92 protein-coding genes, 2 pseudogenes and 1 other annotated feature (1 of these 95 cut by a window edge) are annotated in these 115343 nt (G+C 54.0%); of the genes and pseudogenes, 24 read left to right on the top strand and 70 right to left on the bottom strand.

The features are described 5' to 3' along the window. Positions 1-181: 181 nt before the first annotated feature. The 3 genes from comA to AC0LWT_RS12565 are packed head-to-tail and all read left to right on the top strand — an operon-like array spanning position 182 to position 2241. Positions 182-988, top strand: coding sequence for a phosphosulfolactate synthase (comA, locus tag AC0LWT_RS12555; protein WP_474681584.1), 807 nt, complete (start codon positions 182-184; stop codon positions 986-988). Between the two features lie 3 nt (positions 989-991). Next, complete coding sequence (locus AC0LWT_RS12560) at positions 992-1720, top strand: 2-phosphosulfolactate phosphatase (protein ID WP_474681585.1); 729 nt, start codon at positions 992-994, stop codon at positions 1718-1720. A 56-nt stretch (positions 1721-1776) separates the two neighbouring features. Then, positions 1777-2241, top strand: coding sequence for a DUF441 domain-containing protein (locus AC0LWT_RS12565; protein ID WP_474681586.1), 465 nt, complete (start codon positions 1777-1779; stop codon positions 2239-2241). Here AC0LWT_RS12565 and AC0LWT_RS12570 read toward each other — a convergent pair whose 3' ends face one another. From AC0LWT_RS12570 to AC0LWT_RS12595, 6 genes are all read right to left on the bottom strand, one after another. Then, entirely contained in the window at positions 2242-3498 is a 1257-nt protein-coding gene (locus AC0LWT_RS12570; RefSeq protein ID WP_474681587.1) for an aspartate kinase, read from the bottom strand. Positions 3499-3695: 197 nt separating this feature from the next. After that, positions 3696-3899: a hypothetical protein gene (locus AC0LWT_RS12575; protein WP_474681588.1), complete on the bottom strand. Its 204-nt coding sequence runs from the start codon at positions 3897-3899 to the stop codon at positions 3696-3698. Positions 3900-4272: 373 nt separating this feature from the next. Beyond that, complete coding sequence (gene efp / locus AC0LWT_RS12580) at positions 4273-4830, bottom strand: elongation factor P (protein WP_474681589.1); 558 nt, start codon at positions 4828-4830, stop codon at positions 4273-4275. 15 nt (positions 4831-4845) lie between these two features. Continuing rightward, entirely contained in the window at positions 4846-5919 is a 1074-nt protein-coding gene (locus tag AC0LWT_RS12585; protein WP_474681590.1) for a M24 family metallopeptidase, read from the bottom strand. Positions 5920-5937: 18 nt separating this feature from the next. Further along, a complete protein-coding gene (aroQ, locus tag AC0LWT_RS12590; RefSeq protein ID WP_474681591.1) occupies positions 5938-6369 on the bottom strand; it encodes a type II 3-dehydroquinate dehydratase in 432 nt (143 codons plus the stop codon). 109 nt (positions 6370-6478) lie between these two features. Continuing rightward, positions 6479-6967: a YqhR family membrane protein gene (locus tag AC0LWT_RS12595; RefSeq protein WP_474681592.1), complete on the bottom strand. Its 489-nt coding sequence runs from the start codon at positions 6965-6967 to the stop codon at positions 6479-6481. A 117-nt stretch (positions 6968-7084) separates the two neighbouring features. Between AC0LWT_RS12595 and AC0LWT_RS12600 the strand changes: the two genes are divergently transcribed. Both AC0LWT_RS12600 and AC0LWT_RS12605 read left to right on the top strand, forming a co-directional pair. Next, positions 7085-8071, top strand: coding sequence for a DUF1385 domain-containing protein (locus AC0LWT_RS12600; RefSeq protein ID WP_474681593.1), 987 nt, complete (start codon positions 7085-7087; stop codon positions 8069-8071). Further along, on the top strand, positions 8068-8325 hold the full coding sequence (locus AC0LWT_RS12605; protein ID WP_474681594.1) for a hypothetical protein: 258 nt from the start codon (positions 8068-8070) through the stop codon (positions 8323-8325). The genes AC0LWT_RS12600 and AC0LWT_RS12605 overlap by 4 nt, the downstream gene beginning before the upstream one ends. Here the strand turns inward: AC0LWT_RS12605 and AC0LWT_RS12610 are convergent. From AC0LWT_RS12610 to AC0LWT_RS12665, 12 genes are all read right to left on the bottom strand, one after another. Continuing rightward, positions 8319-9293, bottom strand: a complete 975-nt coding sequence (locus tag AC0LWT_RS12610; protein WP_474681595.1) for a patatin-like phospholipase family protein — start codon at positions 9291-9293, stop codon at positions 8319-8321. The two genes, AC0LWT_RS12605 and AC0LWT_RS12610, sit on opposite strands and share 7 nt — an antisense overlap. A 146-nt stretch (positions 9294-9439) precedes the next feature. Beyond that, positions 9440-9865, bottom strand: a complete 426-nt coding sequence (gene mntR / locus AC0LWT_RS12615) for a transcriptional regulator MntR (protein WP_474681596.1) — start codon at positions 9863-9865, stop codon at positions 9440-9442. Between the two features lie 101 nt (positions 9866-9966). Then, the gene (locus AC0LWT_RS12620) at positions 9967-10680 is read right to left on the bottom strand and encodes a cytochrome c biogenesis CcdA family protein (protein WP_474681597.1); all 714 of its coding nucleotides are present in this window, start codon (positions 10678-10680) and stop codon (positions 9967-9969) included. Position 10681: 1 nt separating this feature from the next. Beyond that, entirely contained in the window at positions 10682-11482 is an 801-nt protein-coding gene (locus AC0LWT_RS12625) for a metal ABC transporter permease (protein ID WP_474681598.1), read from the bottom strand. Between the two features lie 12 nt (positions 11483-11494). Beyond that, positions 11495-12274 carry a metal ABC transporter ATP-binding protein gene (locus AC0LWT_RS12630; protein ID WP_474681599.1) on the bottom strand — a complete coding sequence of 260 codons (780 nt, stop codon included), beginning with the start codon at positions 12272-12274 and terminating at the stop codon, positions 11495-11497. A gap of 44 nt (positions 12275-12318) precedes the next feature. Next, a complete protein-coding gene (locus AC0LWT_RS12635; RefSeq protein ID WP_474681600.1) occupies positions 12319-13233 on the bottom strand; it encodes a metal ABC transporter substrate-binding protein in 915 nt (304 codons plus the stop codon). A gap of 214 nt (positions 13234-13447) precedes the next feature. Further along, positions 13448-13840, bottom strand: coding sequence for a hypothetical protein (locus tag AC0LWT_RS12640; protein ID WP_474681601.1), 393 nt, complete (start codon positions 13838-13840; stop codon positions 13448-13450). A 94-nt stretch (positions 13841-13934) separates the two neighbouring features. Continuing rightward, positions 13935-15932, bottom strand: coding sequence for a methionine--tRNA ligase (gene metG, locus AC0LWT_RS12645; RefSeq protein WP_474681602.1), 1998 nt, complete (start codon positions 15930-15932; stop codon positions 13935-13937). Positions 15933-16287: 355 nt separating this feature from the next. After that, a complete protein-coding gene (yidD, locus tag AC0LWT_RS12650; RefSeq protein ID WP_474681603.1) occupies positions 16288-16524 on the bottom strand; it encodes a membrane protein insertion efficiency factor YidD in 237 nt (78 codons plus the stop codon). A gap of 110 nt (positions 16525-16634) precedes the next feature. Continuing rightward, a complete protein-coding gene (locus AC0LWT_RS12655; protein WP_474681604.1) occupies positions 16635-17375 on the bottom strand; it encodes a transposase in 741 nt (246 codons plus the stop codon). A gap of 1822 nt (positions 17376-19197) precedes the next feature. Beyond that, positions 19198-20010 carry a pyruvate, water dikinase regulatory protein gene (locus AC0LWT_RS12660; RefSeq protein WP_474681605.1) on the bottom strand — a complete coding sequence of 271 codons (813 nt, stop codon included), beginning with the start codon at positions 20008-20010 and terminating at the stop codon, positions 19198-19200. A gap of 123 nt (positions 20011-20133) precedes the next feature. Further along, positions 20134-22158, bottom strand: a complete 2025-nt coding sequence (locus AC0LWT_RS12665) for a beta-galactosidase (RefSeq protein ID WP_474681606.1) — start codon at positions 22156-22158, stop codon at positions 20134-20136. A 129-nt stretch (positions 22159-22287) separates the two neighbouring features. Here AC0LWT_RS12665 and AC0LWT_RS12670 point away from each other — a divergent pair, with 129 nt between their 5' ends. Continuing rightward, positions 22288-23109 (top strand): AraC family transcriptional regulator, encoded by an 822-nt coding sequence (locus tag AC0LWT_RS12670; RefSeq protein WP_474681607.1) that lies wholly within the window; start codon positions 22288-22290, stop codon positions 23107-23109. A 10-nt stretch (positions 23110-23119) separates the two neighbouring features. Here AC0LWT_RS12670 and thrC read toward each other — a convergent pair whose 3' ends face one another. From thrC to AC0LWT_RS12690, 4 genes are all read right to left on the bottom strand, one after another. Beyond that, positions 23120-24403 carry a threonine synthase gene (gene thrC / locus AC0LWT_RS12675; protein ID WP_474681608.1) on the bottom strand — a complete coding sequence of 428 codons (1284 nt, stop codon included), beginning with the start codon at positions 24401-24403 and terminating at the stop codon, positions 23120-23122. 52 nt (positions 24404-24455) lie between these two features. Further along, the gene (locus AC0LWT_RS12680; protein ID WP_474681609.1) at positions 24456-25241 is read right to left on the bottom strand and encodes a DeoR/GlpR family DNA-binding transcription regulator; all 786 of its coding nucleotides are present in this window, start codon (positions 25239-25241) and stop codon (positions 24456-24458) included. A gap of 94 nt (positions 25242-25335) precedes the next feature. Continuing rightward, positions 25336-26022, bottom strand: a complete 687-nt coding sequence (locus AC0LWT_RS12685) for a queuosine precursor transporter (RefSeq protein WP_474681610.1) — start codon at positions 26020-26022, stop codon at positions 25336-25338. A gap of 98 nt (positions 26023-26120) precedes the next feature. Continuing rightward, complete coding sequence (locus AC0LWT_RS12690) at positions 26121-27506, bottom strand: MFS transporter (RefSeq protein ID WP_474681611.1); 1386 nt, start codon at positions 27504-27506, stop codon at positions 26121-26123. Positions 27507-27754: 248 nt separating this feature from the next. Here AC0LWT_RS12690 and AC0LWT_RS12695 point away from each other — a divergent pair, with 248 nt between their 5' ends. Beyond that, positions 27755-29845: an LTA synthase family protein gene (locus AC0LWT_RS12695; protein WP_474681612.1), complete on the top strand. Its 2091-nt coding sequence runs from the start codon at positions 27755-27757 to the stop codon at positions 29843-29845. A 57-nt stretch (positions 29846-29902) separates the two neighbouring features. Beyond that, positions 29903-30316: a YmaF family protein gene (locus AC0LWT_RS12700; protein WP_474681613.1), complete on the top strand. Its 414-nt coding sequence runs from the start codon at positions 29903-29905 to the stop codon at positions 30314-30316. A gap of 851 nt (positions 30317-31167) precedes the next feature. Here the strand turns inward: AC0LWT_RS12700 and AC0LWT_RS12705 are convergent. Together AC0LWT_RS12705 and AC0LWT_RS12710 are read right to left on the bottom strand one after the other, a co-directional pair. Next, positions 31168-32148 carry an aldose 1-epimerase gene (locus AC0LWT_RS12705; RefSeq protein WP_474681614.1) on the bottom strand — a complete coding sequence of 327 codons (981 nt, stop codon included), beginning with the start codon at positions 32146-32148 and terminating at the stop codon, positions 31168-31170. Positions 32149-32175: 27 nt separating this feature from the next. Continuing rightward, entirely contained in the window at positions 32176-33192 is a 1017-nt protein-coding gene (locus tag AC0LWT_RS12710; RefSeq protein WP_474681615.1) for a CPBP family intramembrane glutamic endopeptidase, read from the bottom strand. A gap of 53 nt (positions 33193-33245) precedes the next feature. Here AC0LWT_RS12710 and AC0LWT_RS12715 point away from each other — a divergent pair, with 53 nt between their 5' ends. Next, a complete protein-coding gene (locus tag AC0LWT_RS12715; protein WP_474681616.1) occupies positions 33246-34631 on the top strand; it encodes a sensor histidine kinase in 1386 nt (461 codons plus the stop codon). A gap of 32 nt (positions 34632-34663) precedes the next feature. Further along, the gene (locus tag AC0LWT_RS12720) at positions 34664-35338 is read left to right on the top strand and encodes a response regulator (protein WP_474681617.1); all 675 of its coding nucleotides are present in this window, start codon (positions 34664-34666) and stop codon (positions 35336-35338) included. An 8-nt stretch (positions 35339-35346) separates the two neighbouring features. Here the strand turns inward: AC0LWT_RS12720 and AC0LWT_RS12725 are convergent, their stop codons facing one another. Beyond that, a complete protein-coding gene (locus AC0LWT_RS12725; RefSeq protein ID WP_474681618.1) occupies positions 35347-36192 on the bottom strand; it encodes a YitT family protein in 846 nt (281 codons plus the stop codon). A gap of 258 nt (positions 36193-36450) precedes the next feature. On the opposite strand from AC0LWT_RS12725, the gene AC0LWT_RS12730 reads away from it, so the two are divergent. After that, entirely contained in the window at positions 36451-38562 is a 2112-nt protein-coding gene (locus tag AC0LWT_RS12730) for an LTA synthase family protein (RefSeq protein ID WP_474681619.1), read from the top strand. Between the two features lie 68 nt (positions 38563-38630). On the opposite strand, the gene AC0LWT_RS12735 is transcribed toward AC0LWT_RS12730, so the two are convergent. Both AC0LWT_RS12735 and AC0LWT_RS12740 read right to left on the bottom strand, forming a co-directional pair. Further along, complete coding sequence (locus tag AC0LWT_RS12735) at positions 38631-39653, bottom strand: Gfo/Idh/MocA family protein (protein ID WP_474681620.1); 1023 nt, start codon at positions 39651-39653, stop codon at positions 38631-38633. Between the two features lie 43 nt (positions 39654-39696). Then, complete coding sequence (locus AC0LWT_RS12740; protein ID WP_474681621.1) at positions 39697-40473, bottom strand: sugar phosphate isomerase/epimerase family protein; 777 nt, start codon at positions 40471-40473, stop codon at positions 39697-39699. A 142-nt stretch (positions 40474-40615) separates the two neighbouring features. Between AC0LWT_RS12740 and AC0LWT_RS12745 the strand changes: the two genes are divergently transcribed. Beyond that, on the top strand, positions 40616-41413 hold the full coding sequence (locus tag AC0LWT_RS12745; RefSeq protein WP_474681622.1) for an AraC family transcriptional regulator: 798 nt from the start codon (positions 40616-40618) through the stop codon (positions 41411-41413). A gap of 18 nt (positions 41414-41431) precedes the next feature. Here the strand turns inward: AC0LWT_RS12745 and AC0LWT_RS12750 are convergent, their stop codons facing one another. Further along, positions 41432-42058 (bottom strand): LysE family translocator, encoded by a 627-nt coding sequence (locus AC0LWT_RS12750; protein ID WP_474681623.1) that lies wholly within the window; start codon positions 42056-42058, stop codon positions 41432-41434. A 241-nt stretch (positions 42059-42299) separates the two neighbouring features. Between AC0LWT_RS12750 and AC0LWT_RS12755 the strand changes: the two genes are divergently transcribed. Next, the gene (locus AC0LWT_RS12755) at positions 42300-42527 is read left to right on the top strand and encodes a 3-dehydroquinate dehydratase (RefSeq protein WP_474681624.1); all 228 of its coding nucleotides are present in this window, start codon (positions 42300-42302) and stop codon (positions 42525-42527) included. 95 nt (positions 42528-42622) lie between these two features. Here the strand turns inward: AC0LWT_RS12755 and AC0LWT_RS12760 are convergent, their stop codons facing one another. Then, on the bottom strand, positions 42623-43141 hold the full coding sequence (locus AC0LWT_RS12760) for a DinB family protein (protein WP_474681625.1): 519 nt from the start codon (positions 43139-43141) through the stop codon (positions 42623-42625). Positions 43142-43225: 84 nt separating this feature from the next. Continuing rightward, positions 43226-45412 carry an alpha-galactosidase gene (locus AC0LWT_RS12765; protein WP_474681626.1) on the bottom strand — a complete coding sequence of 729 codons (2187 nt, stop codon included), beginning with the start codon at positions 45410-45412 and terminating at the stop codon, positions 43226-43228. Between the two features lie 839 nt (positions 45413-46251). Here AC0LWT_RS12765 and AC0LWT_RS12770 point away from each other — a divergent pair. Beyond that, positions 46252-48087, top strand: a complete 1836-nt coding sequence (locus tag AC0LWT_RS12770) for a UbiD family decarboxylase (protein WP_474681627.1) — start codon at positions 46252-46254, stop codon at positions 48085-48087. An 87-nt stretch (positions 48088-48174) separates the two neighbouring features. Here AC0LWT_RS12770 and AC0LWT_RS12775 read toward each other — a convergent pair whose 3' ends face one another. Together AC0LWT_RS12775 and fosB are read right to left on the bottom strand one after the other, a co-directional pair. Beyond that, positions 48175-48507 carry a hypothetical protein gene (locus AC0LWT_RS12775; protein WP_474681628.1) on the bottom strand — a complete coding sequence of 111 codons (333 nt, stop codon included), beginning with the start codon at positions 48505-48507 and terminating at the stop codon, positions 48175-48177. 91 nt (positions 48508-48598) lie between these two features. Beyond that, on the bottom strand, positions 48599-49024 hold the full coding sequence (gene fosB / locus AC0LWT_RS12780) for a metallothiol transferase FosB (RefSeq protein ID WP_474681629.1): 426 nt from the start codon (positions 49022-49024) through the stop codon (positions 48599-48601). Positions 49025-49282: 258 nt separating this feature from the next. Between fosB and AC0LWT_RS12785 the strand changes: the two genes are divergently transcribed. Beyond that, positions 49283-49477: a hypothetical protein gene (locus AC0LWT_RS12785; RefSeq protein WP_474681630.1), complete on the top strand. Its 195-nt coding sequence runs from the start codon at positions 49283-49285 to the stop codon at positions 49475-49477. A gap of 691 nt (positions 49478-50168) precedes the next feature. Here the strand turns inward: AC0LWT_RS12785 and AC0LWT_RS12790 are convergent. The 7 genes from AC0LWT_RS12790 to AC0LWT_RS12820 all read right to left on the bottom strand — a co-directional run bounded on the left by AC0LWT_RS12790 (position 50169) and on the right by AC0LWT_RS12820 (position 56736). After that, positions 50169-50456: a ferredoxin family protein gene (locus tag AC0LWT_RS12790; protein WP_474681631.1), complete on the bottom strand. Its 288-nt coding sequence runs from the start codon at positions 50454-50456 to the stop codon at positions 50169-50171. Next, positions 50453-51763 carry an FAD-dependent oxidoreductase gene (locus AC0LWT_RS12795; protein ID WP_474681632.1) on the bottom strand — a complete coding sequence of 437 codons (1311 nt, stop codon included), beginning with the start codon at positions 51761-51763 and terminating at the stop codon, positions 50453-50455. The genes AC0LWT_RS12790 and AC0LWT_RS12795 overlap by 4 nt, the downstream gene beginning before the upstream one ends. After that, on the bottom strand, positions 51760-52917 hold the full coding sequence (locus tag AC0LWT_RS12800; protein WP_474681633.1) for an electron transfer flavoprotein subunit alpha/FixB family protein: 1158 nt from the start codon (positions 52915-52917) through the stop codon (positions 51760-51762). The genes AC0LWT_RS12795 and AC0LWT_RS12800 overlap by 4 nt, the downstream gene beginning before the upstream one ends. A gap of 36 nt (positions 52918-52953) precedes the next feature. Further along, positions 52954-53790, bottom strand: coding sequence for an electron transfer flavoprotein subunit beta/FixA family protein (locus tag AC0LWT_RS12805; RefSeq protein WP_474681634.1), 837 nt, complete (start codon positions 53788-53790; stop codon positions 52954-52956). 845 nt (positions 53791-54635) lie between these two features. Then, a complete protein-coding gene (locus AC0LWT_RS12810) occupies positions 54636-55067 on the bottom strand; it encodes a GNAT family N-acetyltransferase (protein WP_474681635.1) in 432 nt (143 codons plus the stop codon). Positions 55068-55082: 15 nt separating this feature from the next. Then, positions 55083-55733, bottom strand: a complete 651-nt coding sequence (locus AC0LWT_RS12815) for an HAD family hydrolase (protein ID WP_474681636.1) — start codon at positions 55731-55733, stop codon at positions 55083-55085. 43 nt (positions 55734-55776) lie between these two features. Continuing rightward, positions 55777-56736, bottom strand: coding sequence for a sugar-binding transcriptional regulator (locus AC0LWT_RS12820; RefSeq protein WP_474681637.1), 960 nt, complete (start codon positions 56734-56736; stop codon positions 55777-55779). 165 nt (positions 56737-56901) lie between these two features. On the opposite strand from AC0LWT_RS12820, the gene trpB reads away from it, so the two are divergent. From trpB to AC0LWT_RS12835, 3 genes are all read left to right on the top strand, one after another. Beyond that, positions 56902-58104 carry a tryptophan synthase subunit beta gene (trpB, locus tag AC0LWT_RS12825; protein ID WP_474681638.1) on the top strand — a complete coding sequence of 401 codons (1203 nt, stop codon included), beginning with the start codon at positions 56902-56904 and terminating at the stop codon, positions 58102-58104. Continuing rightward, complete coding sequence (trpA, locus tag AC0LWT_RS12830; RefSeq protein WP_474681639.1) at positions 58101-58916, top strand: tryptophan synthase subunit alpha; 816 nt, start codon at positions 58101-58103, stop codon at positions 58914-58916. The genes trpB and trpA overlap by 4 nt, the downstream gene beginning before the upstream one ends. Before the next feature lie 511 nt (positions 58917-59427). Continuing rightward, on the top strand, positions 59428-59598 hold the full coding sequence (locus AC0LWT_RS12835) for a hypothetical protein (protein ID WP_474681640.1): 171 nt from the start codon (positions 59428-59430) through the stop codon (positions 59596-59598). A gap of 485 nt (positions 59599-60083) precedes the next feature. On the opposite strand, the gene AC0LWT_RS12840 is transcribed toward AC0LWT_RS12835, so the two are convergent. After that, the gene (locus AC0LWT_RS12840) at positions 60084-61406 is read right to left on the bottom strand and encodes an MFS transporter (protein WP_474681641.1); all 1323 of its coding nucleotides are present in this window, start codon (positions 61404-61406) and stop codon (positions 60084-60086) included. A 179-nt stretch (positions 61407-61585) separates the two neighbouring features. Between AC0LWT_RS12840 and AC0LWT_RS12845 the strand changes: the two genes are divergently transcribed. Further along, positions 61586-62350, top strand: coding sequence for a sulfite exporter TauE/SafE family protein (locus tag AC0LWT_RS12845; protein ID WP_474681642.1), 765 nt, complete (start codon positions 61586-61588; stop codon positions 62348-62350). A gap of 96 nt (positions 62351-62446) precedes the next feature. Here the strand turns inward: AC0LWT_RS12845 and AC0LWT_RS12850 are convergent, their stop codons facing one another. The 3 genes from AC0LWT_RS12850 to AC0LWT_RS12860 form a co-directional block, all read right to left on the bottom strand. Continuing rightward, a complete protein-coding gene (locus AC0LWT_RS12850) occupies positions 62447-62956 on the bottom strand; it encodes a GNAT family N-acetyltransferase (RefSeq protein ID WP_474681643.1) in 510 nt (169 codons plus the stop codon). A gap of 82 nt (positions 62957-63038) precedes the next feature. Then, the gene (locus tag AC0LWT_RS12855; protein WP_474681644.1) at positions 63039-63794 is read right to left on the bottom strand and encodes an ABC transporter permease; all 756 of its coding nucleotides are present in this window, start codon (positions 63792-63794) and stop codon (positions 63039-63041) included. After that, entirely contained in the window at positions 63782-64507 is a 726-nt protein-coding gene (locus tag AC0LWT_RS12860; protein WP_474681688.1) for an ABC transporter ATP-binding protein, read from the bottom strand. Before AC0LWT_RS12860 ends, AC0LWT_RS12855 begins: the two co-directional genes overlap by 13 nt. A 459-nt stretch (positions 64508-64966) precedes the next feature. Between AC0LWT_RS12860 and AC0LWT_RS12865 the strand changes: the two genes are divergently transcribed. Then, positions 64967-65284, top strand: a complete 318-nt coding sequence (locus tag AC0LWT_RS12865; RefSeq protein WP_474681645.1) for a hypothetical protein — start codon at positions 64967-64969, stop codon at positions 65282-65284. Between the two features lie 495 nt (positions 65285-65779). Here the strand turns inward: AC0LWT_RS12865 and AC0LWT_RS12870 are convergent, their stop codons facing one another. The 16 genes from AC0LWT_RS12870 to AC0LWT_RS12945 all read right to left on the bottom strand — a co-directional run bounded on the left by AC0LWT_RS12870 (position 65780) and on the right by AC0LWT_RS12945 (position 90947). Further along, the gene (locus tag AC0LWT_RS12870) at positions 65780-68644 is read right to left on the bottom strand and encodes an RCC1 domain-containing protein (protein WP_474681646.1); all 2865 of its coding nucleotides are present in this window, start codon (positions 68642-68644) and stop codon (positions 65780-65782) included. A gap of 26 nt (positions 68645-68670) precedes the next feature. Next, a complete protein-coding gene (locus AC0LWT_RS12875) occupies positions 68671-71823 on the bottom strand; it encodes an efflux RND transporter permease subunit (protein WP_474681647.1) in 3153 nt (1050 codons plus the stop codon). Beyond that, the gene (locus AC0LWT_RS12880; protein ID WP_474681648.1) at positions 71820-73799 is read right to left on the bottom strand and encodes an efflux RND transporter periplasmic adaptor subunit; all 1980 of its coding nucleotides are present in this window, start codon (positions 73797-73799) and stop codon (positions 71820-71822) included. Before AC0LWT_RS12880 ends, AC0LWT_RS12875 begins: the two co-directional genes overlap by 4 nt. A 1252-nt stretch (positions 73800-75051) precedes the next feature. Then, entirely contained in the window at positions 75052-75684 is a 633-nt protein-coding gene (locus AC0LWT_RS12885) for a hypothetical protein (protein ID WP_474681649.1), read from the bottom strand. Between the two features lie 106 nt (positions 75685-75790). Then, a complete protein-coding gene (locus AC0LWT_RS12890; RefSeq protein WP_474681650.1) occupies positions 75791-77044 on the bottom strand; it encodes an amidohydrolase family protein in 1254 nt (417 codons plus the stop codon). Between the two features lie 30 nt (positions 77045-77074). Continuing rightward, on the bottom strand, positions 77075-77878 hold the full coding sequence (locus tag AC0LWT_RS12895) for an ABC transporter permease (RefSeq protein WP_474681689.1): 804 nt from the start codon (positions 77876-77878) through the stop codon (positions 77075-77077). A 110-nt stretch (positions 77879-77988) separates the two neighbouring features. Beyond that, positions 77989-79326, bottom strand: a complete 1338-nt coding sequence (locus AC0LWT_RS12900; RefSeq protein WP_474681651.1) for an FAD-binding oxidoreductase — start codon at positions 79324-79326, stop codon at positions 77989-77991. Between the two features lie 22 nt (positions 79327-79348). Further along, positions 79349-80155, bottom strand: a complete 807-nt coding sequence (locus AC0LWT_RS12905; RefSeq protein WP_474681652.1) for an ABC transporter ATP-binding protein — start codon at positions 80153-80155, stop codon at positions 79349-79351. Positions 80156-80161: 6 nt separating this feature from the next. Further along, the gene (locus tag AC0LWT_RS12910) at positions 80162-80983 is read right to left on the bottom strand and encodes a creatininase family protein (RefSeq protein ID WP_474681653.1); all 822 of its coding nucleotides are present in this window, start codon (positions 80981-80983) and stop codon (positions 80162-80164) included. Between the two features lie 821 nt (positions 80984-81804). Continuing rightward, positions 81805-82515, bottom strand: a complete 711-nt coding sequence (gene wrbA / locus AC0LWT_RS12915) for an NAD(P)H:quinone oxidoreductase type IV (protein ID WP_474681654.1) — start codon at positions 82513-82515, stop codon at positions 81805-81807. 24 nt (positions 82516-82539) lie between these two features. Beyond that, positions 82540-83910 carry an amidohydrolase family protein gene (locus AC0LWT_RS12920; RefSeq protein WP_474681655.1) on the bottom strand — a complete coding sequence of 457 codons (1371 nt, stop codon included), beginning with the start codon at positions 83908-83910 and terminating at the stop codon, positions 82540-82542. Between the two features lie 27 nt (positions 83911-83937). After that, a complete protein-coding gene (locus AC0LWT_RS12925; protein ID WP_474681656.1) occupies positions 83938-85020 on the bottom strand; it encodes an ABC transporter substrate-binding protein in 1083 nt (360 codons plus the stop codon). Between the two features lie 439 nt (positions 85021-85459). Further along, positions 85460-86554, bottom strand: a complete 1095-nt coding sequence (locus AC0LWT_RS12930; protein ID WP_474681657.1) for an ABC transporter permease — start codon at positions 86552-86554, stop codon at positions 85460-85462. After that, positions 86551-87540, bottom strand: a complete 990-nt coding sequence (locus AC0LWT_RS12935; RefSeq protein WP_474681658.1) for an ABC transporter ATP-binding protein — start codon at positions 87538-87540, stop codon at positions 86551-86553. The genes AC0LWT_RS12930 and AC0LWT_RS12935 overlap by 4 nt, the downstream gene beginning before the upstream one ends. A gap of 191 nt (positions 87541-87731) precedes the next feature. Beyond that, positions 87732-89687 carry an arginine--tRNA ligase gene (locus tag AC0LWT_RS12940; protein WP_474681659.1) on the bottom strand — a complete coding sequence of 652 codons (1956 nt, stop codon included), beginning with the start codon at positions 89685-89687 and terminating at the stop codon, positions 87732-87734. 50 nt (positions 89688-89737) lie between these two features. Further along, positions 89738-89974: a binding site (T-box leader), on the bottom strand. 106 nt (positions 89975-90080) lie between these two features. Next, positions 90081-90947, bottom strand: a complete 867-nt coding sequence (locus tag AC0LWT_RS12945) for an EamA family transporter (RefSeq protein WP_474681660.1) — start codon at positions 90945-90947, stop codon at positions 90081-90083. A gap of 210 nt (positions 90948-91157) precedes the next feature. On the opposite strand from AC0LWT_RS12945, the gene AC0LWT_RS12950 reads away from it, so the two are divergent. Further along, positions 91158-91574 (top strand): exosporium protein C, encoded by a 417-nt coding sequence (locus tag AC0LWT_RS12950; RefSeq protein WP_474681661.1) that lies wholly within the window; start codon positions 91158-91160, stop codon positions 91572-91574. Between the two features lie 297 nt (positions 91575-91871). On the opposite strand, the gene AC0LWT_RS12955 is transcribed toward AC0LWT_RS12950, so the two are convergent. The 6 genes from AC0LWT_RS12955 to AC0LWT_RS12980 all read right to left on the bottom strand — a co-directional run bounded on the left by AC0LWT_RS12955 (position 91872) and on the right by AC0LWT_RS12980 (position 105432). Then, complete coding sequence (locus AC0LWT_RS12955; protein WP_474681662.1) at positions 91872-92168, bottom strand: hypothetical protein; 297 nt, start codon at positions 92166-92168, stop codon at positions 91872-91874. Positions 92169-92546: 378 nt separating this feature from the next. After that, a complete protein-coding gene (locus tag AC0LWT_RS12960) occupies positions 92547-98984 on the bottom strand; it encodes a rhamnogalacturonan lyase family protein (protein WP_474681690.1) in 6438 nt (2145 codons plus the stop codon). A gap of 408 nt (positions 98985-99392) precedes the next feature. After that, entirely contained in the window at positions 99393-100973 is a 1581-nt protein-coding gene (locus AC0LWT_RS12965) for a SagB family peptide dehydrogenase (protein ID WP_474681663.1), read from the bottom strand. Positions 100974-101044: 71 nt separating this feature from the next. Further along, the gene (locus AC0LWT_RS12970; protein WP_474681691.1) at positions 101045-102973 is read right to left on the bottom strand and encodes a TOMM precursor leader peptide-binding protein; all 1929 of its coding nucleotides are present in this window, start codon (positions 102971-102973) and stop codon (positions 101045-101047) included. An 11-nt stretch (positions 102974-102984) separates the two neighbouring features. Beyond that, positions 102985-104946, bottom strand: coding sequence for a putative thiazole-containing bacteriocin maturation protein (locus tag AC0LWT_RS12975; protein ID WP_474681664.1), 1962 nt, complete (start codon positions 104944-104946; stop codon positions 102985-102987). 207 nt (positions 104947-105153) lie between these two features. Next, complete coding sequence (locus tag AC0LWT_RS12980) at positions 105154-105432, bottom strand: heterocycloanthracin/sonorensin family bacteriocin (RefSeq protein WP_474681665.1); 279 nt, start codon at positions 105430-105432, stop codon at positions 105154-105156. A 311-nt stretch (positions 105433-105743) separates the two neighbouring features. On the opposite strand from AC0LWT_RS12980, the pseudogene AC0LWT_RS12985 reads away from it, so the two are divergent. Together AC0LWT_RS12985 and AC0LWT_RS12990 are read left to right on the top strand one after the other, a co-directional pair. Continuing rightward, a pseudogene (locus AC0LWT_RS12985) lies at positions 105744-107198 on the top strand (DNA/RNA non-specific endonuclease). A 549-nt stretch (positions 107199-107747) separates the two neighbouring features. Beyond that, the gene (locus AC0LWT_RS12990; RefSeq protein WP_474681692.1) at positions 107748-108131 is read left to right on the top strand and encodes a VOC family protein; all 384 of its coding nucleotides are present in this window, start codon (positions 107748-107750) and stop codon (positions 108129-108131) included. An 868-nt stretch (positions 108132-108999) separates the two neighbouring features. Here the strand turns inward: AC0LWT_RS12990 and AC0LWT_RS12995 are convergent. After that, positions 109000-110784, bottom strand: coding sequence for an ABC transporter ATP-binding protein (locus AC0LWT_RS12995; protein ID WP_474681666.1), 1785 nt, complete (start codon positions 110782-110784; stop codon positions 109000-109002). After that, positions 110762-112629, bottom strand: a pseudogene (locus AC0LWT_RS13000) (ABC transporter ATP-binding protein). The gene AC0LWT_RS12995 and the pseudogene AC0LWT_RS13000 overlap by 23 nt, the downstream one beginning before the upstream one ends. Positions 112630-112844: 215 nt before the next feature. Between AC0LWT_RS13000 and AC0LWT_RS13005 the strand changes: the two are divergent. Beyond that, positions 112845-113288, top strand: coding sequence for a MarR family winged helix-turn-helix transcriptional regulator (locus AC0LWT_RS13005; protein ID WP_474681667.1), 444 nt, complete (start codon positions 112845-112847; stop codon positions 113286-113288). Between the two features lie 111 nt (positions 113289-113399). On the opposite strand, the gene AC0LWT_RS13010 is transcribed toward AC0LWT_RS13005, so the two are convergent. The 3 genes from AC0LWT_RS13010 to coaD all read right to left on the bottom strand — a co-directional run. Beyond that, a complete protein-coding gene (locus AC0LWT_RS13010) occupies positions 113400-114281 on the bottom strand; it encodes a radical SAM/SPASM domain-containing protein (RefSeq protein ID WP_474681668.1) in 882 nt (293 codons plus the stop codon). Positions 114282-114368: 87 nt separating this feature from the next. Continuing rightward, complete coding sequence (locus AC0LWT_RS13015) at positions 114369-115121, bottom strand: MBL fold metallo-hydrolase (RefSeq protein ID WP_474681669.1); 753 nt, start codon at positions 115119-115121, stop codon at positions 114369-114371. A 2-nt stretch (positions 115122-115123) separates the two neighbouring features. Then, positions 115124-115343, bottom strand: the final stretch of a protein-coding gene (gene coaD, locus AC0LWT_RS13020; RefSeq protein WP_474681670.1) for a pantetheine-phosphate adenylyltransferase. Its footprint extends 269 nt past the window's final position; 220 of the gene's 489 nt are visible here — the last part of the coding sequence; its start codon lies off the right edge, out of view — the gene reads right to left on this strand; the stop codon is at positions 115124-115126.

Here is a 115343-nt window from a genome sequence, read left to right on the forward strand (position 1 = left end):
TTTTTCAAATCGCGGAGCGCCCCGATGCAGCTTTCAAAAGAGGTTCAACGGCTGCTAACCCTTTTTACCCTACCTTATGCGGGCTCGTCTGATTTTAGGCATAGTGGGCACCACCCCAATCAAAAATGCATATGATGAACTCAGAAATGAACCTTAACAGGATAGCGAGGAGATAGATCCCATGGAAGTGACCTCTCAACTGAAATGGAACCCGGTTCTGGTCGACCCCTCAGGGCGGAGACAGGCCAAACCGAGGACGCTCGGAAAAACGATGGTAATCGACAAAGGGCTGGGCATGAACGCCTTTGAGGATTTGCTGAGCGCTTCCGGCGATCATGTGGATATGATCAAGTTCGGATTCGGAACCTCGCCTCTATACCCTCAGCAAATATTGAAAAAGAAAATCGAAATGGCCAAAGCTGCCGGCATTTGCGTCTATCCGGGAGGCACGTTCCTGGAGGTAGCTGTCGCCCAGGATGCGGTCGATTCTTTTTTTGATATGGTTATCGCGCTCGGATTTACCGGACTTGAAGTGTCCGACGGAACGATCAGCATGGATCGGAGGCTTAGAAACGAATTGATCCTGCGGGGGCTGGAGGCCGGTCTTGAGGTCTTTACCGAATATGGCAAAAAAGGCTGGGGGTCATCGATCGAGCTTGAGGAGCTTATCGAGACGGTAACGCTGGATGCGCAGTTCGGCGCGGAGCTTGTGACGATCGAAGCCCGGGAATCCGGGATGGGCGTGGGCATTTTTGACGAACAGGGGAACTGCAAGGACGAGGAGCTGCATAAAGTGCTTTCCGCGATACCGGGGCGGCACCTGCTTTTGTGGGAAGCGCCGCTGAAACACCAGCAGGTCCATTTGCTGCAGCTTTTGGGCCCTGACATTCATTTGGGCAATATCGCGACTCCGGACATTATTTCTTTGGAAGCATTGCGGAGAGGGCTTCGCTCCGATACGTTGTCCTTCGGTGCCGGGAAGGATTGAACCATGCAAATCGATGTGGTCGCGAGCGTAGGCGAAGCCAGGTCCGATGAATTCATCCATAAAACGGTCGTCGTGATCGATGTCCTTCGCGCTACCAGCACGATGATTGCAGCTTTAGCCAACGGCTGCATCGCCGTCGTCCCTGTGGAAACCGTGCTGCAGGCCAAAGAACTGCAAGGGCAGGGAGACCTGCTCGGGGGCGAGCGCTTCTGCAAAAAAATACCCGGCTTCGATTTCGGGAATTCGCCGGGTGAATATACGCCGTCCGCCGTCGGCGGCAAAAAAGTGATTCTGACGACGACCAACGGCACGCGCGGCATTCAAAAGGCGATGAAAGCGGACCATGTGCTGGCGGGTGCGCTGATTAACGGAAGAGCCTGTGCGGCTGCCGCGGCGGAGTTCAAACGGGACGTCGTGCTCGTGTGCGCAGGCACGCAGGACGTGTTTGCTCTGGAAGACGGGCTTTGCGCCGGCCAGCTCGTCACCGAGCTCATCGGCTTGATCGGGGATAAGCATACGCAAATCAACGATTTCGGGCTCGCTATGATGAACTGCTACCTGCACCTGCAATCGAACATAACGGAAACGCTGCTGAAAACCTCAAACGGCAAAAGATTGTGCAAGCTCGGGTTCCGCGACGATATCGCGTTCTGCGGGGAGTCGAATACGTTTGCCACGGTGCCCGTTTTGCAAAATGACCGGATGGTTCCCCATAGCCCCATCGTGTTCTAAAACAAAGCCCGACTCATAGACTAGGATTGACTACTCATGAGACAAGGGGTTTTGGCATGAACGGCGACTTGTTACTGGTCATTCTTATTATTATCGGGCTGATCGGCCGATCGCATATTATTACGACGGCCGCCTGCATCCTGCTTGTCGTGAAGCTGATCGGGCTCGACCGCTACCTGCCGACCCTGGAGCGGCGGGGGCTGGAATTAGGCCTGCTTTTTTTGACCATGGGGGTACTCGTCCCTTTTGCAAGCGAGCGCATCTCCTTCAAGGACATCGTGTCCGTATTTACGACCTGGCCCGGCCTCATTGCATTGGCGGGAGGGGCTATCGCGACTTACATGAACGGCAAAGGACTGGAACTATTAAAAATAGACCCACAATTAATTGTGGGCCTTGTCATTGGATCGATATTCGGCATTGTATTTATGCGCGGTATTCCGGTAGGACCTCTCATGGCCGCCGGAATCACGGCGTTTTTGCTCAAGGTGGCTTACTTTCTTGCCGATAAAATCAAGTAGCTATCTCCGATCCTGCGGTCCGCCGACGAACGCCTGCTCCGTAGTGTCCAAGCCGTACGCCGTATGCAGCGCGCGGATAACGTCGGCCAGATGCGTGCCGTCGATGACGCAGGACATTTTGATCTCGGACGTGCTGACCAGGCTGATGCTGACGCCAAGGTCGGAAATGACTTTGAACATCGTTGCCGCAACTCCCGGCGTGCTGACCATGCCGGCGCCGACGATGGACACTTTGACGAGATTCACTTCGGAAGTCACTTCGCGGAAGCCTATTTCGCCTTGAATTTTCCCGATCACTTCAAGCGCTTTTTCCCGGTCGGACAAGGACGTCGTGAAAGAGAAATCGGCCGAACCGTCGATGACGCCGCTTTGCACGATAATGTCCACGTCGATTTGCACGTCGGCAAGCGCCGTGAACACTTTGGCCAGTTGCCCCGGCTTCTCCGGTACACCGAGAATACTGATTCTTGCTACATTTTTATCGTAAGCGATGCCTCGAACAACGATTCCTTGCTCCATCACTGCTTCCTCCTTCACGTTGGTACCTTCATTGTAAGTAAAGCTGGAACGCACCACGAGGGTTACGTTGTAATTTTTGGCATACTCAACAGCACGCGGATGAAGCACGGCTGCACCGAGGTTAGCCAGCTCCAGCATTTCGTCGTACGAAATCTCGTTAAGCTTTCTGGCTACTTTCACAATTCGCGGATCTGTGGAATATACGCCGTCAACGTCCGTGTAAATTTCGCAAAGATCAGCCTTGATCGCGGCAGCCAGCGCCACTGCGGTCGTATCCGATCCGCCGCGGCCGAGCGTCGTAATTTCCCCTGCTTCCGTCATGCCCTGGAAGCCGGCTACGATGACGACATTTCCTTGCGCAAGGGCGTCGCTCACCCGTTTCGGCTGAATATCCGTAATTCTCGCTTTCCCGTGAACCTCTTCGGTATAAATACCGCTTTGCCAACCGGTATACGAAACGGCCTTTTCCCCAAGGCTATGTATCGCCATCGACAATAAGGCTACCGATACTTGTTCGCCTGTTGTCAGCAGCATATCCATTTCCCGGGCAGGTGGAGCGCCGTCATAAATTTGCCTGGACAGGTCGATCAAATCATCGGTTGTATCTCCCATCGCCGAAACGACAACGACGCAGCTGTGACCCGCCTGTTTTCGTTCTACGATTCTTTTTGCAACACGTTTCATTCGCTCCGCATCTCCGACAGAGCTGCCGCCAAATTTCATCACAATAAGAGACAAAGCTGACCCACTCCTAACGCATCAAATAACATAACAATTCAATATTATAGCATAAACCTGATGAAATGTGGGAGATAACGTAGATAAAACACGAATAAATATGAAAATCCTCCTGGCCGCAGGTTGAGCGCTCAGGAGGATTTTATCGTTACCCGAAAGATTCCACGACTACTTTACGGTGAGGGGGTTAGGTCGCGTTAAGCCGATAATGATGGTGGAAGGATGTATAATTCCTGCAAATGTGCAGTTATTTTTCTTTTGATGCCCTTGCTGCGGAATATTCCTGCATATGTGCAGTTTTTTTCACCCAAATCCACTCCAAGACGCATCAAAAGCGAAAATTCCTGTACTTTTGCAGGCTTTTCGCCGAAATGAACCGCTTTTGCGAAAAAAGCCTGCACTTTCGCAGGTTTTCTCCCTACCGAGCTGCCTTGTATACCCAAACCCGCACGGGAGAGGTGTCAGTTGGGGAAGAACGGCTGTGCACCTCTCCAACATACGTTCTGCTTTTCTCAACAATTTTGATATTTGCAGGTTTTGCCAGTTTGCGTTTACCACGCTCCCTTTACTGCGCTGCCCCTGCTGTCGCACCGCGCGCAACTCCTGGTGCGCGGTGTTGCGCTGCATGACGGCGGTCGGTCGACCACATGAGCCGTGCGCGCTCAGCCAAACTCCGCCCCGCCCCCCCGGGCGGCGCGAACGCAAAAGGGACCGGCCCGCCCAATAGCTAAAGCTATTGGCAGGTCAGTCCCTTCATCATTGCCCGGCCCTTGCTTAGGCGCGGGAAATGTATTTGCCTTCGTCGGTATCGATGAGCAGCACGTCGCCTTCGTTGATGAAGAGCGGAACTTGCACGTTCAGTCCGGTTTCCAGCTTGGCGTTTTTGGTAGCGCCGGTAGCTGTGTTGCCTTTGATGCCCGGCTCGGTTTCAACGACTTTCAGCTCTACGCTTTTCGGCAGGTTGATACCGAGAATTTCGCCCTGATAGCTCATGATTTTAATGTTCATGTTCTCTTTCAGGAAGTTCAGCTCCCACTTGAGCTGCTCAGACGTCAAGCTGGTCTGATCGTAAGTTTCATTATCCATGAAAGTGTGTTCGCTGCCGCTGGCGTACAAATACTGCATATCTTTGTTGTCGATGTGAGCGCGGCCCACGTTCTCGCCTGCGCGGAACGTGCGCTCGACGGTGTTGCCGTTGCGCAGGTTTTTGAGCTTGGTGCGCACGAATGCAGCGCCTTTGCCCGGTTTGACGTGTTGAAAATCTTGAACGGTAAACAAGTCGCCGTCCACTACAATCGTTAAACCTGTTTTAAAATCATTTACTGAAATCACTGGTGTGTCCCTCCGCTAATCAATGATAAGAAAATCTTTGCTAGAATGTGTAAGTATTTTAATTCCGGCGTCGGTAATGACGACGTCGTCCTCTATCCGCACTCCGCCGAATCCGGGGAGATAGATGCCAGGCTCGACCGTTACTACCATGCCGGGTGTTAAAATCGTATCTTCCGCTTTGGACAATCGCGGAGATTCGTGAACTTCCATGCCCAGGCCGTGTCCGGTGCCGTGGCCGAAATATTCGCCGTAGCCGTGGCGCGCGATCACGTCGCGGGCAAAGGCGTCGCCCTGCCGGCCGGTAATGCCGGGTTTCAGGTTGTCCAGGCAGTGCAGCTGAGCTTCCAGCACGATGCCGTAAATTTCTTTGTGCTTATCCGTCGGCTTGCCCAGCATAACCGTGCGGGTAATGTCGGAGCAATACCCTTTATAATACGCTCCGAAATCCAATTTGACAAATTCGTTGCTCTGCAAAACGCGGTCGCTCGCTTTGCCGTGCGGCAGTGCGGACCGCTCGCCGGATGCAACGATCGTCTCGAACGATGTGGAAGTCCCGCCGTTTTTGCGGATGAACATTTCGATTTCCAAAGCAATGTCTTTTTCCACCGCACCGGGCTTCAGAAAAGACAAAATATGCGAGAACGTCGCATCGGCCAAATCGGCGGCTTCCTGCATGATTTGCAGTTCGGTCTCATCCTTGATATTGCGGATCCGCTCGACCAGCCGGTCAGTCGGGACAAGCTGAATGCCCGGCAATGCGGCCTGGTAGCTCAAGTAATCGCCATAGGACACGTCCGCCTGCTCAAAACCAAGCTGACCGATTCCCTGCTGCCGCAAAATATCGCCGACCGATTCGACGGCTTTGGGTTTATGCTCGATCACTTCAAAAAGCTTCGCCTGCTGCGGCGCTTGCGTCATATAGCGAAAATCGGTCAACAGAACCGCCCGATCCTGTGTAACGACGACATAACCCGAAGATCCCGTAAAACCCGTCAAGTATACGCGGTTGTACGCATTGGTAACAAGCACTGCCGGCAAATCCAGCTGCCGCATCTCTTTGCGCAGCCGCTCAAGGCGTTTTTCCTGCATTCGTATCACCATTCTTTCCTACAAATGTTCGTACAACGCTCTTAGACCGAGCTGATAGCTCTGTGCGCCAAAACCGCAAATTTGCCCGATGACAACCGGGGCTGTTACGGAAAGATGGCGAAATTCTTCTCTTTTATGAATGTTCGACATATGTACTTCGACGCAGGGCAGCTGCACGGTCGACAGCGCGTCGCGGATCGCGTAGCTGTAATGCGTGAACGCGCCCGGATTGATCAGCAGGCCGTCCTTCGTGCCGAAAGCTTCATGAATTTTGTCGATGATGGCGCCCTCGTGGTTGGATTGGAAGCTTTCCAGCTCGATGCCAAGCTCCCCGGCCAACTCGCTTAAGCTCTGGATAATGGCGGCCAGCGACGAACTGCCGTAAATCCCGGGTTCGCGGACGCCAAGCATATTCAAATTCGGACCGTTAATAACGAGCACTTTTTTCAAAATAAGGGAACCCCCCGGAACCTTCCCGTCAGGAAAGCTTATCATTAAGTATGCGCCAGACCTCCGTCGGGAAACTGCGCGGTTGAACTTAAATATTTTACCATAACTTTCATGCGTTGTGTATAGGTTCTCTCGTTCTTTCGTCCGTATATTCGATGGCGATCGAGTAGCCGATAAACAACCCCCACAACAGGAAGAGGCAAAAGTCGCTAATGATCGTATTTGCATCAAGATCGTGAATCCAGTACATCAATCCCACATAAGGGCCGACGAGCAAGTAGAGCACTCCCCACCACGCAACCCCGTACGCTACGCCCCACCAAGGCCCGCTTAATTTTCCGAGAAAAATCGTATACAAAAAAGCCGCGGCAATGGAAAATAGCGTGAAAAAAAACCAGCCGACCAATCCTCCTTTCCATGTAAACAAAAAATCGTGCTTGAAAAACGGCTCGACCAAAAAGCCGATCGCGACTTTTGTAAATTTTAAATATTGCTCGACGATTTTCAGAGCGCCCCAGATCAAACCCGCGAAAAACCCGATATATAGCGCAAAAAGCCACCTGCTCGTCCGCAGCATTCGTTTCTTTAGTCCGTTCATCCTTGCCCCCTCTTCCTTTCCCTGCACGCTTTGCTCGCGCTTTCCTGATCAGGAATAGTATGTTCTGCGGCGATCGGTAGCATTCAATCCGCGAATCCGTTACAATGAGAAGATAGCATGAACCATTTTAAAACGAGTACAGATAAGAAGGTGGATCTATTGTCGGAGCAAAACAGCATATACGGAGGACAAGCCGTCATCGAGGGCGTGATGTTCGCAGGAAGAAACGTGCACGTGACAGCGGTGCGCAAAAAGGACGGCTCTCTTGAATATCTGGAGGTGCCCAAAAAAGTAATTCCGTGGGTGCAAACGCTTAAGAAAATTCCGTTCATCCGGGGAATCGTCGGCATTATCGAATCGAGCGCCAAGGGCGCGCAGCATTTGAACTTCTCCGCGGAAACGTTCGCCGAAGAAGAAGATGGCCAGGAGGCCGGCGCCAAGAAAGAAGCGAAGCCCGGCATATTTTCCAACATTTCCATGATGCTCGGCGTTGCCGTCGTCGGCGTCATTTCGTTCCTGTTCGGAAAATTCGTGTTCACCCTTGTTCCTGCGGTCATTGAGCAGTTTTTGTTTCAGCATGTATTCAGCAATCAATTTCTTCATAATCTAATAGAAGGATTAATTAAAATTGTGCTGCTGATCGGCTACATTTATTTCATTTCCTTAACGCCCATGATCAAAAGGCTGTTTCAGTACCACGGCGCCGAGCACAAAGTGATCAGCGCGTACGAGGCAGGCGTCGAACTGACGGTCAGCAACGTGCAAAAATTCAACACGCTCCATTACCGGTGCGGAAGCAGCTTTATCGTCTTCACCGTTATTGTCGGAGTAGTCATCTACTCTTTCCTGCATTATGACGGTTACGTGGAACGCATCGTGCAGCGTCTGCTGCTGCTGCCGGTCGTCATCGGTGTATCGTATGAAGTGCTTCGCTTTACGAACTCGCTTCGCGAGGTGCCTGTGCTGCGCTTCCTTGGCTATCCCGGCCTATGGCTGCAGCTTCTGACTACGAAAGAACCGGAGGACAGACAGGTAGAGGTTTCGATCGCCTCTTTCAACCGTATGCGCGAAGCGGAGAAAAAAATTATGGAGGGACGCATATGAGGCAGCGATTTTCCCTGAGCACCATCATCATTGCGGTTTTGATTGCTATCGGCATGCTCGTCAGCTTGCGGACTTTGTTCATACCCATATTAGTGCTGGGGATCATCTTCCTGCTCTATAAGTTTCCTCCTTCCAGCTGGAAGATGAATCAGGGCGCCCGCAAAAACACAAGAGGAAAAACAAAGACGGCAAAATTCCGCGTCATTCCCGGAAACAAGGACGCCGATTCGGACGACTATCCGAAGTATCACTGATTTTTGCGGAGCACATACTTTTCGTAGTCCTGCTCGTAAGTTTGCATCGTCCATTTCGTAAAATAATGATCCGCAGCTGTATACCCGGCCTCGTATAATTCGAGGCTTTTTTCTTTGGAAATGTCGAACTGGGTGTTATGAACGCCAAGGGTCGGAATTTTCACCGTCCGAAAGCGGTTGTACTGCTCAATGTAACGCTCGTCATGCGCGCTGAGCATCGTTTCGAACAGTGCCTCGAACATCGTGATCGGCCCTTTGATTTTGTGCATTTGGTTGGTGCTTTTCCCTACAAGCTGAAAACCGATGACAGGTACACGCTCGGCATAAGTTTCACGGTCAAACACCCAAAGCGGATAGTTGCTGAGCAAGCCCCCGTCCACCACATAAATAAATTGCTTTATAAAAGCATCCGCCGCGGCGGAGCTTTTTGCTTTGCTTCTTGTTTTCAGGCGAATCATCACCGGGTCGAAAAAATACGGGATGCTCGTGCTCATCCGCACCGCTTTGGCGACCGGGAACTTGCGCGGGTCGATTCCGTATTGCGCGATGTCGTCGGGCAGCACGAGCAGCTTGCCCTGCGTAATATCCGAAGCGATGATCCGCAGCTGATTCGGCTTCAAGTCACCGAAGGTGCGGATGCCTTTGGCCAGCAAAATTTGGTACACCCAGTTTTCCAACGCCTCTCCGGAATACAACCCTTTTTTAATAAACAGCCGCGCCGCCGGGCCGATAATGTTCGCATTGAACAGCGCCGACCTTTGCAAAAACGATTTAAACGGCGATTGCAAAATCAATTTCTTCATCTCTTCGCCCGTATATCCGGCAGCCAGAAAAGCCGCGACGATCGAGCCCGAGCTTGTGCCGGCCACCTCATGAAACACATATCCCCGATCATTCGCGGCGCTCACCGCGCCCGCCAGAGCAATGCCTTTTACGCCCCCGCCCTCAAACACGCCGTTGATCTTCATCCCACACTCTCCCCGAAGCGCAGTTAACGGACGCCAAGCGCTCCATTGTTATGTATGCGGGGACGGTTTGTCACTATGCCGCTTGCATCGCTCTGCAGGCAGAAAAAAAGACAGTACCCTCGCTATTTCGAGAGTATCTGTCCTTCTTAAGTATCGGCTTCCAATTCCTTGCGAACTTGCTGCAGTTCATCCATCCGGCCGGGGTCGCGGCGGAAATATTCGAGAAGCGTCTCGATGCAGGTGATCGAATCCCAGCTTAAATGATGCTCGATCCCTTCGACATCTTTATATATGTTGTCTTCCTGTACGCCGATCGTGGTCAAAAAGTCTTCCAACAGCTGATGCCGGTCCACCAGACGTTTGCCCATTTTTTTGCCTTTGGAGGTAAGCATGAGACCGCGGTATTTTTCATATACCAGATAGTTGTCTTTGTCGAGCTTCTGAATCATTTTGGTAACGGATGAGGGATGCACCTCAAGCCCTTCAGCAATGTCGGAGACGCGAGCGTAGCCCTTCTCGTCGATGAGCTTGTATATTCTCTCCAAATAGTCCTCCATGCTTGGTGTAGCCATTAGCTTAGTTCCCCCTGCTTACTCAATTTCCTTTTTATAGCTTTACCTATCATAATGCATGAACCCGGATGCGGTCAAATCTGCCATGTTGAAAAATTCACTTAAAATTTCAGCCAGTCCGGGGTAATTTGGTTGAGCCACAGCGTGATCTGCGTCATTTTGCCCGTGTAGAGCAGAACGGCGATCACAATCATGATCCCCCCGCCGATTTTCATAATCGTATTGGAGTACCGCAAAATCCATCGCGTAGAGCCGATGAAAAACGACAGCACGAAGAACGGGATGGCGAAGCCGAGCGAATAAGCCGTCGTCATTTGGAACCAGGCCCCCGGTTCCGTCGTCGCCAAGGCAAGAATGGCCGAAAGAATCGGCCCTACACACGGGGACCACCCGGCTGCAAAGCCCATTCCAATAAGGACGGAGCCCGCATAGCCGGCGGGACGAAAGCGGATTTGCAGCTTGCGCTCTTTAAGCAGCCACTGCGGCTGAAAAATACCGAGCAGGAACAGGCCCATGACAAAAATGAGAATGGCGGCAATTTGCCGCAGCAAATCGCGGTAATCGAGAAAAAAATTGCCCAAAAATCCGGCCGTCAAACCGAGCGCATAAAAAATAATCGAAAAACCGACGATAAAGCTTAACGTATGAAGCATCGTCTGGCGCCTTGCGGCGGCCGAGGATTGGCCCGATTTCAGCTCGCTGACCGAGATGCCTGTTATGTATGAAAGATAGGACGGATACAGCGGCAAGCAGCAGGGCGAAATAAAAGAGGCGACGCCGGCCCACAGGGCGATCCACAGATTGACGGAATCCATGTCAGCTCCTTAACCCCCTTCGCAAAATAGTTCCGATAAGCAAAACGATCAAAGTCATTACAACCGTGCCCCCTGGAGCAAGATCCCACACCCCGGCGACGACAAGGCCGATAATGACGGCAATTTCCGAAAAAATGACCGCGAGTACGACCGAATGTTTGAAGCTGCGGGCGATCAGTAAGCTGCAGGCGACCGGAATCGTCAGCAGCGACGACACGAGCAGCGCGCCGACGATTTTAATCGCAACGGAAATAACAAGCGCTGTCAGCATAGTGATCATCATATTGTAAAAGCGCAGCGGCAGCCCGCTGACACTGGCCGCATCCTCGTCAAAAAACATCAAAAACAGCTCCTTGAAGTGGAACGCAATGACCCCGACGACGATCAGGCATACGATAAAAACAACCCACATGTCCGTTGAATCGAGCGTATAAATGCTTCCGAACAAATAGCTCATCACATTCATATTAAACCCTTTGCCGAGCGTAAACAACAGCGTCGCCAGCGCGACTCCGCCCGACATGATGATCGCGATCGACAGCTCGGCGTACGTTTTGTACGCTTTGCGGAGCCGCTCAATGGCAAAGGAGGCGATAAGCGCAAAAACCAACCCGACCCCAAGCGGATATATGTTGATTAAAAAGCCGAGCGCGACCCCGGCGATGGACACGTGCGCGAGCGTGTCGCCGATCATGGAAAGCCTGCGTAGCACAAGAAAAACGCCCATCAAAGGCGCAGTAAGCCCGATCAAAATGCCTCCGATCAAAGCTCTTTGAAAAAAATATTCCGAAAAAATATCCAAACCGTTCGCTCCTTACTGGGCTCCGATCATCTCGCGGATTTGGCCGATGGAGTGAGTCAGGTTCGTCTCGCGGCAATCCTCGGGATCATGGGTATGCTTTACGTAAAATTTGATGCCACCGCTCACCTGCTGCGGCTCGGAGCCCAGGTAAGACTGCATCATCTCCATATCGTGCGACACCATTATGAATGTCATATGGTGATGCTGGTGCATGTGGCGGATCATGCGGAAAAAGCCGGCCTGCGTTTCCGCATCGATCCCGACCGTCGGCTCATCCAGGATGAGCAGCTCGGGATTGTTCACGATCGCGCGCGCGAGGAAAGCGCGCTGCTGCTGTCCGCCGGACAGCTGGCCGATGCGGCGGTCCGCCAAATCCTCGATGCGCAGGGCGAGCATGGCATCTTCGGCTTTTTGCGCGTCCGCTTTCGTCAGACGGCGGTAGATCCGCTTTTTGTTGTACAACCCGGACAAAACAATTTCCCGGACTGTTGCCGGGAATAACGGGTTGAACGCGTTTTTTTGCGGGACGTAGCCGATCCGGTCCCAGTCGGTAAACCGGCCGAGCGGCTCGCCGAACAGCCGGATCTCCCCCTGCGTCGGCTTCAGCAGGCCGACCAGCATCTTGAGGAGCGTCGTTTTGCCGGCGCCGTTGGAGCCGATAACCCCAACGAAATCCCGCTCCAGAACGTCAAACCGGAGCTCTTGGATAACCTTTTTATGCTCATAAGAAAAAGCGATCTGATCCATTGCTACGATACTGCGGTGGCAAGGCTGAATTCCGCTGTTCTCCATCCTTTTTACCCCTATCTTCACTTGAATGAAAGCATGCTATATACCTATTGTAAAGCTTTCACAAGATTTTTCAAATTTTCGTCCATCACCGAAATATAGTCCTTGCCTGCTTTAGCCTGCTCCTCGGTCAATCCTTCCAGCGGGTTCAGCACCATCGTGCCGATGCCAGCATCTTTGGCCAACGTTTTCGCCAATTTATCGGAAACAAGCTCTTCAAAAAATATATATTTCAGGTTGTGCGCTTTTAAATACTCGTTCATTTTTTTCAAATCCTGGGCGGTCGGCTCGGAATCCGGCGATAGCCCCATAATCGCCATTTGCGTCAGCCCGTAGTCGCGGCATAAATAAGCAAAAGCCTGGTGCGACACCGCGATCTCCTTTTTCGGAACCTGGGAAAGCTCTTTTTTGTATCTGGCATCCAGGTCCGCAAGCTTGGCGGCATATTTGGCGTAATTTTGCTCGTACTCCGTCTTGTGTGCCGGATCGGCCGCGATAAGCGCTTCTTTTATATGCTCGGCCATTTTGCCTGCATTCAACGGGCTCAGCCAGACGTGCGGGTCGAATTGTTCCTTGCTATCGGACGTTTGAATCAAATCGGCTCCTTGGCTGGCTTCGACAACCTTCAAAGATGAATTTGCAGGAAGGCTCTCCAAGAAATCCTTCACCCAGCCCTCAAAGCCTGCGCCTTGATAAACAAAAACTTGCGCTTTCGTCATATTTTGCAAATCGCGGCTCTTGGGAGACCAATCGTGCGGCTCTACCCCTGCCGGAACGAGATTTATCACATTGACGTAGTCCCCGCCGATATTGCGCGTAAAATCGTACAACGGATAAAAGCTGGTGACAACGTTAATCTTGCCTTCCACCAGCCCGGCTTTGTCCGTCGCTTTGCCGCAGCCTGCCAATAAAATAGTAAACAAAGCGAAAATCGCCATGTAAAAAATAGTGCGCTTGCGCATGATGAAACTCCCTTCAAGACCGCTCGTCTAAATCGTAATTTTTTTTATTAACGAACTTGATTATACGAGCAGGCTTTTCGGTTGTCAATATCAAACAGAGCAAAAAAACCACCCTGCAGTCGCAGCGTGGTACAGATCATGACGCGGTGCTGCGCTGCATGACGGCGATCGGTCGACCGCATACGCACCGCGCTGGGAACAATAAAACGCTTCGCTAGCCGCTGCCGGATTGGCCTCCGCCGCTTTGGGAATCGCCGTCCCCGCTCTTCGACTGGCCTCCTCCGCCTTTTTTCTTCGATGCGCCCTTGCCTTCCCCTTCTTTTTTGGATGGTTTTTCGCTTTGTTCCTTCAGCTTCTTGTACCGTTCTTCGGCTTGCTGCTGGACCTTTTTGTCCTGCTCCGTCTGATACTGCTTCATCTCTTTGTACATGTCGTACTGCCTCTTTAATTCCTGATCAATGACGCTTCCCTTACCTGAGCTTTGCTCCTTTTGCTGGCCTTGGTCCTGCTGCTTGTTGCCGCCTTGCGAGTTGCCCATGCCGCAGGCCGTGAACAAAAGCAAGCACGCGGCAGTCCATGCGATTTTTGCCACAGTTCGAGCTTTCATAGGAGTCACTCCGTCAGTCTTTTTCCTTTAACATGCCCAAAGTTAAAGCAAAAAACCCCATGCCGCTTGAAATCCGGCATGGGGGTGCGCTTTGCTATTTGACGATGGCGCCGTTCGGCATGCTGTCCGGAACGGTTGCCAGCGTCAGCTGATCGCCTTGCGAAGCGGCGAGAATCATCCCTTGCGACAGCTCGCCGCGCAGCTTGGCGGGCTTCAAATTCGTGACGCAAATCACTTTGCGTCCAACCAGATCCTCGGGCGAGTAAAACTTCGCAATGCCCGAGACGACTTGCCGCTGCTCGTACCCGAGATCGAGCTGCAGCTTCAAGAGCTTATCCGCGCCCTTCACAGGCTCGGCCGCAATCACCTGCGCGACGCGCAGCTCGACCTTGGCGAAATCGTCGATGCCGATTTCCTCCTTCGGCTCCGGCGCGGGCTGGACCGCGGCAGCGGCCGCAGGCGCTGCCTCTTCAGGCTGGGCGGCGCTTGCTGCGGCGCCGCCTCCCATGGCCTGGACGATATAGCCGATTTCCGGCTCCACGTCCAGCCGAGGGAACATCGGCTCTCCCTTCTGCACCTGCGTGCCGGAAGGGAGAAGCCCAAAGCTCTGCACGCTCTCCCACGAAGTGAGACGCGGCAGGTCTTCCGCAGCGATGCCCAGCTGCTGCCAGATCAGCTGCGGCGCCTTCGTCAGGAAGGGGCGCAGCAGCACGGACGAAATGCGCTGGGACTCAGCCAGCACATACATAACCGAGCCGAGCTTCTCACGGCTCTCCTCGCTTTTGGCCATCGACCACGGCTGCGTCTCGTCGATGTACTTGTTCGTGCGGCCGATCAGCTGCCACACGACCGACAGCGCAATGGAGAACTCCATTTTCTCCATTGCGTCCTCGTACTTCGCTACCGTTGCCTTGACAGTCTCAAGGAGACTTTCATCAAACTCGGTAGCGCCAGGCACATACGCGGGAATCTTGCCCTCAAAATACTTATCGATCATCGCGATCGTACGGTTCAGCAGATTCCCTAGATCATTCGCGAGGTCATGATTGACCCGCTCGACAAAGCTCTCCGGCGTAAACGTGCCGTCCGCCCCAAAAGGAACCTCGCGCATCAAATAATAGCGCAGCGCATCAAGACCGTAGCGGTCGATCAGCGTAACCGGATCGACCACATTGCCCTTGGATTTGGACATTTTGCCGTCCTTCATTAACAGCCACCCGTGCGCAAAAACCTTTTTCGGCAGCGGCAAATCAAGCGCCATCAACATAATCGGCCAATAAATCGTATGGAAACGCACAATCTCCTTGCTCATTAGATGAACATCCGCAGGCCAATAGCGTTCAAACTTGCTTTCGTCATCCGAATCGTATCCAAGCGCAGTAATGTAATTGGACAACGCATCGATCCAAACATAAATAACATGCTTAGGGTCGCCGGGCACCTTAATGCCCCAGTCAAAAGTCGTCCGGGAAACAGCCAGATCCTCTAGCCCCGGCTTAATAAAATTGTTCAGCATTTCATTTTTGCGCGACTCAGGCTGAATGAAATCAGGATTCTCTTCATAATATTGAACCAAGCGGTCCGCGTACTTGCTCATCCGGAAAAAATACGTTTCTTCCTTCATTTTCTCCACAGGACGGCCGCAATCCGGGCACTTCCCATCCACCAGCTTGCTCTCCGGGAAAAAAGTTTCACAAGGCACACAATACCAGCCTTCATATTCGCCTAAATAAATGTCGCCCTGTTCCAGCAGCCTTGAAAAAATTTTGCCAACCGCCTTCGTATGCCGCTCCTCCGTTGTCCGGATAAAATCATCATACGAAATGTCCAGCTTGGCCCAAAGTTCCTTAATGCCCTTAACGATCTGATCGACGAAAAGCTGCGGAGTAATGCCCTTTTCCTGCGCCTTGCGCTCAATCTTTTGACCGTGCTCGTCCGTACCCGTTAAATACATGACGTCAAAACCCCGCAGTCTTTTGTAACGGGCCATGACATCCCCAGCCACCGTTGAATACGCATGTCCGATATGCAGCTTGTCGCTCGGATAATAGATCGGCGTCGTGATGTAAAAAGTCGGTCGTGAATTCGACATAACAAAAAACCTCCTGGAAAATATTCAAAACATGACAAAAAACCCTCATCCTTCTTGGGACGAGAGCTGCACTCACGCGGTACCACCCAGTTTCCCCCGTCTTTCACAAGAGCGGGGCTCAGTAAGTCAATGCGACTTGCCCATTAACGCTGGGACACGAAGCCAGCTCACTCCTCTACACATTGCGTAAAGGCAGCTCGAAGGCTTATTCTCCGGGACCATCTTCCAAACATCGTCCTATACCGGCTTTCACCTGACCCGGCTCTCTGTTCATAGGCATCCGCCTGTACTTATCCGTTCATCGAATTCCATATGTTATCCTTAAGGAAAATATATCGAAAAGTAAAGCCCCATGTCAAGCCGATTGCTGAGAATTAGGTGCAGGAGGTACATGGTCGATTCCGCCAGGATGAAAAGGATGGCATTTGCAGAGCCGCTTAACCGTCAACCAGGATCCTTTTAACGCGCCGTGAACTTCAAGAGCCTCCAGAGCATACTCCGAACAGGTCGGATAAAACCGGCAGGAAGGCGGCGTCAAAGGCGAAATAAATTTGCGATAAAACCGAACCGGAAGCTGCAGCGCCTTTCTCATTGGGCGACCCTCCCTTGTCAAAACAATCATGATTGACCTCTCGCTCTATCATGACTGAAAAAGAACAGTTCGTCAACGTACCGCCTAATTCGCCGATCGCAGCATACGTTCTATGAAGGACATTGATAGCACTTTAAGAAAACGGGATAAAGAGCCGCAGTTATAAAAGCCTTCAGCCAATCCCTGAATGCAAAAAACGCAGAGTAAGTCCCTTCAGCAGCATTGCCGCTTTCCAAAAATTGTTTATACTTTGTCGGTAACTGGGCATGTACCTTGTTATTGCGAACAGCCGCGCTATACTTCCTGTTGATCCTCTGCAATATGTGTGCCGTTCGAGCATCCGGCTGTACGCCGGCTTTATGTGGAACCTGATCAGCGGGGACGATCACCTCCAGGTCGCTTTCTTCAAGATTATCTATCTCCGACTCGATGCTCTCCTTATGACTTCTTTCCATCCGGTTTCTCTCTTGAAGCCGGCTTTCCCAAACAGACTGCTTGTTGAGCGCAAAATAAATCTTTTGCAACAGCAGCCGGGCGCTTCGATAATTGATTCCCAATATTTCAGCAAGCGAACTTGCGGAATATTCCTTTTGATCGTGAATGAGCAATTGTATAGCGCGAAACCAAGTTAGTAGAGGGAGCTTAGACTTGTGCATGATCGTCCCCGCTGTCAGCGAAACTTGCATCCTGCAGTCGGAACATTCAAGCAAACTGCGGGTCCGAACCGTATAAGCGTTATCGAAATCGCACCGCGGGCAGCAAAAACCAGACGACCAACGAATCTTCATCAAAAAATTTTCGCATTCCTCTTCCGTATCAAAATGACAGGATTGAATATCATAAAGATTCATCTGCTTCACCGCCCCGAATACAAACATTTGTTCTCATTTATTATAGCACACATACGTTCGTATTTAAAGCTTTTTTTGAATTTTTTTGCGGCACGACGTTGTTAGCCTCCGCTCCCTCATCATTTGAAGACGTCCTATCTTGATGATAGCTCTTCTGTCGTAACTACAAAAGATTATTGTACTTTGAAAACTCAAACCATCCTCCTATTTTCAATGTCGTATGAACATAGTGCGTTATTAAGCGAAAAAACTAAAACCCAAATGCCTTAAAGGGCTACTCCTGTTGATATCTTTGGATTGCCCTCTTGTAAATGTCACATTTGCTTGTTGCCTGCCTAGTTAATCCGTTGCTATACCGCACTCCCGGTGCTTCTTCTAGATGCCGCACGTGTTACTGTAATCACTATGTTGCCTTTCTGATTGCTCCTCTGCAATAACTACATACCATTACTCCTTATGATTGCCTCTTGCAATATTGCACTTACAATGTTGTCTTTCTGGTTGCTCCTCTGCGATATTGCATTCCCATTGCTTCGTATGCTTGCCTCTTGCGACATTGCCACTTACAATGTTGCCTTCTGAATACTCCATTGTAATTACTGCATTCTCAATGATCAATTGCCTCATGTGTTATTACACTCGCAATATTGCCTTCCCGATTACTCTTCTGTGATACTTGATTCCCATTTACTTCCTCTGATTTCCCCATGCGATATTGTACTTACAATGTTACCTTCCTCTTGCTTCATTGTGTTACTGCATTCTCAATGCTTAATTGCCTCATGTGTTATTGTACTCACAATGTTGGCTTCCTGATTACTCCATTGCGATAATGCATTCTCAATGATCAATTGCCTCATGTGTTGTTGCTTTTCTGATGCTCCATTGTGATACTGTTTTCTTAACGCTCAATTGCCTCATGTGTTATTGCACTGGCATTGTTGCTTTCCTGTTACTCCATTGCGATACTGTATTCTTAATGCTCAATTGCCTCATGTGTTGTTGCAATTGCCTTGGTTTACCTGCCTAATTGTTCCACTACGTTACTGCACTACTGATACTCTTTCTGATTGCCCTCTCGAGATGTTCTACTCGCAATGTTTACCTCTTATTGAACCTCTCTGATGATGCAATTGTGATGTTGACCTCAACAATTGCGCTTTGGGATGTTGCATTTCTGACCACCCTTGTCGTGATTCCCTGCAAAGAGGGGTAGTATTTTGCACTTATCTCAGAATGGATAAAATCACATTATACGACCCTTTCGGAAGGAGGTCCTCTTGAGGTTGTACTCATGGTAAGGCCCAGCTTGGGGATTAGAGCTTACTTTGTACTTATTTCAGAATGTATGAAATTTAAATTTGTACATATCTCAGAATGCACTAGATTTGAAATACACGGACCCTCGGAGAGGGCCGATCATGCTGCGATTTCCGTCTGTGGTAGTACTCCGCTGCGTCATGCAGAATTTTTGCACATATCTCAGAATGCATGAAAATCAAATGTGTGACCCTCTAATTGGGAGGCCATGGCCATCTTTTGGACTTGCCAGTTGCGATGGCGGTCTGCTAAGGAAAGTGGTATTTGGGCCTGCGCTCGTGGTGATATCCCGCTGTACATAGTTTTTCGTAGAATGCGTGAAATTAAAGGACGGTTTCGGACGCATGCGTGTGGGGTTGGTTTTAGGCTGCCTAGGAGGCTGCGGTTCTAAGTGGGGGGTTTATTTGATGATGTCGGGCGGGTGGATTTAGGATTATGATGAGTCCAAGGCTGAATGATCGGTTGATATGGCCTTGGACTTATTTTTTGGGATGATAGGGGGTTAGTACGTTCTGCCGTTAATAAGTTGGCTGATGAGTCCGGCTGTTTCTTCGATGGCTTTGTTGGTTACGTCGATGATTTCGCAGTTTAGTTGTTTCATCAAACTGGCGGCAAAACCGAGTTCTTCGTTGATTCTTTGTAAGGTGGCGTATTGCGAGCTGCCGGGCAGGCCGACGGTTTTGAGGCGTTCCTGGCGGATTTGCAGTATGTATTCGGCATCCATGGTGAGGCCGATGATGCGGTGGCTTGGAATTTTGAACAGTTCCGCGGGCGGTTTGACTTCGGGTACTAGCGGCAGGTTTGCGGATTTGATGCCTTTGTGGGCCAAGTATATGCTGAGCGGTGTTTTGGACGTTCGCGATACTCCGATGAGCACGACTTCGGCTTCCAGCATGCCCCTCGTATCTTTGCCGTCGTCATATTTGACGGCGAATTCAACGGCCTCCACTCTGCGGAAATAGTCGGCATCCATTTCGTGCAGCAGCCCCGGTTTTCGTTTGGGCGAATCGCCGTAAGTGTCTATGAACGCCTGCAGCATCGGTCCCATGATGTCGACAGCGCGAACGCCCAGGCGGTATGCTTCGGCTTTCATTAATTCCCTCAGTTCCGGCTGCACGAGCGTGTAGGCGACAAAACCTCCTGCCGCGGCAGCTTCGTTGAGCATTTGGCGGATCTCGGTTTCCTGACTGACGTGGCTGAACCTTTTTATTTTGACCTGTTCTGCGTTAAATTGGCGTATGGTTGCTTTGGCTACGGCATCTGCTGTTTCACCGATGGAGTCGGAGCAAACAAATAAATGCTGCTGTTCGTACATAATGACCTCCTCTGCTTTTCCAATTGTGCTTTTATCTATCTCTATGAACTTACTATAGTAAATATTTACCTGGAAAGCAAAAAACCTTCGTCTTGTAATAACCAGACAAAGGTTTGAGGCAGCTTAATATTGCAGGATAAGCACGGCTTTTGCCGCAAGTGACACGGTGTTTGAAACTTCATTGCCGGACAATAGATCAACGGCCTGCAGGGCGCCCAGTTCCACCTTGACTTCACCGCTGTTATGGTTCATGACAAACAGGTATGATTTTCCGTCTTTGTCTCTTTGGGAAATCTCGACTCCAGGGACAGGGGCGATCGGTGCTTTGATGTTTTTGGCGCTGCACAGGTTCGCCATCAGCCCTTGCAGGAATGCCGCATCCGGACTGGTCGCCACGTACCATGCTTGCCCTTGGCCGAATTTGTTGACTGTCAGGACAGGCATTCCCTTATAGAAGTCGCTTCCGTAGACTGCTTTCACTTCCGCTCCTTCGGGATGGATCAGGTCGCACAAGGTGGTGCAGGTGTAATTTCCGTTCAACGCGCCCCATTCCTGCTTCATGACGATTTGATTGCTTTGATCCGGGAATAGCGCATCAATTTCTTCAGCCCATATGCCCAGCACGCTGCGCAGTTCCCCGGGGTATCCGCCGGTTGTGACGATATCATTCTCGTTGACGATGCCGCTGAAGAATGTCGTGACGAAGGTACCGCCGGCTTTTACAAACTCCTCGATCCGTTTTGCATATCCGGGCTTCACCATGTACAGTACAGGGGCGATGACGATATCGTATTCGGTTAGGTCGGCGTCGACGCCAATGAGGTCGGTCTGGATGTTTTGCCGAAACAAAGCGTCGTAGTATTTGTGCACTTCATCCACATATTTCAAGGCGACGGTCGGCCCGCTGGAAAGCTCTACGGCCCACCGGTTTTCCCAATCGTATACGATCGCGACGCGCGCATTCACTCTTGAATCAAGCAGATTGCCGGACAAATTTTGCAGTTCTTTGCCCAGTTCGGCGCATTCACGGAAAACGCGGGTGTTTTCGTTGCCTACATGTTCGATTACGGCGCCATGATATTTCTCGCAGGCTCCGATTGATCTGCGAAGCTGGAAAAACAATACGGTATCCGCTCCCCGCGCCACGGCTTGATAACTCCAGAGCTTCATAACGCCCGGCCGTTTCAGCGAGTTGTAGGGCTGCCAATTTTGCTGGCTTGGCGTTTGCTCCATTAACATAAACGGTTGGCCGTTTTTGAGCCCTCTCATTAAATCGTGAACCATGGCGGTCAAGCTGAACGGCGTATCCAGTGACGGGTAATTGTCCCAGGAAACAATGTCTATGTGCTTCGCCCATTTAAAGTAATCCAATTCTTTGTACGTGCCCATCAAATTGGTTGTGACGGGAATGTTCGGGGTATGTTTTTTAATGGCGTCGTACTCCAATTTGTAGCAATCCAGCAGGCTGTCCGACATAAAGCGGCGGTAATCCAGTGAAATGCCCTGGAAGTAAGTGCGGTCTCCGGCCCACTCTTCTGAAAGCGCATTCGGAGAAACGATCTCATCCCACTCATAAAAGGTATGGCCCCAAAAACGCGTGTTCCAGACTTTGTTCAGCTTTGCCAAGTTTCCGTAACGCGCCTGCAGCCAATTCCTGAATTCCCGGGCGCAGTTATCACAGTAGCAGTAGCCGCCATATTCGTTCGATACGTGCCAGATCAACAAGGCCGGGTGATCTTTGTAGCGTTCGGCCAACTTTGAAGCAATGGCTGCAGCGTGCTTGCGGTACGTCGGACTGCTGGGGCAAGAATTATGGCGTCCGCCGAATTTCCGTTTGCGGCCTTCAAAATCTACCCGCAGCACATCGGGATATTTTTTGGCCATCCATGCGGGATGGGCCCCTGTGCTTGTAGCAAGGCAAACGTACGTGCCGTTTTGGTGCAGCCGATCCATGATTTCATCCAGCCAAGCAAAATCGTACGTATCCTCATTAGGCTGCGAAAGCGCCCACGAAAATACGTTAATAGTGGCTACATCTATTCCCGCCAGCTTAAACATACGCAAATCTTCGTCCATCACGGACGGTTCCCACTGCTCCGGATTGTAGTCTCCGCCATACCAAATTTTCGGCAGCTTTTCGTTAATCATCCTGCACGCTCCTTAACCGCTTGAATGCATGAAATATAAGAATATAACCATTGTATTGGATTATTCACGCGCTTAAAATATAATATTTTTACGTGTGTATATAAAAAAATGGAACAGGATGCTGGATGTATGCATAAAAGGTTCGTTTTGACGCCTTCGGCGGATCAGGCTTATCCGCTTTTTATTGAAAGCATCGGGCATCACGAGGATCAGGAAAAGATGGTCAGGGACGATGGCTACTCTTGCTTCCACTGGCTGCAAACGTTCTCGGGAGAGGGCGAGCTCTGGACGGGAGGAAAATCGTTTCGCCTGAGCAAAGGATGCGGGTTTCTGCTCCTGCCGGGCGTCGGTCATGCCTACTGGGCGGTTTCGGATACGTGGTGTACGGAGTATGTGACTTTCGGAGGGCATTTGGCCGAGAGCATGTTGAATATGCTGGAGCTGCATCAAGCCGCTTTTTTTCGTTGGGAAGCGGCATCGCCGCTGGAAACTGCGGTGGGAACGATTTTGTCCTACGCGGAGGCCGGTACGGAGTATACCGGGTATGACGCTTCCGCTGATTTGTACCGTTTTCTCATCCTGCTCAAAAAGCACGGTCAAGTCAATAACCGCGCTTCTTTGAGCAGCCAGCTCCTCAGTCTTCAGCCGCTGCTCGACTGGCTGGAGCTGAACTATGCCAATCCCGACACCGGGCTTGAAGAAATGGCCGGGGTGCTGGGCGTCACTCCCCGGCGCATGAGCACGCTGTTTCAACATGCCTTCGGCTCATCGCCATATTCGTATTTGATTTTGCTGCGGCTCCGCAAGTCCAAGGAGCTGCTGCTGAACAGGCAGAGCTTGACGGTAAAAGCCGTTGCGGAGCTGGCCGGGTTTCGGGATGCGAGCCATTTTGTCGCGAGCTTCCGCAAGCATGTCGGGCTGACGCCGGAAAAGTTCCGTCAGCTGAACTGAACCGCGCGCGTCAGGTGGCCGTGCGGGAGAGGCTGCGCCGCACGTCATCGACCGCCAGCGTCGACGTGCGGATCGTATTCCGATGCGGAGCGGAGGGCCACTTGGCGTCCAAGTGGTACTCCTGCAGCGCATCGGTGTCTTTGAGCAGATGGCCCGTCAGCACGCAGACGGCCGTTTCGTCACGGTCCGCGACGCCTTCGCGGACCAGCTTGCGCAGCCCGGCGAGCGCAGCCGCCGAGGCCGGCTCACAGCCGATGCCGCTGCGGTCGATGACCGCTTTGGCATCGAGGATTTCGGCGTCGCTGACGCTGGCCGTGACGCCGCCGGTCTCTTCCAGCACCCGCCGCGCTTTGCGCCAGCTTGGCGGGCTGCCGATGTTCAGCGCAGAGGCGCGGGTATGCGGCTCGCGCTCGGGCGCGAGCTCCTCCATGGCCTCTGCCATCAGGCGGTGGAAGGGCGACGCCCCTTCCGCCTGTACGACCGCGACGCGCGGCAGCCGCGGGATGAAGCCGAGCTCCTTGAGATCGCGGAGCCCTTTGCCGAGCGCCGACGCGTTGCTCAGCGCTCCACCCGGCAGCACGATCCAGTCCGGCAGCTGCCAGTCAAGGGATTGGGCAATCTCGTAGACGATGCTTTTTTGCCCCTCGATCCGCAGCGGGTTCACGGAGTTGCACACATACAGCCCTAACGCCTCGGCATGCTTTTCCAAAAAGCGTATGCCATCGTCGTACGTGCCCGTGAAACTGACTACGTCGGCTCCATACGCTATCGTTTGCAGCACTTTATTGTGCGAGATGTCCTTGTCCGGCACAAACACGACGGAACTGCCTCCGCCGAAAGCGGCGTACATCGCCAACGAAGAGGACGTGTTTCCGGTCGATGTGCACGTAAACCGGGAATAGCCCAGTGAACGACCGTGAGACACCGCGACGGTCATGCCGTTATCTTTGAACGAGCCGCTCGGATTCTCGCTCTGGGCTTTGAACATCAGCCCTCTGACCCCCGCATAGGCGCGCAGCCCTTCGGAGGCCGGGTACAAACCCGTGTTGCCTTCAAACTTCGTGCAGATCATCGGCTCCGGCAAATCGGGCGCTATGAGCTCCTTGTAGCGCCAAACGCCCGATGCGTAAGGCGACATCCGCTCGGCGAGCCGCTCCGCAAACAGCCGTTTCAAGCGCTCCGCATCGATCCCGGCGAAATTATGCCGGACCTCAAGTAACCCGCCGCAAGCGCACAAATACGCAAATCTTCCATCAGCCAAAACAGCACCGCATTCCGCGCACACAAATTCCATATGGATGTCCTCCTTCTTGTAAGCATTCAATTTCACGTTCGTCGTAACTGATTTAGTTCTGCTGCGCCTCGCACTTTACGATGCGAATCCCTTTCTTGGCCCACCTAGCTTCCAGCGATTCGGCCAGCCCGTTCGTCACGATCGTATGAATCGAATCGATGCCGCAAACGTTGTAGACGTCGCGCCGTCCCCAGTCGCGCTCGTCCATCAGCACAATGGCGCGGTTCGACTGCCGAATGGCGGTCTGCTTGACCGCCAGGCTCTCCTGCAGCGCCGTCGTCAGCTTGCCGTCCTCCGTAATTCCCGCCGGCTTAAGAAAGCACTTGTCAAAGTTGATTTGCTCCAAAGCCTGCAGCGTAAACGGCCCGTAGCACGCTTCATCCTGCTTGTGCACAGCCCCGCCCAGCGTAATCAGGTTCACCCGCTGAACCAATGCGGAAAGGGCGTTCACACTGTTCGTAACGATGGTGACGTCCGGCATTTCCGCCAGCTCGTAAAACATGAAATGGGTGTAGCTGGACGATTCGATAAAAACGGTGTCGCCAGGCTCGATAAGCGCCGACGCCGCTTTGGCGATCGGCTTTTTCCGCTCCGGCTCTCCCCTGTCCTGATAAGGGACAAACCCGGAAACGCGGGCTACCGGCACAGCTCCTCCATGCGCTTTTTGCAGCAGACCTCTCTTTTCCAAAGCCCGCAGGTCTTTACGGATCGAGTCTTCCGTCACATGAAAGTGCGCTGCCAGCCGCTTGACCTCGACTCTCCCTTCCTGCTCCAGCAGCGCTATGATTTGGTTGCGGCGCTCCTCGCTGAACAGGGAATGCTGAACTTGTTCGGTCATGCAGCTATCATCCTTTATCACATTTTATCTTTTGTTATTTAATTTTATTATATTTTATTGTTTCGTATTATTCAATAAAAAAAAACCGACCTTCCTACGAGGGAAGCTGTCGGGTTTTGAAATTTCTGGCGATATATAAAACCGGGGTCGAAGCCGCCGAGATGATAAATTTGATGACATACGTAGTTGCCAAAATTTGCAGCCAGACGCCCCAATCGTACAAACCGCTGAAAGCGATGCTGCAAAATACGAGCGAATCGACAAGCTGGCTGATTCCCGTGCTGCCGTTGTTGCGGATCCAAAGCTGATTCCGGCCGGGAAACACTTTTTTCAGAAACGTATAAATTCTGACATCAAGAAACTGGCTTACAAAATAAGCCGTCAAACTCCCGAGCGCGATTCGCGGAAGCAGGCCGAATATCGTTTCCAGCGAAGACTGGCCGACGTCCCCTGCCTGCGGGGTGAACACCATCGCCATCTGCATGATGATCATCGACATGATCAAAGTGAAGAAGCCGAACCAGACCGCTTTTTTGGCATCCTTATCGCCGTACTTTTCATTCAGCAGGTCTGTTGTCAAATAGATGGTTCCATACATCGTGTTGCCTAATGTCATGACGAAGCCGAACATTTCGATCGTTTTGACCACCTGGATGTTGGCCAGAACGGTCGCAACGCCGACCCAGGCGTACAAGCCCTGTTTGCCGAACAATCGGTAGCACACCAAAAACAGCCCGAAGTTGACCAGGACAAAAAGCACGCCCCAAGCAAAATTAAACATCTTTCATTCCTCCTAGTTTTGATAACGCGGGAGTTTTCGAACCGCGGCTCCGCTTTGCGGCAGCGTTGTTGATTATAACACAGATCGTGGAGGCGATGTTAGGCTTTTTTCCGGCCAAAAGCCCCGTAGTATAATAGAAAAACAATGATAATGACGGCGAGGAAAATAAACAGCAGGTTGCTGTAAGGAACGGCTATGTCCAGACCTTGAAACGGATTGATCCGGAAACGGTGCAGGAACCCGTCCAGCAGCTTCGCTACAAGCGCGGTGCCGACTGCGCCAGAAATAAAGCTGACCAGATTGAACAGACCCATCCCTACTCCTGTTTCCTCAACTTTGAGCGTTAAGGAAACCCGGTTGGCCAACGCCGTTTGAATGAAGGAAAAACCGATATAGTTCGGCAGCATAGCGGCCGAGACGAGCCACGGTGAAAGCCCGGCGACAAAGGCGATCGCAAGCAAGCTGACAAAAAGCAGCGTCAGTCCGATGTAGATCACATAATTGTTGCCTTTGCGGTCCGCCAAATTTCCGCCTATCGTGCCAAAAATGACGGCGCTGATCGCCCCCGGAAACAGCACGAGACCGATTGTGCCGGTGCTCAGCCCGTTTAGCTCAGTGAGCATAAGCGGCATGACGAACATAACGCCCATGACGACGTTGAAAATAATAAAACCGATAACGAGGCCGTTGCGAAGCAGTTTGTTGGCAAACAGCGCAGGCTCGATGAACGGATTTGCCGAACGTCTGATGTGAAATATGAACCAGACCAGCACAAGCACGCTGAGCGCTAGATAGTACCACCCCGAGTAGGTTAGAAACAGCATCAAGCTCGCGACGATCACGGCAACCATTACGGCTCCGAGGATGTCAACCTTACCTTTTTTCGACTCCTCGTCAGGCAAAATGCGGCGGAAGAAAGGGATCGATACGAGGGTGAACAGCGGAATCAGGAATAAAAACGTCCAATGATACGTACCGGCGATGAATCCGCCGAGTACCGGGCCGACGCCGACGGCGAAAGATACGGTCGATGTCAGCAAACCGAACACTTTTCCCCGGTCCGAAGGCGCGAAATAGCGGGCCACAAGCACCATAACGAGCGCCGGAATAGCCGAAGCTCCCGCCCCTTGAATCGCTCTCCCCAGAATGACTGTGGGATACCAGAAGTTTAGCGCGAAGCCGATAATCGATCCGGCGTTATAGATGATGACTCCTGTCACGATCAGCTTTTTCAAGCTGTAAATATCCGACAATTTGCCGTAGATGACCGAGCCTAGAGCGAAGAAAATAATGAAGCTCGTCAGCACCCAACTGACACCTGTCGGCGAAACGGCGTACTGCTTGGCGATCTCCGGCGTCGATACGTTGAACACCGTCTCATTCAATACTGCGAAAAAAATCAAGTAAATAATCCAGGGCACCGTTTTCTTTGTATCTACCGATATGGCTTGGTGCTCCATGGAAACAGCTGCAGCTTGCTGCATGGTTCCACCTCCGACTTTTAGTCCTCCGCCATCTTATCATAAAAAGACAAGCAAAAACGAAGGAAAAAATAATTTTAATAAACTGCCAGGACAGCAATTGTATGCAGCCTAATATGTAAAGTTTACCAGCAACCTATCTGTAATAATAAATGTTATAGTTTTACGTGTCAATAGCCGTCTTCCTAAGACGGGCAATATATCGGATAATGGACAAATGACATCAGATCGAAATGAACAGGAGATTTTTCATGCAAAAACTGTTGAAGTTTCTCAAGTTGGCCTTTTCCCGGGTGACGATTATCGTTCTTCCGTTTGTCCTGATGGCGATGGTCGAGTACCTTGAACGCGGGACTTTTGAAGACCTTTATAAATGGGCGGTGCATTACCCGCTGGCCATGATTCTCGCCTACTTGATTACAGCGGCGCTTTATTTGTTTTTGATAGCCGTTACGGGCAGGAGCCGGCTTTCCTTTTGGCTGCTGTGCGCCGTCCTGCTTCCTCTTGCAGCCGTAAGCGGAAGCAAGCTGCATGCGATCGGGGCGCCCTACTATCCGTGGGATCTCGTATTTCACAATGAGATTGTGGAATACCGCGCTTTTTTAAGCAGCTATTTGACTTATTCCATTGTCGGATCTGCGCTTTGTTTTCTGGCTCTGGTCGCGCTGCTTTTTCATGTGATTTTGCGCAAACGGGCGATCCGGTTCCGTTGGCCGGAGCAAATGGTATACGCTTTGACCGCTGCCGCGCTAATGACCAGCATTTATGCGGACGGACCTATTCCTTTTTCGAAGCTGTACGGCATCTATACGGTTCCGTGGGATCAGACGATCACGTATGACGAGAACGGATTTCTGCTTTCCACCGTGCAGATGCTCCCTTTTCTGAAAGTGGACAAGCCTTCCGGCTACAATAAAGATGCGATCGAAACGATACTGCGGCAAATTCCGGAAAATAAAGCAAACGGAGGCAAGCAGCCTAATATTATCGTCATGCTGAGCGAGTCGTTCTGGGATCCTACCGTGATGAAAAACGTCAGCTTCAGCCGGGACCCGATCCCTTTCCTGCACAGTCTGCAAAAAACGTATACGAGCGGCTGGATGCTGTCTCCGCAATTCGGCGGCAGCACCGCCAACGTGGAGTTTGAAGTGCTTTCCGGCAACTCCATGCGCTTTTTCGGCCAATCGCCGGATAAAATTTTGCCGTATATTGAGTACATGAACCACGGCGTCGATTCTTTGGCCAGCATCGCGACCAGGCAAGGCTATCACGCTACCGCGATCAATCCTTTTTTCAGCTGGTTTTTCGACAGCAGGAAGGTGTATAAGCATTTCGGGTTTTCCCGTTTTATCAGCAGCGAGTTTTTTCCGAACGATTTCGAGGGACCGAACTACGCCGACCGGGCTGTCGCCCAAAAAATAATCGAAGAGACCGAGAAGAGCCCTGGGCCCGATTTCATTTTTGCCAACACGATGGAAAACCATCATCCTTACAACCCTGGAAAGTTCAGCAAAAATACGATCGAAGTCAGCGGCGACATTACACCGGAGTCCAAAGGCTTGCTGGAGACGTATGCGCAGGGCATCACGGATGCGGACAAATGCCTGCAAACGCTGGTCGACTATTATTCCAAAAAGCCGGAGCCGACCATCCTGCTGTTCTTCGGCGACCATATGCCGTTTCTGGAGGACAACTATAAAGTATACCGCGACGCCAAATATGTGCTGCCGGACGATCCTGAGCTGTATACAAAAACGCATTACACGCCATTCGTGATCTGGAACAACTTTCTCCCGGCCGATCAGGAGAAGCCGGGTCTCAGGCTTAGCCCTTCTTTTCTCGGTCCGCTCGTGCTGCATATGGCCGGCGTGCAGGGCAGCTTTTATACCGACTATTTGTACGGCCTATCGCAAAAAATTCCCGTCATTCCGCCGAAGGAACAGTGGGACGCCTACAAAATCAAAGCCGGCGATCTGAGCGACTACGCGAAGCTGCAGTATGACAATTTGTTCGGAGGGCGCTACGCCTACCAGGCTGCTGGCATCAAGGATACCATCGTCCAGCCGGGTTACACGCTCGGATATGGCGATCCGTCGATCACGAACGTTACGGTGAAGGGCAAAGAGCTGCAAATCGAGGGCACGAATTTCTTCCCTTCATGCAGCGTCTATGTGGACGGAATCGAGCTGAAATCAAGCTTCAACGGCACGAATACGCTGTTTGCGGACATGCCCGACAGCCTGCATCCGGAAAGCGGCGGCACGCATCAGGTCGAAGTCCGCATCATCGACGACAAAAAGATGAAAATTGGCCAATCCAATCTTTATCGGATCGGGCAGTAATGCCGTAAGCCCCCTTGGAATAGGATGTAAACATCCTGATACAAGGGGGCTTTTGCCGTGAAGTGCTTTCTCCCGCTTCCGCAAACGATATTCGCTCCGGCTCACGCGCATTTTTTTATCGCCATTACGTCGACGGACCTGAGTCATCACCATCTGCTGCGCCTCTACACATTCAGCGTCAACGGTACCGACGACGACGGTCATGTGCACCAATACAAAGGCATTTCCGGGATTAAATACGGACATTATCACCAATATTCCGGCATAACCGGTCCCGCCATCCCGCTGCCGGGAGGAAACCACGTTCACAGGATGGAAGGCATCGTCGAACCCAACCTGTATAACACACCCAGACGTGGAGATCTCCAAATATCCGCCCAAAAAGAAGGGCTCATCAATACGCCCCACCGCCATTCGTATTCCGGGGTTTCCGCAAAAGGATTCGGCTATGAGGGCTCGATTTTGCCGTAGCCTGAAAAGTGCTGCGCATGGACGTCCGGTGCTCCCGCGAATAGGAGCGGCCAGCCCGGGCGCAAGGGCGCATGGGTGCGCGCCGCAGGTCACGGGCCGAGCCCGAGCGCCGGGAACGGCAGGCTAGCCGGGCACAAGGGGCGAGCGGTACTGGGCACTAACCGCGCCTGAGTGCCGGGAAACCGGCGGGCTTGCCGTCAATTGTGCTTGGGAGTCCCTCGCAGGTCGAGGGGAAGCTCAAATGCGCAAAAAAACCTGCAATCGCACATCCCTTCGCTGCTCGATGACCTTGGTTCGAATAATTCCTGCAACTGTGCAGGCTTTCCGCCACGAAAATGGGCTCGGACTCGTTTTTATCGAACATTCCTGCACAATTGCAGGCTTTTCGCCAAAATGAACCATTTTTATGGAAAAAACCTGCACTTTCGCAGGTTTTTCGGGTCATGCCACAGATCAGCATGGACGGAAGGATATATCATCCACCTGCTGTTATGCCGATTCAAGGCGCGTTAGCGGGCTGTAGTGACTATGCGATCATGCTTCCACTGCTGAAAAACGGGGATGCGGGTTACCAAAGGGGCTGCCCATACAGATGAGGTTTGCACACGTTTACGGTTCCCATCGCGCGGATGCACCGTCAGCGTGCGGTGGGGCGGTGGTGGGACCTTAGCTCAGCATACACGGTACGGACTCTCCACACATGGTGCAGCTTTCTGCACGCATGGGCGGTCCCCAGCGCGCGGGTGCGCGGTCAGCGTGCGGTGGACGGTGGAAGTCGGGCTATGTTCTCAAATAAAAAAACCGAGGCTTTGGTCATACCACTCTGCCCTCGGTTTTTTTATTTCTTCTGCTTACGACAATGCTTCTACGCGAATTGACCATGCAAACGCAAAGCTGCCGCCTGCTGCTAGGCCTTGAGCCCCGGACGTTTGCGCCGGATACGGCTCATTGAATACGTTCATGATGCTGGTGTACGGCTCCAGCGACACTGCGTCCGTCCATGGCGCCGAATACAGCACATGGATCGGGAACTTGTCGCCCATGTCGAACACAAGCTTCGTGCCCCGCGCTTCATAGTGAAGCTCGCACGTCTGCGGGCCCGGCGCTATCGCAAGCATCTGTGAGCCGCCGGGGTACTCCGGCAGCTCCGCGACCGCAATGCCGCGCCGGAGCGCTTCGCACAGCGGCGACGGCTCCGGCAGCCCCGTCGCGTAGCCGTCCTCGCTCAGCGGCCACTCCGCCGCGGCGGGGATCAAGACGCGCACTCGCGCGGCCTCCCCCTTCGCGAACGCGAAGTAGGGGTGGAAGCCGAGCGAGAGCGGCATCGCCAGGTCGCTGCGGTTCACGACTTCACCGCTGAGCGACAGCGTACCGTCCAGCAGCCGGTACGTGAACCGAAAGCTGGCGGCGTGCGGAAAGTACGCCAGCATGTCCGGATGCTCCGCGAAGTCCATCTCCGCGGAGACGTACGCCCCGCCGGCCGCGTCCGCGCCGCCGGCGACGACTTTCCACGGCCGCTCGCGCAGCTCGCCGTGGGCATGGTGCGGCTCCCGGTTCCGCGGGAGCCGGTATTCGCGGCCTTCGAATGTGAAGGCCGCATGCTTGACGCGCCCCGGCGGGAACAGGATGGGCACGCCGTAGCGCGAAGACTGGGTGCGAAGCTCGGCCAAAGTGGCCGTCTTCGCGATGTAAGCCTCGTTTCGCACATCGAAGCGAAACAGGTGAAAGCCGACGGCCGGGACGATTTCGGCCTCCGCCCCGGCAGTTCGGTCGACGAGCCGGATCGTCGGCTCGCCGTCCCAGCTGGACGTATGGTATTCATAGCGATTCATCGTTAAAATGCCTCCTTGTATTTATGTTTATATGCCGCTTTTGCCAACCACAGCGGCAAATCGCGACTTCTTTTGATAATACGCATAGACGAGATACGTTCCCGCAATCAGCACGAAAGTCGTCACAAGGCTGCCTTCCGCGCCAAACGATCCGCCGGAAATCAGGGGGCTGCCGGTTCGTTCGAGCCGGATGGCCGATCCCGTCGGCGTACCCGAAACGAGGAAACCGTAAATGTTTCCCTGAAAAAAATTCCATGACACATGCATGCCGACCGGCATCCACAATCCTCCGGACGCTTCCCGGCTGACGCCGAACAGCAAGCCGGCCAGCAGCAGGTTCAGTATCGGCAGCGGCGTGCTCCACATTCCCGGGTTAAAGGAGTGCAGCAAAGCGAATACGAGTGCGGATACCGCTACGCCCGGCGCGGAGCCGAAACGGTTCTTAACGAGCCCCTGCAAGTACCCTCTTGCAAACAGCTCCTCGTTCAATGCCACGCCGATGAATAGCAGAAATCCCCACAGCCATTCTTTTCCCAGGAAATAACTCCATTCGAACGAGGCGAGCCTCACTCCCCGGAACAGCCAGATGAGCGCACAGCTCGCGGTGATGAAAATAAAGCCTGCGGCAAAGCCCTCTCCGATCCTCGTCCAGAACCGGATCGTGGCGAATCCCAGCGGCCAGCCTTTGCGCCTTTCGAATAAGGCGTACGCAGCAAAGACGCCGCCTGCAAAACCGACGAATTGCGCCCACATCGATCCTTGCGCAAACAAAGGATCCTGCATAATCAACTGGGCGATTTGCCAAGACGATTCGGAGCCGCCCATCAAATCGGGCCGCCTGCCAAGGACAACTGCGCCAAGCGCGAAAGCTAGCAGCACTGTGATGATCGTAGCAAAAAGCAGCGTGAGCAGCAATTTCCCCAAAATGGCGAAACAGGAAGCCAGCGGGCTTTTGCGTTCGTCTATTATGTCTCCTCCTCTCCGAATCCTACCAAAAGGAGATTCGAGAATTGGAGGCGATTTCCTGCTTGATGCCTTTTTCAAACTTCACTCTTGTGCAAAAGTAAGCTCCATGACACAATATAAGGAAACATCTGATGACGGAGGATTCCCGCTTCATGCTTTTCGTTTTGTTCGCTTTATGGATTATCGCCCTGCTATTGCTGTTCGTGGACCCGCGGTCAGGCACGATGCGCTGGATGAGCGCGGTTTCGTTCACCGGCGGTATCGGCGCGCTTGCGGCCGTCATGTCCAGCGACTTTGTTCCTTATATAAAGCAAGTCGTTCCCAACGAATCGATCGCCCTGCTCTTGTTTCGCATTCAAGCGGCAAGCTCGCTGCTTTCCTACTACGGGCTTCCTTATTCCTTCGCCATGCTGGCGCTGCAGTACAACCCGATCTGGCCGAAGGGGGCCATCCGCCGTTATTTACCGTACCTGCTGCTTCTGCCGCCGCTTGCGTGCGTGCTGTTTACGCCCGGCTATAACGAAGAAATTCCGATCTCGTTTCCGATCGTTGCAAGCTGGGCCATACCTTATATTATTGCGGGCTCCGTGCTTATTATCGTCAAAAAAGAGCGCCTTCCGGCCATGCGGCAGACACATTTGTTCACTTGTCTCGCTCTGCTGCCGCCGATTCTTTGCTTCGCCGTGCTCAATTACTTGATGCCCAGCCTCGGCTATTACAGGATGTGGATTTATCATCAGTGGATTTTGGCGTTCGTCGTGCCGTTCTTTGTGTATACGTTTTTCAAATACGGCTTCCTCGGCATCAGACTGCTGATCGAGCGGCGAAAGCTGGACTCGACGCTGCGCGCCATCACTTCGGGAACGGCGATTCTCAACCACGCCATCAAGAACGATGTGGGCAAAATGCGGCTGTTTCTCGATAAAATGAAGCAGCACGCCGAAGAGACGAATCAAACCGAGCTGCTGCAGGATATCGAAGTCGTCATGAACGCTTCGCTGCACATCCGCGACATGATCAGCCGGGTGCACGAGCAGACGCAGGAGCTCCCGCTCTCCGTCTCTCCCGTCAACCTGCAGCAGCTGGTGCAGGACACGCTGCTCTCGCTGCAGCCGCACCTCAGCGGCGTTCAGGTGCAGCACAGCGTTCCCGCGGCGCTGACGCTGCGGCTCGACCGCATTCAGATCGCGGAGACGCTGACCAATGTGCTGATGAACGCGGTCGAAGCGATGCCCGGCGGCGGAGAGCTTACCGTCAAGCTGTTTCCGGCCAAGAAACATTGGGTGCTCGAAGTGAGAGATACCGGCATCGGCATTGACAAATCGGCCATCAAACAAGTTTTGGAACCATTTTATACGACCAAAAGCGGGAGCCGCAACAATTTCGGACTCGGGCTCGCCTATTGCTACAGCGTGATGAAGAAGCACGGTGGTTCATTGCAGCTTGCGAGCGAACCCGGCAAAGGCACCAGCGTATTTCTCTCTTTTCCGGAAACGTGCCTGGTCGAATCAACATAGCTGCCAACGTATAACGCTCAGGAGGACTTGCCATGGAAACGATTAAAATTTGGATTGTCGAGGACGACCGGGACTGGCTGCGGGGATTGACCGCTTACCTGAACCGCCAGCCGGATTTGGACGTGGTGGCGACCGCTTCCACGGTCGAAGAAGCGCAGGTGCTTTTGAACGATTCAGAGCCGCTTGCCGACATCGCGCTGATGGACATTATGCTGGACGACAAGCCGGATGGGGTCCGCCTCGCGGAGCAAGCGCTGAACGCATGGGGAATCAAAGTGATTATGCTGACTTCCATGGAGGAAAAAGATTTGATCTTCCGTTCTTTTCAGGCGGGAGCCATCGATTATCAGATCAAATCCGGCTTCGAGGAGCTGCCTGAAGCGATTCGCGCCGCGCACAGGCGGCAAGCGCCGATCAATGCGGCCGTAGCCGAGCAGATGCGGGAAGAATTCCGCAGGCTGAAACGAATCGAGCATCAGTTCAAAATAAAGGAAGTAAGCGACCTGATTACGCCGACAGAGCTTCAGGTGCTGGAAATGATCGATCAGGGCCACACCCAGACGGAAATCGCAAACCGGTTCGTCATTTCCCTAAGAACGGTAAAAATTCACGTCGGCCATATTTTAAAAAAGCTCGGCAGTTCCAGCAGCAAAGAAGCCGCGCAAAAAGTGCGCGACCTCGGGTTGTTCGAACGGGATAATAAGTAAACGGACTCTTAATGGATGTCCTTCTTCTTGAACCGTCCGCCTTTGACATCGTGGATATTGCCGACGGCCAGAAACGCGCTCGCATCGAGCTCTTCCACGATGGATTTCAGCTTGGCTTCCTCCAGACGGGTGATTACGCAGAAAATGACTTTTTTGTTCTCACCGGAAAACCCGCCTTCGCCTTCCAAATAAGTAACCCCGCGTCCGAGCCGGTCAACCAGCGCTTCGCCGATTTCCCGGAACCGGTCGCTAATAATCCACACCGATTTGGACTCGTCAAAGCCTTCGATCGTAATATCGATCATTTTGTAAGCAATATAATACGCGATCAAGGAATACATGGCCCGGTCCCAACCGAATACGAACCCTGCGCTGCCGAGAATAAAGACGTTGATGAACATGACGATTTCGCCTACGGAGAAAGGCAGTTTTTTGGTTACGAGAATCGCGACGATTTCGGAGCCGTCAAGGGAACCGCCGAACCTGATGACCATGCCGACGCCGACACCGAGAATAATTCCCCCGAAGACAGTGGCAAGCAGCGGATCGATTGTTAGAGGTTGAACGGGATGAAGCAATGCCGTACCGATGGACATAACGAGGATGGCGAACAAGGTGGAGAGGGCAAACGTTTTGCCGATCATCTTGTATCCCAAGTAAATAAACGGAAGGTTAAGAATGGTAAGAAAGATACCTACGGGTAAGTCGAACAAATACGAGAAAATAATGGAAATGCCCGTGATTCCCCCGTCGATGATTTTGTTGGGAACCAGAAAAATTTCCAGACCGACCGCCATTAATGCTGCACCGAATATTAGAAAGACCGTGCGCCTAATAAAATTAAGCTTGGTCATCTTCTTGTGCTGCAGAGGGATTGCCGCCTTATTTTGAAATTTCACCTGCTGATTAGCCAGAATGATCTCCTCCTTCTCTGTATATGGTGTCTGCTTTCACTACTTTCTCCCCGCAGCCGCTATTTTCCTGCCAAAGAATGAAATTCCTTTCATATTCCTTTACATTTTAGTAAATGTCCCATCGAATATTCCAAACTCCCATGTTATAATTTCATATATTGTTTACAATTTCTTAATCAAATCTCATGGGAGAATGGCATGAACACACATCTTAACCGAATCTGGAGCGTGCTCAAGGCAAGGCTGCCGCTGCTTCTGACTGCTTTCGTTCCGGTAGCGATTATGGAAGTATTAAGCCGGGGGCATTATTTCGAGACCGTCTCCTGGGGCGCCCGGCATATGCTGCAGCTCATCTTTAATGTCTGGATCGTCCTCGCCTTCCTGCTTCTGTTTATGGCCGCCATCGGCCGTACGAAAGTCGCCTATTGGGCGATCAGCGCCGTCCTGCTAATTTTGGCGCTGGTCAGCGGCGTCAAGCTGAAAATACTTGGAATGCCTCTGCTGCCGTGGGATTTTGTATTGACCGGAGAAACTTCGGATATGGTCCAATATGTGACCAACATTTTCAACGTGCACGTGTTGGCAGGCCTGGTACTTTTTATCGGCGCCAGCTATTTTTTGCTCTACAGAACCCGGTTGTTTATGAAAAAGGTGCCTTTGCGGGAACGGGGAATGCTCGCCCTTGCGGGCATCCTGATGCTTGCCGCGGTCTATACCGACTCGCCGCTGCCCATACAAAAGTGGTTCGGTATCCAAGCCAACATGTGGAACCAGGCGGAAAATACGAAAGACAACGGCTTCGCGCTTGCTGCCCTGCTTAACGCCAAGACGATGTGGGGCGATCAGCGCGACGGCTACAACGACAAAGCGGTTGAGGCCATTGTCAGCCAGACCGCCAAACCGGACAAAGCCGGCGCTGTGCCAAGCGACATCAAGCCCAATGTCATTGTCGTGCTCAGCGAATCGTTCTGGGACCCTACGCTGATTAAAGGCGTACAGTTCAGCCGCGACCCAATCCCGTTCTTCCATAAGCTTCAAAAAGAAGCGACCAGCGGCTGGATGTTGTCTCCGCAATACGGCGGAGGTACGGCGAATGTGGAATTTGAGGTGTTAACCGGCAATTCCATGCGTTTTCTGCCGCAAGGCTCGATCGCCTACAACCAGTTTATTATGCATGAAGTCGATTCTTTGGCCGCCATCTATGCGCGTCAAGGGTACACGTCGACGGCCATAGGCCCTTTTCACAACTGGTATTTCAACAGCAACAAAGTTTACCAGGATTTCGGTTTCAGGAAATATATTCCAATCGAATACTTCAAGCCGAATTATTCCGGACCGTACATCGCCGACAGCGAAGTGGCGGAAAATATATTCCGCGCCACCCGTTCAAGCGAAGGGCCCGATTTTGTGTTCGCCAATACGATGGAAAATCATTTTCACTACTTCCCGGGCAAGTTTCCGAAAAATACGATCGATGTGTCGGGCAATATGGCGCCTTCCTCGCAGGGCATGCTGGAAACGCTGGCACAGGGCATCAGCGCCGCAGACAACATGCTGAAATCGCTTGTCGAGCATTATGAGAAAAGCGGCGAACCGACCATTATCGCGTTTTGGGGGGACCATCTGCCGTCGCTTGGAGACGACTACGCTACATATATCGACACCAAATATATTAGCGGCAAAGACGATCCGGATTTCCTGAAAAAAATGTACAGCGTTCCACTGGTCGTCTGGAACAACTTCGACAAGGAGCGGAAAGACCGGCTGAATTTCAGCCCTTCATTTCTTGGGCCTTACTTAATTGAACTTTCAAGACAGCGGGGTAATTATTATACCGATTTTTTACATGAGCTGTCAAAAAAAATACCCATTATTCCTCCAAAAGACAAGTTCGCGGCGATGAACATCGATGAAGCCGATTTGAAAGATTACGAAACGCTGCAGTACGACATCCTTTTCGGCGGCCGCCATGCGTACAAAGAATACACGGCCCCGATTATCGATCCGAAGTATATGCTTGGCTTCGGGCCGATTACGATCGAGAAAGTTGAAGCCGATACTCAGGACCTTTCAGGGCGGTCCTCGGTGACGATCAGCCTGACCGGAACGAACTTCCCTCCGCTCGGCTGCGCCACGCTCAACGGCAAGCCTCTGCCGACGACGTGGCAAAATGAGCAGTCCCTTACGGCCAAAGTCGAAGGCGATCTGTTAAAGCCCGGAATTTGGGACATTCAAGTTACCGTGAAAGATTCCAAGGAAGCCGTCATCGGACGCTCGAATTCGTGGCCGATCGAGATCGGCGGCAGATAGACGCAGCACGAACAAATCCCCTTGCGGCACGGAGGCCGCAAGGGGATTTTTGCTAAAGTTCGAATTGATTAGGAAACAGGCACGATTTTGCCGGTAGCTTGAGATTCGAAAGCCGCAAGAATGACGTTCAGGGAACGCATGCCTTCTTCTCCCGAAATTCTAGGCGCTTTGCCTTGTTTGACGCAATCGATAAACTCATCGATGACACCGCTGGAGGTTTGCTTCTCGTTGGTCGCGATCGCACCCACTTTGTAACGCTCCACAGAGCCGTCAAGCAGTTCGACGATCACCTGATCTTCGGGATGCGTGCCGATTTTCATGACGCCGTTCTCGCACCAGAGGACGGTGCTGTTGTCTTCGCCTTTGTAGTAAGTCCAGCTCGCAACGAGCGTGCCGATCGTTCCGCTTTTCATGCGCAGCAGGCAAGTCGCGTTGTCGTCGACCGCCGTTCCTTCTTTGTGAAGCGTGTTTACGAATGCGGCAACTTCCGCTACTTCGTCGCTCAGCAGCCAACGAATCAAGTCCGATTTGTGCACGCCGAGATCGCCCATGGCGCCCATGATCGCCTCTTCCTTGCGGAAAAACCAGCTGCCGCGGCCGTCAATGCTCCAGCGCTCAGGACCGGGATGGCCGAAGGACGTGCGGAAAGTCAGCACTTTACCCAGCCTGCCCGTATCGAGGATTTCTTTCGCTTTGACGTGCGGAGGCATCAATCTTTGGTTGTGTCCGACCATCAAAAATACGCCGTTCTTCTTCGCCGCTTCGATCATCGCTTTCGCTTCTTCTTCCGTAGAAGCCATCGGCTTCTCAACCAGTACGTGCGCTCCGGCGTTTGCCGCGGCGATGGAAACTTCCGCGTGCAAATAGTTCGGTGTGCACACGCTGACCGCGTCCACTTTTTCCTGCTTCAGCAGCTCTTGGTAGCTGCTGTATGCTTTGCCGCCGTAAGTTTGCGCGTATTCCTCGGCTCTTTCTACAACCGGATCTGCAAATGCAACGAGTTCTACATTTGGATTCCAGCCATACTCGGGAATATGGCGATGCTTGGAAATCGAGCCGCATCCAATGACGGCTACTCTAATTTTGCTCATAGTTTCGTGGTCTCCTTTTGTTTAGCAAAGTCTGTTAGAATAATTAGCTGCGAACTCCGGTGTAGTGTTCTTTAATCCAGTTCAGGCTGTTTTCAACGCTCGTAAGCGGCGCTTTTTGGCAGTGGTCCTGCTCGACGACGAGCCACTGAGCGCCTGCTTTTTCTGCGGCTTCAATGACTTTATCCAGCTGCACATCGCCCAGTCCGAGCTCCAGCGTAACGATTTTGCCCTCTTCATTTTTCGTGAAATCCTTGAAGTGAACGAGCGGCAGACGTCCCGCATACTTGGCGATATAGGCAAGCGGATCCTGGCCGGCAAACTGAACCCAGCAAACGTCCATCTCCACATTGATCGCGCTGTCGCCTGTATTGGCATACATGGCGTCAAAAACAAACTCGCCGCCCAGCTTTTCATGAAATTCAAAATCATGGTTATGATACAAAAATTGCAGGCCTTGCTTTTTGGACTCCGCGGCGGCGCTTTCGCAGAAGCTGATGATTTCTTTCCAATCGTCCGCATTTTGGCGCTGTTCCGGCAAAACGTAAGGGCAAATGATATATTTCGCATCCAATGTTTTCAAATAATCGATTTCGCCTTGCAGATTGTTGCGCAGATTATCCAGGCTTACGTGGCTGCCGATAGCTTTCAGGCCGAGCTCGTCAAGAAGCTGCTTCAGCTCTCCGGCAGGCTTGCCGTAGTAGCCGGCAAATTCTACGCCTTCGTAACCGAGTTTGGCTACATGGCGGAGCGTTCCTTCCATATCTTTTTGCATATCATCTCTGAGCGTGTACAGCTGAAGACCGATTCCTAAGCGCTCCATTCGATTTCCTCTTTTCCATCATGCGTATTTTTGTTAAAAAACAATGAACCTATTTGATTATCATTATAACGGATTGTGGCGGATATTGTACATTCACGATATAATCAGAACATATCCTATTTGGCTACGAAAGGTGAAGCGAATGGAGACGGAGATTTTAACTTGCGGCTATTCCTATCATATGGAGAAATTCGAGGTCAGCAGCAAAAGCGGACTTAGCTCCTACCTGTTCCGCCTGCAGACGGAAGGCCGCTGCGAAGCTCTTGTGGATGGGCGCATGCGGAAGGTGGAGGCCGGCGATCTGCTGCTTTTTCAGCCCGACGACCCGTATGAGCTGAAAATCGATCGACAGCCGGATCAGCCTGATGCCAAAATATCCAGCGGCGACTATTACTTGTTTTGCAAAGGCTCCTGGATTGAGGCATGGTGGGCGGGCAAGCCCAAGGCGACCTGCAGCCGCATCGATTTGGATGCGAGGCTGATTTCCTTGTGGCGCCAGCTCATTTTGGAAAAACGGCGGATGGAAGAGGAAAACAAGGAGCTCAGCGGCTATTTGCTGCGCGCGCTTTGCCTGTATGTGGAGAGAGCCGCCGGCGAGACGATCACGCTGCAGGGCAGACCTTTTACCGGGACGAGGATGAAGCGGTTTATCGAAGCGCATGCGACATCGACGTTCAAAATCGAAGATGTCGCCGACCACGTCGAGCTCAGCGTCTCCCGCGCCGTTCACCTGTTCAAAGAATGCTTCGGCAAAACGATGATCCAGTACGCCCTGGAGGTTCGCCTGTCCAGCGCAGTCGAACGCATGCACGACAGCTCCATGTCGCTGGAGCAGGTGGCGGAAACTTGCGGATTCGGCAGCTACCCGTACTTTCACCGCGCCTTCAAGCAAAAGTACGGAATTTCGCCGAAGCTGTTCAGGCAGCAGGCCCCGCAGTAGGCCCGGAAAGCCGAATTCTTAAGGCTTCGTCATTCTGAGCAGATGGATGCCCAGGCCGATAAACAGAATGCCGGACAGCTTGTTCATGTAATTGGACAACGAGCCTGTCCGCAGCCGCCGCGACGCCCATTCCGCGGCGAGCACGATGAAGGTGCACCAGAGCGTCCCCGTTGCAATAAAAGTCAGACCCAGAATGAGAAAAGGCAGCGCTCCGTACGAATTGTCCGCCGAAACGAACTGCGGCAAAAACGCCAAATAAAAGAGCGCTACCTTCGGGTTGAGCAGGTTCGTAAACAAGCCCTGCGCATATATTTTCCGCTGCGCCGCATGTCCGATTTGACCCGATCCGTTATCCGGCGATTTTGACCTGAACGTTTTAATCCCCATATAAATCAAATAGGCCGCTCCCAGCCATTTGATCACCTGGAACGCAATCACCGATTTCATCAAAATGAGCGACAATCCGAAAGCGGCGAGCACCGTATGTATCAAAGCCCCCGAAACTATGCCGAACACGGACATCATTCCCGCAGACCTGCCTTGCGCCATACTTCTCCCGAGAATATAGAGCGTATCGCTGCCCGGCACCATATTCAAAACAAGCCCGGAAATGATAAAAACCGCAAAATTATCGATCCCAAACATGCTATTCTCTCCCCATTCCCTCTCCCTGTTTCAACTAAAAATACCACAAAAGCTCCTGACCGCATACCGCTCCATCCAAAATGGCAAATATTTCTCTGCGAACTGGAACATTTCATCGTTTTTCCTCGTATAAGGTAAGTGAACCGGGGTATTGTTTTAAAACTGTAAAACTATTTTAATGTTAGATTAATAATTGTCCTTTATGCTAGTGTCATATCCAATTGTTAGGATGGTGAAAGTCATGAAAATGTTTATTACAATTCAAAACAAAACAGTGCCCGTATACTCAGATGAAAAAAATAAAAAGAAATTCAATTTGCTTAAATCCGCCCTGGAAGCTAAAGTCGTAAAAGGACGCAGAGCGATCAAAAAATGTCTCGATTCCATCATCAGCATCGAGATTATCGGCTGTGAAGCGATTCTTCATTCTTTTAACGAAAGAGATTCTCTTGCATTGTCTCTCTATTAGGGCGATGCAAGATTTTTCTGGTACATAGTTGCTTGCGGCAAAAAAAGGAACGGAGCTTTTCGGGCTTCGTTCCTTTTTGCGCTTTATTTCGGCTGTTAGACGAGATACTTTTCTTTCAAAACGTGCAAATGGTGCTGGGCATGACCGGCAAACGTATAAGCGACCGACCGGGCCGATATCCGGTTGCCGATAACCAGACCTGTCCGCACCCAGGCTTCGTCCGAAATCGTCGGGAATAGTGTCAGCGAGGCTTGGCGCACAGCTTTGAAATCGGCCAGCAGCTCGGCAAGCGTCAGCTTCGCAAACGAGGCCGCTTGCATGAACGTATCCTGATCGAAGCCCGGCAGCGATATGTCGGAGTCCCCGCGGGCGATCCGCAGCAGCCGGTAGCTCATGATCCGCTCCGTATCCGTTATATGTCCGAGCACTTCCTTCACGCTCCACTTGCCCGCGGCGTACGCGGTGTTCCCCTGCTCCTCGGAGACAGGGGCCAAGAGCGCTTCTATTTCTTCCCCTTGGCGGCGAAGAAACTGCATGTAATCTCCGTCCGGCACCAGTTGGATATAATCGGCGACATAAGAGTAATATTCACTGCTTTCAGGGCGTTTCAGCATAAGATCTAAGCTCCTCTCGGAAAATGGAATAATAGCGTTTATCTCTCATTTTAGCGCAAGATGAGCCGAGTTCCAAATCTTTGCTTACACGCTGCGGCGCAGCAGCCAGAGCTTGCTCTGGAAGTCCCCACGCAGCCTGGGGACAGGGAGCCCGGCGTACATCAGATGATCGCCGGGGTACACGCTGCCGTCGATTTCATAGTCGGCGTCGGGATCGAGCCCTTTCAGCCGCAGCCATTGCAGCGGCGAATTCGCTTCTGCAAGCTCGCGGAAGTAAGCAACCATTGCTTCCGAGCGATCCTCCGAGACGACCATCCAGGCCGTCTCGCCGCCCTCGAACGGGCTGAGCAGCCTGTACAGCTCGCCGAACTGAACGAGCGGACGGATCTGCTTGTACGTCTCGATCTGCCGCTTAACCTCCGCTTGTTCCTGCTCGCCGAACTTGGCCAAATCCAACTCGTAGCCAAAATTACCCGACATCGCAACGTGCCCCCGCATTTCGAGCGATGTCACGCGGTGAACCTGATGGTTCGGCACTTCCGATATGTGAGCCCCCATGGAGCTGATCGGATACACGATGCTCGTGCCGTATTGGATTTTCAGCCGGCTGACCGCGTCCGTATTATCGCTTGTCCACGTCTGAGGCATATAGTACAGCATGCCGGGATCGAAGCGGCCGCCGCCGCCGGAACAGCTTTCGAAAAGAACATGCGGGAATTCCGCCGTGATTTGCTCCAAAACCCGGTACAGGCCGAGCATGTAGCGGTGCGCCGTCTCTCTTTGCCGCTCGGGAGGCAGCGCGGCCGAGCCGATTTCCGTCATATTGCGGTTCATATCCCATTTGACATACGTAATCGGGGCGCTGCGCAAAATATCGCCGACTCGCTTGGCGATTTCGTCGCAAACGTCCTGACGCGAGAAATCGAGGATGAGCTGCTGGCGGCCTTCCGTTCTTCTCCGGTCCGGCACGTGCAGGCACCAATCGGGATGGCTCCGGTACAGCTCGCTGTCCGGGGAAACCATTTCCGGCTCGAACCACAGGCCGAACTCAAGGCCCAGGCTGTTAACCCTGGACGCCAAATCCTCCAGCCCTTTCGGCAGCTTCGCCTCGTTGACAAACCAGTCCCCGAGCGAGCTGTTGTCGCTCTCGCGTTTACCGAACCAGCCGTCGTCAAGCACGAACAGCTCGATGCCGAGCTCCTTACCGGCGCGGGCAATGCGCTCGATTTTGTCCGCATCGAATTGAAAGTAAGTCGCTTCCCAGTTGTTGACGAGCACGGGCCGGGCCTTGTCGCGGAATTCCCCGCGGCACAGCCGGGTCCGGTACAGCTTGTGATACGTCCGGGACATCTCCCCGAGTCCGCCGCCCGCATACACCATGACGGCTTCCGGCGTCTGGAACGATTCGCCCGGCTGAAGCAGCCAGCTGAAATCAAAAGGGTTGATGCCCATCGAAACCCTTGCGCTGCCGTAAGGATCGACCTCGGCATGAGCGGCAAAATTGCCGCTGTATACGAGGCTGAAACCGTACACTTCCCCGTGCTCCTCGCCGGCATCCTTCGCCATCAGCGCAATGAACGGATTGTGCTGGTGGCTGCTCGAACCCCGCCTGCTCTCTACGGTCAGCTTGCCGGGCCCAAGCGGTCTTTTCCCCAGATGCCTTTCTCTCGCCCAATTCCCCGACAAGTGAAGAAGATCGTAATCGCCGTGCTTAAAATCCACACTCGCGCTGAGCGCGCGAAGCAGCTTGAGATCGGCGGAGCCTTCGTTCGTCAATCGCACCGACCTGGCAATCGCCGAATGCCCCGCGAAAACCGTATATACGAGCACGGCGCGCAGGCCAATCGCGGAGTCAACCAGCTCCAGCTCCAGCGTCTCCGCTTCCGCTTCGCTCTCGGTATACGTTGCCGGAAGCCCTTCCAGCTTCGGCTTTCCTTTATAAATGCGGTGCCGGTCATAGACCAGCTCCGTTATCGTCGACCCGTTAGGCTGCGCCACCTGATAGGCGGGCTCGCGGTAATCGCTGGTGCCGTAAGCCGGGTATTCCTGCGGCAGCGTGTCAAACGAGATGCTGCGGTCTTCGCGGACCGGGTTCGGCGAGAACGAGCTGCGCTCGGTGAATTGCAAAATCGAAGCGAGCCGGCCGTCCCTGATCTTGCGCCCCCAGTATACGTGCGCAGGGTAAGCGGATTTAACAAGCTGAATGACGTAGCTCATATCTTTGCTTTGCAAATGAAACAACTGCTGCGACGGTTCATACGTAATGCTCATGCTTTTCTCACCTTTCCGGGACATATGGATTCATTATCCTATTTCCCGGGACTCAATACTATGGACAAAATCCGCATTCATATGGACAAATGTAGTTTTCCTCAACCCACGCCTCTCCTGCACGAATTGTGGGGCTGAAGCAGGAAGGCATGGTCGCTTGGCAGAGAGAAAACCTGCACAACCACTCTTCCCCAGTCCATACCTCTCCTGTACAGATTGCGTAGCTGAAGTGGGGGCGCAAGGCAGCCTTATAGGGAAAAAACCTGCGAAAGTGCAGGTTTTCCCTCTGAAATTGGCTTGTTTTGGCGAAAAACCTGCAAAAGTGCAGGAATTTTCGTTGAAAGTGAGTATGAGGGTATGTGTTCGGTGAAAAGCCTGCACTTTTGCAGGAATTGTTCGTGGCCAGGCGATCAAGGACGCAAATTCATGTATTTTTGCAGGTTTTCTTCGTGCAGCCAAGCAGATTGTGCGGCCGGCCACAACGTGCGAGTTTTTCAACAACCTGACATGTCCCTCTTCTGATAGCTGCACTAAATAACGCGTTTGGTGTCTTTTTTGGGGACCTTATTACTCATCATTCTGTATTTGTTTGGATCAAAAACCTTGGTTCGAGGTCTGACGGGTGGGGCTGTTAAGGGATGACATTTTCAATAGAGTCCCAGAGGATTTTGTGGAATTTTTACGTTCAAGATGATGGGGGATACGGGATGCAGGCTCATTAAAGGAATGCATAATACAACACGTCGATGTGACGTGTTTTTGTATTTGGCGATATTTGTTGTAGAATGACATTATTACATAGGCCTTTTGGGGAATAGCTATCCGATTGGAGCAAAATAATGATCTATCAAAATTTAGAAGAATGCTTAGTTGATTTAGAAAAGAACGGACATTTGATTCGCATTCATGAAGAAGTTGATCCTGAGCTTGAAATGGCTGCCATACATATGAAAGTACATGAAGCGGGTGGTCCGGCCTTATTATTCGAGAATGTAAAAGGTTCGAAGTTTAGGGCGGTATCCAACATTTTTGGTACAGTGGAGCGCAGCAAATATATATTTCGAGATACTTGGGAAGGCGTGCAAAACGTAATCTCTTTGCGAAGCGATCCCATGAAAGCAATGAAAAGCCCCCTTAAACATATCGGTACGGGACTCGCTGCATGGAAAGCCCTGCCAATCAAAATATCCGGTGGCCTGCCGGCTGATTTTGAGGAAATCAGCATTGCCGACCTCCCTCTCATCAAGCACTGGCCAGAGGACGGCGGTGCATTCGTCACCCTGCCTCAAGTGTATTCGGAAGATCCAGAGAAACCTGGAATTATGAATTCCAATCTGGGGATGTATCGGATTCAATTAACAGGGAACGAGTATGAATTAAATAAAGAGATCGGCATGCATTATCAGATTCATCGCGGCATCGGAGTCCACCAGGCAAAGGCAACCAAGCTAGGAGCCCCTTTAAAAGTAAGCTGTTTTATTGGCGGGCCGCCGGCGCATACGTTGTCAGCGGTTATGCCCTTGCCCGAAGGCATGAGTGAGATTACCTTTGCAGGCTTGCTCTCAGGGCGCCGCTTCCGCTACAGCTATATCGATGGCTATTGTATTAGTCATGATGCTGATTTTGTTATCACAGGAGAAATATATCCTGGCGAAACCAAGCCGGAGGGCCCTTTCGGCGATCATTTGGGCTATTACAGCCTTACGCATCCTTTTCCCCTCGTGAGAGTGCACAAAGTATATGCCAAGAAGAATGCAATCTTTCCATTTACTGTCGTTGGCAGGCCGCCTCAAGAGGATACGGCATTCGGCGCATTAATTCACGAACTGACAGGTGACGCGATCAAGCAAGAAATTCCAGGTGTCAAAGAAGTTCATGCCGTAGATGCTGCGGGCGTACACCCCTTACTTTTTGCGATTGGCAGCGAACGTTACACGCCCTATCAACAAGTCAAACAACCTGCTGAGCTGCTCACGATAGCTAACCGAATTTTAGGGACGGGACAAGTTAGCTTAGCCAAGTATTTATTCATCACAGCAGAAGAGAGCCAGCCACTCAATTCACATGATGTGGAGCATTTCTTAACCTATATTTTGGCTCGAATTGACCTACATCGGGATCTTCATTTTTATACCAATACGACCATAGACACACTAGATTACTCAGGTCCGGGCTTAAATAGCGGCAGTAAGGTTGTGTTCGCAGCAGTCGGAGATAAAAAAAGGGATTTATGCTTAGAGGTTCCTGGCATTTTCAACGAAATACCGGGGGTCCAACATGCGCGTTTGGTGATGCCGGGAATTGTCACGATTCAGCTTTCTGAATTTAAAAGTTACGGCGAGTCGCAGGTTGAAATGAAAGATTTATGCGAGGCTATTGGAGCAAAGGGCCCGCTCCCTGCTTGTCCAATGATCATCGTCTGCGATGACAGCCAGTTTATGAGCGCCGCAATTGACAATTTTCTTTGGGCTACCTTTACGCGCAGCAATCCTTCACATGATATTTATGGCGTGAATAGTTATTATGAGAATAAGCATTGGGCTTGCGATAATGTTGTGATTGATGCCCGAATTAAACCGCACCAAGCACCGCCATTAATACCGGATCCAACGGTTGAACAAAACATCATGCGGTTATTTGCCAAAGGCGCCAGTTTAGGCGGCGATCAAAAGTAAAGAGTAAAAGCAGCATCACAACCTTAGGGATTGTGGTGCTGTTTACTTTTGCAGCCACGGTAGCTAGTCGGCTTGCTCAGGGACAAATCAGACTATCTTGCTGTGCACCAGAGAGGCGTCTTTCGCCGCCTCATCGCAGTTCCAATTGCCCGCGTAGGCAGTCAGGACCTCGTTGTCCGCGTTATAGTTCGTGGTGGCGACAATGAAATTTGTATTGGCGCCGGTAAAAATAGCATGTACAGAGAAACGCGCGCTTACCCAGCTTTCGTACTTGATGAAATTGATAAAGGCATCACGTCCAACTTTACCGATCACCATGCCATCCATCAACCGAGCATATTCTCCCATAATCCCCCGAATTTCGGATTGTGTACCACTGTGGTGGAACAATTTCTTTTCGGCGAGAGCCGGTGTTTCCATCTTTGTAAGCCCGTATCGCGTTCAACCGACCGCCGTCATGCAGCGTAACACCGCGCGCTGGGAGCTGCACGCGGTGCGAAAAGGCAGCTTTTCAATCTTCATAAAAGATCATGTGGCTTTTCTCGTCGCGGTAATAGCTGAGCCTGTCCTGCAAAGTTCCCGTATGAAACTCAAATTTATGCCCGTCAGGGTCGGTAAAATATATCGACAAACGGTCCCGCTCGCTTCTCGCTCTTCCGGACAGCACGTTCACGCCCAGCCGGGTCAAGCGTTCCCAATGGGCCTCGTAATCTTCTTCGCTGATCGTAAAAGCCATGTGCGTGTAAGATTGGTGGATTTCATTCCTGGGAATATCTTCCTCGACGTTCAAAGCCAGCCAAAGGCCGTCCAAATCAAAATAAGCCAGCTTTCGTCCTTTGACCAGCAGCTTCGCCCCGAATACCTGTTCGTAGAAACGGATGGAGCAATCCAGATCGGATACGGAAAAAAGCAAGTGATTGATTCCCTGTAGTTTCATTATCGGTCCCCTCTCTAAGCGCTAGTCCGACTAGGAGTCTGTCCGAAGAACCACGTAGAAGGTATGTATCTGCAAAATGACAGCAATTATGCAGCGTAAGCGGCAATATATGCAGTCATTATTTACCTGGTAGCACAAAAGTAACTCCGCCCGCCAGACTCCTAGCGGCTAACTTCTACGATACCATAATCGGGATAGCGGATCACTGCAAAAGCAAGTATGATAGGAAAGATACATTCAACGATGCGAGGTGCGCACATGAGAACCGAAAACCAACTGAAACGCAAAAAAAACGAGCTGCTGCTGCAGCGGCAATCACTGCAGTCGCGCCTGGAGCAAGCGGCGTCGCCCGCTGAAGCGGAGTCTCTTCAAACGCAGACCGACCGATTGGCGGACATGATCGATCTGCTCGATTGGGTGCTGAACGAACCGTCAGGAAGCTACCACGCTTGAAAAGCCCCCCGCGTCAGAATCGGTAGCCACAATCTGCCAAGCTGTACGAAGAAAACCTGCAAAAATACATGAATTTGTGCCCGCGATCCGCTAGCCACGAACAATTCCTGCAAAAGTGCAGGCTTTTCACCAAACACATAGACTCATTACTCACTTTCGGCGAAAATTCCTGCGCTTTTGCAGGCTTTTCGCCAAAACAAGCCAATTTAAGAGAAAAAAACTGCACTTTCGCAGTTTTTTTCCTTAGCAAGCTGATTTTTGCCCAGTCGTGCAGTCCCACGACCTACACCGGGAGAGGCGGGTGCCCAGATAAAGCGGCTGTTCCCCAAATCAGTCACACTCTTTCCCCTAGCGTTCACAGAGAGTCGCGACTTACTCAACAGCCTGACAATTGCTGGCTGTTTCATAGAGAATTTCTCCCACTTTTGCAGGTTTTGGCGGGCTGTAGAGAATCGTGCCAATGCCAAAACCCGCAAAAACAAACAACAACACGCCTTTTGCCTTGCGCAAATTGCGTGTTGTTGCCCGAAGGCTGCGCCTCAGCTTTTTTTTCGCGGGTCGCGGGTTGTGCGGGGCGCACTTCCCGGCTCGTAAGCTGCCCAGCCTTTTTTTCGCAGCCTCGTGGATTGCTAGGCGCACTTCCCGGCTCGTGACCGCTCAGCGTTTTTGCACTTCCCCGTTCGCGGGCCGTTCAGCCGAATTTGTACGTGATCCCGTACCCGCCCTTCGGATACACCCATTCGATATTGTTCGAAGGGCAGGCAATCCGGCACGTGCCGCATTCGATGCAGTTTTCGAAGGCGACAGTCGTCACCTTTTGTTTTTTATCCCATTCATACACGTCGGACGGGCAAAAATAGTTGCAATCTTTGGTCGTGCAGCTGATGCAGGTCTGTTTTTCCTTGATGATCAAATGGGACTGGGTATCGCATTTGTAACGAATCGTAAAAAGCTTCTCCGCAACGTCGCTTCCGCTCATCCGTTCATCGCCCTCCATCCCTTAAGTCCGAGCTTCATTAAATTCAGCGTCCCTCCGGCTGCGCCTTTGATCAGGCCGGCGGCCATTTTCTGCTTATCCGCCTTGGAGACGCCGTCAATGAGAAACATATTGTAAGCGGCCTCGTTCAAAGCTCTCGGCAGCTTGTCGAACAGGAGCTCGGGGTCCTGTTCCTTGAGGAAGTGGTGCATGCCCCTGTACTTTTTCAAATCTTTGTGAATGAACGATTCGCGGATTTTTCGGTCGTACGCCTGAAGCGAAGCGGCCGAGAAATTGCCGCGCGCCCGGGCTTCGATAATGGCCTCGCCGGCCAGACGCCCGGACGTCATCGCCAGATTCGTGCCTTCGCGGTGCACGAAATTGATCAACTGCGCGGCGTCCCCGCAGACGCACCAGCCGCTGCCCGAAAGCGGAGGAATCGAATGGAAGCCGCCCTCCGGGATCAAATGGCCCGAGTACTCTTTCGTCTCCCCGCCCTGGATCAGCTTGCGGATCATCGGGTGCTGCTTGACGGCATCGAGAATCGCGTACGGCTTCACTTTTTTGTCCCGCAGGTGGTTCACCATCACTCCGACGCCAAGCGAAATCGTTTCCTTGTTCGTGTACAAAAAGCCCATGCCCGCCATACCGAGCGAAGTTTCTCCCATGAACTCAATCGTCACGCCTTCATCACCTTCGAGGCCGAAACGGTCCTCGATTTTCTCTTTGGGCAGGGCGATCACTTCCTTAACCGCCAGCGACACTTCGTCAGGCTGCCATTCCCGGTGGATGCCCATCGCTTTGCCCAGCAGCGAATTGACGCCATCGGCGATGACGACGACATCGGCGTACAAATCGCCGTCCTCGCGGTCCGTGCGCACGCCGACCACCTTGTCGCCTTCCCGGATGACATCGAGAGCTACGGTCTCGTAGATCGGCAGAGCCCCCGCTGCGACCGCTTTTTCCGCAAACCATTGATCGAACTTGACGCGCAGCCCCGTAAAACAGTTGAAAGGCTCCTTATACGCCTCGTTCCGGTGCCCGAAAGTGACCATCGATTCCTTGCCCATCATCCAGATGCGCTGCTCCACAATGTAGCGTTCCATCGGGAAATTTTTTTCTTTCCAAAATTCGGGGACGAGCTCTTCGATCTGCTTGCGGTACAGCACGCCGCCAAAAATATTTTTGGCTCCGGGAAATTCTCCCCGCTCCAGCAGCACGACGGACAGCCCCGCCCGCGCCATCGTCAGCGCCGCCGCCGCACCGGCCGGCCCTCCGCCGACGACGATAGCGTCAAACTTTTCGTTCATCGCGATTCGCTCCTTTCACGCTCAAAACTCCCGGAAGGCGTCCCGGATGACGGCTTGGATGCGGCCGGGGCCGCCGTCCGATCCGTCAGGGGCGCTCCGAACAACGTTCGCCGCTTGCGGACCTCTTCCGTTATGGCGGGCACGATTTTGAACAAATCGCCGACAATGCCATAATGCGCGAACTGGAAAATGGGCGCCTTGTCGTCTTTGTTGATCGCCACGACAATTTCCGAATTTCCCATGCCGACCGTATGCTGCACAGCGCCGGAGATCCCGACGGCAAAATAAAGCTTCGGCCTCACGGTCGCGCCGGTCTGGCCGACCTGATGCTCGTGCTTGATCCATCCCGCATCGACCGCCGCGCGGGATGCTCCGACGACGCCGCCGAGCGCATCCGCCAGCTCGCGGAGCAGCGCAAAAGCCTCAGGCCCGCCCAGCCCGCGGCCGCCGCTGACGATAATCTCGGCTTCCTCGAGATTAACGCCCCCGCTGTCGCGCAGGAAGTCGAGCACCTGCGCGGCAATCTCTTCCTCGCGCATCGCGCACTCGATGCGCACGATCTCGCCCTGGCGCTGTACGTCCTTCGGCAGCGCCTGAAACACCCCGGCGCGCGCCGTAGCCATTTGCGGCCGGTACTGCTTGCAGAGGATGGTGGCCATCATCTTCTCGGAAAAAGCCGGGCGGCTCGCCAGCAGCAGCCTCGACGGCGGCGGCTCGACGTCGAGCTCCGTCGTGTCCGCCGTCAGCCCCGTCGGCAGGTGCGTCGCAATCGCGCCCGCCAGGTCGCGGCCCGTCGCCGTCGCGCCGAACAGCACGATCTCGGGCTTCGCCTCCTCGATCAGCTTCAGGCATACCCGGCTGTAAGGCCGGGTTCTGTACGCGCGAAGCTCGGGGGCTTCGCATAAATAAACCCGGTCCGCGCCGTAATGCACGGCTTCCTCGGCGAGGTGCGCCACCTGCTCGCCGATGACGAGCGCCATGAGCGGCACGTCCAGCTTGGCAGCCAGCTTGCGGCCTTCGCCGAGCAGCTGCCAGGACACCTTTTTCGCTTCGCCGTCCCGCTGCTCCACCACGATCAGCACCCCGCGATAGGCCGACCAGTCCGGCATCGTTTCGTCCCTTTCCCTTTGACCGTCCGCTTGCTCTTTCGCCATGAGTTCACTCTCCTTCTCATCGTTATTCGTGCGCGCTCAAGACGTCCAGCCCAGACGGCCCGGCAAATCCGCTTCCCACAACCGGTCAGCCAATCGGGCGGCCGCAGCTTCCGGCGTGTCCCAAGCGATCATCTGCGCGTTCACCGCCCTTGCTTCCGGTACCCACGTTTTGGCGACAATCGTCGGCGAGCCCTTCAGACCGATTTTGGCCCGTTCCAAATCGGGAAAATCCGCCGTCGTCCAGACAACAGGCTTATAGCGGGCGGCGCGAATCATTCCCGGCATTGAAGCTCTGCGCACCTTGTTCAGCTCTTTGAGCGCCGTTATCAGAACCGGCATGCTTGTCTCCACGACCTCCACGCCGTCCTCCAGCAGCCGGTGGACGGTCACTTTTCGCCGCTGCTCATTTACCTGCACCACTTTGTTCACATAAGTCAGCTGCTCCAAATCAAGCCTGCAGGCGACCCCCGGTCCGACTTGGCCGGTATCTCCGTCGAGCGTCTGCTTTCCGCAAAAAACGATGTCCGCCTTGCCCCAGGTTTGTTCGATTTTGCGGATCGCCGCCGCGACCACATAAGACGTAGCCAGCGTGTCCGCCCCGGCAAAGCCGCGGTCTGTAACCAAAACCGCTTCATCCGCGCCGAGCGAGATGCATTCCTTTAGTCCCTTTTCCGCCGGAGGCGGCCCCATCGTAATGACCGTTACTTTGGCGCCATGCTGATCTTTGATGCGCAGCGCCTCTTCCAAACCGTGCATGTCATAAAAATTGACAATACTCGGGACCCCTTGGCGGATCAATGTGTTATTTTTGGGATCAATCCGGATTTCCCGGCTGTCGGGCACCTGCTTGATACACACAACAATATGCAGCATCCTGCATCCTCCTGTTCTGTAACGAAGCTTTTCCACGCAGTCGCAGTCGCAATCGCTCCATGGAGTCTGGCGGGCAAAGTTACTTTTGCGCATACCGGGGTGAATCATGACTGCATATATGCCGCCCATGCTGCACTACAACCTGTCATTTCGCATATGTACCTTCTACTGAGTTCACCGGACAGACTCCAAGATGCATTTGTGAAATTTGTCACTTATACGATTGAGTGATATCGCTTACACATATACATGACGATAATCCTATTCCTCATCAATATATGCAAGCTTACTTCAGTGATGACACACGTTTTTCCGGTCTGGGAGTCTGGCGGGCGGAGATGCTTTTGTGCTCATGACTGCATGCTGCCGCTTACGCTGCATCATGTATACCTTCAACGCGGTTCATCGGACAGACTCCTGGCCGGAAAACCTGCGAAAGTACAGGCTTTTTCGATGAAAACGGTTCGTTTTTGGAAAAGCCTGCAATTGTGCAGGAATTATCCGCCATGAAGGGGTTGAGCCCTGCGATTTAGCGAAAAGCCTGCAGATTTGCAGGCTTTTCCCGTAGCAAGCGTACTGGGGGGGAAAAAAGATGTACTTTTGCAGGCTTTTTGAGGACTGCCCTGATCTGGAAAAACAAATTTGCTTGTCTTGGAGTCTGGCGGGTCTACTCAGTTCATCGGACAGACTCCTAAGTCGCGGCATCCCCGTAAGAAGACGCCATCCCCGATTTCCTTCTGACCAAAACGGAAAAATCCTGCCCGAAAACAAAAAATTCCCGGCCGGGCAATTGGAGGCGGTTAAGCCTGCCAATGCGGCAGCCGGGCATCTTCAACGCGGGGAGTTCAATCCTCGTTTTCCTCCGTATCGTACGTGCAAATGAAGCGCTCCACACCAGGATACTTTTCGCCAAGGCTGGCAATTACGAATCCAATGCTTCTGTAAAATTCAACCGCCTCTTCGTCCGTTTCGGCAATGATTCGGTCCGGTTTCATAAGCTCAATCACTTCAAGAATTTGTCCGCGTCCGAAGCCCGCTCCTCTGCTGTCCGGTTTAACGGCAAGGTGGACGATCGTCAGCTCGTTGTCCTCGCTCATGCGGAAGCCGATCAGCCCCACCAAATACCCCTCCGACTCGTATCCGTACAGTTGCAGCTCCGCATCGGTTTTGTAAGACTCTATCGCTTGTTCCAACGCATCCGGGTCCGGAAACGTGCTGTAGCCGAGGAGCTCCTGAATTTCGCTATCTTGCAATCTTGATTTGATATTTATCAGCATTTGTTATTTCTCCTTTTAGACGTAATCCAGCACCTGCCGGATGTCGGTAATTTCCGCCGCCGGCCGCACTCCTTTGTCTGCCATTTGCCGACGGTCGGTCTTGTACCCGATAAACGGAACGTTCGCATCCATGGCGGCTTTGGCGTCAATCCATGAGTCGCCGACCGCTATCCATTCATCCGCCGACAGCTGCGGAAATTGCCGCATGGCATAAATAAAACCCGAAGGCGACGGCTTCATGGCCTTCATCTGTTCCCGGCCGACAATGAGGTCGAACAAATGGGCAATGCCGGTAGTTTCCAGCGCTTTGACCGCAGCCGCCAAGGAGTTGTTCGTGACGATCGTCATGACGTACCCGCCATGCAACGCTAGCAGCAGCTCGGCGGCCCCCGCTTCAAGCCCGGCGCCCTCCATTCCGGCCGTTTCATGACGTGAGGCAATCCGCATCACTTCCTCGTACATGCCGTCCGTCATGCCAAGCTCTCCGGCCTGCTCGATGATCGTCGATGAAGTGTGCCGCTCGACGGGAAAGTCCGCAGGAAGCACGTTCCGGCTCGTCAAATAGCCGGCAATTTCCCGCTTCATCGCAGCAAAGTCAATGCTGGACTTGAGCAGGGTGTTGTCCATATCGAAAATGATCCCTTTGCATGCGCCCTTGATCTTCATCGCTCTCCTCCATAATCTCCGCTGAACAGGCATCTCAACCGTCTCACACCGGGTGAGACCGGTGCCAGTCCAGCACCTGCTGCGCGGTCGTCATGTCGGTTATCAAGGTGTCGATCCAGCGGCCCCGCAGCGCTGCCGCGATCGCCTGGACTTTCTCCGCGCCGTGCGCCACGGCGATGATGTTCGGGATGCCCCGCAGCAGCGCGGCGCTCAATCCGATCATGCGCGATTCGCCCGGATAGGCGATCGCCTCCCCGCGCTCGTTAATAAAAGAAGTGCATATATTGGCGACCGCCCCCAGAGCGCGGACTTCCTCCAGTTCTTTGCGCTCCATATGCCCCGATTGAACGATCGTCGCTTGTGCGGTTGCCTGCCCGATGCCGACAAACGCTCTGTCCGCCCGGGCGGCAAGCTCCAGCACCTGCGAAATCCCGCTCTCGCCAAGCAGCACGTCGCGCGCCTGGCCGGACGCAACGATTGCGGGCGCGTTGAGCTGCCAGTAGCGAGATTTCAGCTTTTCGCCCAAAGTTCTCGCATTGGAATTCGCATGCCAGTCTGCGCCCGCGGCTCCCCATCCGCCGATGATCGGCACGAACTGCAGGTGCTTTTGCGTCGAGTAATGCATTTCAGCGGCAACAGCGGCTATGGTTTTGCCTGCCATCACGCCTACGACGTCCCCGTCCTTCAGCCCGTTTTCCAGCAGCACTGCGCCGGATCTGGCCAATTGAAGCTCCAATAACTGCCGGTCCGCGCCCGGAACGTGAACGACAAGCGCATCGTGGATGCCGAAAGCTTCGATCAGTTCTTTTTCAACTTGCTGTTCTTCGGAAAAAGGGTTTTTAATCGTAATCTGTACGATTCCTTCCGCCTTCGCAGCGCTCAACATCCGGCTGATCTGCGGCCGGGAAATGCCCAGTCTTTCCGCTATGTCCTGCTGATTCAGACCGTCTATGTAATACAAGGTGCTGACTTTGACCCAAAGCCGCATTTTTTCGTCCGCCATGTCCGAACCGTTCCTTCCGATTGTGGCAATTTAGGGTATACGCCCATGCTATCACATTGCTGGTTCCGTTTTCTATCCTGAACAAATGTTCATCGTTGAATTAATGTTCAGTCCGTTTTATACTCAACACAAATCCACCCCAACCAATAGAAAGGATGAATCAAAATGGCGATTACAAGCAATATCGCGGCACCCGGCAAATTCGGGGAATACGGCGGCAAATACGTTCCGGAAACTTTGATGCATGCGCTGACCGAGCTGGAGCAGGCTTTCAACCGTTACGCGGAGCAGCCGGATTTTGTGCAGGAAATGCAGCATTTGCTGCACGATTACTCGGGCAGGCCTACGCCTCTTTATGAGGCTGAGCGCCTTGGCAAGCAGCTTGGAGGTGCGCGCATTTTCCTGAAAAGGGAGGATCTCAATCACACCGGAGCCCACAAAATCAACAACACGATCGGTCAGGGGCTGCTCGCCAAAAAAATGGGCAAGAAAAAAATCGTCGCGGAAACAGGTGCCGGCCAGCATGGCGTCGCTACCGCCACCGTCTGCGCGCTGCTCGGCCTCGAATGCAAAATTTTCATGGGGGAAGAGGACATCAAGCGGCAAAAGCTGAACGTGCACCGCATGCGAATGCTGGGCGCCGAAGTTGTGCCCGTCACATCCGGCTCCCGCACTTTGAAGGATGCAGGCAATGAGACGATGCGTTACTGGGTCGCTAATGTGGAGGACACGTTCATGCTTTTCGGCACTGCGGCGGGACCGCATCCGTATCCGCTGATGGTGCGGAAATTTCAAAAAATCATCGGGGAAGAAACGAAATCGCAAATTGCCGCAAAAGCGGGCCGGCTCCCGGACACCGTCATCGCCTGCGTCGGCGGCGGCAGCAATGCGATCGGCATGTTCCACCCTTTTCGCAATGATGCGGGCGTCGCGCTTGTCGGTGTGGAAGCCGGCGGCCTTGGCCTCGAAACGGAGGCGCATGCCGCGACTTTATCCAAAGGAACCCCCGGCGTGTTCCAGGGGTCTTACAGCTACGTGCTCCAGGACCGCCACGGTCAGGTAAAAGAGGCGCATTCGATCAGCGCCGGGCTGGATTACCCGGGAGTAGGGCCCGAGCATGCTTTTTTGAAGGAAAGCGGCCGGGTGCAGTACTGCTCCATTACGGATCAGGAGGCTTTGGAGGCTCTGTTGCTGTTGTGCCGCACCGAGGGCATTATTCCCGCCCTGGAGAGCGCGCACGCCGTGGCGCAAGCGGTGAAATTGGCGCCCGGGCTGCCCCGGGACCATATCATGGTCGTCTGCTTGTCCGGCCGAGGCGATAAAGACGTGGAAACGATAGCTGAGTACCAAGGAGGACACCCGGAATGAATCCCATTGATTTGACTTTTGCCCGGCTGCGCCAGGAACGGCGCACCGCTTTTATTCCATTCGTCACGGTCGGCGATCCGAGTCTGGACGCAACGGTCGACATTTTGCTGGCGCTGCAGGATGGCGGAGCCAGCATGATCGAGCTCGGCATCCCGTACTCCGATCCGTTGGCCGACGGCCCGGTCATTCAGCGCTCTTCGCAGAGGGCACTCGCAGGCAACGTGACGCTGGCCGACGCTGCGGCTTGTGCTGCATTGGCCAAGGAACGGGGGCTGACCGTTCCGCTTTTGCTGTTTACCTACTATAACCCGGTTCTGCAAACGGGTTTGGACGCCGCATTTGGAATGATGCGCGACCACGGGATCAGCGGGATCATCATACCCGATCTCCCTTTTGAAGAGAGCGGCCAGGCGCAGGCGGTGTCGGAATCATACGGCATTCATCTCATTCCTTTGGCGGCGCTGACCTCCAAAGAACGAGTGCAGCAAATCGCCGAGCGTGCAAAAGGTTTCATATACTGCGTCTCATCCATCGGCGTCACCGGAATGCGTTCCGAGCTGCACACCGAGCTGGAGTCGTTCGTGCAGCTCGTCAAGCAGACCGGCGGCTTGCCCGCCGCCGTCGGGTTCGGCATTTCCCGCCCCGAGCAGTATGAAGCCGTCTCCCGTTATGCGGACGGCGTCATTGTCGGCAGCGCCATCGTCGACGCGATTGAGCGGCAGGGCGATGCATGGCTGCACCCGGCCAGCCGCAAGGAGGCCCTCGCGAACGTCAAAGATTTCGTGCTGCGGTTAACCGGCGCAGCCAAATAAGCGCAAAGAAAGGGGGCATAGTCCCCCTTCCTTGCGCTTAGCCTATTCTGCCCCCTGCGGACGAGCTGCCACTGGGGGATTTTGCTTGCTCCGCGACTCCTGCTAACGCGCCAAAGAAACCGTCGCAAACCCTTCAGCGGCACAAATTGCTTTGTCCGCTATCGCTTATTTGCAGGAACCCCTCGTCCTTTTGCAAAATCGCCGGTCCAGACAAGCCAGCTTTGCCCCCTTAATCCACCATTATTTGGATGCGAAAAGGAAGCCAGTGGAATGCACGGGTAGAGCCACTCGCGAAACGGCTTGGCAGCCGATAAACCTGCGAAAGTCGGGGCTCAGCCGCTCTTCCCCAACCCCCTTCGCTCCTGCATGGGATGCGGAACTCAAGTGGGAAGGGGGATACGGCGGCGTGGCAGAGGAAAAACATGCGTAAGCAGGGCACAGCCGCTCTTCCCCACCCCCCCTTCGCTCCTGCATGGGTTGCGGAACTCAAGTGGGAAGGGGATACGGCAGCGTGGCACAGAAAAAGCCTGCAAAAGTGCAGGCTTTTTCTTTGAAAATGGCTCATTTGGGCGAAAAGCCTGCGATTGTGCAGGAATTTTCGATGAAAATGCATCTGAACCCATGTTCGCGGCGAAAAGCCTGTACAATTGCAGGAATTTGTCGTGGCCGGCGCATCCATTGAGCAAAAACTGCACTTTTGCAGGTTTTCATCACGTAACCGACAGATTGTGCGAACGGCTCTGGCGTGCGGGGGCTCTAGACAGCCTGACTTTTGCAGCCCTTCTCCGCGCTGCCAAGCAGATTGTGCGACTAGCTCTGGCGTGTGGGGCTCTGGGCGGCCTGACTTCTGCAGCCCACCTCCACCCAACCAGGCAGAATGTGCGAGCGGCTCTGGCGTGTGGGGGCTCTGGACAGCCTGACTTCTGCAGCCCATCTCCACCCAACCACGCGGATGTGCCGCTTCCCGGTATGCGGGTTTCAACAGTCTGGGAGTCTGTCCGCCGGACTTCTAGGTCCCGCAGTTTTAGGCGTATGGCCAGAGAGCAAGCATCTGGCGACTGAGGGTCTCCAAGGCCGGATGGAGCGATGCGGTCATTTCCCGCTCGCCGGGGATGCGCGCAGGCCGCCGTACAGCGAGGCAGCGCACGCGTCGGAAAAGCCGCGGAATCAGCCGCCGCTTTCGACCTCCGTCGTCCGCATGGCGAAAGGAATTGCCAGCGAGACGACGATGGCTATAAAGCCGAAAAGGAACATCCCGTGGATGCCGCTGTAAAATCCCGCCGCTTTGGCAAGAATCGCGCCCATGATCGTAACGCTGACCGCCGTCCCGATATTTCGCGCAAAAAGCTGCAAAGAGGTGGAAATCCCTTTCTCATGCGCGGCGACCAACTGCTGGGAGCCGATCGTCGATACCGTGAATAACATGCCGTACCCCGCGCCAAGCAAGGTCATCGCTGCAAATACATAGTAGAAAGAAGTTCCTTCTTTCATCAAAAACAGCATCGCTCCCGTTGCCACGAGCAGCAAATTGCCGATGACAAGCAGCCGTTTGTAACCGAAGCGCAGCACCCATTTTCCAGCGGGCACGGCCATGACCATCCATCCGATCGAAGTGCCCAGCAGCGCGATTCCGCTGACGAACAGCGAATAGCCTTCCCTCTGCAAAAACAGCGGAATGTAGCTGGAAGTTCCGAACAACGCCGCGCAGGAAATAAACGAACTGACGATCATAACCGCCACGGGACGGTTGCGAAACAAGTGAAGCGGGACGATCGGAGATTGTTGCCTTTTCTCATATGTATAAAAAACAGCCATGACAATGAGCCCCGTGATGCCGTACACAATGGCAAAATGCTGAACGGCGGTAGTGAGCAGCAGCAGACTGATGCCGGCCGCAAACAGAACCGCTCCGGCGTAGTCAACCGGCGAACGTTTGGCCTGGTACACTTCCTTGTAGGGCAGCAGAGTGAGCAGAGCGACGATACAAATAGGAACATTGATGTAAAATATCCAGCGCCAGCTCATATAGGTAACGAAAAAAGTGCCCAATAACGGCGCAAGCACGGCCGACAATCCCCACATCCCGGTAAACAGCGCCTGAACTTTGCCGCGCTGCTCAACCGTGTACAAATCCCCGGCGATAATCATGGGGAACGGCGTCATAATGCCGGCGCCAACGCCCTGGATCGCCCGAAACAGCACAAGCTGCAGCATCGACTGCGAGAAACCGCATAATACCGAGCCCGCCAAAAAGATGACGATCCCTACGGCTAAAATCTTTTTACGCCCGAACAAATCCGACAAACGGCCTGCGACAGGGGCCAGCACCGTGGAAAAAATCATATAGGAAGTAAACGCCCATGCAAACCATTCATCCCCGCCTATTTCTTTGACGATAATCGGCATCGTCGTATTGGCAATGGTCGTATCCATCGAAGATACGAGCATAGCAAGCACGATGCTTACCATAACCATAACCCGGTTTTTCATTGGGTGCAGCCTCCGGCATGTTTAAATTTGTAAAAATAACTACAAAAGATGGACATTCACCCATAATAACATAATCAATATACTGTAACTAGTTATAAAATTTTTCTTTACAAACGGCGCGTGGATAGATAAAATAAATCCAATGCGATTAGTGGGATATCGAATGGGGACATGATAACATGACTATAGGCATCTTACTGATGGGATTATTGGTTGGTTTTTTGGTTGGTTTGACCGGCGTCGGAGGAGCTTCGCTGCTTACCCCGATTTTGATCATGTTCAACGTCAATCCTGCCATTGCGGTAGGGACGGACCTGCTTTATAATTCCATCACCAAGCTTTTCGGAACGATCCAGCACTGGCGGCAGAAAACGATCGATTTTCGGCTCGTCAAATATTTGGCTTACGGCAGCATTCCCGGCGTCATTGTGGCAGTAGCGTCTTTGCACGTATTTCAGTCTTACTACCACAATCAGGAAGTCATCATCAAGCACGCGCTTGGATATGTACTTATTCTCGTTGCTGTAGCTACGCTGTTCAAAGTATTTTTCGGCCATAAAATCAAAGAAAACCGCTGGCAGCTAAAGCCGCTGGAAGAAAAACGCGGACTGACCATCACCCTTGGAGCCGTGTTCGGGTTCATCGTCGGGCTGACTTCGATTGGCTCCGGCTCGCTTTATGCTATTGCAATGCTGTATTTTTTCCGTATGAACACTTCCCTTCTGGTCGGCACGGACATCGCGCACGCGTTTTTTTTGGCGACGACTGCCGGTCTGCTTCACGCCAGCATGGGCAACGTCAATTACTTGCTTGTGTTTAATCTGCTCGCCGGTTCGATTCCGGGAGTTATTGTCGGCAGCATGCTTTCCGCCAAAGCGCCGACGACCGCGCTTCGCACAATTATCGCCAGTCTCGTGCTGATCAGCGGATTGAAGCTGATTTAATCCGTTCGGAGGTTCTTATAAACATGAAAAACGACAAGCCCCTTTTAACAAAATCGGCTTGTCGTTTTTTTAGCTGTACGATGTCCGCTGTCCGTTTTAGACATGAATCGCAAATAAGCAGACTTTTTCACCTGTACCTGCATAGGGGATCACGGCTTCAAAATGCAACCCCAGCTTTTCCAATAGTTTGGCCGACGCATGATTATCTTCGGACGTAATTGCCACAATGCGGTTTAGGCCTAATTCGTTTTGTGCATAACCCATTACTGCGGAAGCAGCCTCAAAGGCATATCCATTCCCCCAGAACCTGGGAAGAAACGCAAATCCAATGTCCGTGTCTTCCATAAAATCCCTTTTCGCCAATCCGCAGATGCCGATCGGGATGCCTCCATTCTTCAGCTCCGTCAAATAAAATCCGAAGCCCAGACGGGCATACATGTCCAGAGCCGCTCTTAAAATATAATCCCGCGCGTCATCGATAGTTTTCACGCCTCTATCGCCTATGTTCCGGATCCAGGAAGGATCGTTCACAAGCTCAAAAATAAAAGCAGCATCTTCAATGGTTTGATGACGAAGAATCAGCCGCTCTGTTTCCAACACTTTCATGACAGATGCCTCCACTCTGATAATCCGGCCGATCGCTTTAACAAAGCCGGAAGTTTTTTAGAGCGGCGGCGCGGCGGTCAGTTCATTTCCGGTCGGCGATCAGCGCCATTTCTTTTGAAAACCACAAACGGTACGTAAGCATGCTCAGCAAAATGCTTGTAATGGCCGCGGATGCGCTGAATGCGAGCATGATCAAAATTTGATAGCGCACCGCTTCTACAGGGTTCGCGCCGGCGACGATCATACCGGTCATCATGCCCGGCAGCTGCACGAGGCCGATCGTTTTCATACCGTCAATCGTAGGTATCATGCTCGATTTGACAGCCCGGCGCAGCGATCTTTGAATCGCTTGCCTGACCGTCGCGCCGAGCGCCAGCAGCGCCTCGATTTCGCCCCGCGACGAATCCACTTCCCGCTTCAAATGATTCAGGAACAGCCCGCATACGACCATCGCATTGCCGACCGTCATACCGCTGATCGGGATGATGTATTGGGATGTCGGTTGAATAATATGCAGTCCCAGCATGAGCGCCATAGTCAACGTCTCCGTCGCGACGATGGCGATAGCGATCCGCAGGCGGACGCCCTTCAGCCCTTTGCCGCGGGTGCCAGCGTTATGCGATGCGATGGCAATCATGACGGCAATGATCAGCAGGTTCAGCAGGATGTTGTTCGATTGGAAAACGAAGTGCAGCACGTATCCGATAAAAAGCAGCTGCAGAGCGCCGCGAATCGCGCCCCAGGCGATGTCTTTTTCCAGGCCGAGCTTTTGCCATCTGGATAGCGCGATTGTAATGGCTACAAAAGTGAGCGTAAAGCCTAAAGCTATTGTGGACATGGCTCGTCCCCCCTCCGGGCAGCCGGATCGGCGCTTGCAACGCCGTCATCCGGGAGAATGTCCGCAATTGTGCCATCGGCCAGGAGCCAGGAACGGTTGCTTATGCTTCGCGCCTGTTCCTCGTCGTGCGTGACCCAGGCGAAAGCCGCCCCCTCCTGCTCGTTCCATTGGAGCAGCATGGCTTCTACGGCATGCTTGCTCTGCGCGTCCAGCGCCGAAGTCGCTTCATCGAGCAGCAGGAAGTCGGGGCGCAGCAGCAAAGAGCGAATGAGCTGCAGCCGCTGCTTTTGCCCGCCGGACAAATCGGCCGCATGGGCCGTCCAGTCCAGCTCCGCGAGTCCGGCCTGCTCCATCAATCGCCGGGCAAGCTTCCGGTCGAATTCGCGCTGATGCAGCCTGCTGACGACGGCCAAATTGTCTTCAACCGTAGCCGGCAGCATAACGGGCATTTGCGGAACGTAGCAAACTTTTTTGCGCCAGTCGTTCGGGCTCCATTTGTCCGCCGGCTGGTCGTGCAAAACAAGCGTGCCGCCGTCCGCCGGCTCCAATCTTGCCAGCACGCGGAGCAAGGTGCTTTTGCCTTGCCCCGAAGGGCCCTGTATCGCAATGCGGTCGCCGCGCTCAATGACGGACGAAATGGAAGCAAAAAGCGGAGTCGTCCCTCCGCTCGGATGATTTTTTTGCAGTCGGTCGATAACAAAAATCGGTTGCAGGTGATTGTCCTCCGCTTACTGAGATAAATGGAATAATATTTAAACTATATCATAGCATGCACGTATCATGCAGCAAAAGAACGTCAGCACCGATGAAGATCGTCCAAAAATGAGCGGCCGCGGTTTAGCGATAGCGTTTCATACGTCGATAGTCAGCACCGATGAAAAAAAGGGATAGCCCGGCTGCCTGCATTTCTGGGTAACCGGACGTTACGAGCAAAAAAACGGAGTCGGCCAGACGGCTAGGGTCGCGGCACCATAGAGAGCGCGGCCTTCCTCGCCGGACGCGTGATTGCACGCATCTCCCAGCGCGCGGTGCTGCGCTGCCTGACGGCGGTCGATCGACCACGCCTTTCATTCTCCGCAGCGCCGCGGAGCTTGTCGCGTTAATCGTATTACCGCTCACGGTGATGGTTTTCATTCTTCGCGGTGCCGAGGAGCACGACAAAGGGGGCTAACGTGCAGAAAAACTTGCAAAAATCAGGGGGCACAACCGCTCTTCCCCAACCCAAGGCTCTCCTGTACGGGTTGCTGCGTAGAAGTGGTAGGGACAAGGGGCTTGGCAGGGGAAAACCTGCGAAAGTGCAGGCTTTTTTCATGAAAGTACCTCATTTTGGCGAAAAGCCTGCGATTGTGCAGGAATTTTCGATGAAAATGGATCTGAGCCCCTGTTCGCGGCGAAAAGCCTGTACATTTGCAGGAATTTGTCGTGGACAGCGTATCACCGCGCAAAAAACTGTACTTTTGCAGGCTTTTCTCCGCATGGTCAAGCTGTAGCCACCTCTGGCGCACGAGATCCGGACTTTCGCAGGTTTTCTTCGCGCGACCAGGCAGAAAACCTGCGAAAGTGCAGGCTTTTTTCATGAAAGTACCTCATTATGGCGAAAAGCCTGCGATTGTGCAGGAATTTTCGATGAGAATGAATCTGAGCCCCTGTTCGCGGCGAAAAGCCTGTACATTTGCAGGAATTTGTCATGGACAGCGTATCACCGCGCAAAAAACTGCACTTTTGCAGGCTTTTCTCCGCATGGTCAAGCTGTAGCCGCCTCTGGCGTAAGAGATCCGGGCTTTCGCTGGTTTTCTTTGCGCAACCAGGCAAATTGCGCGACCGGCTCAGCCGTGCGGGTTTCTGGGCAAGGTTTGCGCCCTCCCAAAGCCGTTCAAGAACGGCTGCACCGTTTTAAGGGAGCCTCTCTCTCCCAGGGCCCCTATATCAAGCAAAAAAACCATGATTCGGCGGTTGGAACCGGCCGATTCATGGCTTTTTCATATTCAATTCGCCGCCGCTTCAGCCTGCTTGATCGCAGCAGCGTCCGTCGGAAGCGTCGTTCCCTGCTTGACTGCCTGGATGCGCTCCAGCACGATCACGGCTTGCGCCCGCGTCGTCGCGGCATCAGGAGCGAGGTCCCCGTTGTCAAGCCCTTGCAGAATGCCCGTTTGCACGGCCTTGAGCATCGCTTCTTTGCTCTGCAGGCCCGTGTTCGGCTTTTGCCATTCCGCTACGATGGCACGGTCGGCAAGCGTTGCGATTTCCCGGCGGGTAATCGGCTGGTCCCAGCCGGCTTGCAAATCGCCGCCCTGGAGCAGGCCGGATTTTTGCGCCGCATCGACATAAGGCTGATACCAGGCCGAACCTGCGGCGGCGTTCGCCGCCGTCACTTGCAGCGCCCCCGCCTCAAGCTTGAGAAACTCCGCTCTCGTGACGGTGCGGTCAGGCCCGAAGCTGCCGTCGGCGTAACCGTCGACGTAGCCTTTTGCGGCCGCGGCCAAAATTTCTTTTTCCGCCCAATGGCCGGCGATATCGTTAAATGTTGCGGACGTCAGGCCTGTAACGACATTCGGCGCGCTGCGATTCGTCCGCGTGCCGTCGCCCAACTGACCGGAATAATTGCCGCCCCAGGTCCAGACGGACCCGTCTTTCAGCAGCGCCGCGCTGTGGCCGCCGCCGCCCGCAATCGCGGAAGCTGCGGCAATTCCTTTGGCCTGCACGGGTTCGCTGCGGTTGCTTGTCGTGCCGTCGCCCAGCTGGCCGAAGCTGTTTTGGCCCCAGGACCAGACGCTGCCGTCCTGGTTGATCGCCAGGCTGTGGTACGCGCCGGCCGCAATGGCTATCGCATGGTTCAGCTTCGCAACCTGAACCGGCTTATTTTGATTGGTCGAACCGCCGTCGCCCAATTGGCCGAAAGCATCGTAGCCCCATGCCCATACGGTGCCGTCGTTTTTCAGCGCGAGCGCGTGGTTTTTGCCTACCGCTATCGCGACGACGCCGGTGACGCCGGTAATTTGCACCGGCTGCTGCTTGCCGACGAACGTTCCGTCACCCAGTTGACCGTTCGTGTTGTCTCCCCAGCTCCAAATCGTACCGCTGTTTTGGAGCGCCAGGTTGAAGTTCGCGCCCGCGGCGATGGCAACGATATCGGTCAGCGAAGAGACTGCGGCCGGCGCGGCGGACGCATCATGCCCAAGCTGGCCGTACGTATTGTCGCCGAAGCTCCATACCGTCCCGTTGCCGAGCAGAGCAATGGAGTGATTGCTTCCCGCCGCCGCCGCAACGACCCCGCTCAGGGAGCTAACCTGCGCCGGCGCGTTCCGGTTCGCCGTTGTCCCGTCGCCCAACTGGCCGAAATAATTTTGCCCCCAGCTCCACAGCGTCCCGTCCGCCTTCACCGCCAGCGTGTGGGAATTGCCGGCCGAGACGGAAACGGCATCCTGCAGCGCGATATGCTGCGCGGATTGCGACGAATCGTTCGTCCCGCTGCCCAACTGGCCGTACGTATTTGTACCCCAGCCGTACAGGCTGTTGTTTTGTATCGCGAACGTATCGCTGTCGCCGGCGGCCAGCAGAGACGACCGCGGCTTATGAATGAGCACCGGGCCTTCTCCGGGCTTGGCGATGACCGGGTTTAACGCTTCGGCCAAGTTCGTAGCGATCGGAGATGGCTGATTATTGTTCGTTCCGTCGCCCAGTTGGCCGTAGCTGTTGTTCCCCCAAGCCATCACTTTGTTGTCTTTGCTTATGGCAAAAGTGAAATTCGGCCCTACGCCGATCCGCGCGATATCGGAAATCCCGTTCACGGGATTAGGCAAAGTGCGGTCCCAGGTCTTTCCGTCGGCGTCGGTTCCCGTGCCAAGCTGGCCGGCGCTGTTGTCTCCCCAAGTATACATGGTGCCGTCTTTGGTCAGCGCCGCGGCAAAAGAAGTGCCTGCCAAAATTTGCGTGACATCCTGGATGCCGTTGACCAGCACCGGAATTTTGTGCTCGTCATAATTGATGGAGTTGCCGTGGGAATACACGACCGCATTCGTTTTTTTGCTCATCAGCCCCCAGGTCAGCAACGTCCCGTCGTCCTTAACCGCCAGGGAAAAATCGAGACCTGCGGCGATTTGCGTAATTTTCCAGGATTGGCTTGTCGCCATGATCGGGGTGCTGAGGTGGTTCTGGTCGTAACCGTAACCGAGTTCCCCGAAATAATTGTCTCCCCAACCCCACACGACGCCGTCGCCGTCGATAGCCAGGTTGTGATAGGCTCCGCTCGCGATCGACTTGATACCCGTCATATTGCCTTGAATGTGTACGGGCTTATTTTTGGAATCGGTCGTCGAATCGCCCAACTGGCCGTACGTATTGTCGCCCCACGTCCACACCGTGCCATCGTCCTGCAGCGCGACGGAATGAAAGTTGCCCGCCGAAATCGCGGTAATATGCTGTAGTCCGGCAATTTGCACCGGCGTGTTCTGGTCTACATTCGTGCCGTTGCCGAGCTGGCCGTACGTATTTTGACCCCACGCCCACACCGTGCCGTCTTTTTTCAACGCCAACGTATGCGACTGTCCGGCTGCGATCGCCGTGACGTCCGTCAAGCCGTTCACGGGAGCCGGATTTTTACGGCCTTCCAGACCGCCGCCAAGCTTCCCGCGCAAGTTGTCACCTAATGTCCACACGGTCCCGTCCTGCTTTAACAGAACCGTAAACCCTTTACCGCCGGCAATTTGCGTGACAACCGCCGGCGCACTGCCGGCTCCGCCTACAGCGGCGGCGGTTTCGTCCGCCGAAACTTTCAGGGGAAAGCCGCCGGCCGCGCTGACCAAAAGCATCAGGCACAGCCACAATGAAATGCTACGTTTTCCTGTTTTCATGGTCCTTCTCCTTAAGCTAATTGTCGTCAAGACGATGCCGGTTCCCCCGAATCGCGCAACTTGGCCGGGGTTCTTTTGAATTTCTTTTTAATGCCTTCCATCCAGCCGTCGAGCAATGTATACATAACCGGAACGAGCACCAAAGTAACAAGCGTCGATAATGTCAATCCGAATGCGACTACGGTCGCCATCGAAGCTTGCGTTTCCGCGCCTTCGCCGAAGCCGATGACCAGCGGCGCCATAGCCAGTACGGTCGTCGCGGTCGTCATCAAAATAGGACGCAGCCTTATTTTGCCCGCTTCAATAAGAGCATCGAACAAAGGCATTCCCTTCTTGCGCAGCTGGTTCGTATAATCGATCAGCACGATCGCGTTGTTGACGACGATACCGATCAGCATGATCATCCCGATAATCGAGTTCATATTGATCGTTCGATGCGTAACGAGCAGTCCCAGTATCGCTCCGACAAACGTCGGCGGCAACGAGAACATGATGATGAACGGGCCGTACAGCGATTCGAACTGGCTGGCCATAACCATGTAGACGAGCACTACGGACAGGATCAATACGAGATACAAGCTTTTAAACGATGAAGCCTGGCTCGTCTGCTGGCCGCCCATTTTCACCTGATAGCCGTCCGGAGGCTGAATCGCGTCGATTTTAGCCTGCACTTTCGCAGAGACATCCCCGACCGAAGCGCCGAAGACGGAAGCCTGAATCGTCGCGACCCGGTTTTGATCCTGACGGCGAATTTGCGCAGGCCCTGTGCCCGGCTCTACCTTGGCGATCTGGCTTACGGGAATGATAGCGCCGGAAGACGTAGTGATGGTAATATTGTTGAAATTTTCCAATTTATTCGTAAAATCGTTCGGATACTTCACCAAAACCGAAATCTGCGAGCTGGCTGTCTTGAACTGCGTCGCCACGCTGCCTTGATAAGCCGTGCGCAGAGCCGTCATAACGCTTTGCAAGGAAACCCCGTAATGTGCCGCGGCATCGCGGTCAACCGTCAGATTGAACTGCGGAATGGAGCGGTCCAGCGTATTTTGTACGTTCCGCGTGCCGTCCACGGAGCTGATTTCCTCCACGACGAGATCGCCCAGCTTTTGCAAAATGGCGAGGTCCGGCCCCGAGAGGTTCACCTGGATATCTCCGCCGCCAAAGTTGCCGCCGCCTCCCAGTCCGGGAAGACGCACTCCGGAAGGAACGCTGACGTTAATTTGCGCGCCCGCGAAACCTGTAGTCAGCCCGCGGATTTGCTCCGCTACCTGGTCGGTGCTTTTTTTTCGCTCGCTGAGCGGCTTCAGCGCAATTTGGATGCTCGCCGAGTTCGTCGCCGACGACTGGAATGCGCCGCCGCCCGACGAACCGACCGAAGTAAACACCGAATCGATCTCGGGAACGGACTTGAGCCGGTCCTCCAGCGTTGCCGCAACTTTGTTCGTCACATCAAAAGCCGTGCCCTGCGGCATGTTCACATTCAGGTTAACTTGTCCCTGATCCGTCTTCGGCGTCAGCTCGCTGCCTACGAACCGGGTTGCATACACGCTGCCGCCGAACAGTACGACGGTGACGAGAATAATGATCCAGCGGTGCAGCATCGACCAGCGCAGCAGCCGGCTGTAGCCGCTGGTCAAACGGTTCACAAAACGCCCGAACCAAACCATCGGGTTCGCCGATCTGCCTTCGGGAAGCTCCTCGTCCACTTTGCCGCGCAAAAATTTGGCCGCTAGCATCGGAACGAGCGTAACGGCGGCAAACCATGCCGCAATGTGGGAGAAACAAACTGTCAGCGCCATCGGCCAGAAAAATTGCTTGACCAGCCCGTCGATAAACGCCGTCGGCAGGAATACGGCAATTTGCGCCAGCGCCGAAGCCATTACGGCGGTGCCCACTTCGGCGGTGCCCACTTTGGCCGCTTCCTCCGGCGACAAGCCTTCGTGCCTTTTGCGGAAAATGCTTTCCAGCACGACGACGGCAAAGTCGACCAGGGAGCCGAGCCCCAAGGCGAGACCTCCCAAAGTGATCGTATTGATCGTCTGATGTCCGAAATACATCATCGAGAACGTACTGATAATCGAAATCGGGATAACCATTCCGATAATCAGGGTCGCTCTGATGCTGCGCAAAAATAAAAGCAAAATAATGACCGAGAAAACGCCGCCCATGAGCGTATGCTCCACAACCGTGTTGAGCGATTGCCGGATAAATTTCGACTGATCGCTCAGCACCGCGATTTTCACGCCGTCGGGAAGCTTGGATTGAATATCTTTCAGCGATTTCTGAATGTTGTCCGATACCGAAACCGTATTGCCGTCCGATTGCTTCAAAACTGACAGGCTGACGCTCGCTTGTCCGTCTTTTCTCGCTTCCAGCGTAACGTCCTGGTACGTATCGATAATTTGTCCAAGCTCGCTGAGCGCAATCGTCTGCCCTTTGCCGAGCTGCACCTGGACTTTGCCGATATCGGCAACCGATTTAAAATCCCCGTCAATGTGCAGAGGAACCAGTTGCTGGCCTTTGTTCACAAGACCGGCGTCCGTCGAGGAGTTGTCGCTGCCGAGCGCCGATGTTAACGTGCTGAACGAAATGTTGTACTGCTGCAGCCGGCTCGGATCGACCAATATTTGAATCTGTCTGACCCGGCCCCCGGACACGCCGACGGAAGCGACGCCGTCTGCGCGCTGGACGTCCGGGCTGACGATATTGTCGGCCAAGTCGCGGAGGGTGATCAGATCCTTGTCGCCGTATAGCGCCAGCGTCATGATCGGCGAGCTGTTCGGATCGACCCGCGAGACGACGGGCGCATCGGCGTCGGACGGCAGTGACCTTCGCACCCTGTCCAGCTTGTCGCGCATCGTTAACGTCGCTTGGTCGATATTCGTGCCGTAGTTGAATTCCAGCGTTACGTTGGCCGAACCGGTACGCGAGTTTGAGGTGATGCTGGTGACCCCGGTTACGGTCGCCATCGCATTTTCGATAGGCTTCGTAATTTGCTGTTCAACCTGTCCCGGGGATGCGCCGCTCCAGGAAACGGAAACCGTTGCGGAAGGAATTTCCAAATTCGGATACAGATCCACTGGCAAAAGCGGAATCGCAATCCCTCCGACAATGACGAGCGCAATCATGATCATGAAAATCGAGACGGGACGATGTACGGAGAAATTAGCTAACTTCACTGTCCCGCCCCCGCTTTCTGAGCTCCTGTATCCGCTCCGCCCGGCTTAGGACTGGCGTCGGCCGAGCCGCTTCCACCTTCTTTGGCGCCGGACTTGCTTTCGCCTTGCGTCCCTTGGCCTTGGCTTTGACCTTGACCTTGACCTTGGCCGCGCTGACCTTGACCTTGGCCTCTATTTCCTTGACCGCCTTGACCCTGGCCGCCTTGGCCTTGACCGCCCTGCCCTTTGCCTCCGGCTGCCCCGCCGCCTTGGCCTTGTGCGCCTTGGCCCACCTGCACCGGAACGTTGTCGGACAGCAGCTCCTGGCCTTTTACGACAAGCTCGTCTCCTACGTTCAGTCCGCTTGTGATTTCAAAGGAAGAGCTGGTCATCACGCCGACTTTGACAAGCACTTTTTTCGCCTTGCCGTCTTTGACGATAAACACCGCGTTGCCGCTGGATTGGCTGAGAACCGCATCGGCCGGCACGACGATCGACTTCTTGCCTTCGCTTTTCAGAGAGGATTCGGCGAACATGCCCGGCAGCAGTTCGTGGTTATCGTCTTTCACCTTGATATCGACAAGGTACGTTTTGGTCGTCGCATCCATCGCAGGATGAATGACCATCACTTCGCCGTCAAAATTTTTGTTCAGCGTCGGCACTTTAACCGCCATCGACAGACCCGGCTTGAATTTGCCGATTGACGCTTCGGACACATTCACTGTAGCGATGACCGGATCGGTTGCGGCGATCGAAAGAACCGCGGACTGCCCGGCGTTTTGGCCGACAGGCGTCAGGATGGACGTGACGACGCCTTCCACCGGACTCGTCAGCACGCCGTCCTGAAGCTGCTCGCTGATCACTTTAATTTTCGTTTGCCCCTGCTCAAGCTGTGATGCACTGACTTTCAGCCCGTCCGTAGATCCCGCCGTCTGAACGCTTTGCTTCGATTGATCCAGAGAAGCTTCCGCACTGTTCAGCGCCGTCTGCTGGCCCGACTGGCTCTGAGCGAGCTGCTGCCTGCTCAGGTCGATCTGGGCGGAAGCCGCCGCCTGCGCGGATGCCAGCTTCACCAGCGTGGAATTCAGCGATTCCTGCGCGACCTGTACGGCCTGCGAGCTTTGCGCCGAAAGAAGCGCGTTCTGCAAGCTTGTCAGCGACTGCTGCGCGCTTTGCGTGTCTTTGTACTGCGCCTGCTGCGCTTGCTGCAGCTGGAGCTGCGCGCTTTGCAGCTTGGCCAGCGCCGAAGAAGCATCGCCTCCGCCCGACGCGGCGTTGTTATAAGCTACGACCGCCTGCTGCACGGCAAGCGTGTAGGTGTCGATATTGTTGTTTTGCGTCGTCAATAAGCTGTCCAGCTGCGAATTGAGATTCGTCTGCGCGACCGTGACCGCTGTATTCGCATCGGCCTGGGCTTTGCTGAAGCTCGCCTGGGCTCCGGCTACGTCCTGCTTCGCGCTCTCCACCGTATTTTGCTGCGCGGCTATCGCGTTGTTCAATTGAATTTGAGCCAGAGCTACCGCGTTTTTCTGGTCGCTAACCGTTTTGTCGTAAGCGGCCTGCTGCACGGCAAGCGCTTTTTGCGCCGTTGCCACCGAGTTGGCCTGATCGCTGACGGCCTTATTGTACTGGGCTTGCGTCACCGCGTAATCGGTCTGGGATTGTTCCAGCGACTGACGCAAAGTGGATGTGTCGATTTCCGCCAAAGCCTGGCCCACCTGGACATGATCCCCGACATTCACCTTCATCGAGGTCACCCGTCCGCTTATTTTGGAAGAAAGGTTCGTCGTAAATGCGGGTGTGACAGAGCCTGTAAATACTTGTCCTCCGCCAATGTCGGAAAGTTGGACCGATTGTGTTTCCACGGTCATCTGGCGGGTACCCGAGCGATTGTTTGCCCCTGTTTTTGCAGTATCGGCCGCAGTGCTGCAGCCGGCCACAGTGACGGTTATCGCAGTGATAACTGCGATGAAAGAAATACTTTTGAGCGTCCTCATGAAATCGAAACCTCCGTCTACATCTTTTAAATAAAATGGGCAAACACTTTTACTCTCAAAATAGCGCACATTTATGATAGAACTGTGATGCAACTATGAATTAATTGTAAAATCATACGACTGGCCGCTTTACGAGTGAAAAAGGAGGAAGCTTTTTGCCCGATCGGGGGCTGGAGGGGCGACTCATCGTCGTGGAGCGAGGCATTGGAAACTCGCCGGTGGTTCGACGGACCACAGTCATGCGACGGCAAACCATGCGCGGGGAGCTGTGCGCGGTGCAAAACCCGCTGGTGACAGGGTCACCACGCCGACGCGCACGTGATCGACGACCGCCGTCTTGCAGCGCAACACCGCGTGTTGGGGGGCTGTGCGCGATGCGAAAACCCGCTAGAGCTGGTGTCACCATGCCGACGTGCATATGATCGACCCACTACCGTCTAGCGACGGTACACCACGCGTTGGGGCTGTGCGCGACAGAAAGCCTCCAAACATTCAGCTTTAAGCACCGTAACTCCCACAATTGTGCAATCCCCCCAGAAACCCACACACCAGAGCGGCAGCATAATCTGCCTAGGTGTCTGGCGGGCGGAGGCTGCTTACCGCTAACACTGCACTGCATTGCATTGCATCCGTCATTTTGCATACACATACCTTCTAATGCGTTCACCCGCCAGGCTCCCAGCTGAGTGAAGAAATCAGAATGTTGATAAAGTAACCGGTTAGAGGAACCATAAGGACGCGGCAGCTTTTCACCAACCCACGCCTCTCCTGCATAGGTTGTGGTGCTGAAGTGGGGGCATAGCATGGCTTGGCAGGGGAAAACCTGCGAAAGTGCAGGCTTTTTCCGTAAAAATGATTCATTTTGGCGAAAAGCCTGCAATTGTGCAGGAATTTTCGGCTAAAATGAGTCAGAGCCTATGTTCGCGGCGGAAAGTCTGCACTTTTGCAGGAATTTTTCGTTGCCAGCGTTTCAATGAGCAAAAAGCTGCACTTTTGCAGGTTTTCTCCGCACAAACAAGCAGATTGAGCAGCAGGCTCTGGCGTGCGAGTATCAGGGCAGCCTGACAATCGCACGTTCTCCCTAAAACAGGCCCGGTTCCGCTGAAAAAGCCTCCCACTTTTGTGCACTTTTGTGTGCTTTTGCAGGCTTTCTTTGCACGGCCCGGAAGCCGAACATCATCGTCCGCCAAAACAACCCAAAAAGGACGTTTCTTCGTAGAAGAAATGCGTCCTTTTTCCGTCAATAATGAAATTATTTGCCCAAATTGTTTTCCTCGTAAAGCTTGTCCATCGCCTGTATAATCGGCTCCGCCGGATCGCGGTTCAGCAAATACAGCGTCAGCAAATATTGCAGCGGCAGCGCGCAGGTGTTGTTCCCTTCCTCCACGGCGACGAACCCGGTTTCAAGAACGGGGCCGTGCTCCGGATGGAGCTCAAGATCGACGTACACTTTTTGGTCGGCAAACTCCTCGCGAACGGCTTTCGCGCAATAAGGCACGATATGCTGATCAAACAAAGCTTTCGCCTCGTCTTCCGTTTGCGGCGGCGCCGGCAGCGGATGGCTTTCCGGACTGCGCAGCAATTCGACAAAAAACGAAGTCAGCCAAAGTACGGCGTTCGGATTGTTCTGGAAATTTCTCATCACTTCATTGAGGAAAAAACCGCAGGTGCACGATTTTCCGTCTTTGCTAAGCGTATATGCCAGCATAGGGCCGTAGGCGGGATTGTTGCCGATCTGGCCTTCCACTTCGTATTCCTGGAAATAATCCGCCAATACTTTTTGGATGTGCTGGAACCAGATCATAATGATCTGCGCCTGCTCCTGTTCCGGATCAAGCTGTTCTTGCTCATTGTCCGTTTGGGTTTCGATATCTTTTTCGGTCATTGCAATTGTAGCCTCCTGCATATTCATAATTGGCACAAATACTTCTTTTACATTGTACCTCAATTATGCGCTTGCAGAAAGCATTCCTTTTTATGCATCCGAACCCTCAGCCAAACGGCTCGTACAAAGTGTTCCGTGCAGGCAGCGTTTCCGATACGATCCGCCCCTTGCTGACCACATACCGGCACACCGGCAGCCTCCGCAAAAGATCCGCCGCGTCATCCGCCGGAAGCAGAACGAAGTCCGCCGGACGGCCTTCCTCGAGCCCGTAGCCGTCCAATTGCAAAGCTTGCGCCGGGCGGTGCGTCACCATGCGCACAAGCTCGGCCAGTTCCTCGCGGCCGGTCATGTGCGCAAGATGGGCCGCCATGTGCGCGGCCTGCAGCATGTTCCCGCTGCCGAGCGGATAAAACGGCGTGCGGATGTCGTCATGCGCGATGCTGACGTTCACGCCGGCCTGCAGCATCTCTTTGATTCGCGCGATGCCGCGCCCTTTGGGGAAGCGGTCGAACCGTCCCTGCATCGCGCTGTTGATCAGCGGGCAGCAGACGACGTTGATCCCGGAGCGCGCCAGCAGGCCGAGCAGCTTTTGAAAATAAGCCTCTCCATAGTAGGCCGAGGCGTTGGCATGGCTTGCCGTCACGCGGCCGCGAAGCCCCGTGCGGAGGGCCATATGTGCGACCGCCTCCAGGAAGGTCGACTGGCCGTCGTCGATTTCGTCGCAGAACACATGGACGAAACGGCCGTACTGCTGCGCGAGGCGAAAGCAGATGTCCAGCGAAGCCAGCCCTTCCTCGCGCGTAGGCTCCAGGTGCGGGATCGCCCCCGCTCCGTCGGCGCCGAGCGCAAGCGCCTCCTCCAGGCGGCGCTCATTGTCCTGGCAGGCGCGAAGGCCGTCCTGCGGGAAGGCGATTACCTGCAGATTCACCCAAGGCTTCACGCGGTCCCGCAGCTCCAGCAGCGCACGCAGCGCGACGAGCCCCGGGTCCGATATGTCGGCTTGCGTCCGCACATGGAGAATGCCGTGAGCCATCTGCAGGCGAAGCACCTCCTCCGCCCGCCGCAGCACATCCTCGCGGGTCAGCGATTGCTTGCGCTTCTGCCAGAGGCCGATGCCTTCGAACAGCGTGCCGCTCTCGTTCCAGGCCGGCTCTCCCGCAGTCAGCACCGTGTCCAGGTGAATGTGCGACTCTACAAAAGGAGGAAGCGCCAAAAGCCCACTCCCGTCAATTTCACGCCGGCCGCTTTGCAGCGGAATCGCGCCGATGGCTGCGAGTTTCCCGCCGCTCACGCCCAGATCGACCGATCGCACGTCTGCCGGTCCGGTCAGCCGGACATTTCGAAATACAAGATCATACACCTTCGATCATCCTCTCCCGCTGTTGTCCCGTCAACCTTCGCGGCTCATTTCCGATTCGTGCCAGGAGCTGAGCATCCATTTGGAGAAGGCGTTCACCAATAGGAAAAACAAGATGCCGAGCAGCGAGGCGGACAGCCCGCAGGCGAACAAATACGGCGTTTTCAGGCGGGCCGCCGCGTAAGTGATCGCATAGCCGAGACCGCCCTTGCCGCCTCCGATCCCGGCGATGTATTCGCCTACGATCGCGCCGATAACGGACAGCGTGCAGGAAATTTTCAAACCGGCGACCACGTAAGGCAGCGCTGCCGGGATGCGGAGCCTCCACATCGTTTGAAAAGCGTTCGCATTGTACAGATAGAACAGGTTGCTCATATTGTGGTCCGTGGAGTTCAACCCGATCAGCGTATTCGACAGCATCGGGAAAAATCCGATCAAAAACGCGATAATGACAATCGAATTCATCCCGGCGTCGAACCAGATCACGATCAGCGGAGCGATCGCCACAATAGGAATGGTTTGTAAAATAATCGCATAAGGATACACGCTCTTTTCGATCAGCTTGTTGCTCGCCAGCAAAATCGCGCCGGAGACGCCCAGAACGATGCTCAGCAAAAATCCGAGCACGGCCTCGACCGTCGTCGTCGAAACGGAAACCCAAAGCTCGCTCTTGTTCTCAACGGCCGCTTTGACGATATCCGACGGCTTCGGCACCAGGTAAGCCGGAACGTTAAACCACAAGCATATAAGCTCCCATCCGCCGATAAACACGATGAAAGCGACCAGGGGCGGCAGCAGACGCTTCATGATGGCGGAAAAAGGGTGCCCCAGCGCCATCCCGTCCTCCAGCCTATATGTCCAAGCCGCCCGCTCCCGCGACGGATAAATTTCGTCCGGCAAAATCTGCGAATACACATGATCCACGGCCATAACCATTCTCCTTTCATTTATGATTCGTAAACGATTTTGCCCGGATTCAACAGCCCCTGCGGATCGTTAAGCCGTTTTCTGCGCCCCATGCTTCCGACTTCGCCGCGCCCGCCCTGATCCAGCACCCACGTATGGGGATCGAAAATTTTCACGCCGACCGATTCGAAAAAGCGGATGATCTCGTACAGCCGTTCCTCGCTTTCAAAGCGGACGATCGGCAGACAAGACGGTGTAAGAGCGCCGCCGCTGCGAATCCATTCGAAGTGCAGCAGCACTTCATCGCCGAACTGCGCTTTGATCTCGCGAATTTGTTCGGTATAGCGAGTCGGCGAAAATCCGGCCTGCAAATAAGTGAGCGCCGGGTCCGTTTTGATCGCCCAAAGCGTCGTGTGATTCCATGTAAAATCCGATACCCCGATTCCTTTGCGGTATTTATCGGATTCAATGACATGCCCGATGGCCCCTCCGAAGCTGTGCGCCAGCGTCTCGGCTTGGGTCAGCATGCCTTCGGCAATTTCCAGCATGACCGCCGCCGCGCCGGGCTCAATCACTTTGGCAAAAGGGACGAAATAGGACGGAATCGGCCATTCCATCGGGCTGATCAGCCGCTTGCGGATCGATTCGTCCAGCGCCAAAGCTTCTCCGAACTTTACCGATTGCTCGAACGAAGCGAATTGCGCGATCGCCTGCACCCATTCGGTGCGGGGAGCGAGCGGAATCGTCACCTCGGTCATAATTCCGGTCGTGCCATAGCTGTGAATGTAATCGTAAAGTTCCGCGCCTTGGATCGCTAACCGCCGCGGCGTTTCTTCCATCGTATAAATGACCGCTTCCAGCACGTTGCCGTCCCACAGGTTTCCGTACGTGATCGAGCCGATGCCTCCTGAACCGCCGCTGACAAAACCGCCGACCGTCGCCTTCACGAAGGTGCTCGGATAAATGCGGATTTCCTGTCCACGTTCGCGGGCGGCCTTGTCAACCGCGCCGAGCCGGACTCCGCATTGCACGCGGGCAAAGCCGTCGCCGATTTCGACAATTTGATCCATGCGGCTGACATCGAGCACAATCCCTTTTTTCAGCGGGACGGCCTGGCCGTAATTGCCTGTGCCGGCCCCCCGGACCGTTACGGGAATTTGATGGCGGTAGCCGAATGCGAGAGCGGCGGCAACCTCCTCTTCGCTGCGCGGGAGCACGACCGCCTCGGCGGCCTCGATTCCTTTTAACCTGCTGTCCAGCACCGGCGAGTACCAGTAGTAGTCCTTGGAAAGCTTGGTCCGGGTATCCGCATCCAGCGCAACGATGTCTTCGCCAAGCCTGGCGATCATTTCCTGATTCCACTTGAGTTCCGTCGCCATAATTCTCCTCACTCCCTCCGATTTAATGATGCAGGGCGCCTGACACCTCGCGGACAAGGTCGCCGAAATGTGCCGCCGTGCGGTAGCTTTCATCCCGCGGAAACGGCACCGGAATATCGATTTGCGCGGCGATTTTGCCGGGACGGGGCGTCATGACGATGACGCTGGTGGACAAAAACACCGATTCAAACACGTTATGCGTCACGAAAAGAACCGTCATCGACTTGTTTTGCTGCCAAATGTTGAGCAGCTCGGCCTGCAGCGTTTGCCGCGTAATTTCGTCCAAAGCGCCGAACGGCTCATCCATCAGCAGCAGCTTCGGCCTGGACACGAGCGCCCTGGCAATCGAAACGCGCATCTTCATGCCGCCGGACAATTGTCTGGGCAGCACTTTCATATAATCTTTCAGACCGACGAGCTCAAGCACGCGCTGGGCTTCTTCCTTTTGCGTCTTTTTATCGATGCCGCGCAGTTCCAGCGGCAGTCTCACGTTAGCCTCGACCGTTGACCAGGGCAGCAGCGTATGATCCTGAAACACAAAAGCGATGTCGCTGTGCTTGCGGGCTTCCTTCGGGCTCATGCCGAACACCTGGAGGCTGCCGCTTGTCGGAGCGCCGAGACCGGTGATCATTTTGAAAATCGTCGATTTTCCGCAGCCCGAAGGCCCGACAAAACAAAGAAATTCGCCTTCCCGTATCGTCAGGTTGACATCCTGCAAAGCGATGGTGCCGTTCGGGTATATTTTGGATAAATTTTTCATATGGACAAAACTTTGATCGGACAGGCCGTCCGGATTGGATACTCCCGCCGGTGCGGATTCAAGACGCATTCGGATTCATCTCCCGTCATTTATCGGAATTTTCAAAGAACTCATCTCAAAGTTCGATATGTCCAGCAGCGCTTCCGCGATTAGCGCGCCGTATTTCCGCACCATCGCTTCCCCTTTCTCAACCGTAGCCAGGGCCGCATCGCCGGAAACGCCCGTATGGGACAAATCGTCCATCACCCAGGCAAAAGCCCGGCTCCGCAGCTGCAAATAGCGCGAATCGGGGTAATTCGGAAATTCGGTCGGCGCAAGCTCCATATGCACCCAATGCGGTCTGGCGGACAGGACGACCGATGTCTCCATGTCTCCGGCATGAATGCCGTACTGCTTTTCCTGCGGCGTTATCCATTCGTCCGCCCCGCCCAATCCGCCCGGGTCCAGCCGGAATACGGCGAGCCCGGTTTCGATGCGGATTTCTCTGGCCATCATATTTAAAAGGTCCGTGTTGCCGCCGTGCGAATTCACGATCACCAGCTTCCGGAACCCGCTTGTGCGGATGCTTTTGGCGATGTCCATTACGACAGCCATCAACGTAGTCGCCGACAGCGATATCGTTCCCGCATGGCCGAGATGCTCCGTGCTTTTGCCATATGGAATGGCGGGCAGCAGCCATATATTCGCGTCATCCGGCAGCTGGTCGAAAGCTGCGGTCAGGAACGTTTCCGCTATGAGCGTATCCGTAAACACCGGCATGTGCGGGCCATGCTGCTCGACAGCACCGACAGGCAGCACAAGCAAAGTCGTGTCCTTCGGCAATTGAGCCGCTTCAAGCTTGCTTAAACGAGGGAAGAAGCACCGATCCCAGGCTTTTCCTGCGTATCGTCCATTCATTTCATCAAGCACCTCCTTGATCTTCCATACATTTCCATTCGTTTCTATGCACCCAAGTAACCCCATTTACTTCCATCTACTTCTATACACTTCTATGAACCCCATGAGCTTCCACTTACTTCCATCTACTTCTTTGCACTCCCATGAGCTTCCACTTGCTACTATTCGCTTCTATGCCACCACGGAATCCCCTTTACTTCCGTCCTCTGCTATGCGCCTCCATCCGCTTCCACGTGACGTGCCTCCTAACGCCTCCAAAAATCCCAAATAACAACAAGTTGTCGAAAAAATCCGGAGGTCCTGCAGGCGATTGGCTGATTACCCGAGAAAGTCGTAGTTAGGGAAGGCTTTGACTTGGGGCGCAGCCGTTCGTGAAGCGGCTGGGCAGCCAGCAAAACCTGCAAATGTACAGGCTTTTTCAGTCAAAGCAGCCCATATTAGCAAAAAGCCTGCAAATGTACAGGAATTTCCGATGAAAACGGGCCTGAACCCGCAAGTTTGATGAAAAACCTGCACTTCTGCAGGAATTTTTGCTGCCAGCGTTTCAACGAGCAAAAAAGATGCACTTTTGCAGGTTTTCCCTGGGTTCCCCAGGCTTCTCAGAGCTTCTCCGGCTTTTTTTCAGACTTTCTCAGACTTTCTCAGCCTTCTCAGGCTTTCCCGAACTTCCCCAGGTTTCTCGGCTTTTTCGGCTTTTTCGGCTTTTTCGGCCTTCCCAGGCCTTCTCAGGTTTCTCAGGCTTTCTCAGCGCTTCAAGTAAATGCGCTCGCTATCGCCTTACGCGCGAGTTTCTGGGCAGCCTGCTAACAAGCTGCATTCCGTTAAAATCGCCCGGCGTCCGCACGTTTTAATGCGGATGCCACCTTGGCGACCCGCTCGCCGAGCCGGGCGGCCATCACAAGCTCGCGCGGGTCCGGCGACAGCGAGCTGTCCGGTCCCGCCAGCGTCGAGGCGCCGTACGGCGAGCAGCCGATCGCGTCCGCCGTCAAATATTCCGGATTTGCCGTATACGGCAATCCTACAAAAATCATCCCGAAGTGGAACAAAGGAACCATCGAGGTCAAAATGGTCGCTTCATGCCCCGTATGAATGGAAGCTGTGCTGTTAAAAATGCCCGTCGGCTTGCCCTCCAGCGATCCGTCGGCGCAAAGCTCCCCGGCAAGCTCAAGGAACAGCTTCACCTGCGACGGCATCGTCCCGTAGTACGTCGGGAAGCCCCATAAAATCCCGTCCGCCCAGCGCAAATCCCCGTTCGTCGCGACAGGAATCCCGCTTTGCCGCTCAAGGGCGGCGGTATATTTGTCATAGCGGTCCTGCAGGCGAAATTTCCCGGCAACGGCGGATTCGGGCGCAGCCGGTTCATCCTGCTTGCGATCGTCCCGGATCACCCGGTTTTCGGCGGAAGCCATCTCCGGAATCCGCACGATGCGCACTTCATTCGCGCCCGACCGGGCGGCGCCTTCCCCGGCGGCCTGCGCCATTTCGTAAACGTGCCCGAAGGCGCTGTAATACACGATCAGTATGTTAGCCATCGCATCGCCCGAGCCTCCTTCCGCTCATACCAGCTCGCGCCCCCGAAAAGAGACCGCTTCGGCGGCGGCTTCCCAATAGCCGGTCAGCTGCGGATCGTGCCACCCTGCTTTGGCTGCGGGCACGCGTACCCATCGCCCTTGGCTGTACACCCATCTTCGTTCGGGCAGCAGGGTGAACAACTCCTCCGGAGATTCGCCGTCCGCAATAACGAAATTCGCCCTGCGGCCGGCTTTGAGGCCGTAATCCGCAAGTCCGAGCACAGCCGCCGGAACGTCGGTAATCATCCTTAGCAATGTGCGAAGATCGGCCGGACGGCCCATGTGGGCAGCGTAGGAGCCGACAAGCGCAATTTGCACCAGATCGCCGCGTCCGAAAGGATGGAACGGATCATGAATGTTGTCGGAAGCTACCGCAATCGGGATGCCCGCTTCCCATATTTGCCGCAATCGGGTTACGCCCCTCCGAACCGGGAACCGGTCCCGCCGTCCTTGCAAATACAAATTCACAGCCGGCAAAGACACTGCTTTCAAACCGCTGTCCGCCATTTGCGCGATCAATCGGGCCGCGTCCTCTTCCGTCATGGAAGCCAGCGCGCATAAATGATCGACGGTTACGCGCCCCGCAAATCCGTATTCTTTCGTCCGCTGCGCAATGTGCCCGACCGTGCGGACCGCCGGATCGTCCGTCTCGTCCGCATGCAGATCGATCGGGAGATCGTGTTTTTCCGCGAGCCTGAAAATCCGGTCAATGTCCGCTTGCGGCGTCTGAGACAGATGAGGCGCTCCGCCGATTCCGTCTACGCCCATGCGGATCGCTTCTTCCACAGCCTCGTCGTCCGCAGCGTCCATGTAGTAAGGGCACATCGGAAACAGCTGCAGGCTAATGTAGGGAGCCAGCATCCGCTTCGCTTCCAGCGCCGCCTCTACGGTGCGCAGCGCAACTTCCCGCGAATGCTTCAGATTAAAATCGAGATGCGTACGGATATGCGTCGTACCGAAAGACAAAGCCTGCATCGCCGAGCGGACGATTCTCGACTTGATTTCATCCTTCGTAAAATAAGGGGCGGCCGCTGAGTAATTGCCGACCGCTTCTTCCAGCGTGCCGCTGATGTTGCCGACGGCCGTCAAAGAGAACGATTTATCGAGATGCATATGGGAGTCGACGAGTCCCGGAAGCAGCATTTTTCCTTCGGCATCCAAAATCGCGACAGCCGCAGCAGGCGCCGTCTGCGGGTGCCATTTTTCAAGCGGTATCGAGTCGGGCCGCTGCACACGGGCCTGCTGCGCCTGAATCTGCGTCCACACACCGTCGCGAACCGACAGCTGATACAAACAACTTTCATCCACCGTCGGCAAGCGAACGTTCCACAAATCCACATTCATCCACGAAGCCAATACCTCCACCTCCCGTTTGCTCGCCCGTTACTTTTTAGGCAAAAATTGCGTCGTGAACACTTTATCCGTATCTTCCGCCGTTTTAAGCACGCCTGCGTCGACAAGCTGTTTTTGCGCTTCGGCCCAGCGCTCCTTGGTCATGATGCCGACGCCTTTCGTCGCAGCGTCTCCGGTGAAAGCAAAATCTTTTTGCTTTTCGGCGCTGTATTTCATCATGTCCAGGCCCATGTCCGGATTTTTTTCTTTAATGGCCGGGTTGATTTCATCGGAATGATCTTTGTAGTACTCCCAGCCCTTGACAGTCGCTTCAACGAACGCCTTCACTTGATCCGGATGCTCTTTTATCATTTTTTCCGTCGTAAAATACGTATTGGCATAAATGCCGTAGCCGGAATCCGCAATCAGCTTCGTTTCGAAATCGACCTTTTGCTGATCCAGAGTGAACGGCTCCGATGTGATGTAGCCTTGCGTCACCGCATTTTTATCGTTAATAAAGTTGACCAGTTGGCCGGTATATTTCATCTCCTGCGCCTGATCCAATTTGTATTTTTGCTTAATGTACTGCCAGTAGCTTGCCGATGAGGCGACGTACACCTTATGGCCGTTCAAATCGCCAAAATCTTTAATGCCCGAGCCTTTGTGATAAATAAGGACTTGCGGGCTTTTTTGAAACGCCGTGGCGATCGCGACGATCGGAATTCCTTCCTGTCTGGCCACGAGAATGTCGTCGCCGTTGGACAGCCCGAATTGCGCTTTGCCGGAAGCGACGATTTGCGTGGACGATACTTGCGGACCTCCGGGGGTCAGGGTCATGTCGAGCCCGGCATCCTTGTAAAAGCCTTTTGCGAGCGCGGCAAAGTTGCCTCCGTGTTCCGGTTCTGCGAACCAGTTCAGGACGAGCGTCGCGGGAACAAGCTCTTTGGCGGCTGCCGGCGTCGGGGCGGAAGCGGAAGCTGCTGGCGTACCGGCCGCCGGTGTCGGTGAAGCTGCTGGCGCTGTCGATGACGTATTCCCGCAAGCGGCTAATACGCTCGTCGCGGAAAGGAGACAAAACGAGACAACTGCAAGGCGTTTGGACGAAATTTTGTCAGCACGGTTCAATACTTTCATACTCAACTTCCCCTCCGATTAGTTAGGCTCTGTGTAAATTCATTTAAAATATATGATCGATGTCATATACAAGTCAATAAACCTCACATTTATTTGGTTGATTTCACAATGTTTTTGATTGAATTTTGTGAAAACTCCATCAAAAGAAAAGACGCCTGCCTTCACTGTCTTGACTGAGTGCAGCATTAAGCCAATGGGAACGATAGTAAGGCCATCCTTTATGGGATGGCCTCTCTATAAAGCGAATCGAAAGAGGCACCCGATCGGGTGCCCCTTTCAAACGATTATGCACTTGAACAAAGCCCTAATCTAAAGATTCTACCCACGTGTCGACTGAAACCACCTCGGCCTGATGAGGGAACACCTTCTCGATGAGAACAAGGTGAACCTCAGGATCCGCATTGATACAGGCGTCGGACAGCACCTTAAGGGCATACCCCTAGTCCCACCTAAAAGTAAAGCTAGCGACTATGAACGCGACGACGACCCATGCACCGAGCAGAAGCACATTTCCCCACAGGCCGCCGATTCCGGTGCCGACGTTCATAACTTCACGAAGCGAGTCCGACAGGTGTGTAATCGGCAGCGCCTTGACGAACGGCTGAAGGAACGAAGGCATGTTCTTCACTGGGAAAAATACGTTCCCAAGGAACATAAGCGGGAACGAAATGAGCCCAGCGATCGGCCCGGCGCTCTCCGGCGTTTTTGCCAGACCGGCGATGATGAAGCCAATCGACATGAAGACGAGCGTCCCCAGAATGACGAACAGCAGCAGAAGCGGCCAAGACCCCATAACCTTGACTCCAAACACAAGCCGGGCGATCAGCAGCACGATTACCGCCTGCGTTCCGTTGAGCAGCAAGCGGGCCGTAATTTGCGCGGCAATGAACGTGCGCGCCTTGAGCGTCGTGCTTTGCATACGGCGGAGGACGCCGCGCTCGCGCCAGGAGGAGATTTGTCCGGCTACGCCGTTCAGGTTGCTGGACATAATCATCATGGCGACGATACCCGGCACGAGGAAATCGATGTACCGCAGGCCAAGCGATTGAAGCGGCTGGGCGTCGACCGTAACGGCCGGAACATAACTAACGATCGACTTGCTGATGCCGTCGACGACCCCGTTCACGAAGGCGAGTCCGAGCTGGGAGACGGCCATATTTTTTTCGTCGTAATAGACCTTAAGCTTAGCCGGGTTTCCACCGCCCGCCTGCAGCTGGCCGGCATATCCTTTAGGAACAACGACGACCAACTGCTCGTCGCCCCGCTTCAGCGCATCCAGCGCTTCTTGCTCCGATGACGCCGCATCGAGATTCAACGTCTTCTGAGCGCGAAACGCTTCGACAACCTTCTTCGAAGCCAGGCTGTTGTCTTGATCGATGACGACGCCGTTCAGATTGCCGGAATTTCCATTTCCGAGAAAGGAGCCGAGAGCAACCATCAGGAGGATAGGAAATAAAAGGGAAAAGAACAGCACCTGCCGGTTTCTCGAAAAAAGGCGAAGCTGCGCCTGCGTTAGCTTCAAATAGGCTTTCATTGTTCCCTCAAGCCCCTTCCCGTCATATGGATGAACACATCTTCAAGCGTGGCGGTGCGGGTGCTCAGCTCTGTCAGCCTTAGCCCCTCGGCGTCGGCTTGTTGGATCAGGTCGATAAGCGACGCTTGAAGCTTGTCGGTGTAAAGGACGAACATGTTTTTACGCTCCTCCATACTGGAGATATGCTCCACAGAGGAAAGAAACGATTTCAACCGGGCCTGCTCGTCCGGGCTACGCTCATCCCAATCCGGGACGCGGAATTCGATAGCGTTCTCGGAGGACAGGCTGCGAATGAGATTTTGCGGCGTATCGAGGGCGATAATTTGTCCGCGGTCCATGAGACAGATACGATCACAAAGGATATACGCTTCATCCATGTAATGCGTAGACAAGATAATCGTTTTTCCTTCCTTTTTTAGCCGCAGAATGATATCCCACAGAGTCCTTCGCGCTTGGGGATCGAGGCCGGTCGTTGGCTCGTCCAGAAACAGCACGAGCGGATCGTTCACGATGGCGAGCGCGATGGCGAGACGCTGCTTTTGGCCGCCGGACAAACCTTTGACCCGTGCGTTCAGTTTATCCCGGAGAATCATGCTGTCAAGGAGAGGCTCGACGGGAACCGAGCTTTCGTAAAAGCTTGCGTACATCTCGGTAATTTCTTTCACCGTCAGCAGATCGAACAGTGAAGTCGATTGAAGCTGTACGCCGATCACCGCTTTCACTTTATTGAGCTGCTTAATCGTGTCGAATCCGGCCACCTTGGCGGAGCCTCCGTCGGGCCTGCGCAAGCCCTCGATCATTTCCATCGTTGTCGTTTTGCCCGCTCCGTTCGGTCCGAGCAGGCCAAATACTTCGCCCTGCCTCACCTCGAAGCTGACACCGTTCACAGCCGTAAAATCGCCGTACCGCTTTACTAACCCCTCAACCGTGATGATGGGCTTCGCGGTAGCTGGAGGTACCGACTCGTACTCTATACGGGTTTCCATTGTGGGTCCCTGCCTTTTTGAATTTAGTTACTATCTCCAGCATATCAATACCTTCCCGCCACAGCAAGTGAAGGGCGACGTTGGCCGGCATTTTGCCACGCCGGCGCGGTCGTCATAGCTTGGTGGATTAAGCTACTTGAATCAAAATCAGTTGTAAATTAAGATCAAATTATGAGTATGTCAATTCCGTGTCACATTTGCCCGGGAGTCGGCAAGCCAAGCACGCGGAGCGCTTCCTCAAGCGCCTCCATATATGTTTTTGTGATCCACAGGCGGTGGGAAACAACTTCCTCCGGGCCTTTCAGTATCGGGCACGAGCTGTAAAAATGGCTGAACAGCGAAGCCAGCTCAAAGGCATAGGCACAAATTACATTCGGAGCCAACTGCTGTATCGCCGTGTCCAGCGTCTCCGGCCAGTAGGCGATATGCCGCAGCAAGCTGAGCTCCTGCGGCTGCAGCAGCGTCGCGTCCGCAAGGAAAGAAGCTTGCTGCAGCCGCTCTTCTCCGGCTTTTTCCATGATGCGGCTGGCTCTCGCGCAGGCGTACAGCAAATAAACGCCGGAGTTGCCCGTCACCTCGGTGGCCTGCTGCAAATCGAATACGACCTCAGTTGACAGGTTGTATTTGAGCAGGTGGTAGCGGATCGACGCCGCAGCGATTTCCCGGCTCGATATGCCCTCGTTCCGGGAACGCTTGGCATCGATGGCCGCTTCCATGCGACGGAGCAAATCGGCCACTTTGATGCCGATGCCCTGGCGGCCGGACATCGCGTAAGAGCTTTTGCCGTCAGAAACGTCGATCCCCAGACCGGCGGCGGTATCGGGGCTCAGCGAAACGACGCCGTAGCTCACATGCCGCAGCCTGGCGGCCTGCTCCGCGCAGCCGAGCGATTCAAGCGCCAGCTTTACCATCGCTTGAGGATATTCCTGCCGGTGATCGATCACATTGATCACGATGTCGGCTTGGCCGACCGGCCTGCCGCAGCCTTCCGGCGCGGTCGACCAGATGCCGTCGGCAAACGGCTTGTAGACGAAATCTTTGGGCAGCAGCCCGAATTTCCACAAATGGTAGGCGATATCTTTGGCCGTGTACGTTAAAATACCATTTCCCCGAACCAGCACTTTATCGGCTTGAAAATCGGATGCATGCGCCTCGTCCTCCGCTTCCTCCCTATGCTTCAGCACCCAGCAGCCGGCGAGCTTGCCTTCGGTCACTTTGCCGAACGTAGCCGTGCGCTGCAGCATTTCGAACGCCGCCTGCCATAAACCCTCCCGCACGATGCTGCTTTCCCAGACGAGTACGTCGTATTCAATCCCGAACTGCTTCATCTCCTCAAGCTGCTCGCGGACGATGCGCTCCGCCACCAGCGAGCCGATCCACGCCAGGTTGGAGTTCCCCGCTTCCAGTGCATGAAGCACTGTCGAGCGCTTTTCCAGCAAGGCAGGGTTCGCCTTGTACTCCTTATTCACCCAGGCATACGTCTCCCAGCAAAAATCGCCGAAACGGCTGAACGCCCGCTGCGGTTGTTCCGGTTGTACGGATTGTCCGGGCTGTTCCAACTGCACTGACTGTTCTGTTTGCTCCGGTTGTTCCGGTTGTTCCGGCTCCGCATGCAGTATACCCACCACCGTATCCGCCAATTGGTTGCCGAGATCGTCAATATAATTGTGAACCTCCACCTCACAGCCGGTACGCGCGAGCATGCGGGCCAGCGTGTCCCCTATGCAGGAATTTCGCAAATGGCCGATATGAGCCGATTTGTTCGGATTAATCGAAGTGTGCTCGACCAGCACTTTCGTCCGCTTCTGCGGCGCAGCGGGGGCCGTGCGCCAATCTTTTGCCGCCCATGCCTGCCAGTCGACATAAAAATTAAGAAAACCCGGCGGCGCAGCGGCGATTTTCCGGAACAACCCTTCCATGCCGCCCGCCTCCTCCAGCAGCTCCTGCAAGCTTGCGGCAATGAGCATCGGCGGTTGCTTGAGAACTTTGGCCAGCTGCATGGCGATGTTCGAGCTATAGTCCCCGTGATCCGGATGCGGCGGATGCTCGATGACCACTTTAAGCGCATCGGGCCAAATCGTCCCCGAACGTTCCAGCAGCGCGCTTGCCTGCTTTTTAATCTCTTCGGACAACAAAATATGAATCATGCCGATTCCTCCTTCGGTTTGCGCAAAATCAAAAAGCCCCCGTCTCTTAAACAAGAGACGAGAGCTCAACAGTTCCCGCGGTACCACTCTAAGTGTTCATTTTCGCATATGCAAAATAAACCTCTCGATCGATAACGGCAAAAGCCGGATCTCCCTACTGTCGGCTTATCCGCTTCAGAAGACCATTTCCCGGGACCGTTTCATTCAAGGCGTCCGTACCGGTTCCCACCATAGCCGGCTCGCTGAGACTGGACGTCAAAAACTACTTCCCCGTTCATCAATACTCACATATGTAATTGGCTGAATATTTAAAATCATTTATACAGGAACGCCGCCTGGTTGTCAAGGGGGCTCTCGCCGTGCTGCCGCCCTGCCGCTTGCCGGTTCCCGGCCTCAGCCTGCAAATAACCGAATGATCATAATGCCGCCAAAAGCCATGGACATTCCCGACAGCTCCAAAGGGCTGAACCTGTCCTTAACGACAAAGCGCGTATAAAGCAAAACAAGCAGAACGTTAAGCGCTACGACCGCGGATACAAGGCCCGCCTTGCCTACGTCGAAAGCGCGCAAAATAAGGATCATGCCGACCACATTCGTAATGCCGACGGCCATCCCTATCCCGAACGTCCGCCACTCTCCCCATTGGGCAGGGGCTGCTTCAGTACGGACCGAGTGCATCCGGTCCTTCAGCCACCAGCCGCCGAAGCAGACGGTTCCCATCGCAAACATGCAAAAAAGCGTCGGAAACATCGGCGCCGCCTGAAGCGTGGACCATTTGCCGGATAAATCGTTGCAGGCGAACAACAATAGCGAGAGCAATCCCCACTGGGCTCCTTGGAGATTGTTTATGGAAATGTCGTTCGAGTAGCGGACGAGCAGCACTCCCGCGACGATGACGACGAAGGCGATAACCTGCATGCCGCTCAGCTTCTCCCCCCACAATCCGTAAGCGGCCACAACGACGATGACGGAAGGCAGCGCCGTCAAAATCGCCACAAGCGACGCCTTGCCAACGGCGAAGCCTTTGAACATGCTGGCGTTGGCGCCGAAGGAGAACAGCCCCATTTGCAGGCCGATCAAGGAGGACGCCGTCCAGCTTTGCTTGTATATGACGCTGCACACAAGACTAAGCAGCGCGCCCATAAAAAAAGCACCGCTCAGCAAAGCATTGCGGTTCAACGACTGCTGGCTTGTCCAGTGATACAAAATGCCGCGCAAACCGAAACTGATCGCAGCGAATACCGAGAAAATAAGCCACATGAAGATGCGTACTCCTTTCATTTCCGTTTCCGGTGGAAAGTTTACCACATCTTAAGGCTTCCTACAACGAAATTTATGCAGCATCAAGAGCATCGCGGAGGCCGCATGATGCGAAAATGGTTTCATGGATTCGGACAACCGTGCAATCGCATTGCTTTCGGATTGCATATTCATAGTATTGTAAGTTAATAGTTTAGAGGAGCTGATGGAATGGTTCGCATCGTTGATTACCAAGCGACACAGCCGCTTAATAAATTCAATTTGGCCAAGTCTTTTACGATACCGTTCTCGCCCAAAAGAGTCCAGCTTGCGAAACTCCGGCTGCATCTTTCCCGCAAAGCGTCACGGGTCGAGCTGATTGCGAGCGTCGGCGTGCGCGGTATCACAAGTATCGCCCAGATTAAATTCAGAATTTTCCGGGATGGAAAAGAAATTTTCAACACGATACAAGGTATTGAGTCTACAGGATCCGAGCAAAATTACATCGTTACGTTCCAAGCGATTGATTTCGACGTAAAATCTGGCTCTCATCAATATACGTTAACAGCCGAAAATCTGACAAAAGGAACAAGAGCCGATGTCGTTGGGCCGATCTCGTTCAGCGCGTTAGCTATAAAAAAACACTAATAATCCGCTTGAAAAAACGCCTCCAAACCGCTATACAAGCGGAATGGGGCGTTTTTTTGCAACAATTCGTACCGGAGAGGACTTTCGGTCCTCACAAGCTTGCCGCCGCCCAATTTGCGGCAGCGCTATGACGGAGGCCAATTTGCGGCTGCTCTGCGATGATTCCAATGCGACAGCGATGTGACTGTCTCTTTCGCACCTCGCGCAGCTCCCTACGCGCGGTGTTTCGCTGCATGACGGCGGTCCGTCGCCGCTGCTGCTGACATGCAACCAATGCAGCAAAGATGGCTCAGCCGTTCAATGAACGGTTAGGCAAGCCAACAAACCTGCGAAAGTGCAGGCTGCCTGGAAACCCGCAGGCCGGAGCCGGCCGCACCATCTGCCTGGTTGCGCGAAGAAAACCTGCAAAAATACAGTTTTTGCTCGGTTGAAACGCCGGCCACGGCAAATTCCTGCAATTGTGCAGGCTTTTCGCCGTGAACATGGGCTCTGATTCAATTTCGCCGAAAATTCCTGCACAATCGCAGGCTTTTCGCCAAAATGAACCCTTTTCAGGAAAAAAAACTGCACTTTCGCAGTTTTTTCCTCTGCCAAGCCGCCTTGGCCCCCCTCCCACACTTCGGCTCCGCAATTCGTGTATGAGAGATGTCGGTTGGGGTAGACGGCTCCACAACTCGTGTATGAGAGATGTCGGTTGGGGTAGACGGCTCCACAACTCGTGTATGAGAGGTGTCGGTTGGGGTAGACGGCTCCGCAACTCGTGTATGAGGCCTCGGTTGGGGTAGAACGCCTGTGCCCCTATGGTTCCACACTCCTTCACTTTATCAACAAGCTGATTTTTGCAGGTTTCTATGCGCTGCTTCTGGCGGGCGAGTTTTTTCAATAGTCCGTGCTTCGCAGTTTTACGAACTGTCAAGCGGGGCCACCCCTTCGGCAGCTAAACTGCGCAGAGGGGCGGCCCCATCCATCCGTCTACTCCAAGATTTTCCTTGCTACGGCAGCAAGGTCGACGATATCGACTTTGCCGTCGTTGTTGATGTCGGCTTTTTGGTACCGGCTCCAGTCCGGATCGGCGGACGTTTTGCCGTATGCCGCCGCCACGATGCCGAGATCGCCGATGGAATACTTGCCGTCGCCGTTCGCATCGCCTGGGGCCGCCGTGTGCACGGAGGCAGCGAACGCTTGCAGTGCCGCCGCCAGATCGCTCACGGCCTGCTCGACTTCCGCTTGCGTCGCGGAAGCATTGTCGGCTGCGGCTTTCGCTTTGTCGATCGCCGACTGCAGAGCCGCCTTCGCGCCAACCGGATATTGTCCGGCGCTGCCTCCCTCAACCGCCGCATCGTGCTTGGCCTGAGCGTCCAGGATCGCTGCGCGAAGCGCGGTTTTATCCGCCGTCGGCTGCACGCGGATGCGGAAGGAGACGCCTTCCACCTGCTTCTCCGCTCCTGCGCCGTCGGCTACGGTGGAGCCGACGACGGAAACGGCGGCTTCCGCTGCGGAGGTAAGCGGTTTTGCTTTCCAGCTCAGCTTGAGCCATTCGCCGTCGGCGTGAATGGCGCTGCCCTCGCCGAGCGCAGCCGCAACGATCCGGATTTGCCCCGGCGTCTGCGCGGGGTCCGAAACGGCCAACACCCGGAAGCCTTCTCTGACGGACTCGGCGGATACGAATTCAAGCTGGTCCGGGTTGTAGGACAGCGTCAAATCCTGCGCGTACACGCTTTTCGTCACATTGCTCAATCCGTACGCCAGATCGAACGGCTGCCCGGCGACGGCCGAGGTCGGCCCCGTTAGTGTGGACGCAATGGCATCCGCAGCCGTTACTTGAATGTTCACGGTGCGCACTGTCGTCAGCCCGGCATGATTGACCGCCGTAACTGTGAACGTATGCGCGCCTTTCAAGCCGAAGAGCGGAATTTTTTGCCCGTTGGTTACGGGATTTCCGTCAAAGGTGATCGCAACGGTTTTCACACCTGATTCCGGGTCTTCGGCCGTCACCTGCACCTCCAAGGTTTGCGATTCCGTCATGCGCTCGGGAGGCAGTCCGGAGATGACCGGTGCCGTAACATCGCCGGACGGTGACTCGCCGCCGACCGTATACATATGAGGTACAGGAGGAGCCGTCATGCCTGCGCCCAAGTAAAAACTCGGATGCGGAGGCTGGTTGTAGGCGACATTTTGCCAGGCTACGCCCAATCTGTAAACAGGGTCGTGCATCAAAGTGCGAATCCGGTAATCGGTCAAATCCGTCGTCGAATAAATCCGGAACTCGGAGCTGTCTTCCGACCTCCACATCACTTCCTCCCGCCAGTCGCCGAACAAATCGGCCTGCAAGCTGGAATTCGCTTTGGTGGAGTTGTTCGAGGCGGCGCCGACCGCTGTGAACAAGTTATCGGTTTTATGATTGACGTAATCCCACTTGTCGATGCGGTTGGCATCCTGGAGCTCGCGCAGCAGGTCGCCGTCCCACCAAACGCCGAAGTTCGTGGAAGAGGGAATCGTCTGGCTGATCAGCTCGCCTTTCGTATTGTACAGGCCCGTCAAAGGTATATGCTGGGCGTTCGTAATCGTAGCGGCCCAAAATTCCTCGCCCAAATAGTTCGGATCAATGTCGGCGGACATGCCGCGCCCCGTGTCGATTCCCGTGCGGATGCCCCAAATGATTTCTCCGGTCGCCGCATCGCGCAGCTCCATGCCGTACGGGGAATCGACATGCTCATGGACGTCGAACTGCTCCAGTCCGGGACGAGCCGGGTCCAAATCTCCGAAATGCTGCGCATCCCCATGCCCCAACCCCGTGCTGTACAAAATGGTGCCGTCATCGTCGATCGCCATCGCTCCGAAGTTGATTTCATCTTTGCCGTCGCCGTCGACATCGCCCGCAGACAGGTTGTGGTTGCCTTGGCCCGTGTAGGCGGCGTTGCCTTCGTCATTGGTGTCAAAGCGCCACACCTTCGTCAATTGGCCGTCGCGGTAGTTGTAGGCGGCGAGGACAGTGCGGGTGTAGTATCCACGGCTGAAAACCATGCTCGGACGCTCGCCGTCCAAATACGCGACGGTGGCCAAAAAGCGGTCGACGCGGTTGCCGTAAGCGTCGCCCCATGCCGATACGTCTCCCCGTGGGGGATCGTAATCCACAGTCGCCAGCGCTCGGCCGGTCAGCCCTTCGAACACGGTCAAATACTCGCTGCCGAGTAGCACGTAACCGCTGCTGTTCCGGTAGTCGGCGTCGGCCGAACCGATCACTTGGCCGGTTCCGTCGACCGTTCCGTCCGCCGTCTTAAAGGCGACTTCCGCTTTCCCGTCGCCGTCGAAATCGTAGACGAGGAACTGCGTATAGTGAGCGCCCGCGCGGATGTTCGGGCCCAGGTTAATTCTCCACAAGCGTGTTCCGTCAAGCTTATATGCATCCATGTACACGATACCCGTGTATCCGGCTTGCGAGTTGTCCTTGGCGTTCGACGGAGACCACAGCATGACGATTTCGTAAGTGCCGTCGCCGTCGAGATCGCCAACGCTCGCATCGCCGGCCGAATACGTGTAAGGCTGCCCGTCTTTGGTGTAGGAATCGGCCGGTTTTTGCAGCGGTACGGCCAAATAATTGTTTTGCCATACGGAAATTGCGCCTGATGCGGCTTTTTCCGTTCCGTTTTCCACTGTAAACAGTTGGTATTTGGAATCGTTCGTCCCTGTAGTATCGAGGAAATTGGTGCTTCCCGCGATTGGGGCGTCATTCAGCTTGACACCGTCTCTGTACACGTTAAAAGTGATCGAATCGGCATCCGTGCCGAGCATTCTCCACCCGATATATACACCTGCATCGGATTTGACGGCAAGCGGTGCCCGGTCGATATACTCCATCTGCCTGCTCAGCACCGTAATTGCCTCCGCCGCCAGCTGCTCGGAAAGCCCGGAAATGCCTCCCGCGTTCACGGCGGCTACTTTATAGTAGTACGGAATTGTCGTAAGCACGGTCGTGTCCGTATATGAGGCGCTGCGGGTTTTGCCGATCAGCTCGAATGCGCCCCCGGCTTTTTTCGCCCGGTAAATGTTATAGGTGACCGCTTGATCGACGGCAGGCCAGACGAAGCTGATCTCGTTTTTATGAATCGAAGTCAATGCCGGACGGTTCGGTACCGCAGGCGCGGGCTTCGCCGGGTCGATGACCGCCACTTCGAGCGGCTGGGACGGAACCGTTTCATAGCCGGAGCTGTCCAGCGATGTGACGGTGTACACATAGGTCATCCCAACATCCGCCGTAAGATCCGTGAAAGCAACCGTTCCTGTCTCGCCGATCCGCTCAGCGCTCCCGGCGCCGGCCGATTTGCGGTAGATGCGGTACTTGGCGGCATCGCTCACCGCCGTCCAGGAGAGTTGGACCGCCGGAGGCTCCTGATCCAGCTGCACGCCGTCCAGCTTGAGCCCTGTGGGCGATTGCAAAATCGGCGTAATTTCAATGCCGTTGACGATGCCCGAGGCGCCGCCGAAAATGAAATTCATTTGGCCGTCTTTGACCTGAACTTCGTTGATGACTTTTTCCACGACGGTATTTTTACTAGCAGATACGGTTCCGAAATCTTTGCCTTCGATCTGCACGGTCGTCCTTGCCGAACCGAGCAAATCGCCGACGTACAGTTTAACCGCATACGCGCCGTTCGGAATGTCTACTTTGAATTCCCAAGTGTTGTTAAAATAGCCGATCCAATCGCGGATCAGATCGCTGCCGCCGCTGCCCCGGTCGCGCGTAATCATGCCTGCGTTCGTCGTCAGCCCGTAACCGCGCTCCGGCGTGTAGAGCGTATCGAGCGTAACCGCTGTATAGCCTTCCATCACCGGGCTTGAAGCCGTCCCCATATCGTAGCGGTAAACGGCGGATTTCGTGCTAATGAGCACCTCGTCCGACATCTCCGATTCGCCTCGTCCGTTGACGGCTGTCACGCGAACGCTGTAGGTTTGGCCTTCCGACATTCCACCGAGGCTGATGGTCGGAACAGTGGCTGTGCCCACCATCGCATACTCCGCATCTGCCGCCGGTTTGCGGTAAATTTTATAAATGTCCGCCCCTTCCACGGCATCCCATTTCAAAACCGCACCGGCATTGCTGACGCTCCCTGCTGCAAGTCCTGTCGGCTTGGCCGGAACTTGCGCCGGCACTTCAATATCTTTGACCAAAGCCGAGAGCGGCAGGCCAAGGTCTTTAATGCCGCCCGAAAGCATGCGCGCCAGTTGGATCGCCCCGTATTCCTGAAAATGCGTATTGTCCGCCGAACCGTTCGGGAACGCGCCGTACATGCCCGGTTCCACATGCAGGAATACGGATAAAGTGGCCGCCGGGCCGATCGAATCGTAGTAGGCGACGCTAAGGGCGCTCAAATCGACGAGCTTCACATTCAGCTCCTGCGCCACTTCTTTCATGCCCGCTACGTATTCGGGAAAGCTGACGTTGAACTTGCCGGTCGATTCGTTGTAGTCGCGCCGTCCCATCGGCGTCACCAGAATCGGCGTCGCTCCGCGCTGGCGCGCTCCGTTGACATACGTTTTCAAATAATTTTTGTAATCGGGAACGGATGCGTAACGATCGGGAACGCTGATCGTCGCATCGTTATGGCCGAACTGGACGAGGAAGTAATCGCCGGGCTTGATCGCGCGCAGCACCGCGTCCAAACGGCCTTCCACAATGAACGACTTCGAGCTTCTGCCGCCGATCGCATGGTTGACGAACTGCACGCCGTCGGTGAAAAACCGCGGAATCATTTGTCCCCAGCCCGCTTCCGGCTTCCAGTACGGATCGTAGGTTTGTACGGTGGAATCGCCCGCGATATAGACGGCCGGAATTTCGCCCGCCTGTCTGTCCGGCAGCCTCGTGATGACAAGCGCATTGATTTTGGGTGCGGAGCCGGTAAAATCAAGATTCAGCTGGCCGTCCACAAGCGCGATGTCGAAGCTCATCTCCAGGTATTCGCCGGCGGCTTTGCTCGTCTGCTGAACTTTCTGGATCGTTTCGGCTTTGATCGCGATATCGGTCGCCGCCGCCTGATCCCCGGCAATAAGCGAAACCGTGTAGTCTCCGTTCGGCAAATCGACGATGAAAGACGTACCCGCCGGCGAAACAAAATCCGATTTCAACGGATCGGAACTACTTCTGTCGCCTGAGCCGACTTTGGAAGGGTCGGCGAAGCCGTATTTCAGCTGCGGCGAGTAGGCGACGCCGGCCGAGACGCCGATGTAGCCGCTTGCTACGGCGCCGGGCCCAAAGTCAAACCGAATGGGCGCCCCTTCGGGAAGCGGCTGCGGAGCGTTGTACGGCGCGCTTGCCGCCACATTCGAAAAATCCGACGAGCCCGCGCTGTTCAAGGCTTTCACTTTGTAGTATAAAGCAGCCGATGTGTCGGCAGCCGTATCCGTATAACCCGCCGATTCGCTGGTACCGATCTCGGCGAACTCCCCGTCCGCAGCTGCAGCCCGGAAAATCGCGTAGCCGGTCGCCCGCTCGGCGGCCATCCAGGCCAGAGCGACCGAGCTTGCCGTCACACTGCTGACCGCAACTTGCGACGGCGCCGCAGGCAGTTCGACCGCCGGCTTCACCTCCGCTGCGACCGGCCCGCTGAGGGCGGATTCAAGGCCGCTCGCGCTGACCGCCGAGACCTTGTAGGAGTAGCCCGCATTCAGGCTGACGGACGTGTCCGTATAGACTGCGGAGTTGACCGCCGCAAGCTTGACGTATGCGCCGCTCCCGGCCGGAGCCCGATACACATTGTAGCTGGAGACATCCGCTGCGGCGCTCCACTGCAAGCTCACGGAGGCCGAGCCTTCCGCCGCCGTTATTCCCGTGACGGACAGCCCTTGCGGTACGGCAGGGGGCTGCGGGATCACCTGCTCGATCACGAGCCCGTTCAAATACCCGCCGGTTCCCGTCCCGGTAATGCCGACGGTCAATTGGCCATCATTGACGGCCGTATGGTATTTGGCCTGCGCCACCGCCTGCTTGGTCGTAATCGTTCCCGCCGTCACGCCCTCAAGCGTCGTTGTCGTCTTCGTCGTAGAGGTGCCCGCCAGCAGATCGCCCGAGCACACCGTCACATCGTATTCGCCGTTCGGCACATCGACCATGAACGTGTAGGACGGACCCAGCACAAAATCGTTAAACAGATCGTCCCCGCCCGAACGGAGCCTGGAAACGACCGTTTTATCGAGCCCGTACCCTAATTCCGGCGTATATAAAAGCTCTTCGTGAACCTGAGTAAAGCCCGCCATAACAGGGCTTGTCTTCGTGCCGAAGTCGAACTTTTTGACGGCGGGCGCAGTTTCCGCTTTAGCCGTCCGAACGCCAGACGGAGACAAAGGCAGGACGGAAGACGCAAGTACGAGCAATCCTAGAACCGTCATAACAGCTTGCTTCGCTTTTCTTCGCATCATCAGCATAGATACCCCTCTTTCTGTTTCGTTTTGCCATGGACGATGATGTTCATTTGGTCTGAACCCTCCCTCGACTGAAAGTGCTTTCACAACTATGATCTTACTTTTTCGGCCCCTCCGTTTCCCACACAAAATACCGTTATGTTTGTTCAAAAATCAGATACAATTCGTATCAGTCCCGATGCGGCTTTCCATTCGACAAATTCAGCCATGACTAAAGGCTCATGACAACAAAAAGACCGCCTTTTGGCGGTCATAAAGCGATTAAAGAGCATCCAGGAGTCTGTCCGATGAACCACGTAGAAGGTATATATACAAAATGACAGTAATTATGCAGCGTAAGCGGCAATATATGCAGTCATTATTCAGTGGGTATGCACAAAAGTAACTCCGTCGGACAGACTCCTAGCCATGCAACCCCCCAACTAACCGGGGGCAATGACGATAGGGTCCAACCGGGATTTGGATCAGGCTGGTTATTCCTTGCGAAGTCATCTTGTAGATCTCATCACACAATCTGACATCAAATCCGAGGAGCGGATGTCCCCCCAGCCCGATTGCAGATGCCGCCAACAGTAAACGCTGCACAAGCATCCCCGCTTCCATCTGTTGGATGCGGTATCCCCTATACCCCAGGGCTGTTACGAGATGATCTTTGTCTCCTGCCACATGAAAGCATAGCGGAACCTGGGACAGATTCACGTTGTCGGAAGGCATGCCCTGCTGCAGCTTGAGCCGATGATCTCCATGGCGTACCGGCCGCAACGTATGAGCAGCGCTATCATAATGGTAAGCGCCGTCCGGAATGCCTTCAACGTTATACAAACAGCTGTACAGCGAGACGCGAGAAACGGAGTTCTCATGGGCTCCATCCAAATCATTCCGGTACCTGCAGGAGGCCGTTGCCTCCTGCAGCAGCAAGGCCAACTGCTCTTGGCTTACCTTGCCCATAATAAAATCGCCGTCAGGCGAAAAACGCTTTCGGCTTATTGACGCCAGATCATACGACAACCGCTTCACGCGGGGCAGAGCCACCGCTTGATCCTCGCAGCGAACGATCTTCTCTGCGCCAATATGCCCTAACGGCCGAAACGATTCCAACAAGGATGCTTCGTTCATCTTGATGAGCATCGGAAACTCCTTGACCCTCCGGGAACGGACGTAGTGATCATGCTGAACCGCTCTCAACTCCCGGCACAATTCGGTGGCGGAGCACTCCCGCTCTCCCTCATTCCTACCCGCGAACCATTGGTTCGCAGGCTCCATCGATAGCGGAATCACCGCATACACGCTCTCCTCTCGTTCCGATATCCCGAGAAGACCATTCACGGCTCGATCAAGGAACTGGAAATACACGCCCGACGAGAAGCCGAACCGTTTCGCCACTTCCAAGAGCTGCCCGATTAACGCACCCGCATCCAGTCCTTGCAGACGATAGGAAAAGTTATTGTATTTAAAGAAGTTTTTCCAAAACAGGGTCGATACAAAAACAGCGCCAAAGCAAGCCGAAACGTCACAGCGATTGCCAAGAGCCCGAGCTAAATAGGCATCGAAGCTGCCTTTGCGCAGCAGCACCAAGCGGTGGTGCGCCACATCATAATGATAGACCCCCTCGGGCAAATCCTCCAGTTTCAGATACACGTATAATTCACTTGGATATAACGCTCCCCCCGAGGGGGCAAACCGCCGGTACAACTGCAGCAGGCCCATGTTTTGTATCATGGAATTCGAGGTAGGGACGGACTGGGACAATTGAGTGAGTCCGAATATGTACCAGAGAAAATGACCCATATGGCGAAGGTCAGGCAGCACCTGCGCTTCACCGCCATCAAGCGTCAGCGGTACTTCCGGCGATAACGGAACCACAGGCAAACCGCGGTAGAGCTTATATGCAAGCGGTCCGTCTTCCCAATCCACCACTGCGTCCGGCGGTTTGGTCTTGTCAATGTCATAATGCAAATTGTGCAGAAATGCCTCCAGATTCATACTTTTCCCTCCTGATAGGAACGAGGGTGTAAACCACTCCACGCTTCAATTTTGGCTACCCTAGTGACAACTTATGGGAACGGATGCGGGTATGGATTGAGATGTTCCAGCGTCAGGGGCTGCTTCGCATACCCGAGTTCCACCGGTACCCTCAACACCCGCTCAAGCCCTGCCACACGGGTAAAGTGATGTCCGAATGTCATCGGCAGCATCCCAGGGATCAGCACTTTCACGCAATGCAGTCCATTTCGAATGATTTCCGGCGATGACAGATCCACCACGATCACATCAAGATTCAATCGGCGGAACGCCTGAAGAACATCTTTCAGATCGTCCGTTAAATCAGCATGCCTGGCCTCCCGCTTAAATTCCTCTTCAAACGATCGCAGCGGGCGATTGTCATCCAGCAGAAATTGCAGGCGCTCCTGCGCTTGCGGCAAAGCGTACAGCAGTGAATGATCCTCCATCTGATGCACCAGGGAGGAATCGTGAAGCATCCGATCATACGCATCCCGGTTCGCTTCAAATTTCTTATCAAGATTCAATACCATGCCGGCCAACTCGTGAACCGCGCCTTTAACCGCCCGCACCGGATCAGGATGAGCTCCGGCCGCACAAATGAGATTAACTCCTGTTTGTTTATTGTTTTTCGCTATCCCCCAAACACTGGGAATCCCGTGCTCCATCGTCGAGTTGTAGAAATACACGTCGAACCCCGCCACAGCTCGCAAACGATCGATCATCAGCTGCAATTCCCGGTCGTTAACAGAATATGGGTCAAGGCGCTGGAGAGGCAGCTGCGCATACCAAGTCATCAGAAACGAATCTCGCTCCACTACTTCCAATATGCCGTAAAAAATAGCCTCCTCCAAGCTTCCTCCTAACGCGCATCCGTTGGAAGACTCGAAGACGAAAGAGTGACCGCAGCCCATGCTGTAATAGGCGAGCTGCTCCGGAACCAGAATCGCACGCTCTTGCAGGAACGAATAGCCCCATACCCAATCAATGGGGCGGTCAGGATCGAACGTCGTGAACGGAAACCCCGGCTGAGCATACTGCTCCTTCGTGTGCACCCCTACCTTGACGGGGTCGAGCGCTTGATCTTCCAGATTGCGGAAGCTGCCATGAACGACCGTCCGTTTGCCTCGGGGCGCCAGACCGCAATACCGTTCCAATCCTTCTAAAATGGCGGTCAACTCGCTCACCGCGTAAGAATGAGTTCTACCTGCCGTTCCTACGTCCTCAGCGATCAACGGCAGATTCACGCTCACATCGGCAAACGGCGACGCAAGGTCAACCATTTTCCCATTCAAAAAACCGGTCCGGTTGTCCAGATAGTCTTTGGTCAGCACTTTTTTCAGATCATCCATCGGGCGCGAGCGGTAACTGTCCAAGTTGATCTTTGGACTTGGCTTCAGCGAAATTTGGGCTGCTGCCGATGAATCATCAGGCAATCGGCTGCAAACCGGACACAGCGGGTCAGGGAGAAAGAAGTGAAGTGTGCTTTCCAGCGTTTTCAGGTTGATCACAGACACTTTCTCTGCCAATTGAACCGGTTTGCCTTGCAGCATCCTCCTTGCCTCCGCCACCATCAGATGAGCGGCTTGCAAAAGTCCCGTACGCGAAGCCCACGCATCTCGCGGTATTCCCCCGTGCGCCGTTAGCCTCTGCTGCAGCGCCCGCATCTCCCTGCGGTCGCGTCCCGCCATGAGGCGCCGCGTGTCTGCACACTGGGAGCACCCTTGTGAACCCGGGCGAACCAGAGGCCCGATCACGCCCTCGCCGAATGAAACGAAGCCGCGCAGCCAAGGGATGCCGGCTGGCTGCAGCAGCTCTTCCGCCTTTTGATGAACATAAGGATGCCAAGCATCGTGCAGCACCAGGGCCAAATCCACCGTTTCCGGTACTCCTGCCTGGAAATCGTTCTGACGTACGACTTCGAATTGGGTTGACAGTTCTTCGTAAACACAGTCCGCCAACACCCCGTCTCCCACAATCATAACGATGGCGCTCACCGGGATTCCTCCTCTCGCAGCAACACGCCAAACACTCCTGCCATTTCTTCTTTCGAAAATGGTTCTACGGCCAGATCGAAGACCAAGAGCCGTTTACAGTTCCGTTCCAAGACCTGCAAGGCGGACTGCAGAACCTCCGATTTTACCGTCGCTTCGCAGGATGGAATCTCAAGGCTTAGCGGCAACTGTTCCGCCAGACTTACGGACGATACCTCCAAATGTTGCGATGTGAGACTAGCCGGTTGGTTTTGTGCCTCCAATAGAGCCTGTTGCAAAGCATCCCGCAACGCAAAAGTTACATTCAAGCCTACACCGCCATACCAGCGATCACCCGTACCGACCCAAACCACTGGGAAACCGGACACTGTCTCTCCCAAGCCAATCATCGGCGCTCCCATCATCGTCGTCAAAGCCTGCAAATAAAACTGGCAATGTTTATCTTCTATCGCAGACAATTGTACTCGAAAGACAGACGGCTCCTGACACGCCAGTTGCTTGCCCATCTCCTCAGCCAAACACCTTAGCAACCCCCGGCCAATGCCTTCCGCAACCGTTTCTCCCGCTCCGACGCCGATAAATTGCTGCGGTTCTATCTTGCTGCCCTCTGCCTCCTGATGGGAGGAAAGCGCCGCGACGAGCAAGCCTGCCATTCGCGACACATACGCTTCAATCCCAGCCAGCCCTGCTTCCCGCCGCGCTCCTTCATGCGTCAGATCGGTACAAATAATGTCCGACAGCAGCCTAGCCGGCCCTTCCGATAGCGGATCGATTGGCTGGACGCGACACTGAGAGAGCGGCAGCTGCTTTAAGCCCTCCTCCTCCCAAATATGGAAAATCCCTGATTCCGCCGATGCCAACCGGCTGAAGTAAGGAAGCAAGCCGCTCTCACTTTTGCTTGATCTCCGCTCGAGCTGCTGTTCGAAATCGTGAATCCATTCAACTGCGGTACGTCCGGTCACAAGCGGATGGGACATGAACGAATGCCATTTTCCTTCCAGAGTCTCCAGATTAAGCAGGAAGAATCGATTGCTTGGTTCCGAATCGTTCGTTCCTGTAATCTTTTTTAATAATTCAAACACGGCCACATTCGCTAACAGCGCTCCCGCTGTGGAAGAAAAGGCGTGCAGCTCCGGGTCTTTACAAATTGCGGATTCGTGTATGCTGCGCCACGCTGACTCCCAGCAGCCCTCAGAGTCCGGATGCACAAGAGGGCCCGCCATACCCGCCTGCTGCAGACAAACAGCAGGAAGAAACAGCTTCTTCTCCTCTCTGCACACCCCATGTAGAACCCGCAGTTCCTCGATATCACCCTCCCGTGACACAAACAAAATCGAATCAAACGGCCTAACAGCCTCCCGCCAACTACGAATCCCCTCCTTCTGCAGGGTAACCTCCTCTATGGCTACCTCGGGGTCCGTTTTACGAGCATATGCCGCCAGTTCCAGCATCCGTTGCCGATCGGTCGGCTCTGAGCCCGAGACCAGCACGTGTAACTTGGGCAATCCGGATTCAAGCAGCGCGGAAATGAGCGAGATCAAAAATGGGCCGGAGCCGACCGCCAATACTTTGGACTGACGATAGGATTGAAACCGGTACGCACCCGAATCACCGAAATGGTCCAAAAATTCAATTTGAGAAGCATACTTTTGAAGAACCTCTTCAGACAATTGATGTGGAGTGTCTTGGCTCACATCCCGAACAAACCCATTACGATACAACATTTCTGCAATTCCATATACCTGGTTCCGGTGTCCGTCCGGCAATCCGTCTGTCAAATCCGCCAACCTATGCTCCCCGTTGAATATCGGTATCAGCTTTTCAATCCACTGATCGATCGATTCTCCTTCCATGCGGAACGAGCTTACATTGTTACGAAAATACACACTACCGTTTGGATCAGGGAGAAAAAACGTATCTCTATTCATCTTCGGTCGCATCGAAGGGCTCAAATTTTCCATTCTATTCCTCCTCCGTAAGCTGTTCTCAATCTGCTTAACCTCTTCACAAATAATCTTATGTACAGCTAATTGTCCCTCATGTCTTATTCTTTAAGAGAAGCACCTGCAGCCAAAGTAGTGAAGCGCATACTTTAAAATAGACATGGGAAAAACCCCTCGGTTTGCTGGAGGGGCTTTCCATTATCGGCAAGAACCAATTCAATGTCCTCAACGGTGGCAGTGATGACAGCGATGGCAATTGTGGCATCGGTGACAATTAAAGCAATTGGAGCAATTGAAGCAATTGGAACAGTTAAAGCAATTGGTGCAGGTAAAGCAATTGGTGCAATTAAAGCAGTTGGTGCAGGTAGAGCAGTTGGTACAGGTAGAGCAAAAGAAGACGCATAATCGAGCATCTTGCTGGCCTTGCGCGTCCCAAGGCGTCACCTCTGTCGCACTGAACTCGGAAACATTCAACTTCTGTAGATCATTTTGGAAATCATTCATTTGCTAAAACCTCCATTTAATAAATTGTTGTGCCGGCAGCATGCTCTGGCACTGGTAAAATGAACAGAACCAAGATAATCAGGAAACAACTTCCCCTATGAGATCCGCCCATTATTCGATTACCCCCATGACAACATATGAACTCAGTTCCGCTCTTGTTACTGATCAAAATGCCTATATTTTAGTGCTTTTCCTAACTAAATATCTACAAATAGACTTAATATCTAGCTAACAGCGAGTTAATAAATCCGTTCTATTCTTAGTAAGGGTTTACGGCAACCCTAGACTATACTACAAGAAGGATGTGGCTCATGTTGAATTTATTAAAAAGAAGAAAGGGACTTGTGAAAAAAAAGGGTGCAATTTTGTTAGGCGTGTGGTTTGCGTTTTTCTGCTTTTCAGGAATTTTTTTCAATACGCATGCAAATGCTGCTGCTTCATCTCATGTTGTTATTAGTCAAATTTATGGTGGCGGCGGGAACAGTGGTTCGTCGTACAAAAATGATTTTATTGAACTCTACAATCCTACGAATTCCAGCATAAACTTGTCAGGATGCTCCGTTCAGTACGCTTCTGCAAGCGGCTCATTTAGTAACATCACAAATATATCGGGCAGCATTGACGCTCATCAATACTTTTTAATCGCAGAAGCAAGCGGAGGCAGCGGAACTGTTAACCTGCCGTCTCCTGATATAACAGGCACTATAAACTTAAGCGCAAGCAGCGGAAAAGTTGCATTGGCAAAAGTCACTACATCGGTATCCGGCTCAACAGATTCAAATGTTGTGGATTTTGTAGGCTATGGTTCTGCAAATGATTCAGAAACATCTTCGGTAGGCACACTATCAAATACTACAAGTGCAGAACGTAAAGATAACAACGGCGGAACAGCTCAGGATCAAGGTAATGGTTGGGACACTGCCAATAATGCAAACGACCTGTATATTACAAGCAGCATAAATCCTCATAATTCCTCAAGCGCAGCGCAGCCGCCATTAGCACCACCTAATGATGACGATAATATGGGATTAGGCAATCCAAGCGGTGCAACCAGCGATATATCCAATTCCAATAATTATTTGATGATTAAATCACAATATGTTTTTTCTTACAATAACAGCAAACACGAGCCTAACTGGACCAGTTGGCACTTGGGTTCGGCTGATCTTGGCAGTACAGCGCGACAGGATGATTTTCGCCCGGACACCACACTGCCGTCAGGATGGTATGAGGTTAAAGCGAGTGAATTTTCGGGGACTGGATTTGACAGAGGACACATGTGCCCTTCCGGAGACCGTACATCTTCCGTTGCCAACAATTCAGCAACATTCCTGATGGATAATATGATTCCTCAAGCGCCAAATAACAACGAGGTTACCTGGGCAAACTAGGAGGATTATGAACGTTCGCTTGTTACGTCCGGCAACGAGGTATATATTATAGCCGGAGGTTACGGAAGCGGAGGTACCGGGTCCAATGGATACATGACTACTGTAGGGAACGGTGTTGTGGTACCGTCAAAGACATGGAAAATAATCGTAGTGCTGCCTAACGGAAATAATGATATTAGCAGAATAACATCTTCAACCAGAGTCATTTCTGTTCTGATGCCAAATGATCAGACGGTTTCTAATCAGCCATGGGGCAACTATCGAGTAAGTGTAAATGATATTGAGTCTTTGACTGGCTATAATTTCCTTTCTTCAGTACCTACCAGCATCCGAAATGTCCTTAAGGCCAGTGTTGATAATGGTCCTACGAAGTAATATTATAATCGCCCAAATACATATTTAAGCTTAAAGATAAGGATCGGTGGAATAAAGTCCATCGGTCCTTCATTCTTTGTGCCGCAGGGAAAATCGCAGCCCGTTAATGCGCAACAAATTTACAATCATTGTTAATCAGTAGGATACAGGCAACGCGAAAAACCGCGCGGTGCGCATGTCGAAGGAGCATTTGATTCGTCCCGCCACCGGCGCAAACGGAGAGCTCGCCTATCCGGCCTATGCGGACATTCCGTAGAAATTGCAGCAATTCAATTTTTACCTGTAAATTACCAAAACGCGACGCTTGTCGTTCAATTGTGCCCGGCCGAGTTTATTCAGCGGGACGCCAAAGAGAAGAACGATGTGCTTGGCCTGCGAATCTGCATGTTCCCTATTGGAACTGCAGGTCGCAGGCTTTTTTTGCTGCGGATGATCGGCAGCTACGCGGATATAGCAATCCATAAGAAAGGCGGCATGTGCAATTCACGTATAATAAAACTTGTACAATTCTAAAATCCAAATTGAAAGGATGTTTCGACATTGGGACATTTGAGGCCTTTTCTTTTATCGGAGGATGCGCGTTCTCAAGCTGAGTTCTACACGCAATCGCTAGGCGGAGAGATCTTGTCTGTTATGACGCATGAGCAGTCAATGGACGCACAACACGAGCTTAAGGACAAAGTCATGCATTTATGCCTCGCTGTTGCCGGAGGAAATTCAATTTTCATGGCTGATTCATTGGAGCCGTTTACGCAAGGCTCTGGTATTTTACTAAATGTATCCTACAAAACAGATTCAGAAGCCAGCGAAGCATTCGCAAAGCTTGCGTTAGGCGGCAGTGTGAAAAAGCCTTTTGAACTGCAGCCTTTCGGCTTGTTCTACGGAGAACTCACGGATAAATACGGTGTCAATTGGATGATCACCGCCGATTAAACCGCCTGACATGCGCAAAAATATTACGGCCGCCAGTCAACCGGCGGCCTTTGGTCCGTGCGGCCCCCCGGTGCGCGGTATTGCGCCGCATGACGGCGGTCGGCAGACGCACTAACGCTGGAAATACGCCTGCTATAAAGCTTAATTCCGACGATGCGTGAATCGCAAAATCCACAGTGCTTCCGCGTGGAGACAAGCTTGCAACGGTAAGGGCGCGGGCAACAGCGGAGAAAACCTGCTAAAGCCCCCATGCCGTTGGGCGATACCCATGAAGATGAAAGTAATGCATCACCAAGGGCACGGTCTTCTACTCGCCGACGCGGAGAAAACCTGCTAAAGCCCCTATGCCGTTGGCGGTATCTATGAAGACGAAAGTAATGCATCGCCATGGGCACGGTCTTCTACTCGCCGATACGGCAAAAACCTGCAAAAGTGCAGGTTTTTTCCCGTTGATCCGCTTGCAGCGCAAAATTCCTGCAAATGTGCAGGTTTTCCGGCCCAAAGTCACGCTACGCCCCGTCATGTCCGAGAAATTCCTGCACATTTGCAGGCTTTCCCGCCATTTCGGCCGCATCCATGGAAAAAACCTGCACTTTCGCAGGTTTTTGGCCTGCCAAGCCGTTTCAATGAACGGCTGCACTAACTTGGGCGGCGAAACTAGACATGGTCGCCGGATCGGCGCCATGCGCCCCCCATGGGACTGCCATGGGGCTTCCCTTCCGCCGGGCCATAATCGCTCCGCGATAACTCGCGCCTTCCGGCTTCCGGCGGAAGAGCGCCCGCGGTCCGGGACCTTCGCGTCCCAGACCGCCGCGGCTTGTACCCCCGGCCCGCAACGGCCCAGCCCGGTCTCACCCATACCGCCGGCTCAAACCGTGCGGCCGGACGCCGCCTCGCCCAGCGAATGCAAGTACAGCTGCTCGTAGTAGCCCTGCCGCTGCAGCAGCTCGCCGTGCGTGCCCTCCTCGACGATCCGGCCCTCACGCATCACGATGATGCGGTCCGCGCCGACGATCGTCGAGATGCGATGCGCGATGATGAGCGAAGTTCTGCCCTCGGCTACGACCTGCAGAGCCGCTTGAATCAGCTGCTCCGTGTGCGAGTCAAGATTCGCCGTCGCTTCGTCGAGGATCAACACCTTCGGCTGGAACACGATGATGCGGGCAAAAGAAATCAGCTGCCGCTCGCCGGCGGACAGCCCGCTTCCCCGCTCCGATACGCGGGTATCGTAGCCGTCTTTCATCCGCATGATCAGCGGATCGGCGCCGACGAGCCTGCATGCGCGCATGACATCCTCCCGTCCGATCGTTTCGTCGAACATGCGGACATTGTCCACAATGCTGCCGGAATACAAGTACGGCTCCTGCTGCACGAGCCCGACGATGCGGTGCAGCTCCGCCTGCCGGATATCGCGAATATCGGTGCCGTCGATTTCGATGCTTCCCTCCCGCACATCGTAGAACCTGCACAGCAGGCTGATGAGCGAGCTTTTTCCCGCGCCCGTCGTGCCGACGATGCCGATCATTTCCCCCGGCCGGATCGACAGGTTCAAATGATCGATCACCGTCGCGTCTTCCCGGTAGCCGAAGCTGACGCCGTTAAAATCGATGGCCCCTTTCACCTGCGCTATATCCACTTTCGCCGGGCGCTCCGCGTCGGTAATGTCCGGCTGCGTTGAAAAGACGTTCCAGATCCGGTTCACGGATACGGTTGCGGATTGCAGCGTGTTCCACTGCTGCGTGATGCTGTTGATCGGCTGGAAAAACTGCCGAATATAAGTGATGAAGGCGTACAGCACGCCGAACTCGATCGTTTTATGAAAGACCGCCATGCCGCCCAGCCAGGTGATGAACGCTACCGAGAGATTGCCCAGCATATCAAAAGAGCGGTTAAATAGCACGTTCGTCCGGACTTCCCGCAGGTTGGCGCGAAAATACCCCTGATTGCGCTCGGAAAACCGGCCGTTCTGCTCGCGTTCCTGGTGAAACGCTTGAATCAGGTGCATGCCGGACAGATTTTCAGCGGCAAAGCCGATCAGTTGGGACAGCTGCGATCTCGACAACTGGTATGTTTTGCGCATATAAGTGCGAAACCCGATCGCGATAACCGCTATTACGGGGATTACGATCATGCTGTATAAAGTAAGCTGCGGATCGAGATGGAACATCAGCACAATAATAAAGACCAGTGTCATGCCGTCGCGCATCAAACTGAGCAGCACCTGCGTGAAAAATTGATTCAGCGTCTCCGTATCGCTCGATACGTGCGTAATCAGGCTGCCGCTCGGCGTGCGGTCGTAGTAGGACATCGACATGCGGAAAATATGCGCGAACAAATCTTTGCGTATGCGGGCGACGACGCTTTGGCCGGCAAACTGCAGCAAATTGTTTTGCACATAGGTGAAAAACAGGCTGCCGACGGACAAGCCAAGGTAAAACAGACAGATGACCACGAGCGAGCGGTAATCGTTGCGGCCGCTCATCAGATTGTCGTCGATGGCGATTTTGACCAAATACGGCTGAAGCAAATCCGCCGCAATGCCCAGCAGCGTGCAGCAGAGCACGAGCAGGAACGTATATTTATGCGGCTTGGCATAATAGGATAACATGCGGAATGCCGACATGCCGGCTTTATTTGAAGGAGGTTTCGTCATCGTCCGCCATCCTCCTTCCTTCCTGGATGGCGTGCAGCTTGGCATACAAGCCGTTCTGCTCAAGCAGCTCCCGGTGCGTCCCGCGCTGCACGATCCGCCCTTCGTCCAGCACGATGATCTCGTCCGTGTGCTTCAGGGCGCTGATCCGGTGTGCGATCCAGATCGTCGTTTTCGCTGAGCGCTCCCGGCGAATCGTATCGATGATATGCTTCTCCGTCACCGAATCCACGGCGCTGACGCTGTCGTCCAAAATCATCAGCGGCGAATCTTTGATGATGCCTCTCGCCAGACTCGTTCGCTGGCGCTGCCCGCCGGACAGCGTGACGCCCCGCTCGCCCAGCTTCGTCTCGAACCGCTCGGGGAACGACGCGATGCTGGCGAATATTTCCGCTTNGTTCGCTGGCGCTGCCCGCCGGACAGCGTGACGCCCCGCTCGCCCAGCTTCGTCTCGAACCGCTCGGGGAACGACGCGATGCTGGCGAATATTTCCGCTTTGCGCGCGGCGTGCTCCACCTGATCGAGCGGCGTATCCCTGCGGTAAAACGCGATGTTGTCGCGGATCGTCGTGCTAAACAGGAAGCCTTCCTGCGGCACGTAGGCGATCTGGCTGCGCAAGCTTTCCAGCGTATGCTCGCGGATATCTTTGTCGCCGATCCAGACCGTGCCTTCCGGCGGATCGTAAATGCGCAGCAGCAGCTTGACGAGCGTCGTTTTGCCGCTGCCCGTTTTGCCGATAATGCCTAGCGACTTACCCGGTTCAATCCGCAGGCTGATATCGTGCAGCACTTCGTCTTCCTCGCCGGGATATGCGAACGACAAGTGTTCGATGCGTATGGCCGAATGCTCGAAATCCGCTTCCTCGGGCTCTTCAAGCTCCTGAATGTCCGATTTCAGATCGAGCAAATCGTTGATCCGCTCCAGCGACGCTCTTGACCGCTGCATCGTATTGATGACCCGGCCGATTTGCTGAAGCGGGTTAACCATCATGCGGATGTACAGCGTCAGCGATACAAAATGGCCCAGCGTAATCCGCTGATGAATCGTCAAATAGCCGCCATACGCCAGCGTGACGATCAGCGACAGCGCGCCGAGAAACGGGATCAGCGCCTCAAACAGCGAGGAGAGCCGCACCAAGCGGAGCTGGCTGTCGCGAATGCGGTCGACCGTATCGCCGAACCGGCGGTTCATAATCGATTCGACGGCGAACTTTTTGGCGACCCGGATGCCGCCGAATTGCTCTTCCGCCGATTCCGTCATTTTGCTCAGCGCCTCCTGCACGAGCAGCGACCGCTTTCGGATCACAGGGCTGAACCGGACGACGATGAACGGGATCAAGACCATCGGCGCGACGCAAACCGCGATCAGGTAATAGGGAATCGAGCTGAACAGCATCGAAACGATGACGGCCCCGATCAAAATCGTGGAGTTCACGATCTGGTTGATGCCCATCGATATCGATTCCCTGACGGCGGTCACATCGTTGACCACATAGCTCAGAAGCTTCCCGACGCCATGCTTCGAGTAAAAGCTTGCGCTCAGCTTCGTAAAATGCTCGAACAGGCGATTCCGCGCAACATATTCGAACCGCCTGCCGAACCGCATGATCATATACTGTCCGATGGCGATCAGTAACCCGTACGTAACGCCGATCGCGAGCAGTCCCAGGCTGTATTCGATGATGCGCGAACGGGTCAAGTCGCCCTGCTGCAGATGATCCGTGAACTGTCCGAGCAGCTTGGGGTAGTACGAGTACACGATATTTCCCACCGAAATCATTAGCGCCGCGGCAGCATACATCAACCATTTCTCTTTGAGATAATCGCTTAATAACCGTGTAGAGTTCAAAAGAGAGTCACTTCCTATGCTTGTGATCACGTTGCCCTTTACTGTCATTATACGGTATTCGTTTTAAAATAGGCGATATCGCAGGGAAATTGTGTCCTCCTGGAACTTGGATCGTCCGGGATTCATTGACATCGGACCGCCCGGAAGGCGATAATAAAGTGATCGGCGGGTTCGATCCGTTCCCATTTTCATAAATAAGAAGGTGAAAACTTCAAGTGACTGTAAACGATTCCATGGGCTTCATCATCAGCAAAACGGCAAGGAAACTGAATCAATTGCTTACACTTCGATTCCAACCCTACGAGATTACCCCCGAACAGTGGTCGGTTCTGAACAAACTGGCCGAAGACGATGGAATTTCCCAAAAAGAGCTGTCGATCCGAATTGAAAAAGACCCGACGAACGTTACCCGCATTCTCGACCAACTGGAACGCAAGGGTATGGTCAAAAGGGTCGCGAACGAGGAAGACCGCCGCTCCTTTTTGACTTATGCAACGGACAGCGGCCGCGCGCTAAGCGAACTGCTGGCGCCGATCGAGGCCGAGCTCGTGCAAAGCGTCCTTCAGGACATTCCGAAGGATGAGGTTGCGGTTTTGCGCAAAGCGCTCGATCAAATCAACGCAAATATCGAAAAGAAAAATCCCTCCGACCTGCAGTAAGCAGATTCGCAGGGATTGCCCAGGTCGCGGCGTTAGCGACCGGGCGCCGGCTTCGGTTCGGAGCCGCCGCGACCGCGGACCATGCCCCCAAGCTTTGGCCGCGCCTTTGGGTCACAGGCTGAATCTTCGCCGGTAGTCGCATTTGCGGCACAACTCTTCAACGACTTCCCTTCGGGAGAAGCCGTCGTACAACCGGGTCGCGCGCTCTCCTTCTATGATGTCCGAGAAATGCTTTTGATGAATATTGCCCAGATTGATAACCCCTTCTCCGTCCAGACAACAAGGAATAACGGTACCGTCCACAAGAATGCCGGCCTGGTTGCGCAAGCCGTGACAGAACCCTTTGCCCTCGTCCTCCTCTTCTTTCAGAGCAGGCCATACGAACTCGTAATCCTGATTGATATAGATGCGGTCGGCAATTTGGGTTCCTTTCCCGCGCACGACTTGCTCCTCGATTTTGTAGTCGAGATTAAACTCCTGCTCGATCATGCCGAGCAGCTCGCGGTTTCGCTGCCGCTCCTGATTCGTCGCGTTGTCCCGGTTCAAATTCCACAGGCGCAGCGAAAAGATGATGTCGGACGAGGCGGCGGCGGCTTCCTTGATAAAGCCGAGAATGCCGGCCAAATATCCCGCCTTGTCTTTGGAACCTTCGTGCCCGTCAAAGCTGTGCAGCGAAAAATTCATCTGTCTGAGCGCCGGCTTGTTCAGCAGCTTGTGCCTGTTTTTGGCAATGAGCGTGCCGTTGGACGTAATATTGACTTTAAGACCGCGTTCGTGGCTCAGGTCCAGCAGCTCGTCGATTTTGGGATGCAGCAGCGGCTCCCCTTTTACGTGAAAATAAATATAGTCCGTATGCGGCTTGATTTGATCGAGCGTCTTGGCAAAATCGTCGACGGCAATGAAGTTGGCCTTTCGCTGCGTCGGAGGGCAAAACGTGCAGGCCAAATTGCAGACGCTCGTAATTTCAATATAAAATTTTTTAAACTTCTTCATTATGTGGATACTCCAGTTCTGATCAGACATGTTCCTTTACTTTAAACTTACACATGGCCGGGCATGCATGTCAATGTCAGATCCTGCTCAACCTTCGGCGGCAAACGTAAAAACCGTCCCCTGCGCGGCCAAAACGATCTCGCCCCGGTACATTTCGCCCGCCTCTACAGGCAGCCTGCTTACGTCTCCAAAATGCGGCAAATGCGTCAGCGCCAGCTTTTTTACATTCGCCTGCTCGGCCAGCCGCCCCGCTTCGTGCGCGTTCATGTGCCCGTATTTCCGCGCTTGATCGAATCCGGCGTAAAAGGAAGCTTCGGCGATCAGCACGTCCGCCCCGCGGCAAAATTCGATCAACGAATCGTCGTAGTACGTGTCGGCGGTATAGACCAGCACTTGGCCGCCGACTTTCACTTTCACCGCCAGGCAGTACACTTCATGAAACGTTTGGAAAAAAGACAGCTCCATGTCGCCGAAACGCAGCGTATCCGCCGCGGACACAGCGCGGACGGCTGTGCCTTTCATCGAGGCGTATCCGCCCTGCTCCGCCAGCTTCGGGTCGCGAGCTATATAAACCGGCAGATCCGCCGTCCGGATCTGCAAATCGGTGTCGATCAGACAGGCGTACTGCAGGCAGCCGAAATCGGCGATATGATCGTGATGCGTATGCGTAATGATCGCGGCGGTAAGCTGATCGAGCTTGGCATACTTTTGCAGGCAGGACAGCACGCCGCTCCCGCAATCGATCAGGATGCGCTCCTGCCCATGCTCCAGCAAATAGCCTGCCGTAGCTTCTCCCGCTTTCGGATAGGCGCCCCATTGGCCGATCACCGTAAATTTCATCGCTATCCCTCTTTCTTATAGGTTTGGATTTTTTCAAAGGCTGCGGGCGCCATATAATTTCTGGCGAATTCCGCTTTATTCGAGAGCAAAAACATGCGCACAAGCGAACTGCTCGTTTGCATGTTAGGAGTAAAAGGCGACAAGTATACCGTATCCGCATCGGTCGTATTTCTTATGTACTGCTCCATCTGGAGCTCGTAATCGAGATCTGTCGCATTGCGG

It is taken from the genome of Paenibacillus sp. sgz302164, assembly GCF_056120505.1.

Excerpts from the sequence above, each read along its gene's own strand:
- comA (WP_474681584.1), top strand. The coding sequence starts at position 182 with ATGGAAGTGACCTCTCAACTGAAATGGAACCCGGTTCTGGTCGACCCC.
- AC0LWT_RS12560 (WP_474681585.1), top strand. The coding sequence starts at position 992 with ATGCAAATCGATGTGGTCGCGAGCGTAGGCGAAGCCAGGTCCGATGAA.
- AC0LWT_RS12565 (WP_474681586.1), top strand. The coding sequence starts at position 1,777 with ATGAACGGCGACTTGTTACTGGTCATTCTTATTATTATCGGGCTGATC.
- AC0LWT_RS12585 (WP_474681590.1), bottom strand. The coding sequence starts at position 5,919 with ATGCAGGAAAAACGCCTTGAGCGGCTGCGCAAAGAGATGCGGCAGCTG.
- AC0LWT_RS12595 (WP_474681592.1), bottom strand. The coding sequence starts at position 6,967 with ATGAACGGACTAAAGAAACGAATGCTGCGGACGAGCAGGTGGCTTTTT.
- AC0LWT_RS12600 (WP_474681593.1), top strand. The coding sequence starts at position 7,085 with ATGAACCATTTTAAAACGAGTACAGATAAGAAGGTGGATCTATTGTCG.
- AC0LWT_RS12605 (WP_474681594.1), top strand. The coding sequence starts at position 8,068 with ATGAGGCAGCGATTTTCCCTGAGCACCATCATCATTGCGGTTTTGATT.
- AC0LWT_RS12610 (WP_474681595.1), bottom strand. The coding sequence starts at position 9,293 with ATGAAGATCAACGGCGTGTTTGAGGGCGGGGGCGTAAAAGGCATTGCT.
- mntR (WP_474681596.1), bottom strand. The coding sequence starts at position 9,865 with ATGGCTACACCAAGCATGGAGGACTATTTGGAGAGAATATACAAGCTC.
- AC0LWT_RS12620 (WP_474681597.1), bottom strand. The coding sequence starts at position 10,680 with ATGGATTCCGTCAATCTGTGGATCGCCCTGTGGGCCGGCGTCGCCTCT.
- AC0LWT_RS12630 (WP_474681599.1), bottom strand. The coding sequence starts at position 12,274 with ATGGAGAACAGCGGAATTCAGCCTTGCCACCGCAGTATCGTAGCAATG.
- AC0LWT_RS12635 (WP_474681600.1), bottom strand. The coding sequence starts at position 13,233 with ATGCGCAAGCGCACTATTTTTTACATGGCGATTTTCGCTTTGTTTACT.
- AC0LWT_RS12640 (WP_474681601.1), bottom strand. The coding sequence starts at position 13,840 with ATGAAAGCTCGAACTGTGGCAAAAATCGCATGGACTGCCGCGTGCTTG.
- metG (WP_474681602.1), bottom strand. The coding sequence starts at position 15,932 with ATGTCGAATTCACGACCGACTTTTTACATCACGACGCCGATCTATTAT.
- yidD (WP_474681603.1), bottom strand. The coding sequence starts at position 16,524 with ATGAGAAAGGCGCTGCAGCTTCCGGTTCGGTTTTATCGCAAATTTATT.
- AC0LWT_RS12655 (WP_474681604.1), bottom strand. The coding sequence starts at position 17,375 with ATGAATCTTTATGATATTCAATCCTGTCATTTTGATACGGAAGAGGAA.
- AC0LWT_RS12660 (WP_474681605.1), bottom strand. The coding sequence starts at position 20,010 with ATGTACGAACAGCAGCATTTATTTGTTTGCTCCGACTCCATCGGTGAA.
- AC0LWT_RS12665 (WP_474681606.1), bottom strand. The coding sequence starts at position 22,158 with ATGATTAACGAAAAGCTGCCGAAAATTTGGTATGGCGGAGACTACAAT.
- AC0LWT_RS12670 (WP_474681607.1), top strand. The coding sequence starts at position 22,288 with ATGCATAAAAGGTTCGTTTTGACGCCTTCGGCGGATCAGGCTTATCCG.
- thrC (WP_474681608.1), bottom strand. The coding sequence starts at position 24,403 with ATGGAATTTGTGTGCGCGGAATGCGGTGCTGTTTTGGCTGATGGAAGA.
- AC0LWT_RS12680 (WP_474681609.1), bottom strand. The coding sequence starts at position 25,241 with ATGACCGAACAAGTTCAGCATTCCCTGTTCAGCGAGGAGCGCCGCAAC.
- AC0LWT_RS12685 (WP_474681610.1), bottom strand. The coding sequence starts at position 26,022 with ATGTTTAATTTTGCTTGGGGCGTGCTTTTTGTCCTGGTCAACTTCGGG.
- AC0LWT_RS12690 (WP_474681611.1), bottom strand. The coding sequence starts at position 27,506 with ATGCAGCAAGCTGCAGCTGTTTCCATGGAGCACCAAGCCATATCGGTA.
- AC0LWT_RS12695 (WP_474681612.1), top strand. The coding sequence starts at position 27,755 with ATGCAAAAACTGTTGAAGTTTCTCAAGTTGGCCTTTTCCCGGGTGACG.
- AC0LWT_RS12705 (WP_474681614.1), bottom strand. The coding sequence starts at position 32,148 with ATGAATCGCTATGAATACCATACGTCCAGCTGGGACGGCGAGCCGACG.
- AC0LWT_RS12715 (WP_474681616.1), top strand. The coding sequence starts at position 33,246 with ATGACGGAGGATTCCCGCTTCATGCTTTTCGTTTTGTTCGCTTTATGG.
- AC0LWT_RS12720 (WP_474681617.1), top strand. The coding sequence starts at position 34,664 with ATGGAAACGATTAAAATTTGGATTGTCGAGGACGACCGGGACTGGCTG.
- AC0LWT_RS12725 (WP_474681618.1), bottom strand. The coding sequence starts at position 36,192 with ATGACCAAGCTTAATTTTATTAGGCGCACGGTCTTTCTAATATTCGGT.
- AC0LWT_RS12730 (WP_474681619.1), top strand. The coding sequence starts at position 36,451 with ATGAACACACATCTTAACCGAATCTGGAGCGTGCTCAAGGCAAGGCTG.
- AC0LWT_RS12735 (WP_474681620.1), bottom strand. The coding sequence starts at position 39,653 with ATGAGCAAAATTAGAGTAGCCGTCATTGGATGCGGCTCGATTTCCAAG.
- AC0LWT_RS12740 (WP_474681621.1), bottom strand. The coding sequence starts at position 40,473 with ATGGAGCGCTTAGGAATCGGTCTTCAGCTGTACACGCTCAGAGATGAT.
- AC0LWT_RS12745 (WP_474681622.1), top strand. The coding sequence starts at position 40,616 with ATGGAGACGGAGATTTTAACTTGCGGCTATTCCTATCATATGGAGAAA.
- AC0LWT_RS12750 (WP_474681623.1), bottom strand. The coding sequence starts at position 42,058 with ATGTTTGGGATCGATAATTTTGCGGTTTTTATCATTTCCGGGCTTGTT.
- AC0LWT_RS12755 (WP_474681624.1), top strand. The coding sequence starts at position 42,300 with ATGAAAATGTTTATTACAATTCAAAACAAAACAGTGCCCGTATACTCA.
- AC0LWT_RS12760 (WP_474681625.1), bottom strand. The coding sequence starts at position 43,141 with ATGCTGAAACGCCCTGAAAGCAGTGAATATTACTCTTATGTCGCCGAT.
- AC0LWT_RS12765 (WP_474681626.1), bottom strand. The coding sequence starts at position 45,412 with ATGAGCATTACGTATGAACCGTCGCAGCAGTTGTTTCATTTGCAAAGC.
- AC0LWT_RS12770 (WP_474681627.1), top strand. The coding sequence starts at position 46,252 with ATGATCTATCAAAATTTAGAAGAATGCTTAGTTGATTTAGAAAAGAAC.
- AC0LWT_RS12775 (WP_474681628.1), bottom strand. The coding sequence starts at position 48,507 with ATGGAAACACCGGCTCTCGCCGAAAAGAAATTGTTCCACCACAGTGGT.
- fosB (WP_474681629.1), bottom strand. The coding sequence starts at position 49,024 with ATGAAACTACAGGGAATCAATCACTTGCTTTTTTCCGTATCCGATCTG.
- AC0LWT_RS12785 (WP_474681630.1), top strand. The coding sequence starts at position 49,283 with ATGAGAACCGAAAACCAACTGAAACGCAAAAAAAACGAGCTGCTGCTG.
- AC0LWT_RS12790 (WP_474681631.1), bottom strand. The coding sequence starts at position 50,456 with ATGAGCGGAAGCGACGTTGCGGAGAAGCTTTTTACGATTCGTTACAAA.
- AC0LWT_RS12795 (WP_474681632.1), bottom strand. The coding sequence starts at position 51,763 with ATGAACGAAAAGTTTGACGCTATCGTCGTCGGCGGAGGGCCGGCCGGT.
- AC0LWT_RS12800 (WP_474681633.1), bottom strand. The coding sequence starts at position 52,917 with ATGGCGAAAGAGCAAGCGGACGGTCAAAGGGAAAGGGACGAAACGATG.
- AC0LWT_RS12805 (WP_474681634.1), bottom strand. The coding sequence starts at position 53,790 with ATGCTGCATATTGTTGTGTGTATCAAGCAGGTGCCCGACAGCCGGGAA.
- AC0LWT_RS12810 (WP_474681635.1), bottom strand. The coding sequence starts at position 55,067 with ATGCTGATAAATATCAAATCAAGATTGCAAGATAGCGAAATTCAGGAG.
- AC0LWT_RS12815 (WP_474681636.1), bottom strand. The coding sequence starts at position 55,733 with ATGAAGATCAAGGGCGCATGCAAAGGGATCATTTTCGATATGGACAAC.
- AC0LWT_RS12820 (WP_474681637.1), bottom strand. The coding sequence starts at position 56,736 with ATGGCGGACGAAAAAATGCGGCTTTGGGTCAAAGTCAGCACCTTGTAT.
- trpB (WP_474681638.1), top strand. The coding sequence starts at position 56,902 with ATGGCGATTACAAGCAATATCGCGGCACCCGGCAAATTCGGGGAATAC.
- trpA (WP_474681639.1), top strand. The coding sequence starts at position 58,101 with ATGAATCCCATTGATTTGACTTTTGCCCGGCTGCGCCAGGAACGGCGC.
- AC0LWT_RS12840 (WP_474681641.1), bottom strand. The coding sequence starts at position 61,406 with ATGAAAAACCGGGTTATGGTTATGGTAAGCATCGTGCTTGCTATGCTC.
- AC0LWT_RS12845 (WP_474681642.1), top strand. The coding sequence starts at position 61,586 with ATGACTATAGGCATCTTACTGATGGGATTATTGGTTGGTTTTTTGGTT.
- AC0LWT_RS12850 (WP_474681643.1), bottom strand. The coding sequence starts at position 62,956 with ATGAAAGTGTTGGAAACAGAGCGGCTGATTCTTCGTCATCAAACCATT.
- AC0LWT_RS12855 (WP_474681644.1), bottom strand. The coding sequence starts at position 63,794 with ATGTCCACAATAGCTTTAGGCTTTACGCTCACTTTTGTAGCCATTACA.
- AC0LWT_RS12870 (WP_474681646.1), bottom strand. The coding sequence starts at position 68,644 with ATGAAAACAGGAAAACGTAGCATTTCATTGTGGCTGTGCCTGATGCTT.
- AC0LWT_RS12880 (WP_474681648.1), bottom strand. The coding sequence starts at position 73,799 with ATGAGGACGCTCAAAAGTATTTCTTTCATCGCAGTTATCACTGCGATA.
- AC0LWT_RS12885 (WP_474681649.1), bottom strand. The coding sequence starts at position 75,684 with ATGACCGAAAAAGATATCGAAACCCAAACGGACAATGAGCAAGAACAG.
- AC0LWT_RS12895 (WP_474681689.1), bottom strand. The coding sequence starts at position 77,878 with ATGGCGCTGGGGCACCCTTTTTCCGCCATCATGAAGCGTCTGCTGCCG.
- AC0LWT_RS12900 (WP_474681651.1), bottom strand. The coding sequence starts at position 79,326 with ATGGCGACGGAACTCAAGTGGAATCAGGAAATGATCGCCAGGCTTGGC.
- AC0LWT_RS12905 (WP_474681652.1), bottom strand. The coding sequence starts at position 80,155 with ATGCGTCTTGAATCCGCACCGGCGGGAGTATCCAATCCGGACGGCCTG.
- AC0LWT_RS12910 (WP_474681653.1), bottom strand. The coding sequence starts at position 80,983 with ATGAATGGACGATACGCAGGAAAAGCCTGGGATCGGTGCTTCTTCCCT.
- wrbA (WP_474681654.1), bottom strand. The coding sequence starts at position 82,515 with ATGGCTAACATACTGATCGTGTATTACAGCGCCTTCGGGCACGTTTAC.
- AC0LWT_RS12925 (WP_474681656.1), bottom strand. The coding sequence starts at position 85,020 with ATGAAAGTATTGAACCGTGCTGACAAAATTTCGTCCAAACGCCTTGCA.
- AC0LWT_RS12930 (WP_474681657.1), bottom strand. The coding sequence starts at position 86,554 with ATGAAAGCCTATTTGAAGCTAACGCAGGCGCAGCTTCGCCTTTTTTCG.
- AC0LWT_RS12935 (WP_474681658.1), bottom strand. The coding sequence starts at position 87,540 with ATGGAAACCCGTATAGAGTACGAGTCGGTACCTCCAGCTACCGCGAAG.
- AC0LWT_RS12940 (WP_474681659.1), bottom strand. The coding sequence starts at position 89,687 with ATGATTCATATTTTGTTGTCCGAAGAGATTAAAAAGCAGGCAAGCGCG.
- AC0LWT_RS12945 (WP_474681660.1), bottom strand. The coding sequence starts at position 90,947 with ATGTGGCTTATTTTCTCGGTATTCGCTGCGATCAGTTTCGGTTTGCGC.
- AC0LWT_RS12950 (WP_474681661.1), top strand. The coding sequence starts at position 91,158 with ATGGTTCGCATCGTTGATTACCAAGCGACACAGCCGCTTAATAAATTC.
- AC0LWT_RS12960 (WP_474681690.1), bottom strand. The coding sequence starts at position 98,984 with ATGCGAAGAAAAGCGAAGCAAGCTGTTATGACGGTTCTAGGATTGCTC.
- AC0LWT_RS12965 (WP_474681663.1), bottom strand. The coding sequence starts at position 100,973 with ATGAATCTGGAGGCATTTCTGCACAATTTGCATTATGACATTGACAAG.
- AC0LWT_RS12970 (WP_474681691.1), bottom strand. The coding sequence starts at position 102,973 with ATGATTGTGGGAGACGGGGTGTTGGCGGACTGTGTTTACGAAGAACTG.
- AC0LWT_RS12975 (WP_474681664.1), bottom strand. The coding sequence starts at position 104,946 with ATGGAAAATTTGAGCCCTTCGATGCGACCGAAGATGAATAGAGATACG.
- AC0LWT_RS12980 (WP_474681665.1), bottom strand. The coding sequence starts at position 105,432 with ATGAATGATTTCCAAAATGATCTACAGAAGTTGAATGTTTCCGAGTTC.
- AC0LWT_RS12995 (WP_474681666.1), bottom strand. The coding sequence starts at position 110,784 with ATGACGAAACCTCCTTCAAATAAAGCCGGCATGTCGGCATTCCGCATG.
- AC0LWT_RS13010 (WP_474681668.1), bottom strand. The coding sequence starts at position 114,281 with ATGAAGAAGTTTAAAAAATTTTATATTGAAATTACGAGCGTCTGCAAT.
- AC0LWT_RS13015 (WP_474681669.1), bottom strand. The coding sequence starts at position 115,121 with ATGAAATTTACGGTGATCGGCCAATGGGGCGCCTATCCGAAAGCGGGA.